The sequence below is a fragment of the Kitasatospora sp. NPDC043950 genome (assembly GCF_056435345.1).
The window spans coordinates 1-106,771 of the sequence record NZ_JBWKER010000030.1 but is presented as its reverse complement, the minus strand read 5'-3'; the positions used below and the strand labels follow the sequence as shown (position 1 = coordinate 106,771).

At 72.2% G+C, this 106,771-nt stretch carries 101 protein-coding genes and 1 pseudogene; 45 read left to right on the top strand and 57 right to left on the bottom strand.

Translation table 11 applies throughout. From position 1 onward, the window contains the following. Positions 1 to 397 precede the first annotated feature (397 nt). On the bottom strand, positions 398 to 838 hold the full coding sequence (locus tag AC07BF_RS21320; protein ID WP_400806526.1) for a hypothetical protein: 441 nt from the start codon (positions 836 to 838) through the stop codon (positions 398 to 400). A 450-nt stretch (positions 839 to 1,288) separates the two neighbouring features. Between AC07BF_RS21320 and AC07BF_RS21315 the strand changes: the two genes are divergently transcribed. The 3 genes from AC07BF_RS21315 to AC07BF_RS21305 all read left to right on the top strand — a co-directional run bounded on the left by AC07BF_RS21315 (position 1,289) and on the right by AC07BF_RS21305 (position 4,412). Further along, a complete protein-coding gene (locus AC07BF_RS21315; protein ID WP_478333765.1) occupies positions 1,289 to 1,588 on the top strand; it encodes a hypothetical protein in 300 nt (99 codons plus the stop codon). A 306-nt stretch (positions 1,589 to 1,894) separates the two neighbouring features. Beyond that, complete coding sequence (locus AC07BF_RS21310) at positions 1,895 to 3,352, top strand: alkaline phosphatase family protein (protein ID WP_478333764.1); 1,458 nt, start codon at positions 1,895 to 1,897, stop codon at positions 3,350 to 3,352. Between the two features lie 550 nt (positions 3,353 to 3,902). Further along, positions 3,903 to 4,412, top strand: coding sequence for a hypothetical protein (locus AC07BF_RS21305; protein WP_363623780.1), 510 nt, complete (start codon positions 3,903 to 3,905; stop codon positions 4,410 to 4,412). 131 nt (positions 4,413 to 4,543) lie between these two features. Here the strand turns inward: AC07BF_RS21305 and AC07BF_RS21300 are convergent, their stop codons facing one another. Beyond that, positions 4,544 to 4,693 carry a hypothetical protein gene (locus AC07BF_RS21300; protein WP_478333763.1) on the bottom strand — a complete coding sequence of 50 codons (150 nt, stop codon included), beginning with the start codon at positions 4,691 to 4,693 and terminating at the stop codon, positions 4,544 to 4,546. Positions 4,694 to 5,179: 486 nt separating this feature from the next. On the opposite strand from AC07BF_RS21300, the gene AC07BF_RS21295 reads away from it, so the two are divergent. Beyond that, entirely contained in the window at positions 5,180 to 6,319 is a 1,140-nt protein-coding gene (locus AC07BF_RS21295; protein ID WP_478333762.1) for an alpha/beta hydrolase family protein, read from the top strand. Between the two features lie 297 nt (positions 6,320 to 6,616). Next, on the top strand, positions 6,617 to 7,936 hold the full coding sequence (locus AC07BF_RS21290) for an ALF repeat-containing protein (protein ID WP_478333761.1): 1,320 nt from the start codon (positions 6,617 to 6,619) through the stop codon (positions 7,934 to 7,936). A gap of 365 nt (positions 7,937 to 8,301) precedes the next feature. Here the strand turns inward: AC07BF_RS21290 and AC07BF_RS21285 are convergent, their stop codons facing one another. From AC07BF_RS21285 to AC07BF_RS21265, 5 genes are all read right to left on the bottom strand, one after another. Beyond that, entirely contained in the window at positions 8,302 to 10,047 is a 1,746-nt protein-coding gene (locus AC07BF_RS21285) for an ABC transporter family substrate-binding protein (RefSeq protein ID WP_478333760.1), read from the bottom strand. 50 nt (positions 10,048 to 10,097) lie between these two features. Next, a complete protein-coding gene (locus tag AC07BF_RS21280) occupies positions 10,098 to 12,260 on the bottom strand; it encodes a dipeptide ABC transporter ATP-binding protein (protein ID WP_478333759.1) in 2,163 nt (720 codons plus the stop codon). Continuing rightward, the gene (locus tag AC07BF_RS21275) at positions 12,257 to 13,162 is read right to left on the bottom strand and encodes an ABC transporter permease (RefSeq protein WP_478333758.1); all 906 of its coding nucleotides are present in this window, start codon (positions 13,160 to 13,162) and stop codon (positions 12,257 to 12,259) included. The genes AC07BF_RS21280 and AC07BF_RS21275 overlap by 4 nt, the downstream gene beginning before the upstream one ends. Before the next feature lie 112 nt (positions 13,163 to 13,274). After that, entirely contained in the window at positions 13,275 to 14,258 is a 984-nt protein-coding gene (locus tag AC07BF_RS21270) for an ABC transporter permease (RefSeq protein ID WP_363587103.1), read from the bottom strand. Positions 14,259 to 14,579: 321 nt separating this feature from the next. Next, positions 14,580 to 16,046: an MFS transporter gene (locus AC07BF_RS21265; protein WP_478333757.1), complete on the bottom strand. Its 1,467-nt coding sequence runs from the start codon at positions 16,044 to 16,046 to the stop codon at positions 14,580 to 14,582. Positions 16,047 to 16,611: 565 nt separating this feature from the next. Between AC07BF_RS21265 and AC07BF_RS21260 the strand changes: the two genes are divergently transcribed. Next, complete coding sequence (locus AC07BF_RS21260; RefSeq protein WP_363587105.1) at positions 16,612 to 16,926, top strand: hypothetical protein; 315 nt, start codon at positions 16,612 to 16,614, stop codon at positions 16,924 to 16,926. Between the two features lie 215 nt (positions 16,927 to 17,141). On the opposite strand, the gene AC07BF_RS21255 is transcribed toward AC07BF_RS21260, so the two are convergent. Continuing rightward, a complete protein-coding gene (locus AC07BF_RS21255) occupies positions 17,142 to 18,275 on the bottom strand; it encodes a DUF6528 family protein (protein WP_478333756.1) in 1,134 nt (377 codons plus the stop codon). Positions 18,276 to 18,512: 237 nt separating this feature from the next. On the opposite strand from AC07BF_RS21255, the gene AC07BF_RS21250 reads away from it, so the two are divergent. Further along, the gene (locus tag AC07BF_RS21250; RefSeq protein WP_363587107.1) at positions 18,513 to 19,058 is read left to right on the top strand and encodes a hypothetical protein; all 546 of its coding nucleotides are present in this window, start codon (positions 18,513 to 18,515) and stop codon (positions 19,056 to 19,058) included. A 252-nt stretch (positions 19,059 to 19,310) separates the two neighbouring features. On the opposite strand, the gene AC07BF_RS21245 is transcribed toward AC07BF_RS21250, so the two are convergent. Next, entirely contained in the window at positions 19,311 to 20,591 is a 1,281-nt protein-coding gene (locus AC07BF_RS21245) for a hypothetical protein (RefSeq protein ID WP_478333755.1), read from the bottom strand. A 428-nt stretch (positions 20,592 to 21,019) separates the two neighbouring features. On the opposite strand from AC07BF_RS21245, the gene AC07BF_RS21240 reads away from it, so the two are divergent. Continuing rightward, on the top strand, positions 21,020 to 22,225 hold the full coding sequence (locus AC07BF_RS21240) for a phospholipase D-like domain-containing protein (protein ID WP_478333754.1): 1,206 nt from the start codon (positions 21,020 to 21,022) through the stop codon (positions 22,223 to 22,225). Between the two features lie 199 nt (positions 22,226 to 22,424). Here AC07BF_RS21240 and AC07BF_RS21235 read toward each other — a convergent pair whose 3' ends face one another. Both AC07BF_RS21235 and AC07BF_RS21230 read right to left on the bottom strand, forming a co-directional pair. After that, positions 22,425 to 22,946, bottom strand: coding sequence for a hypothetical protein (locus AC07BF_RS21235; RefSeq protein WP_478333753.1), 522 nt, complete (start codon positions 22,944 to 22,946; stop codon positions 22,425 to 22,427). A gap of 69 nt (positions 22,947 to 23,015) precedes the next feature. Continuing rightward, complete coding sequence (locus tag AC07BF_RS21230; RefSeq protein ID WP_478333752.1) at positions 23,016 to 24,053, bottom strand: NAD-dependent epimerase/dehydratase family protein; 1,038 nt, start codon at positions 24,051 to 24,053, stop codon at positions 23,016 to 23,018. Positions 24,054 to 24,589: 536 nt separating this feature from the next. Between AC07BF_RS21230 and AC07BF_RS21225 the strand changes: the two genes are divergently transcribed. After that, on the top strand, positions 24,590 to 25,531 hold the full coding sequence (locus AC07BF_RS21225; protein WP_478333751.1) for an amidohydrolase family protein: 942 nt from the start codon (positions 24,590 to 24,592) through the stop codon (positions 25,529 to 25,531). Between the two features lie 1,125 nt (positions 25,532 to 26,656). After that, entirely contained in the window at positions 26,657 to 26,863 is a 207-nt protein-coding gene (locus AC07BF_RS21220) for a hypothetical protein (protein ID WP_400806564.1), read from the top strand. A 128-nt stretch (positions 26,864 to 26,991) separates the two neighbouring features. Here the strand turns inward: AC07BF_RS21220 and AC07BF_RS21215 are convergent, their stop codons facing one another. The 3 genes from AC07BF_RS21215 to AC07BF_RS21205 form a co-directional block, all read right to left on the bottom strand. Then, positions 26,992 to 27,768 carry a helix-turn-helix transcriptional regulator gene (locus AC07BF_RS21215; RefSeq protein ID WP_478333750.1) on the bottom strand — a complete coding sequence of 259 codons (777 nt, stop codon included), beginning with the start codon at positions 27,766 to 27,768 and terminating at the stop codon, positions 26,992 to 26,994. 28 nt (positions 27,769 to 27,796) lie between these two features. Further along, positions 27,797 to 29,554, bottom strand: coding sequence for an amidohydrolase (locus AC07BF_RS21210; RefSeq protein WP_478333749.1), 1,758 nt, complete (start codon positions 29,552 to 29,554; stop codon positions 27,797 to 27,799). Positions 29,555 to 29,718: 164 nt separating this feature from the next. After that, positions 29,719 to 30,930 carry a hypothetical protein gene (locus AC07BF_RS21205; RefSeq protein ID WP_363587119.1) on the bottom strand — a complete coding sequence of 404 codons (1,212 nt, stop codon included), beginning with the start codon at positions 30,928 to 30,930 and terminating at the stop codon, positions 29,719 to 29,721. A gap of 313 nt (positions 30,931 to 31,243) precedes the next feature. On the opposite strand from AC07BF_RS21205, the gene AC07BF_RS21200 reads away from it, so the two are divergent. Both AC07BF_RS21200 and AC07BF_RS21195 read left to right on the top strand, forming a co-directional pair. Continuing rightward, positions 31,244 to 31,759, top strand: coding sequence for an AAA family ATPase (locus AC07BF_RS21200; protein WP_400806569.1), 516 nt, complete (start codon positions 31,244 to 31,246; stop codon positions 31,757 to 31,759). A gap of 236 nt (positions 31,760 to 31,995) precedes the next feature. Beyond that, positions 31,996 to 32,733 (top strand): hypothetical protein, encoded by a 738-nt coding sequence (locus tag AC07BF_RS21195; RefSeq protein WP_478333748.1) that lies wholly within the window; start codon positions 31,996 to 31,998, stop codon positions 32,731 to 32,733. A gap of 146 nt (positions 32,734 to 32,879) precedes the next feature. On the opposite strand, the gene AC07BF_RS21190 is transcribed toward AC07BF_RS21195, so the two are convergent. Next, positions 32,880 to 33,380, bottom strand: coding sequence for a hypothetical protein (locus AC07BF_RS21190; protein ID WP_400806574.1), 501 nt, complete (start codon positions 33,378 to 33,380; stop codon positions 32,880 to 32,882). 360 nt (positions 33,381 to 33,740) lie between these two features. Continuing rightward, a complete protein-coding gene (locus AC07BF_RS21185; RefSeq protein WP_478333747.1) occupies positions 33,741 to 34,373 on the bottom strand; it encodes a TetR/AcrR family transcriptional regulator in 633 nt (210 codons plus the stop codon). A gap of 86 nt (positions 34,374 to 34,459) precedes the next feature. On the opposite strand from AC07BF_RS21185, the gene AC07BF_RS21180 reads away from it, so the two are divergent. Beyond that, complete coding sequence (locus tag AC07BF_RS21180) at positions 34,460 to 36,121, top strand: FAD-dependent monooxygenase (protein ID WP_478333746.1); 1,662 nt, start codon at positions 34,460 to 34,462, stop codon at positions 36,119 to 36,121. 50 nt (positions 36,122 to 36,171) lie between these two features. Here AC07BF_RS21180 and AC07BF_RS21175 read toward each other — a convergent pair whose 3' ends face one another. The 5 genes from AC07BF_RS21175 to AC07BF_RS21155 form a co-directional block, all read right to left on the bottom strand. After that, positions 36,172 to 37,611, bottom strand: a complete 1,440-nt coding sequence (locus AC07BF_RS21175) for a M14 family zinc carboxypeptidase (protein WP_478333745.1) — start codon at positions 37,609 to 37,611, stop codon at positions 36,172 to 36,174. Between the two features lie 161 nt (positions 37,612 to 37,772). Next, on the bottom strand, positions 37,773 to 38,822 hold the full coding sequence (locus AC07BF_RS21170; RefSeq protein ID WP_400806582.1) for a transglycosylase family protein: 1,050 nt from the start codon (positions 38,820 to 38,822) through the stop codon (positions 37,773 to 37,775). Positions 38,823 to 38,859: 37 nt separating this feature from the next. Further along, positions 38,860 to 40,110 (bottom strand): NlpC/P60 family protein, encoded by a 1,251-nt coding sequence (locus AC07BF_RS21165; RefSeq protein WP_478333744.1) that lies wholly within the window; start codon positions 40,108 to 40,110, stop codon positions 38,860 to 38,862. A gap of 107 nt (positions 40,111 to 40,217) precedes the next feature. Then, complete coding sequence (locus AC07BF_RS21160) at positions 40,218 to 40,568, bottom strand: hypothetical protein (RefSeq protein WP_363632737.1); 351 nt, start codon at positions 40,566 to 40,568, stop codon at positions 40,218 to 40,220. Positions 40,569 to 40,575: 7 nt separating this feature from the next. Continuing rightward, positions 40,576 to 40,710 carry a hypothetical protein gene (locus tag AC07BF_RS21155; protein WP_363587130.1) on the bottom strand — a complete coding sequence of 45 codons (135 nt, stop codon included), beginning with the start codon at positions 40,708 to 40,710 and terminating at the stop codon, positions 40,576 to 40,578. Between the two features lie 338 nt (positions 40,711 to 41,048). On the opposite strand from AC07BF_RS21155, the gene AC07BF_RS21150 reads away from it, so the two are divergent. Continuing rightward, complete coding sequence (locus AC07BF_RS21150; protein ID WP_363632735.1) at positions 41,049 to 42,020, top strand: helix-turn-helix transcriptional regulator; 972 nt, start codon at positions 41,049 to 41,051, stop codon at positions 42,018 to 42,020. Between the two features lie 168 nt (positions 42,021 to 42,188). After that, entirely contained in the window at positions 42,189 to 42,938 is a 750-nt protein-coding gene (locus tag AC07BF_RS21145; RefSeq protein ID WP_478333743.1) for a DUF4232 domain-containing protein, read from the top strand. A 55-nt stretch (positions 42,939 to 42,993) separates the two neighbouring features. On the opposite strand, the gene AC07BF_RS21140 is transcribed toward AC07BF_RS21145, so the two are convergent. From AC07BF_RS21140 to AC07BF_RS21120, 5 genes are all read right to left on the bottom strand, one after another. Next, a complete protein-coding gene (locus AC07BF_RS21140) occupies positions 42,994 to 43,422 on the bottom strand; it encodes a lasso peptide biosynthesis B2 protein (RefSeq protein ID WP_331745183.1) in 429 nt (142 codons plus the stop codon). Then, on the bottom strand, positions 43,419 to 43,676 hold the full coding sequence (locus AC07BF_RS21135; protein WP_363586890.1) for a lasso peptide biosynthesis PqqD family chaperone: 258 nt from the start codon (positions 43,674 to 43,676) through the stop codon (positions 43,419 to 43,421). The genes AC07BF_RS21140 and AC07BF_RS21135 overlap by 4 nt, the downstream gene beginning before the upstream one ends. Further along, entirely contained in the window at positions 43,677 to 45,509 is a 1,833-nt protein-coding gene (locus tag AC07BF_RS21130) for an asparagine synthase-related protein (RefSeq protein WP_400806597.1), read from the bottom strand. Positions 45,510 to 45,520: 11 nt separating this feature from the next. Next, positions 45,521 to 45,661 (bottom strand): lasso RiPP family leader peptide-containing protein, encoded by a 141-nt coding sequence (locus tag AC07BF_RS21125; protein ID WP_350878647.1) that lies wholly within the window; start codon positions 45,659 to 45,661, stop codon positions 45,521 to 45,523. A gap of 291 nt (positions 45,662 to 45,952) precedes the next feature. Then, positions 45,953 to 46,474 (bottom strand): cytochrome P450, encoded by a 522-nt coding sequence (locus AC07BF_RS21120; protein ID WP_478333742.1) that lies wholly within the window; start codon positions 46,472 to 46,474, stop codon positions 45,953 to 45,955. 19 nt (positions 46,475 to 46,493) lie between these two features. On the opposite strand from AC07BF_RS21120, the gene AC07BF_RS21115 reads away from it, so the two are divergent. Further along, complete coding sequence (locus tag AC07BF_RS21115; protein ID WP_478333741.1) at positions 46,494 to 47,051, top strand: hypothetical protein; 558 nt, start codon at positions 46,494 to 46,496, stop codon at positions 47,049 to 47,051. A gap of 118 nt (positions 47,052 to 47,169) precedes the next feature. Here the strand turns inward: AC07BF_RS21115 and AC07BF_RS21110 are convergent, their stop codons facing one another. From AC07BF_RS21110 to AC07BF_RS21100, 3 genes are all read right to left on the bottom strand, one after another. Beyond that, the gene (locus AC07BF_RS21110) at positions 47,170 to 47,748 is read right to left on the bottom strand and encodes an acyltransferase family protein (RefSeq protein ID WP_363586893.1); all 579 of its coding nucleotides are present in this window, start codon (positions 47,746 to 47,748) and stop codon (positions 47,170 to 47,172) included. Continuing rightward, positions 47,721 to 48,188 (bottom strand): acyltransferase family protein, encoded by a 468-nt coding sequence (locus AC07BF_RS21105; RefSeq protein ID WP_363586894.1) that lies wholly within the window; start codon positions 48,186 to 48,188, stop codon positions 47,721 to 47,723. The genes AC07BF_RS21110 and AC07BF_RS21105 overlap by 28 nt, the downstream gene beginning before the upstream one ends. 257 nt (positions 48,189 to 48,445) lie before the next feature. Then, positions 48,446 to 49,420 (bottom strand): helix-turn-helix transcriptional regulator, encoded by a 975-nt coding sequence (locus AC07BF_RS21100; RefSeq protein WP_478333740.1) that lies wholly within the window; start codon positions 49,418 to 49,420, stop codon positions 48,446 to 48,448. Between the two features lie 55 nt (positions 49,421 to 49,475). On the opposite strand from AC07BF_RS21100, the gene AC07BF_RS21095 reads away from it, so the two are divergent. Both AC07BF_RS21095 and AC07BF_RS21090 read left to right on the top strand, forming a co-directional pair. Beyond that, entirely contained in the window at positions 49,476 to 49,649 is a 174-nt protein-coding gene (locus AC07BF_RS21095) for a hypothetical protein (protein ID WP_363586896.1), read from the top strand. Further along, positions 49,646 to 50,251 carry an NIPSNAP family protein gene (locus AC07BF_RS21090; RefSeq protein WP_363586897.1) on the top strand — a complete coding sequence of 202 codons (606 nt, stop codon included), beginning with the start codon at positions 49,646 to 49,648 and terminating at the stop codon, positions 50,249 to 50,251. The genes AC07BF_RS21095 and AC07BF_RS21090 overlap by 4 nt, the downstream gene beginning before the upstream one ends. Before the next feature lie 174 nt (positions 50,252 to 50,425). On the opposite strand, the gene AC07BF_RS21085 is transcribed toward AC07BF_RS21090, so the two are convergent. Further along, on the bottom strand, positions 50,426 to 51,472 hold the full coding sequence (locus tag AC07BF_RS21085; protein ID WP_363586898.1) for a glycosyltransferase: 1,047 nt from the start codon (positions 51,470 to 51,472) through the stop codon (positions 50,426 to 50,428). A gap of 591 nt (positions 51,473 to 52,063) precedes the next feature. Between AC07BF_RS21085 and AC07BF_RS21080 the strand changes: the two genes are divergently transcribed. Beyond that, positions 52,064 to 52,204, top strand: a complete 141-nt coding sequence (locus AC07BF_RS21080; protein ID WP_478333739.1) for a hypothetical protein — start codon at positions 52,064 to 52,066, stop codon at positions 52,202 to 52,204. A 36-nt stretch (positions 52,205 to 52,240) separates the two neighbouring features. Here the strand turns inward: AC07BF_RS21080 and AC07BF_RS21075 are convergent, their stop codons facing one another. The 4 genes from AC07BF_RS21075 to AC07BF_RS21060 form a co-directional block, all read right to left on the bottom strand. Beyond that, positions 52,241 to 52,417 (bottom strand): SRPBCC family protein, encoded by a 177-nt coding sequence (locus tag AC07BF_RS21075; RefSeq protein ID WP_363586899.1) that lies wholly within the window; start codon positions 52,415 to 52,417, stop codon positions 52,241 to 52,243. Continuing rightward, on the bottom strand, positions 52,414 to 52,650 hold the full coding sequence (locus AC07BF_RS21070) for a hypothetical protein (protein ID WP_363586900.1): 237 nt from the start codon (positions 52,648 to 52,650) through the stop codon (positions 52,414 to 52,416). Before AC07BF_RS21070 ends, AC07BF_RS21075 begins: the two co-directional genes overlap by 4 nt. Before the next feature lie 150 nt (positions 52,651 to 52,800). Beyond that, positions 52,801 to 53,493, bottom strand: a complete 693-nt coding sequence (locus tag AC07BF_RS21065; RefSeq protein WP_363586901.1) for a DUF1062 domain-containing protein — start codon at positions 53,491 to 53,493, stop codon at positions 52,801 to 52,803. A gap of 413 nt (positions 53,494 to 53,906) precedes the next feature. Further along, the gene (locus AC07BF_RS21060; RefSeq protein ID WP_478318980.1) at positions 53,907 to 54,383 is read right to left on the bottom strand and encodes a helix-turn-helix transcriptional regulator; all 477 of its coding nucleotides are present in this window, start codon (positions 54,381 to 54,383) and stop codon (positions 53,907 to 53,909) included. Between the two features lie 447 nt (positions 54,384 to 54,830). On the opposite strand from AC07BF_RS21060, the gene AC07BF_RS21055 reads away from it, so the two are divergent. Beyond that, complete coding sequence (locus AC07BF_RS21055; protein ID WP_363586902.1) at positions 54,831 to 55,457, top strand: class I SAM-dependent methyltransferase; 627 nt, start codon at positions 54,831 to 54,833, stop codon at positions 55,455 to 55,457. Positions 55,458 to 55,878: 421 nt separating this feature from the next. On the opposite strand, the gene AC07BF_RS21050 is transcribed toward AC07BF_RS21055, so the two are convergent. Next, on the bottom strand, positions 55,879 to 56,637 hold the full coding sequence (locus tag AC07BF_RS21050; RefSeq protein WP_363586944.1) for a DeoR/GlpR family DNA-binding transcription regulator: 759 nt from the start codon (positions 56,635 to 56,637) through the stop codon (positions 55,879 to 55,881). Positions 56,638 to 56,685: 48 nt separating this feature from the next. Between AC07BF_RS21050 and AC07BF_RS21045 the strand changes: the two genes are divergently transcribed. Next, the gene (locus AC07BF_RS21045; RefSeq protein ID WP_478319125.1) at positions 56,686 to 57,069 is read left to right on the top strand and encodes a DUF4406 domain-containing protein; all 384 of its coding nucleotides are present in this window, start codon (positions 56,686 to 56,688) and stop codon (positions 57,067 to 57,069) included. A 61-nt stretch (positions 57,070 to 57,130) separates the two neighbouring features. Beyond that, complete coding sequence (locus AC07BF_RS21040) at positions 57,131 to 57,733, top strand: NUDIX domain-containing protein (RefSeq protein WP_478333768.1); 603 nt, start codon at positions 57,131 to 57,133, stop codon at positions 57,731 to 57,733. A 5-nt stretch (positions 57,734 to 57,738) separates the two neighbouring features. Here the strand turns inward: AC07BF_RS21040 and AC07BF_RS21035 are convergent. Continuing rightward, positions 57,739 to 57,882: pseudogene (locus tag AC07BF_RS21035) on the bottom strand (IS256 family transposase); the annotation flags it as partial. A gap of 112 nt (positions 57,883 to 57,994) precedes the next feature. On the opposite strand from AC07BF_RS21035, the gene AC07BF_RS21030 reads away from it, so the two are divergent. The 3 genes from AC07BF_RS21030 to AC07BF_RS21020 all read left to right on the top strand — a co-directional run bounded on the left by AC07BF_RS21030 (position 57,995) and on the right by AC07BF_RS21020 (position 59,563). After that, positions 57,995 to 58,369, top strand: coding sequence for a hypothetical protein (locus AC07BF_RS21030; RefSeq protein ID WP_478333738.1), 375 nt, complete (start codon positions 57,995 to 57,997; stop codon positions 58,367 to 58,369). Positions 58,370 to 58,584: 215 nt separating this feature from the next. Then, positions 58,585 to 59,070, top strand: a complete 486-nt coding sequence (locus tag AC07BF_RS21025; protein ID WP_363586906.1) for a hypothetical protein — start codon at positions 58,585 to 58,587, stop codon at positions 59,068 to 59,070. 175 nt (positions 59,071 to 59,245) lie between these two features. Then, positions 59,246 to 59,563 (top strand): DUF4291 family protein, encoded by a 318-nt coding sequence (locus tag AC07BF_RS21020; protein ID WP_478333767.1) that lies wholly within the window; start codon positions 59,246 to 59,248, stop codon positions 59,561 to 59,563. 138 nt (positions 59,564 to 59,701) lie between these two features. Here AC07BF_RS21020 and AC07BF_RS21015 read toward each other — a convergent pair whose 3' ends face one another. Further along, positions 59,702 to 60,454: a TetR/AcrR family transcriptional regulator gene (locus tag AC07BF_RS21015; RefSeq protein WP_478333737.1), complete on the bottom strand. Its 753-nt coding sequence runs from the start codon at positions 60,452 to 60,454 to the stop codon at positions 59,702 to 59,704. Between the two features lie 98 nt (positions 60,455 to 60,552). On the opposite strand from AC07BF_RS21015, the gene AC07BF_RS21010 reads away from it, so the two are divergent. Further along, positions 60,553 to 61,416 carry an NmrA family NAD(P)-binding protein gene (locus AC07BF_RS21010; protein WP_478333736.1) on the top strand — a complete coding sequence of 288 codons (864 nt, stop codon included), beginning with the start codon at positions 60,553 to 60,555 and terminating at the stop codon, positions 61,414 to 61,416. A gap of 192 nt (positions 61,417 to 61,608) precedes the next feature. Here the strand turns inward: AC07BF_RS21010 and AC07BF_RS21005 are convergent, their stop codons facing one another. Further along, positions 61,609 to 61,974, bottom strand: coding sequence for a hypothetical protein (locus tag AC07BF_RS21005; protein ID WP_363586909.1), 366 nt, complete (start codon positions 61,972 to 61,974; stop codon positions 61,609 to 61,611). A 408-nt stretch (positions 61,975 to 62,382) separates the two neighbouring features. On the opposite strand from AC07BF_RS21005, the gene AC07BF_RS21000 reads away from it, so the two are divergent. Together AC07BF_RS21000 and AC07BF_RS20995 are read left to right on the top strand one after the other, a co-directional pair. Beyond that, on the top strand, positions 62,383 to 65,196 hold the full coding sequence (locus tag AC07BF_RS21000; RefSeq protein WP_363586910.1) for an SdrD B-like domain-containing protein: 2,814 nt from the start codon (positions 62,383 to 62,385) through the stop codon (positions 65,194 to 65,196). Between the two features lie 124 nt (positions 65,197 to 65,320). Further along, positions 65,321 to 65,788: a helix-turn-helix domain-containing protein gene (locus AC07BF_RS20995; protein WP_363586911.1), complete on the top strand. Its 468-nt coding sequence runs from the start codon at positions 65,321 to 65,323 to the stop codon at positions 65,786 to 65,788. Between the two features lie 71 nt (positions 65,789 to 65,859). On the opposite strand, the gene AC07BF_RS20990 is transcribed toward AC07BF_RS20995, so the two are convergent. The 6 genes from AC07BF_RS20990 to AC07BF_RS20965 form a co-directional block, all read right to left on the bottom strand. Beyond that, entirely contained in the window at positions 65,860 to 66,462 is a 603-nt protein-coding gene (locus tag AC07BF_RS20990; RefSeq protein WP_331745151.1) for a ClpP family protease, read from the bottom strand. 1 nt (position 66,463) lies between these two features. Further along, positions 66,464 to 67,102 carry an ATP-dependent Clp protease proteolytic subunit gene (locus tag AC07BF_RS20985; protein WP_363586912.1) on the bottom strand — a complete coding sequence of 213 codons (639 nt, stop codon included), beginning with the start codon at positions 67,100 to 67,102 and terminating at the stop codon, positions 66,464 to 66,466. Positions 67,103 to 67,326: 224 nt separating this feature from the next. Continuing rightward, a complete protein-coding gene (locus AC07BF_RS20980; protein ID WP_363586913.1) occupies positions 67,327 to 69,261 on the bottom strand; it encodes a DUF8189 domain-containing protein in 1,935 nt (644 codons plus the stop codon). A gap of 337 nt (positions 69,262 to 69,598) precedes the next feature. Continuing rightward, entirely contained in the window at positions 69,599 to 70,900 is a 1,302-nt protein-coding gene (locus AC07BF_RS20975; protein ID WP_363627657.1) for a glycosyltransferase, read from the bottom strand. Positions 70,901 to 71,167: 267 nt separating this feature from the next. Further along, a complete protein-coding gene (locus tag AC07BF_RS20970) occupies positions 71,168 to 73,225 on the bottom strand; it encodes a glycoside hydrolase (RefSeq protein ID WP_363586915.1) in 2,058 nt (685 codons plus the stop codon). 223 nt (positions 73,226 to 73,448) lie between these two features. Beyond that, a complete protein-coding gene (locus AC07BF_RS20965; protein WP_478333735.1) occupies positions 73,449 to 74,195 on the bottom strand; it encodes a tRNA-dependent cyclodipeptide synthase in 747 nt (248 codons plus the stop codon). A gap of 455 nt (positions 74,196 to 74,650) precedes the next feature. Here AC07BF_RS20965 and AC07BF_RS20960 point away from each other — a divergent pair, with 455 nt between their 5' ends. From AC07BF_RS20960 to AC07BF_RS20920, 9 genes are all read left to right on the top strand, one after another. Beyond that, positions 74,651 to 75,607: a sensor domain-containing protein gene (locus AC07BF_RS20960; protein ID WP_478333734.1), complete on the top strand. Its 957-nt coding sequence runs from the start codon at positions 74,651 to 74,653 to the stop codon at positions 75,605 to 75,607. Positions 75,608 to 75,666: 59 nt separating this feature from the next. After that, on the top strand, positions 75,667 to 77,544 hold the full coding sequence (locus AC07BF_RS20955) for a DNA/RNA non-specific endonuclease (RefSeq protein WP_478333733.1): 1,878 nt from the start codon (positions 75,667 to 75,669) through the stop codon (positions 77,542 to 77,544). Between the two features lie 52 nt (positions 77,545 to 77,596). Next, the gene (locus AC07BF_RS20950; protein WP_478333732.1) at positions 77,597 to 78,658 is read left to right on the top strand and encodes a hypothetical protein; all 1,062 of its coding nucleotides are present in this window, start codon (positions 77,597 to 77,599) and stop codon (positions 78,656 to 78,658) included. A gap of 230 nt (positions 78,659 to 78,888) precedes the next feature. After that, entirely contained in the window at positions 78,889 to 79,152 is a 264-nt protein-coding gene (locus AC07BF_RS20945; protein ID WP_363586919.1) for a co-chaperone GroES, read from the top strand. 70 nt (positions 79,153 to 79,222) lie between these two features. Then, on the top strand, positions 79,223 to 80,668 hold the full coding sequence (gene gndA, locus AC07BF_RS20940) for an NADP-dependent phosphogluconate dehydrogenase (protein ID WP_400806629.1): 1,446 nt from the start codon (positions 79,223 to 79,225) through the stop codon (positions 80,666 to 80,668). Between the two features lie 125 nt (positions 80,669 to 80,793). Continuing rightward, positions 80,794 to 82,563, top strand: a complete 1,770-nt coding sequence (locus AC07BF_RS20935) for an amidohydrolase (RefSeq protein ID WP_478333731.1) — start codon at positions 80,794 to 80,796, stop codon at positions 82,561 to 82,563. 114 nt (positions 82,564 to 82,677) lie between these two features. Further along, positions 82,678 to 83,418 (top strand): SDR family NAD(P)-dependent oxidoreductase, encoded by a 741-nt coding sequence (locus AC07BF_RS20930; protein WP_363586922.1) that lies wholly within the window; start codon positions 82,678 to 82,680, stop codon positions 83,416 to 83,418. Between the two features lie 233 nt (positions 83,419 to 83,651). After that, positions 83,652 to 84,215, top strand: coding sequence for a hypothetical protein (locus tag AC07BF_RS20925; protein ID WP_478333730.1), 564 nt, complete (start codon positions 83,652 to 83,654; stop codon positions 84,213 to 84,215). A gap of 767 nt (positions 84,216 to 84,982) precedes the next feature. Continuing rightward, positions 84,983 to 85,654, top strand: a complete 672-nt coding sequence (locus AC07BF_RS20920; protein ID WP_363586924.1) for a hypothetical protein — start codon at positions 84,983 to 84,985, stop codon at positions 85,652 to 85,654. Positions 85,655 to 86,082: 428 nt separating this feature from the next. On the opposite strand, the gene AC07BF_RS20915 is transcribed toward AC07BF_RS20920, so the two are convergent. Continuing rightward, a complete protein-coding gene (locus AC07BF_RS20915) occupies positions 86,083 to 87,471 on the bottom strand; it encodes a protoporphyrinogen/coproporphyrinogen oxidase (RefSeq protein WP_363627665.1) in 1,389 nt (462 codons plus the stop codon). Between the two features lie 388 nt (positions 87,472 to 87,859). On the opposite strand from AC07BF_RS20915, the gene AC07BF_RS20910 reads away from it, so the two are divergent. From AC07BF_RS20910 to AC07BF_RS20900, 3 genes are read left to right on the top strand one after another with little or no spacing between them, the layout of a single operon-like run. Beyond that, positions 87,860 to 88,726 carry a methyltransferase domain-containing protein gene (locus tag AC07BF_RS20910; RefSeq protein WP_363586926.1) on the top strand — a complete coding sequence of 289 codons (867 nt, stop codon included), beginning with the start codon at positions 87,860 to 87,862 and terminating at the stop codon, positions 88,724 to 88,726. Beyond that, entirely contained in the window at positions 88,723 to 89,736 is a 1,014-nt protein-coding gene (locus tag AC07BF_RS20905) for a (-)-delta-cadinene synthase (RefSeq protein WP_478333729.1), read from the top strand. The genes AC07BF_RS20910 and AC07BF_RS20905 overlap by 4 nt, the downstream gene beginning before the upstream one ends. Continuing rightward, entirely contained in the window at positions 89,720 to 91,039 is a 1,320-nt protein-coding gene (locus AC07BF_RS20900) for a cytochrome P450 (protein ID WP_478333728.1), read from the top strand. Before AC07BF_RS20905 ends, AC07BF_RS20900 begins: the two co-directional genes overlap by 17 nt. A gap of 69 nt (positions 91,040 to 91,108) precedes the next feature. Here the strand turns inward: AC07BF_RS20900 and AC07BF_RS20895 are convergent, their stop codons facing one another. After that, on the bottom strand, positions 91,109 to 91,759 hold the full coding sequence (locus tag AC07BF_RS20895; protein WP_478333727.1) for a dihydrofolate reductase family protein: 651 nt from the start codon (positions 91,757 to 91,759) through the stop codon (positions 91,109 to 91,111). Between the two features lie 144 nt (positions 91,760 to 91,903). Beyond that, positions 91,904 to 92,713, bottom strand: a complete 810-nt coding sequence (locus AC07BF_RS20890; protein WP_478333766.1) for an EamA family transporter — start codon at positions 92,711 to 92,713, stop codon at positions 91,904 to 91,906. 138 nt (positions 92,714 to 92,851) lie between these two features. Between AC07BF_RS20890 and AC07BF_RS20885 the strand changes: the two genes are divergently transcribed. Continuing rightward, complete coding sequence (locus tag AC07BF_RS20885) at positions 92,852 to 93,757, top strand: LysR family transcriptional regulator (protein ID WP_478319111.1); 906 nt, start codon at positions 92,852 to 92,854, stop codon at positions 93,755 to 93,757. Between the two features lie 58 nt (positions 93,758 to 93,815). Here AC07BF_RS20885 and AC07BF_RS20880 read toward each other — a convergent pair whose 3' ends face one another. After that, on the bottom strand, positions 93,816 to 94,628 hold the full coding sequence (locus tag AC07BF_RS20880) for an SMI1/KNR4 family protein (protein WP_478333726.1): 813 nt from the start codon (positions 94,626 to 94,628) through the stop codon (positions 93,816 to 93,818). A 97-nt stretch (positions 94,629 to 94,725) separates the two neighbouring features. Next, on the bottom strand, positions 94,726 to 95,355 hold the full coding sequence (locus tag AC07BF_RS20875; protein ID WP_363586931.1) for a TetR family transcriptional regulator: 630 nt from the start codon (positions 95,353 to 95,355) through the stop codon (positions 94,726 to 94,728). 68 nt (positions 95,356 to 95,423) lie between these two features. Here AC07BF_RS20875 and AC07BF_RS20870 point away from each other — a divergent pair, with 68 nt between their 5' ends. From AC07BF_RS20870 to AC07BF_RS20860, 3 genes are all read left to right on the top strand, one after another. Further along, on the top strand, positions 95,424 to 96,947 hold the full coding sequence (locus tag AC07BF_RS20870; RefSeq protein ID WP_478333725.1) for an FAD-dependent monooxygenase: 1,524 nt from the start codon (positions 95,424 to 95,426) through the stop codon (positions 96,945 to 96,947). 172 nt (positions 96,948 to 97,119) lie between these two features. After that, positions 97,120 to 97,698 carry a TetR/AcrR family transcriptional regulator gene (locus AC07BF_RS20865; RefSeq protein WP_363586933.1) on the top strand — a complete coding sequence of 193 codons (579 nt, stop codon included), beginning with the start codon at positions 97,120 to 97,122 and terminating at the stop codon, positions 97,696 to 97,698. 168 nt (positions 97,699 to 97,866) lie between these two features. Then, positions 97,867 to 99,258 carry a hypothetical protein gene (locus tag AC07BF_RS20860; protein WP_478333724.1) on the top strand — a complete coding sequence of 464 codons (1,392 nt, stop codon included), beginning with the start codon at positions 97,867 to 97,869 and terminating at the stop codon, positions 99,256 to 99,258. Positions 99,259 to 99,327: 69 nt separating this feature from the next. On the opposite strand, the gene AC07BF_RS20855 is transcribed toward AC07BF_RS20860, so the two are convergent. The 8 genes from AC07BF_RS20855 to AC07BF_RS20820 all read right to left on the bottom strand — a co-directional run bounded on the left by AC07BF_RS20855 (position 99,328) and on the right by AC07BF_RS20820 (position 104,224). Next, positions 99,328 to 100,107, bottom strand: coding sequence for an SDR family NAD(P)-dependent oxidoreductase (locus AC07BF_RS20855; protein ID WP_363586935.1), 780 nt, complete (start codon positions 100,105 to 100,107; stop codon positions 99,328 to 99,330). A gap of 89 nt (positions 100,108 to 100,196) precedes the next feature. After that, entirely contained in the window at positions 100,197 to 100,418 is a 222-nt protein-coding gene (locus AC07BF_RS20850) for a hypothetical protein (protein WP_478333723.1), read from the bottom strand. Between the two features lie 99 nt (positions 100,419 to 100,517). After that, positions 100,518 to 101,210 carry an SDR family NAD(P)-dependent oxidoreductase gene (locus tag AC07BF_RS20845; protein WP_478333722.1) on the bottom strand — a complete coding sequence of 231 codons (693 nt, stop codon included), beginning with the start codon at positions 101,208 to 101,210 and terminating at the stop codon, positions 100,518 to 100,520. A gap of 100 nt (positions 101,211 to 101,310) precedes the next feature. Beyond that, positions 101,311 to 102,147, bottom strand: a complete 837-nt coding sequence (locus AC07BF_RS20840) for a helix-turn-helix transcriptional regulator (protein ID WP_363627676.1) — start codon at positions 102,145 to 102,147, stop codon at positions 101,311 to 101,313. Positions 102,148 to 102,338: 191 nt separating this feature from the next. Then, positions 102,339 to 102,575, bottom strand: coding sequence for a DUF6296 family protein (locus AC07BF_RS20835; protein WP_363586939.1), 237 nt, complete (start codon positions 102,573 to 102,575; stop codon positions 102,339 to 102,341). A gap of 40 nt (positions 102,576 to 102,615) precedes the next feature. Beyond that, the gene (locus tag AC07BF_RS20830) at positions 102,616 to 102,996 is read right to left on the bottom strand and encodes an STAS domain-containing protein (RefSeq protein ID WP_478333721.1); all 381 of its coding nucleotides are present in this window, start codon (positions 102,994 to 102,996) and stop codon (positions 102,616 to 102,618) included. Between the two features lie 324 nt (positions 102,997 to 103,320). Continuing rightward, positions 103,321 to 103,650 carry a helix-turn-helix transcriptional regulator gene (locus AC07BF_RS20825; RefSeq protein WP_363586941.1) on the bottom strand — a complete coding sequence of 110 codons (330 nt, stop codon included), beginning with the start codon at positions 103,648 to 103,650 and terminating at the stop codon, positions 103,321 to 103,323. Between the two features lie 55 nt (positions 103,651 to 103,705). Beyond that, the gene (locus AC07BF_RS20820) at positions 103,706 to 104,224 is read right to left on the bottom strand and encodes a hemerythrin domain-containing protein (RefSeq protein ID WP_363586942.1); all 519 of its coding nucleotides are present in this window, start codon (positions 104,222 to 104,224) and stop codon (positions 103,706 to 103,708) included. A gap of 255 nt (positions 104,225 to 104,479) precedes the next feature. On the opposite strand from AC07BF_RS20820, the gene AC07BF_RS20815 reads away from it, so the two are divergent. After that, the gene (locus tag AC07BF_RS20815; RefSeq protein ID WP_478333720.1) at positions 104,480 to 106,660 is read left to right on the top strand and encodes a catalase; all 2,181 of its coding nucleotides are present in this window, start codon (positions 104,480 to 104,482) and stop codon (positions 106,658 to 106,660) included. The last annotated feature ends 111 nt before the right edge of the window (positions 106,661 to 106,771 follow it).

Below are 106,771 nucleotides of genomic sequence, written 5' to 3'. Positions count from 1 at the left end.
GAACTCCGGGGTGTACTTCCGCCCTGCCATATGAACCATCTTCCCGGACCATCAAGATCCGCCATCAGAGTGTCCACATCACAGGGGTCACCTCAAAACTGTCCTGAGGTCGAAATTCACCTTGCGCGATCAACCGGACCCGCCCGCTCGTGGACATCCTGATCCCCGCCAGCTGACGACGCGGCCGACCGCTGGAGGCCAGCGACAAGATCGTTCGGCCGTTGGCAGCGCACGGTGGCGCGTCGGCCCCGCACGCGCGGGGGTGGCTCGCTCGGTTGGGTCGCCCGCTGGTCGAGCAGTCGCAGCCCGTCACGCGCCCGTGGCTCAGCCTTTGTCAGGGCGGGTCGATGTGGGTCGACGGTTCGGCTCGACGCGAGTGTGCGCTGGTGGTCCCCGGTCAGCGGCGGCCGGTGGCCAGGATGACGAGGAACTGGCCGCCGCCCGGCTCGATGTCGGCGGTCACCGGCAGCCCCGGTGCCAGTCGGGAGAACCGGTCCACCAGCCAATCCGCCGCGTCCTGGGCGTCCTGCCTGGTCGGACAACGGCCCACCATCTCGCGGCCCCCCTTGCGCTCCAGCCTCGCGGCAACGGTGATCAGCGGCGCGGGTTCGGCCACGTACAGGCGGTCCGGCCAGGCGATGACCACCTTGACCGCGCCCTTGCGGGTGTTGCACCCGCGGTGCGCGAGCCGCTCGGCGACCTTGGCCTTCCGGTCGGCGGTCCGGCTGTCAACGCTGGGCCCCCTGGGATCGTTCACCGACTTGTCGGGGTCGACCGGTTCGTCGCACACCCAGCATCGCCAGCCGTCGCGCTCAGCCACATCATCGAGGAGACTCACCCGGACAAACTAGCTTGCCCGGCCGCCACCCCGTGCACCAGGGCCTCGGCAACCAGGTGAGCGGTGGTCCACGTTGTTCCTGAACGACGGGCGAATGATCGGGAATCTGCGGTCACCACCCGACTTTGCCGGCCTCTGGAGGAAGGTCACCGTGGTGACCGTGCCCCGGAGGCCCACCTGTCTCATGCGTTCCAGGAGTTCCGTTCGCTGAACGCTTCCGCAAACTTGTCGTTTCTGGCGTTATCGGGCAGTGGTGACGTCACTTGTCGACGGGTTCGGGAGGCGCCCAAAACCACGGTCTGGTGATGTTGATGAGTTTGGGTTCTGGCACGAGTTGTGCGGTCGGTGGCGGGGAGTGGCGGAGTTGCCTTTCCTCGGCGACCGAGGGTGGGTTGCTGGTCGGGAGGATCACTCAGGTCGGCCGAACGCGGAGCGCCACAGGATCGGTGGGTGAACAGTGACTATCCGTTCGAGAACGGCCGCGACCTCTCGTGGGCACTGGAAGGATTCGGTCCCGACGAGTGGCCCTGCTCGTCCGTCACCCTGGCCCGAGAGCAGTTCCTCAAGGTCAGGGGCCTGTTCGCGCTCGGTGATGACGAGTGGATGACGACCAGCGACCATCCGGTTCCTGTCGAGGTTCAGGGCTCGCTACAGGCAGTCGTCGAGACCGCTCTGTTCGAGGAAGGAGTGGACTACTTCCTCGGGGCTTGTCAGGACCTCCCCTCCGGGCCCTGGCCTCCCACTGGATGATCTGGCCGTTCCCGGGGTGGACCCCTCCGCCGTAGCGTCTACACCATCCGCGACAGCGCCACAACTTGTGATTCATCGTCCGGCTTCGAACAGCGTACGGACCGCCCCCCGCCCGGCGTTCGGGCATCCCTTCGGAGCTGTCAGCAGCGTGGTGCGGGGGCGCCTTCAGTGCCTGTCGGGTACCTGACATTCCTTGGCTGTTCATCCGCCGTCTCCACTGCCTCGAAGCTCCCGGGGGAAGGCCACAGGTGGTCCGGTGCGGTGACATCCCGCACGCGCACCGGCGCGACGGAGAGGGTGGGGCTGATGTCCGGAATAACCCGACGGAGGCTGCTGGGATCGGCGGCCGGCGCGATGGGAGCGGCAGCGGCGATGAGCCTGCTGCCACCGAGTGTCCAACGAGCGGTAGCGGCGGGGGTACCGAAGGCCGGTTCGCTGCGGGACGTCCAGCACGTGGTCCTGCTGATGCAGGAGAACCGGTCCTTCGACCACTACTTCGGCACGCTGGCCGGTGTCCGCGGCTTCGCGGACCCGAACGCGCTGCGGCTGGACAACGGGCGCTCGGTGTTCTACCAGCCCGACAGCGTCAACCCGGACGGCTACCTGCTGCCGTTCCACCTGGACACCCTCACCACGAGCGCGCAGGCGATCCCGTCCACCAGCCACTCCTGGTCGGTGCAGCACCGGGCCTGGAACGGCGGGAAGATGGACCGGTGGCTGTCCGCGCACCGGTCCGCCGACGGCGTCAACGGCCCGTACGTGATGGGGTACTACACCCGGGAGGACATCCCCTTCCAGTTCGCCCTGGCCGAGTCGTTCACCATCTGCGACAACTACTTCTGCTCGGTCCAGGGACCGACCTGGCCCAACCGGCTGTACTGGATGACGGGTTCGATCGGAGCCGACGGCGGCCAGGGCGGCCCGATCATCAGCAACTCGGCGCCCGAGCCGCTGACCTGGAAGACCTACCCCGAACAGTTGGAGGCGGCCGGCGTCAGCTGGCAGGTCTACCAGGAAGCCGACAACTACGGCACCAACATGCTCTCGCTCTTCAAGAGCTTCCAGCAGGCCGCGCCCGGCAGCGCGCTGCACCGCAAGGGCATGACGGCCCGGCCGGCCGGCACCTTCGAGGACGACGCGCGCAACAACCGGCTGCCCGCCGTCTCCTGGATCCTGCCGACCGGCTACCAGTCCGAGCACCCGGACTACCTGCCCGCCGCCGGTGCCGACTACGTCGCCTCCAAGATCGAGGCGGTCGCCTCGAACCCCGAGGTCTGGGCGAAGACGGTGTTCATCCTCAACTACGACGAGAACGACGGGCTGTTCGACCACGTGCCGCCACCGGTGCCCCCGGCCGCGACGCCGGGCGAGTTCGTCGGCGGTCTGCCGATCGGCGGCGGCTTCCGGGTGCCGTGCATCATCATCTCGCCCTGGACGGTGGGCGGCTGGGTCGCCGGCGAGGCCTTCGACCACACCTCGGTGCTGCAGTTCCTGGAACGGTTCACCGGAGTCCGGTCGGCCACCGTCACCGACTGGCGTCGCAACGCCTTCGGGGACCTGACCTCGGCCTTCCAGTTCAACGGCGGCGTGTGCAAGGCCCCGGCGCTGCCCCCGACCGCCGAGCAGCTCGAACTGGCCAAGTACGAGGTGTCGAACTATCCGGCGCCCGCCCTTCCGGGCGCGGGCCAACAGTTCCCCACCCAGGAACCCGGCGACCGGCCGCACCGACCGCACCGACCGCACCGACCGCACCGACCCCGATAACGCCCAGTAGCACCCGGCGGCCTTCGGCCAGGGCCCGGGCCGAAGGCCGCTGCGCACCGCCAGCGGGGCCTACGCCGCGTCAGACCGGCGTCCCAGCCACCGCGACGCTGTTGCCGATCGTCAACGTGACCGCCCGTCCCCGAGAGTGCGGTCCGGGAGGTCCATGCTGAACCCGCGACGGCCACGGCCACCGGGGGTTCGAACTGCACCGAAGCGCCGAGCAACTCGACAGCCTCACCGACGTCCCCGAAGCATCAGGCCGCACCATCCGATGGCGGCTGTCCGCAACGTCGCGGTCGAGGAGTTCCGGAACCGGAGCAGCGACGCGCCACGTCGTCGGCGCGCATTCATCTGGAGCCGAGGTGAATCCGGCCGACGCCAGGTGGAAGAGGCCGCTGCACGAGCAGCAGCCGCACAGCAGATCACGACAGCCACCTGATGACGACCGCTGCCTGACGGAGCTGATTCCACACAATGATGCGGTTGACGGTCCTTCGACCGTGCCGGAGCGGTAAGTTGACGGCTGCCGACTATGGAAAGAAGCACCGACGTGACCATCGACCAGGCTGCCCTCGGCAGCGCCGTGAAGGCAGTCGCCGCCGCCGCACACGCCGATGACCCGGCTGCGCTGTACCGCGCCGTGATGCCGCCGGCGGGCACGGACACGCCTCCGGCCGAGGCCGCCAGCTGGTTCGGGTCGCTCCTCATTCACCTGGCGCTCGCCGCGGCGAGCGCTTCGCGGTTGGAGCGGGGCTGCCCCCGGGAGACCGTCGCGGGGTGGATCGGGGAGGTGCTGGGCCCGCTGCCCACTCCCGCGCTGCTGCGCGCTGCGGATCCCGGCCGCATCGACCACGTCGAGGCGGTGCGCGCCGTAGCGGACTACTCCCGGTGCCGCGAGTACGCCGTCGACCTGGTCCGGGTGGGCCTGACCGAGCCGGATGAAGCACCGGACGAGCGAGGCGTCGATGCCCACTGTGCGGTGACGAACGACAAGGACGCGCGGATCACCGTGATGGCGATGCTCGGCCGCCTCGCCTCCGTTCCCGGCGGGCGAGGTTGACGGCACCTCCCCGGTGGTGCGCGGGGCGTCGGGCCGCCTTCGGGTCGCTCGGCTCGGCCTCGCCGCTCGGCCGGACGCCTTCGCCGGGCTGTCGGGGGATCAGGCCGGCGTAGACGATCTCCACGGCCGGCTCAGCCGCCCCAATCGAAGCTGTCGAGAGTCACGGTCGGAACGGGGGCGCCGACCGGGGCCGAGGCCGTGGCGGCGGAGGGCGCGAAGGCGATGACGGTGAGGGCGATGGCGGCGACCGCGAGGGCCTGGGCGATACGGGTGCGGATCACGGCGGGTCTCCTTCGCTGCTGATGGTGTGGCTGTCCGGTACCGGCAGGCGCCTCGCGGTTGGCGCCTCGTCCGGTTGCCGTCCCGGGGTGTTCTCCCTGGCGGCGATCACCAGCTTTTCCGCTCGCCGACGGCGCCGGAAGATGTTCCGGCTGTCGCCCACCGGACTGTCCGGGGTCGGACATGGAGACATGTCCACAACCGGACTGTCAGCGCGATTCGGTCCGAAGAGTTCGTCGACGGGGCGGTCGAAGCGGGCGTGGGCCTCCCGGTCGAGTTCTTCGGTGTCGCGGTAGGGCTAGCCACAGGACGGATACACCCGCTGGCCGGGCTGTGGCACGAGGGTGACCGTACGTAGCGTCGGCGACATGGAATCCACCTACTTAGCAGGCACGCTACGGCCCGTGCTTGGCCGGCGGAACGTCCGAACAGTCCTGGCCGTGCTGGCTACCGCGGCTGTGACGACGGGAGCCGCCTCGGCGGACACGGTGCATCGAAGCGATCGCGGACGGCTGGTTTCCGTTCAGCAGACGACCACCCTGGCCGCGAAGGAGGACGTCACCGCCGCGCTGGCCGCCGCCGGGTATGACGCGGGTGCAGTCCGGTTCGGAGTGGACGCCTACCGGCTGGTGTACCGCACCGTGGACCCCAGCGGCCGGCCGATCACCGCCAGCGGACTGCTGGTGCTGCCCCGTGGCGGCGAACACGAGTTGCGGACGGTGTCATTCACCCACGGCACGACCAGTCACCGGTCCGACGCCCCGTCCTCCACGGCCGAGGCCGGGTTCGTGTCCTCACCCGCCGTCACGTACGCGTCCGCCGGGTTCGCCGCCGTCGCCCCGGACTACATCGGGCTGGGCGCCGGCCCGGGACTCCACCCCTGGATGGACGTGCCCTCGGAGACCACCGCCTCCCTGGACATGCTCCGGGCAGCCCGCGCCTTCGTCCCGCGTACGGGCCGGGCGCTGGGACACGACGTGCTGGTCACCGGGTTCTCCCAGGGCGCCTCGGCGGCTATGGGACTCGCACGGGCACTCCAGGCCGGCGACGACCGGTGGTTCCGGCTCCAAGCCGTCGCGCCGGTCAGCGGCGCCTACGACTTCCGGCACGCCGAGCTGCCGGCGCTGCTCGACGGCTCTCTCGACCCGAAATCAAGTGTGCTGTACTCGGCGTACCTCCTCGTCGCCTGGAACCGGCTGCACCGTCTCTACGACTCCCCCGGCGAGGTCTTCCAGGCCCCGTACGACAGCACGGTCGAGGTGCTGTTCGACGGTTCACACACCGGCCCGCAACTCTTCGCCGGCACACCCGACACCATCGACGCACTGCTCACCCCACACGGCTTCGAGATGCTGCGCCACCCAACCAGCCGACTGGCCAAGGCACTTCGGGTAGCCGACAGCACCTGCGACTGGGCACCACGCGTCCCGGTCCGCTTGTACGCGGCCGACGCGGACGAGCAGGCGGCCAACGCCAACACCGACCACTGCGAGGCCACGCTGCGATCGCACGGCGTGAACGCGGCGGTCGTCGACCTCGGCACCCCCGACTTCGCGGGTTCCAGACACCTCGGCTCCAACGTCGCCGGCACCGCCGCCATCGTGCGCTGGTTCAGTCGACTGCGCTGAGATCCCGCCGGCCCGCCCCGCCCGCTCCGCACCGACCGGGCCGGTGCGGAGCGGGCGGCGGGTGTGCCGGGCCCGGGGTGTGGACGGCGCGGACCGGGACGGCGTCCCGAACGGGTAGGGACGGGGACCCCGGGCAGCTCTCCCGGCTGGTGTGACCAGGCGGTGCGCGACGAAGCCGAAGCGTGGGACGTGACGGAAATGTGTTCGCCAGCGGGGGGTACCGTTGCTATACGATCACTCGGCCGACCGTCGCGAGGCCGCGACTGGCTCATCCGTGTTGCAGATCCCGGGGGACCGTTGAAGATCCGTCATTCGCTCGCTGCCGTCCTCCTCGCCGCAGCCGCCGCGCCCGTCGCCCTGGGCGCCGCCCCGGCGTTCGCCGACACCGTCCCGACGGGGCAGGAGCAGACCGACCCGGCCGAGACCAAGGCGGACGAGGAGAACCGGGCGGCGATCGAGAGGCTGCTCGTCTACCCGAACGACTACCTGCTCACGGCTCCGAGCGACTACCTGCGCGAGCACGCGGGCCAGGCCCTCGCCGGCACCCCCGCGGACCGGGCGCACTTCCTCGCGGTGGAGGCGGACAGGATCCGCCGGGACGACGCGCGGATCGCGATCCTGCGGACCATGAACGCCGCCGGCCCGGCCGTCACGAAGGCCGCCAACGCCGCGTTCGGCTCGAACGACCTCGACGTGTTCCGCGCCTACCTGAACGTCGGCCAGTACACGGCCCGGACCGAGGACGAGAACCGCGCCAAGCTGCAGCAGCTCCTCGACGACCCGAACAGCGGACCGGGTGTGCGCGAGGGCGCCCAGCAGGCACTGGCGGGAACCGCCGCGGATGTCGAGCGCTTCCTCGACACGGGGCTGAAGACGGCCGCCGAGCACGACGACCGGGTCCTGCTCAGCCAGATCATGTCCCACGGCGGCCCGGCGGTGAAGAAGGCCGCCAACGCCGCGATGTCCGGCACCGTCGAGGACGTCCGCGCCTTCCTGAAGACCGGCCAGTACGTCGCCCGGGCGGAGGACGAGAACCGCGCCAAGGTCCAGGACGTCCTCGCCGACGCGGGCACCGGCCGCCACGTCCGGGAGGCGGCCGAGAAGGCGCTCGCCGGCAGCGCGGCGGACGTCGAGAACTTCCTGAAGACGCAGCTGGAGCCGCTGCGGGCGAGCGACGACCGGATCCACGTCTCGCAGCTCGTCGAGGCCGGGGGGCCCGAGGTCCGCAAGGCCGGCCTCGCCGCGCTCGACGGCGGCATCGGGGAGGTCCGGGCCTTCCTGAAGGAGGGCCAGTTCACCGCCCGGGCCAAGGACCAGGCCGCCGCGAAGACCACTGCCGAGACCGCTACGGAGACCTCGCGGAGCGGCTCCGGTACCACCCGGGCGGTCACCACCGTGACCCCCGACGCCACGGTCGCCCCCGTCTCGGCCGCCGGCGGCACGACGACCACCGCGACGACGACCACCGCCACCACGGACGGCCGGAGCACCGCCGGTGGCTCGCTGGCCGCCACCGGCTCGACCGCCCCGCTCGGGCAGCTCGGCGCCGCCGCCGGCGCGGCCGTCGTGCTGGGCGCCGGCGCGGTCGTCGCCTCGCGCCGCCGCTCGCAGGCCTGATCACCCTCCCCCGCCGGCCGGTCCACACCTCACGCCGGCCGGCGGAGCGTTCCCTGCACACCCGCACCCACGCCCACGGACGGGCCGCGCGCCCCACGCTTGGTCCCGGCCCCCGCCCGTACCCGCTCCCCCGTCCCGTGGTGCAGATCCCCCCCTTCTCCACCACGCGGGACGGACACCCGGCCACCGCTCCACACCCCCGGCGCCGTCCGCCCGGAGGCGCGCGACCGGCGTTGAGGCGCGACGGTCCCCGGGCGCTCCCGCCCGGGGGCGGCGGCGAGCTGCTGGGCCGCGGCGTCCTCGGCCCTGCTCGTCAAATGGTGCTGCTCACGAGCGGGCCCCGCAGGGGCGCCGAAACACCGGTGCTACTTCTGCCAGCCGATGGTCTCGGGCAGCGGGCTGTAGAAGATGGTGGCACCGACGTTGGCGAGGCCCTTCCTGATGCCGTAGGTGGAGGGGCCGCTGTAGAGCGGCAGGAAGGCGTACTGCTGGAGGGCCTTCTGCTCGACCTTGTTGACGGCCGCGACCTGCTGGCCGAGGTCGGCGATCTCGCCGGTGGCGCGGATCTCCTTGTCCAGCTCGGGAGTTCCGGCTCCGGTGATGTTGGAGTCGCGGTCCGAGCAGTAGAAGTCGCACAGGTACCGCGCGCCGAAGGGGTCCGTCGAGCGGTTGCCGGAGATGAACAGGTCGAAGCGGCGGTCGCTGAGCACCTTGGAGAAGTCGTTCTCGGAGACCTTGTTGACGTTCACCTTCACGCCGACGGCCTTGAGCATCGCGGTGAGCGCTCCGGCGGTGGCCTTCTCGATGGGGTCGTCGCCGAGCACGGTGTAGCCGAGCTCGAGTTGCTTGCCGTCCTTGGCGCGGATGCCGTCGGCTCCGGGCTTCCAGCCGGCCGCGTCCAGGGTCTTCCGCGCCTCCTGCGGGTCGTACTTCAGGACAGCGGCGACGTTGTCCTGGTAGCCCTGCTGGAAGCTGTAGAGCACCGCCGAGCCGGGCAGCGGCTCCGTGTAGTCGAGGCCCTGGAACCGGATCTTCGTGATCTGCGGACGGTCGATGCTCTCCTGCACCGCCTTGCGGACCTGGACGTCACCGAGGAACGGGGACTTGGCGTTGAGGTACAGCGCGTACTCGAAGGGGCTGCCGCCGCTGCGGATCTCGGCGTCCTTGACCGTCCTCACCTGCTTGAGGTTCTCCGCGGTCCCGACGGGGGCGTAGTCGAGTTCGCCGTTCTTGAAGGCGTTGATCGAGGCGGCGCTCTCCAGGTTGACGTAGACGCGCTTGTCGAGCTTGCCCGGCCGGCCCCACCAGTTGGGGTTGCGCACGAAGGTGATGTTGCCGGAGTGCTCGTCCCAGGTGCCCACGGTGTACGGTCCGGTGCCCCATTCGGGGTGGGCCGTCTTGACGTACGCCTTGTTGAAGTTGTCGACGGTGGCGGCCTGGGGGTGCAGGAAGGTGGTGAACAGCGCGGACCAGGAGGCGTTGACGCCCTTGAAGGTGATGACCGCCTGCTTGTCGTCGGCGCCCCGGGTGACGGAGGTGATGCGGTCGTAGCCGTCGGTGGAGGAGGCCGCGTAGTCCTTGTCCGAGCCGTTGTTGGCCTTCCAGGTGGCTTCGATGGCCCGCCAGTCGATGGGGGTGCCATCGTTGAAGACGGCCTTGGGGTTGAGGGTGATGACGACCTTCTGGTCGCCGCCCTCGACCGAGACCTTCACGTCGCTGTAGTAGTCCGGGTTGTACTGGACCTCGCCGGTGGGCGAGTAGGTGATGGCGTGGGCGTTGTACCAGGACCAGATCCGCGAGGAGTTCAGGGTGCCGTTGACGTTGAAGGGGTTGCCCTGCTCGTCGAAGGTCCCCGCGGTGGTGTAGGTGCCGCCGTCCTTGATGTTCTCGTACGGCTGGGGGTTGTAGTCGGTGACCGAGGACGCGATCTTGGCGGCGTTCTCGGCGTTCGGCCCGGAGGATCCGCCGGGGGATCCGCCGGGGGATCCGCCGGGGGATCCGCCGGAGGCAGACGAGGAGGAGGACGAGGAGGAGGACGGGGAGGAGCACGCGGTGGCGGCGACCAAGACGGCCGCGGCGAGCGCGAGGGGTAGGGCGAGCTTCCGGCGCATGGGTTGTCCTTGGTGGGAATCGGTGAGAAGGGGGTGGGACGGGGCGGGTGTCAGACCGCGTGGCAGGCGTACTGGTGGTCGGAGCCGTCCGGGGCGCCGACGGTCGCCGGCCGCTCGGTGCGGCAGCGGGTCCGTACGCTCTCGTCGGCCTCCCGGTACAGCGGGCAGCGGTCGACGAACACACAGCCCTCCGGCAGCCGGGTGGCACTGGGCTGCTCGCCCGCGAGGACGACGCGCTCGCGGTGGCGCTCGCGCTCCGGGTCGGGCACCGGGATCGCCGACAGCAGGGCCTGGGTGTACGGGTGCCGGGGTCGGGCGAAGATCTCCTCGGTGGCACCGGACTCGACGATGTGCCCGAGGTACATCACCGCGATGCGGTCGGAGACGTAGCGCACCACGGCCAGGTCGTGGGCCACCACCAGGTATGCCAGGCCCAGTTCGCGCTTCAGCCGGGCGAGCAGGTTGATGATCTCGGCCTGCACGGAGACGTCCAGCGCGGACAGCGGTTCGTCCAGGACCAGGAGTTTCGGCTCGCGGGCCAGGGCGCGGGCGATGCCGACGCGCTGGCGCTGGCCGCCGGACAGGGCGGCGGGGAAGCGGTCGCCCATGGCGCGGTCCAGGCCCACCAGGTCCAGGAGACGGGTGACCCGGGACCGGATGGCCGTCCGGTCGGCACCGGCGGCCTGGAGCGGTTCGGCCAGCAGGTCGAAGACGGTCAGGCGGGGGTCCAGGGCGTCCGTCGGGTCCTGGAGGACGATCTGGACGTCGCGCCGCAGCTCGCGCACCTGGGCCGCCGACCGCAGCGTGGCGACGTCGGTGCCGGCCACTTCGATGCGACCGCCCTCGGGGGCGCGCAGCCGCAGCACCTCGCGCAGCGTGGTGGTCTTGCCGCTGCCGGACTCCCCCACCAGGCCCAGGGTCTCGCCCGCGCGCAGTTCGAAGTTGACGTGGTTGACCGCGTGCAGGGTTCCGACCCGGCGTTTGAGGAGGGCCCCCTTGGTGACGGGGAAGGTCTTGACCAGGTCCTCCACGCGCAGGACCACCTCGCCCGCGGTCCGCTCTCCGGCGCGGGACGGCGGCACGGCAGCGGCGCGCCCGGCCGGGTCGAGGGTTCCGTCGGCGATCTCCCGCGCACGGTGGCAGGCGACGCGGCCGCGCTGCCCGCCCGGTGCGGTCAGGTCCGGTACGGTCAAGTCCGATGCGGTCAAGTCCGATGCGGTCAAGTCCGGCGCGGTCAGGTCCGGTTCGGTGGTCCGGCACACGTCCTGGGCCACCGCGCAGCGGGGCGCGAAGGGGCAGCCGCCGGGCAGGCCGACCAGGGAGGGCGGCTCGCCGCCGACCGGGATCAGGGGCCGTTCGACGCCGCTGTCCACGGTGGGGACGCTGGCCAGCAGCCGGGCGGTGTAGGGCATCGTGGGGCGGCGGAAGAGCTCGTCGACGCTCGCGTGCTCGACGATCCGTCCGGCGTACATGACGGCGACGTCGTCGGCGTGGCCCGCCACCACGCCCAGGTCGTGGGTGATCAGGACGAGGCCGGCGCCGGTCTCGCGCTGGGCCAGGCGCAGCACGTCGAGGATCTGCGCCTGGACGGTGACGTCGAGCGCCGTGGTGGGCTCGTCGGCGACGAGGACCGAGGGCTTGTTGGCGATGGCCAGGGCGATGACGACGCGTTGGCGCATGCCGCCGGAGAACTCGTGCGGGAACGACTTGGCGCGTTCGCGCGGGTCGGGGATGCCGACCAGGTCGAGCAGTTCCACCGCCTGCTCCCACGCGTCCTTCTTCGACAGTTCCCGGTGCACGCGCAGGGCCTGGGAGAGCAGCCGACCGACGCTGAAGATGGGCGTGAGCGCGGACATCGGGTCCTGGAAGACCATGCCGATGTCCTTGCCGCGCACCCGGGAGAGGCCCTTGTCGTCCATCGCCGCCAGGTCGCGGCCGCCCAGCAGGATCCGGCCGCCGAGGCGCGCGGTGGGCGGCAGCAGGCCCATGACGGCGAGGGCGGTGGCGGACTTGCCGGAGCCGGACTCGCCGACGATGCCCAGGGTGCGCCCTGGCAGCAGATCGAAGCCGATGCCGCGCACGGCCTCCACCGGTCCGGCCTCGGAGGGGAAGGAGACGCTCAGGTCGCGTACGGACAGGACGGGTGCGGGCTCGGTGGGCCCGGCCGGGGAGCCGGCCACGGGCCCGGTGTGGTGGGCGGGTGCGAGGGTCATCGTCGGCCTCCTGCCGCGCCGGTGGTGGACGTGGGGTCGAGGGCGTCGCGCAGGCCGTCGCCGACGAAGGTCATCGAGACAGTGAGCAGGACGGTCAGCCCGGCGGGGAAGGCGAAGAGCCATGGGGCGCTGGTGATGGTGCCCGCGCCGTCGGCGAGCATCGTGCCCAGCGACACGTCCGGGGTCTGCACGCCGAAGCCCAGGAAGGACAGGGCGGTCTCGCTGAGCACGGTGGAGACCACACCCAGGGTGAGGTTGACGATGAGCAGGGAGCCCAGGTTCGGGATGATGTGGCGCACCACGATGCGCAGGGGGCGCACGCCCATGTACTCCGCGGCGCGCACGTAGTCGCGCTCGCGCAGGGACGTGGACACCGACCAGACCACGCGCGCGGTGGACATCCAGCCGAACACCGTCAGCACGAGGATGAGGACCCGCCAGTCGCCCGCCAGCCGGTGCGAGACCAGGGCGAGGATGAGGAAGGAGGGCACGATCAGCAGGAAGTGGATGACGGCGAGGGTGGTCTTCTCCACCCGGCCCCCGAAGTAGGCCGCGCCCGCGCCCACGACCGCGGCGATGGCGACGGTCAGCACGGACACGCTCACCGCGATCACGAGCGAGCGCTGGAGGCCGTGCACGGCGGCGGCGTAGACGTCGTTGCCGCCCTGGTTGGTGCCGAACCAGTGCTCGGCGCTGGGGGCCTGGGTCAGTGCCGAGAAGTCGGCGTCCGCGTAGCCGTACGGGGTGAACAGGTCGCCGAGCGCGCTGAACAGCACGAGCAGCAGGAAGATCGCCACGCCGGCGACGGCGATCCGGTTGCGCAGGAAGCGCCGTAGGTAGAGACGGCGACGGCCCAGATAGTGCCCGTCGTGCCCGTCGTGCACGTCATGCACGTCATGCACGTCATGCCTGTCGCGCCCATCGTGCCCGGTGGGCGGCGGATCGGCGGCTCGCGCGGGTGCGATTGCGAGTACGCCTTCGGAGGTCGCGTCGGGGCTCACAGGGGTGCCCATCTCAGCTCACCCGCACTCTCGGGTCGAGGAGAACGGTGGCGATGTCCGCGAGGATCGCACCGATCGCGGTCAGGGCGGCGGCGAAGGCGGCGGTCGCCACGGTGCCGTGCACGTCGTTCTTGCCGATGGTCTGGATGAAGTACTGGCCCATGCCGTTCCAGCCGAAGATCGTCTCCGTGAGGACCGCGCCGGTGAAGACGGCCGGGATGCTGAAGGCCACGGACTGTGCGGTGGGGATCAGGGCGGTGCGCAGGGCGTGCCGGCGGATCGCCTGGGCACGGGTGAGCCCGGTGGCCCGGGCGGTGCGCACGAAGTCGGAACCGATGACGTCCAGCAGCAGGGAGCGCTGGGTGAGGTGGTAGCCCACGTAGCCCGTCAGGGTGAGCGTCAGCGTCGGCAGGATCAGGTGCAGCAGCCGGTCACCGACCGTCGCCCAGAACCCTTCCACGCCGGGCGAGTTCTCCCCCGCGACGTACAGGAAGTGCCAACCGGCCTGCTCGTTCAGCCGGATGGCCAGCAGCACCAGGGCGAGGGCGGCGATGGACACCGGGACGTTGAACAGCGCCATGGAGAGGGCCTGGGCTGCCCGGTCCCTCCAGCCGTACTGGCGCGAGGCGGTGTGGACCGCGAGGGCGACACCGACGACGACCGACAGGACCGTCGCGCCGATCACCAGTTCGGCGCTGACGAGGGAGCGGTAGCCGATCTCCCCGTTCACCTGGACCCCGACCGGGGAGCGGCCCCAGTCGAAGTGCAGGACCACGCTGGTCAGCCAGTCCCACCAGCGGTGGAGCAGCGGCTCGTGCGGGTCGAGGTTGTAGGGGGCCAGGGCCCGGGATATCTGCTCCTCGGTGCGGACCGGACGCAGTTCCTTGAAGTTCGAGCGCGGGTCGAGGAACCAACTGGCGAGGAAGTATGTGGCGTTGGTGGCCATGGCGATCACCAGGAACCAGCCCGCCGCCCTGCGTGTCACGTACCGGAGCACGGACGGCACCTCCCCACCAGGTGCGGCGGGTGCGCCTGGGGAACGTCGGGTCTGGAGGAGGTACGCATGCAGGTAGAAACCTTCTGGGGCGAGAGCCGGGTGCACGATCGTGCAGATGCGAGTCTGTGTACGACTGGTGCGCGACGCCAGTGATCTGGGCATATGTACATGGGAACGAAACACCCCCGCAGCAAAGAGGCGTTGAACCCACTCCCCCGTTCACATTCGCAGGTGGCCGGGTCGACGACGTCTTCCCGAAACACCTCGGCTCCCCACACACAGTCGAGCGAACCTGTGGGGCCATGGAGCACAGGTACCTGCTCAGGGGGCGGGCCGGGTACGCAGGGTGCGGTCGGCGAGGGTCGTCAGGACCAGGACGACACCGACGCCGACCATGATCCAGGCGATGAGGTGCATGCCGCGGTCGGAGACGTGGGTGCGGAAGACGATGCCGGTGATTGCGGAAGCGACGATCGAGCCGAGGTAGCCGAAGGTGCGCAGCAGGCCGGAGGCGGTGCCGAGTTGTTCGGCGGGGGCGTGTTCGTAGAGGGCGGTCTGGTTGCCCGCGCCGGACGTGCCCATGGCGACGCCGAAGATGAGCGTGACCACCACGACCCATCCGATCCAGCCCGAGGTGCTGAGCAGCAGTACGCCGGCGGATCCGATGAGGCAGGCCAGGGCCGCTGCTATGACCGGTCCGCGCACCGGGTTGTGCCGGGAGACGAGCGAGATCACCAGGCCGGACATGAGCGTCATGGGCAACAGGAGCAGTCCGGCTTCGGTCCCGGACAGGCCCCGGACGCTCTGGGCCCACTGGGTGACGCCGTAGAGCACCACGTACGCGCAGACCAGGACCAGGCCGTAGCGAAGATAGGTGCTGGTCAGGGCCCGGTTGCCGGCGAGCAGGCGCAGGTCGAGGAACGGGGTGCCGGCTCGCAGCTCCCACAGCACCAGGGCGATCCACAGCACGGCGGAGATCGCCAGCAGGTACCAGTGGGCGTCGGGCAGGGCGAACAGGAACAGCAGCAGCGTGATCATCGCGGCGGCGAACCCGGCGATGCCGATGGCATCCAGGGCGGCCGCGACGTCACGGGCGCGTCGACTGCGGTCCGGTGGGCTGTCGGGCGGGCTGTCGGGTGGGCTGTCGGGTGGGCTGTCGGGTGGGCTGTCGGGTGGGACCCAGGCCACTGTCGTGACCAGCGCGACGAGTGCGACCGGAACGTTGATGAAGAACACGGATCGCCAGCCCAGCGTGGCCACCAGAACACCGCCCAGGGGCAGCCCGAGCGAGGCGGTGGCGATGCCGGCGATCTGCAGGCCGCCCAGCACTCCGCCCGGCGGCTTGTCCAGACCGGCGTCCTCGGCGCGGCGGCGGATCAGCAGCATGGCCGTCGGATAGGCGCACGAGGTGCCCGACCCGATCAGTACTCGGCTGATCAGGAGGATCGGAAGACTGTCGGCGGCGCCGCCCATGAGTCCTCCGACGATGACGAGTCCGATTCCGGCCAGGAACACCCGTCGTGGGCCGAACACGTCGGCGGCCTTGCCCGCGGTGGGCTGGGCGATCGCGCTGGCCAGGTACAGGGCCGTGACCAGCGCGGCGGTCTGCCCGATCGACACGCCGAGTCCGTGGGCGATCGGTACGAGGGCCGTGGCGATCAGCGAGCTGTTGATCGGGTTGAGCGCCGAACCGACGAACAACGGGGTGGTGAATCGCCAGGAGAACGGACGCCCGGGCGGTATCCCGTTCACCGGCGGGGCGTTGGTCGTCGGTCCGGGGGCGGGCATCGGAATCTCCAGTACATGGTGGTCGCAGAGGCTCGGCGAGGCGCCCGGGCGACAGCGTGGCGGCATCCGGGGTCGCGGGCTCATCGCTGGTGGAGGACTCGCCCAGGACGTCGGCGACGTGGTCGACGAAGGTGACGGCGGCGGGACGAGGCGTCGCACGGCGCACGCCGGACCAAGGCCTGCACGGCTGACGGCGTGGTTCGTTCGAGTGGATTCGTGTCGCGCAGCGGTGCGACGGCGGTGTGCGGAGGCGGGAGGCGGTCATGACGGTCCGTTGGCCTCCCCTCGTACGCGAGGATATGGGACTCGCGGACTGATGGAACATCAGTTCGCCGGGACCGACCTCGCGGTGGTGCGGATGATCTGGCCGTTTCCGTGGCGAGGGAGTCTGCCACTGGCGCAGCAGCGGGAGGTTCGCATGGTGGTTTAGGTTGGAATCCACGGGAAGCCGGCGACAGGTCTGACACGAGAGCCCACCAAGCAGTCGCCCGCCTCCTGCCCTGCTTCCCGCTCTGCTTCCTGCCCTGCTTCGTGCTCTGCTTCGTGCTCTGATCGGAGAACTCGCGTGTTCACCAACAACACACACCCCGTCGTGGTCCTGCACGACCTGGACGACGTCCGCGCCGAGCTCCTGGCGGAAATACAGACGGCGGGCGCGGCGGAGCGACCCGGGTTGGAGGCAGCCCTGCGTGTGGTGGATCGCCAGATGATCGTGGCGGACGAGGAGCGTGTCCGCCGGTGGGCGAGCCGGATCCTGTCCGCGGCGGACGTCGACCCCGTGCTGGACCCGGTCCGGGCCGTGAAGGTGCTGCGGGACGCCGTCCCGGGGCTGGGGCTCATTTCAGCGAACGACCTGGTGAAGTCCGCTCTCCCCCGCTGACACGGGCGAGGCGTGGCAAGCCGGGGCGGGGCCGCCGTGTACATCAGCTGAGGAGCCGCGGAGCTGAGGACCCGCACACCCGCGGCACGACCACGGCGACTGCCGCGGGTCGGACTGCCGCCAGGTCGGGCGCCCGCGTCGGCCGCCGCGACGGCGAGGACGCCGCAGGCCCCGCCTCGGCGTCGAGCGTGGCCCGCGGCTGCCGGAGGACCGCGCTACCGGGGTCGGTTCGTCGGGCCCAGACCAGGAAGCGGCGTGGTCCACCAGCGGGCCTTGTACAGCTCGGTTCCGGTCAGGGCGAGCGTCCCGTCGGGGTGGTGGAAGGTGACGGCGGAGGTGCACCAGGAGCAGGGCCCCGCGTGATCGGGCGTGACGGTGAGCAGGCGACCGGTGACGGGCTCACTGCCCACGCTCTTGATCCCGCGGGCCGAGTCCTCCGCGCCCAGCCCGACGGCTTCGAAGCGGTCGAGGTGTGAGTCGTAGCGCCACAGGCGGTCGCCGGTGCTGACCCAGAACGTCCCCGGCACGGAGCGCACAGGTGCGAGGTCGTGTCCCCCGACTTCCGGAAGGGGGACGCTGCGTTCGGGGGTGAGGGAGGGGATGTCGGGCGTGCCACCGACCCGGAGGGCCAGCAGGGTGTCGTCCCCGAGCACCCAGAGCAGCTCCGCGCCCTCGTCCCACTGCACGGCGTGGGCCCCGTCGAGTTCCTGCTCGGTATAGGTGGTGCTGCGAGGCCCCTCCGAGGCCGCGTACAGCCGCACCCATCCACCGGTGCTGGCGACCACGGCGACGTTGCCGTCCGGTAGGAGCTCCGCGCTGTGGGGGTTGACGGAGGTGCCGAGGTCCGTGGCCCAGATCGGCGTGCCGGTCGCCGTGTCGACCAGGGCTGCCAGGCCACCCGAGGCGGTGACCAGGAGGGAGCCTTCACCGTCGAGCACCACGTCCCTGGCCTCGGTGGGCCTGGCCCAGCTGCGGGCCGGCTCCAGGTCGGCCAGCCGATCGTCGCCGTCAGCGGTCCACGACCACACCACCGGTAACTGGTCGGCCTCGGGTTCGGCCTCCCGCGCCGTCTCGCCGTCCAGGACGAGAACCTGCCGGGACGCCTGATCGACCGCGACGATCAGCGCACTGCCCCGAACGCCGGCCTGCCCGGACCCCGGGTCGGTCTGCCCGGGCCCCGGGTCGGCCGCAGCGAGCGGCGGACCACCCGGCACGGGTGCCCGCCCGGCCTCCTGATCAGCCGCGATGACCACCGCACTGCCGCGGGGCTCTCCGCCGCTGCCGTCCACGGCATGCGGGGCGGGGGTCGAACACGCCGTCAGCATCAGGCCGCCCAGGACGGATCCCACCCTGAGGCCCGCTCCGGCTCTTGCGCACACTGCCACGTCCCTTTCGCGAGATTATTTTCAGACTTTCCACTCTGCGTCCCGGCGCCCCGGCCCGGCGTCATCCTCGTCGCGGCGTCCGGGTGAACTCGCCCCAGCGGGCCCTTGACGTCATCCGTATAGACCGCGTGCGCGTCCGGTGGAAGCATTGGTGCCAACGGGTGACCTACAGTCACCTCGAAGTTCTCCCCAAGGAGAGTCATGCGGATCAGCACGCGTATGCGCGCGGCCTCGGCTGTGCTCACCGTCATCGCGGGCAGCCTCACGTTCGCCACGGTCGGAGCGGGAACCGCCAGCGCGGGCAGCCTCACGTTCGCCACGGTCGGAGCGGGAACCGCCAGCGCGGCCGACTGCGGCCAGGTGCTCGGACCTGCCCGCACCATCGTGGCCGGCGGCCAGTCGATCGGTCGGGCCTACCTCGCCTGGAACTCCTGCAGCAAGCAGGCCTACACCGAGATCAACCTCTGGAACACCAACTACGTCAACGGCAACTGGCACGGCGGACTGATCGACGTGAAGTCCAGCTCGAACTACAACTCGAACACGGGCTCGCCCCAGCCGAACGTCGGCTCGTGGTGGTGGGACTCCGGATACATTCCGGTGACCGGTGTTTCGAACACCCGCCTCTACCACGGCAACTGGAACTTCACCGCCGGCGGCCACAACTGCAACGGTCAGACCGTCACGTGGAACTTCTCCAACGGAAGCTACGACAGCAGCCAGGAGTCCCTGCCGCACTGCGACTGACGCTGACCGGCTCCCCCGGGCGGCCCCGTTCCCGCGGAACAGGGCCGCCCAGGCGGCGGACCGGTCGTCGGCGTCCGGGCGGGAGAGAGCGGCCCGCAGCTCCGGCTGGGCCTCCTCGGTGGGCGGGTACTGGCCAGCACCCGCATCCGCGCGCCGGCGCTGACGCCGCGCGCCCGACGTGCCGCCCGCGGCTGGAGCCCGCCACCCGGGGAGGATGGCGGGCTCCTTCGCGTTCGGTCTCGCCGCGCGTGCTCAGGCCCGGCGCAGCACCCCGCGCAGCCAGAGGGCGCCGGCCCCGGCGGCCGTCAGGGCAAGGCCGCCGAAGGCGAGGCCCGCGGTGTGGTCGGCCCCGGTGGAGGCGAGCTGCACGGATGACGGCGCGGCAGGCTGCGCGGCGTCGGCGACGCGGGCCTGGTGGGTGGATGGCGCGGTGGAGGTGGTGGACGGCTCCGCCGGAGCCGGGGCGCTCGGGGAGGACGCGGAGACCGGCACGGCGGCGCCGGCCGGGGCCGACGGCGCCGAGGAGGAGGACGGGCTCGGCCCGGGCGCCTTCGTGGCGGCGGGCAGGACCTGAATCGTCGAGCGGGCACCGCAGTCCGTGGTTCCCCGGAACGGCTGGCCCTCGTTGACGAACACGCACGGGCCGAGCGTGGTGGTGCCCGCCGGAGTCTTCGCGTCGTACGACACCCGCACCCGGGCGACGGCCGTGTCACCCGATCGGAGGCTGGAGTCACGGCCCTGGAGGTACACGCCGTAGGGGTCGTCGGGCGCGATTCCGGCCACCTTGTCCAGCGTCCGCCAGGCCCCGTCCGCCGTACGCACCTGCACGGTCGCGTACCGGTCCACGAACAGGACGTTACCGAGGTTGGTGTAGTCGGACGGCGTGGGGTTGTCGAGGGTGGCGTCGAACTCGACCGGCGCGCCGCCCGCGACGGCGGTCGCGGGCACGTGGTCGAGCGAGCTCGTGATCGAGGTGACCTTGATCGTGCGGGTCACCTCGGCCTGCGCCGCCTCGTGGGGGTCGACGACGACGGCGGAACGCAGGGCGATGGACCGGAAGCCACCGTTGGTGGCGCCGTTGTGGGGCAGGCCCATCGGCGCGCCGATCCGCAGGTCGACCCTGAGAGTCCCCCCGGCCGGGACGGTGAGCCCGGGCACCGTCCCGTCGTACACGACGCCTCCGGAGGTGCCGGTCATCACCAGCGGCACCGACTTCCACGTACCGTCGGCCGGGTCCCTGTAGTCGATGACGATCGCGTCCGGCGGCGTTCCGACCTCGGTGACGGTCTGCAGCTCCAGGTTGTAACCGGTGCTCTCCTGGCCCGAGTTGGTGATGTCCTCGGTGAACTCGACCGGCCCACCGGCGAATCCGACCGAGGCCGGGGCCTGGACGGAGAGCGAGGTGTGCGACGGCTCTCCCGCGAAGGCCACCGGGGCGGCGGCCACGACCGATCCGCAGACTGCGGCCACACCGAGGGCGGCGGCGACGACGATGGCACGACGGGTACGACGAACATGAACGATGGCGGACACAGTTCTCCCCTGAAACCGTTCTGCGGGCAGGCCGCAGCAGCGCGCTGATGACTGATGACTGATGACTGATGACTGATGACTGAATGACTGAATGACTGAATGACTGAATGACTGATGGCGAACGGGCCGCAGCAGGTTTGTGTGCGGCCGGGGGCGACCACGGCCCCGCTTCTCACTGTCATAGACGTGGAGCCCGGCCAAAGGTTGCAGGCGGTCGGAAAGAAATTCCTCCCCATCTCCGGACACCTGCCGACGACGAGCGATCTCGGCGCAGCCGGGCCGTCAGCCCCAGCGGGCGGATCCCGACAGGCCCCTGACATGCCCTCAAGTTACTATCGGGTATTTTTAAGGGGCCTCACATCTCCACCCTCGCGCCGTTCCCCGACGGCGCGTTCCAGGACGCGATCGTCTCGGGCCTGAAGGCCTCGGTGGCGGCGGGCAACAAGCTGACCGTGCGGGTCCTGGTGGGGGCCGCCCCCCTTTACAACATCACCGCGCTGCCGACCAGTTACCGGGACGACCTGCTGGCCCGGCTCGGCCCGGCCGCCGCCGGCGTCACGCTGAACGTCGCCTCGATGACCACCTCGAGGACCGCCCTGTCCTGGAACCACTCCAAGCTGCTGGTGGTGGACGGCCGCAGCGTGATCACCGGCGGCATCAACAACTGGAAGGACGACTACATCGACACCACCCACCCGGTGTCCGACGTCGACCTCGCGTTGACCGGCCCCGCCGCCGCCTCGGCCGGCTCCTACCTCGACACCCTGTGGGGCTGGACCTGCAAGAACACCGGAGTGCTGTCGAGCGCCTGGTTCGCCTCCAGCAACGGCGCGCCCTGCCTGCCGAACCTGGAGAAGGACGCCAACCCCGGCCCGGTGCCGGCCACCGGCAACCTGCCGGTGATCGCGATCGGCGGCCTGGGCGTCGGCATCCGGAGCGCAGACCCGGCCTCCACCCACCAGCCGGACCTGCCGGCCGCCGCCGACGCCAAGTGCGGCCTCGTCGCCCTGCACGACAACACCAACGACGACCGCGACTACGAGACGGTCAACCCCGAGGAGAGCGCGCTCCGGGCCCTGGTGGCCGGCGCCACCAGCCACATCGAGATCTCCCAGCAGGACCTGAACGGCACCTGCCCGCCGCTGCCGCGCTACGACCTGCGCCTCTACGACCTGCTCGCCGCCAAGCTCGCCGCCGACGTGAAGGTGCGCATCGTGGTGAGCGACCCGGCCAACCGCGGCACGGTCGGCAGCGGCGGCTACTCGCAGATCAAATCCCTCTCCGAGATCAGCGACGCGCTCCAGGCCCGGCTGGCGGCCCGGACCGGCGACGCGTCCGGCGCGAGGGCCACCATGTGCCGGAACCTCCAGCTCGCCTCCTTCCGCGCGGCGCCGACCGCGACCTGGGCCGACGGTCACCCGTACGCACTGCACCACAAGGTCGTCGCGGTCGACGGCTCGGCGTTCTTCGTCGGCTCGAAGAACCTCTACCCCGCCTGGCTGCAGGACTTCGGCTACCTGGTGGAGAGCCCGGACGCGGCCGCCCAGCTCGACGCGAACCTGCTGGCACCCGAGTGGCGCTACTCGCAGGCCGCCGCCACGGTCGACCACACCCGCGGCATCTGCCCGAACTGAGCGCGTTCTCCGTCCGTCAGGATCTTCCGGGGCCGCCGACGTCTCAGCACCTCGGGGCGCCGGACGGTCCTGCCGACGTCGTAGCGGGGTGCCCGGTGTCCGTTCTCGGCGCTGGGTGTCCGTTCTCGGCACCGGGTGTCCGCTCTCGGCGCTGGGTGCGGCCTTCGAACGGCAGCACCGAGAGGACGCCCGTCCCCGGCTACCAGGCGGCGGTCCGGAGGACGTGCGCGGCGATGTCCTGAACCGATCGGCCGTCGGTCGGGATGCGGACCGTACCGGCCGGGGCCTGCTCGTCCAACTGTCGTGCCATCCGCAGGCTGCGCTCGATGTGGGCGCTCAGTTGGGATCCGATCTCCCGTTGGGCGAGACGCCCGCGCACGGTCGCCTCCTCGGCAGTGAGCAGCACGCAGGTGGCTCTGGTCCCCCGGCCGCCCATGGCCCGGCTGATCATCGGCGCTTCGAGGATGCTCACCGTGTCGGTGTAGATGAGGCGGTGCTGGCCGAGCGCCGCGTAGTTCGACCAGAGCGCGGCGATGTTCCGTTCGGTGATCGCCGAGCGGTGGGGGTCGCCGACGGGGGCGGGGTGGATCTGGTCCATGAAGTCGCCCTCGATCAGGCAGTGCGCCGTGCTCGTCTCCTGCAGCACTGCCGACACCTCCCAGCCGACCGTCGTCTTTCCGACGCCCGCACCACCACCGATGAGCAACAGTTCGTAGGCCATGGCGGGCCATCATGGCAGGCCCAGGCCGCCGCCGCGATGGGAATTCGGCGGGCCCGCCAGGGTTCGCCGTCAGAGTTCGCCCGCCAGGATCCGGCGCTCCTTCTGCGGATCGATGCCGAGCACGTCGCCCTGTAGACCCTGGGTGTAGGGCTCCTCGCCCGGGCCGCGTTCCTGCAGCCAGGCCCAGGTGTCATGCACCGTCTCGGCGAGCGGGCGACAGCGCAGCCCGGCCGCCGCAGCTGCCCGGGAGTCCGCCCGCCAGATCGCGCCGGCGCTCCCGCTGTCATCGAACTCCGGGTACCAGAGTGGGAGTTCGCTCCACGGCCGGACGCCGGCCGCGCGCAGCCGCTGGTCCTCAACCCAGACCAGTTCGGCGTTCGAACCGCTGGCCGCCGCACAGGCCGTGAGCAGTTCGCCGTAGGTGCTCGACCCCGGCAGCGAGGTGGTCACGAACCGGCCGCCGACGCCGCGTTCCCCCAGGTCCAGCCCGAAGGCGGCGAAGTCCCTGGCATCGACCAGTTGGATCGGCAGGTCCGGCCTGCCGGGGGCCAGCACGCGCCCGCCGCGCGCCGTCCGCTCCAACCACCAGGGCAGCCGCCCGATGCTCTCGTGCGGGCCGATCAGCAGACCGCAGTTGAGGACGGTCGATCGATCGGCGCCGAACTGTTCGAGCACCGACCGCTCGCAGCCCGCCTTGAGCGCGGTGCTGAATGGCAGGCCGGGCGGCGAGTCGGCCGGGCAGTCGTGCAGCGGCGAGTCCTCGTCGACCGGCCGGTCGGGCCATCGGGCGAAGGCGTGGACCGAGGAGACGAAGACGTAGTGGCTCGCGTGCTCGCGCAGCAACCGGGCCGAGGTGGCGACGGCGTGCGGCTGCTGGCCGCTGGTGTCGATCACCGCCTCCCAGGCCCGGTCGGGGCCCGGCGCCCGCTCGACCAGCGCGGCCAGGTCACCGGCATTGTGGCGGTCGCCGCGCACCGTCACGGTGCCCGGCAGGTCGGGTCCGGAACGGCCTCGGTTGAACACGGTGACCTCGTGGCCCCGGGCCAGGGCCTCCGTGACGAAGGCGCGGCCGAGGAACACCGACCCGCCGAGAACGAGGATTCGCATGTGACGATCGTGCCCCGGAGGCCGTGCCGCAGAACCGTGCGGCATCCGGCGGGTTCTCCCGGTCCCGCTGAGTGGCCGAGGCCCAGACCGGGCCAGGCCGGGCCGGGCCGGGCCGTAGCCGTGGCAGCGGCAGCGGCGGTGACGCGTGCCGTGTCCGTGGGCGAGCTCGTCGCCGCACTGCGGGGGGGTGGTCAGCGGCAGGGGGGATCGCTTGGGGACGGTCCGGGGGCCGGGAGAGGAGAGCCCGGCGCGGGCGAGGTGCAGGAGGCCAGTTCCCGAAGCAGCTCGGCGCGCAGTTCGAGGTCCGGGCCGGGGTCGGCGGCGAGTGCGCGGGTGGAGTCGATGGATTCCATGCATCCGGGCTCTCTCTCGCGCGGTATCCGGCATACGCCCGCGGACTCGTTGCGACCGATCCGGGCCGATCCGGATACTCGGTGCGCAAGCCGGCGCAAGCCGGCGCAAGCCGGCGCGGGCCTGCGCGGGCCTGCGCGGGCCTGCGCGGCCGCCGTCGTCGAGGAAACGAGGAACGCGTGCGAATGATCGCCGTCGAAGAGCACTTCCTGCCGTCCGAGCACGGAAAGGAGGTGATGGCCGGGTATGGCCTGCCACCCGCTGCGGCGGGCCCGTTGGCGGATCTCGGCGCGGGTCGGATAGCGGTCATGGATGCGGCCGGCATCGATGTCCAGGTGCTGTCGGTGGTCGCTCCGGCCGCTCAGGAAGTACCTCGTCCGCGTGCGGTTGACCTGGCGCGGGCGCTGAACGACCGGGCGGCAGAGGCGATCCGGCAGTACCCGGGGCGATTCCGCGCGCTGGCGAGTCTGCCCATGCCCGTCCCTGAAGCCGCCGCAGCCGAAGCCTTCCGTGCGGTGCGCGATCTGGGGTTCTGCGGAGTCATCATCAACGGCCATACCGGTGGCCGATTCCTCGACAGCGCCGAGTTCGAACCGGTCCTCGCGGCGGCGGAGGAGCTCGGGGTCCCCGTATACCTGCACCCGACATATCCGCCGGCTGCTGTCATCAAGGCATACGGAGCAGGTCTCGACCCGGCTGTCGCTGCGTTGTTGGTGACAGCAGGGTGGGGCTGGCACGCCGAGACCGGGATGCACGTCCTGCGCATGGTGCTGGGCGGTGTGTTCGACCGGCACCCGCGTCTGCAGGTCATTGTCGGGCACATGGGGGAGAACCTGCCGTTCTCCCTGCTGCGTGCCGATGAGGTCCTCAGCCGTCTGCGGCCGGGGCACGAGTCCGTCGCCGACACGGTGCGCTCCCACGTCCACCTCACGATCAGCGGGTACACCACCGTCGCTCCCCTGCAATGTGCGCTGACGGTGTTCGGAGCCGACCGGCTGATGTTCTCCACGGACTATCCCTTCGGAGACCCCGTCCAACACGCCACGTTCCTGCAAACCGCTCCGCTCAGCCCCGAGGACCGCGACAAGATCGCACACACCAACGCTGAACGCCTTTTCAACATCTGAGACTTGATGTCGCCCTTCCAGGTGGCAGTGGCCGACGCGGCGCCAGCACGGGTTCTCCACCCATCCCCTTCGATCAAACACGAAGGCGCCTCATGCAAGTGACCCACCACCGAAACACCAGGGGCGGCACGCCACTCGTGAGCAGACCGCACAGACCGCAAAACAGCAGGCTGGCACGGCGCCGGGCACCAGAACGGCGTCCTGCCCGGGCGGTTCCCCGCAGGCCCGACGCCGCGCGCTCCGCTCAATGGAGAGTGCCTCCGATCCCCGGTACACCCGCTTCCTCCACACCGAGTCAACCGATCAGCTCGAACCGACGCCGAAGGTCCGCAGTTCGTAGTAGTCGCCGCTGTACGTGCCGTCGGGTCCCTTCTGGAGCATGAAGGCCACCGGGCCGGAGCGGTGGAGCGGGCTGTCGATGGGGGCCCGGCGGCGAAGGCGGTGTCCACTCTGGGCTTCATGGCGTCCAGCCAGGTCTTGGTGGACTCCGGTTCCGCTCCTGGGTGATCCAGGCCGGCACAATCATGGAGGAAATCGGCTTGCTTCGCGGCGGTGGCCGTCACGTGGCAGGACCAGGTCGTCAAGTCGCCGTCGATGGTCCACGCCGCGGCGATCCACATCGCGGTGTTCCCGTCCTGCTTGACGCCCGAGGCGTGCCAGACCGTCGGCCGGCCGGGGAAGTCGACCTTCTCCCGGGCCTTCATGGTGATGCCCCAGGTGGTGGCCAGGTGGTTCAGATACGACTCGCCGGTGTACCCGGGCTCGATCACCTGGCTCCTGACCGTCGGAGCCTCGGCGGCGGCCACCGGCTCGGTGGGCCAGTCCGCCGGACTCCCCACGCTCGGGGCGGCGCTGGAGGGTGCTGCCGTGCCAGCCGGGGGCGGTAGGTCCGGGCCTTCGCCTGGGCCGAGCCGAGTGGCGGCTTCGACTCCGGGCCGGTGCGGCTCCTTGCCGTGCGAGGACGAACAACTGGCCAGGACGGCGAGGGTCGCTGCGGTCACGGCAAGGCGCGTCAGGGGGTGAGCGGCACTCAAGAACGGCTCTTTCGGGCTGAGGTGTCGCGCGGTCGACCAGGACGGCCCCGCTCGCCGACGCGAACGACGCCCTGGTCCCGCTTTGGGGGTCGTGATCCTAGCCGCCGCGATCGCCCTGCTGGCGGGTGCGACCGCGCTCCTCCTCAGCCGACGGCGGCGTCTGGAGGGCCGGCCGCAGGCCGAGCGGCTCTGGAACCAGGCCTGGTACTGCGCCCGGTGCGGCACCGCTCACTTCCCGCCCACCGCCGGGCAGGGCACCCAGGCACTCGTCCTCGCGGACTTCCGCAAGGCGGTCTGAACGGCCGGCGGCTACGGCGACCTCGCCGAGCAGTACCGGCCGTAGGCACACGTCCGCCCGGCCTGGCCCGGCTGGGGCGGGCGTGCGTCTGCGGGGCGGGTGAGGCGGTTCGTGCTGGTGGGGCCGTGTCAGCGGGAGGGGCCGATGCCCCAGGCGGCGGCCCGGGCGGCCGCGGCCGCGCGGTTGGGCAGGTCGAGCTTGGCGAGGATGTGCTCGATGTGGGTTCCCACCGTGCGGGGCGTGATGTGCAGGCGCTCGGCGATCTGCCGGTTGGTGCGGCCGGCGGTCAGTTCGGCCAGCACCTGGAGTTCGCGTGGCGAGAGCCCGCCGGGCCGGGGCGCGTTCGCGGCCGGGCCGGGCGTGGCGAGCGCCTCGGGTGGCGGGCCCGCGTGGGCGGTGACGGCCGCCGCGAGGGCCTCGGTGAGGAGGGTGACCACGGCGCGCGCCGGATCGGGCGCGCGCCGCGGCCCGCGGGTGCTGACGTTCAGCATGCCGACGTACCGGCCGTCGGCGGCGAAGAGGCACTGGGCCACGCCGTCCTCGATACCGAGGGGGCACAGCACCTCCCGGAAGCCCGGGGATGCCGCCAGGAGCCGCCCGGGAACGTCCCCGAGCCACAGGGCGCCCCGGGCCAGCCTGCGGAGCACCGGGAACACCGGGTCGCGGTGCAGGCGGGTCTCGATGTAGGCCGTGGCGTCGTCCGGGTAGCTCCCGGCCAGGGTGGTGTGGCGCCGGCGCAGCGGATCCCACCTGGTCAGGGAGGCGTGGTCGTACTCCACCACCTCCGACAGCGCCGCCAGGACCGCGTCGACGCCGCCCGCACCGCTCGTGGCGCTCCTGGCGGCCTCGCGCACGCGCAGGGCCGCCTCCAGGATGTCCGCACCGCCGCGCCGTGTTGCCATCATCCAAGGATGATCATGTGCCCGGGTTGCGTCAATCGCGCAGGGTGTCGTGCACGACCTGCCCGTCCACGACGGTCAGGACGACGGGCATCGCCGGGATGTCGTGGGCATCGGCGGCGAGCAGGTCCCCGTCCAGCACGCAGAGGTCGGCGACCTTGCCCACCTCCAGGGAGCCCTTCCAGTCGTCGGCGAAGTCCTGCCAGGCCGCGTCGATGGTGTAGGTGCGGATCGCCTCGGCCAGACCGATGCGCTGCTCGGGACCGCTGACCCGGCCGTCGGCCTTCGACTCGCGCAGCACCATGGTCGCCACGCCCTGGCGCCAGTCCGGGAACGTGACCGGGGCGTCCGACCCGCTCGCGACCCGCACCCCGGCGTCGATGGCGTCCCGGTAGGGCCAGGCGTAGGCGGCTCGCTCGGCGCCGACGAAGTCCTCCTCCATGTCGGCGACGGTCCACTTGATGGTGGGGTTCATGTTGACGCCGAAGCCGTGCGCGGCCAGCACCTTCATGCCGTACGCGGTGAGGAAGTCGCCGTGGATGACGTAGTGGCGGGCATCTGGCCGCGGGTGCTCGACTATGGCCGCGGCGAAGGCGTCCGCGACGGTGTCGATGGCCCGGTCGCCGGTGACGTGGACGCCCACCTGGTGCCCGGCGGCGTGGGCGTGTCGGATGATGGCGGCGATCTCGGCACTGCGCTCGGTGTCGCTCCGGCCGCCGACGCACAGCGAGCCGCAGCCGCCGCCGACGTACGGCTCGTGCATCCAGGCCGTCATGTTGGGCACGACACCGTCGGCGAAGACCTTGACGCCGTGGATCGCGAGGCGGCGCGGATCGGCGCCGCCGGAGACGGCGGGCTCGAAGGGTGCGCCGGGTACGCCGGACCCGCCGGGTTCGCCGACGGCCGTGAGCGCGGCGAGGCCGCGGGTGAACTCCTCGGTGGTGCTGGCCATTCCGGTGGGCAGGAGCAGGACGCCGACGCGGGCGGTCAGTTCACCGTCGGCCAGCAGCCGGCGGTAGACGTCGAGGGTCTCCGTGCCGAGCGCGCCCCGCATGATGCCGTCGCCGCCGGGGCCGAGCCCGGGCTCGGTGTAGCTGGTCACGCCGAGCCGGGCGAGCGTGGCGAGGGCCGACCTGACCGCGTCGGTCCGTTCCTGTCGGCTGAGCGCCGGCAGCGCGTTCTGGACGAGGTCCTGGGCGCCCTCGTGGAGCAGCCCGGTGGGCTCCCCCGCCTCGTCCACGACGATGGCCCCGCCGGGCGGCGCGACGGTGTGCCGGTCGATCCCGATCAGCTCCAGCGCCTTGGAGTTGACCCAGGTGGCGTGCCCGGAGAAGGAGTACAGGACGACCGGGTGGTCCGGGCTCACGGCGTCGAGGTCGCGCCGCGAGGGCAGCCGCGACGGATCGGCGACGCACTCGTCGAGGTAGCCGGTGTCCCAGCCGTGCCCCGTGATCCACTGCCCGCCCGGGACCCGGCCGACGGCCTCCCGCACCGCCTCGGCCACGTCCGCGAGGGAGGACACGGCGGGGTGGCCGAGGTGGAGGGAGAGCGGCGGCGACGCCATGCCGAAGGCACATCCGTGCAGATGCGAGTCGTTGATGCCGGGAAGCAGCGTCGCCCCCCGCAGATCGACGACCCGGGTGCCCGGTCCGATGAGCGGTGCGACGTCGTCGCGCCCGCCGACGGCACTGATGAGCCCGCCGGTCACCGCCAGGGCCGAGGCGACGGAGAACTCCGCATCGACCGTGACCACCTGCCCGTCGAGAAACACCAGGTCCGCATACGTGTGCACAGAAAGGCCCCTTTCGAAGACCGGGCGCACCACGGCCGCCCGGAAACGCTCTCCCGAGGACTATGTCCGCGCACCCGTCCCTCGCACATCGGTCATCCCACCGATACACGCTCCTCCGGTAGCGGGGTGACACCCCACGGGTCAGGGCGGGGCCGTTGCAGGGGCTACATGGTCCAGCGGATGGTCAACGGCTTGCCGTAGCCCGCGAGGCCTCGAAGGAGCAGCTCACCCAGGACGATTCCGCTGTCGGTGACAAAGAACGGCATGGAGTACGGGAAGTCCTTCGACCACTCGGGAAGCGCGATGACGGACCCGTCGGGGTTCCAGCGCTGCGCGTAGAGCTGGGCGCGGGCCGGCCACGGGTCACTGGTGTACCCGACGATGACGCCCTGGTCGTTGATACCGGTGGCGACGCTCGTGAGCGTGGTCGGCGCGAGCGGCAAAGGCGTGCCGTCGACGGCCCAGCGCGCTGCCTGTCCTCCCAGGCTGCCCACCACCGTGCCCGCGTTGTTCACGGCCTTCGCCTGGCTGCCCGCGCCCAGGTCGGAGACGGCGCCGGCGGCGTTCCAGACGAGGGCGTGGTCCGCGCCCGGCTCACCGCCCGGCCGGCCGGCCCCGATCACGACGCCGGAGTCGGTGATGCGGGCCGCGCTGCTGGTCACGTAGCCCGCCGGCACGTCGAGCGCGGTGACGGTCCCATCGGGGCTCCACGCCACCGCCCGCCGGGAGACGATACCGCCGGCCGGGTACGAGTAGCCGACCGCCGTACCCGAGCTGTTGACGGCGACGGCCTCGCTCTCGGTGTCACCCGGCAGCGGCGGCAGGACGACGGGGGCACCGCTCGGCGGCCACGCAACGGCGTGCTTCGCGGTCGCCGCGCCCCAGGAGGACCCCACCGCGGTGCCGTTGTCACCGATCGCGGCGGGGGCCGCCGTCGTGTCGCCGGGCAGCGGAAGCAGTTCGGTCGGTGTGGACGGGGAAGTCCATCGCACCGCGTGCTGCCGGCCCCCGACCTGCGCGGCGGAAGTCCCCACCACGGTACGGGCGTTGTTGATCCCGACCGGACTACCACCGGCGTCCCCCGGCAGCAGCGCGAGTGGTTCGGTCGACCAGTCCGCCCTCCAGAGCAACATGTACGTCCTGATGTTCTCGTTACGGGTGAGGTCCCCCACGATGACGAAGGAGACGCTGTCCCCGTTGCCGTTGGCGGCCTTGAGCTCACTGGAGTAGGTACCGGGCTCGATGGGCGGCGACCCGACCGAGATACCCCCGGGGTAAGGGTTGGCGGCCGCCGCCGGTGCCGAACCCACGGCCAGGGCCGCGGCCGTGGCGGCGGCGACGGCCGCCGCGACTGTGCGAGAGGTGCGCTTGCTCATGGGATGTGCAGCTCCTGTCTCTCGTTGACGTCACGGAGGCACCGTCGAGCCGATGGCACGCCGCTTCCCCGCCCCCGTGCCGCGCACCAGTCTCCGCCAGCCCGGCCGGGACGCGCAGCCCGATCGGTGATTTGCCCCCGACCGGTTCGTCACCGGATCAGCGCGAACTCGCCGACAGAACACGGATGTTGCGGCGCCGGAGGGCGGCTTGCGGCCGGACCCTGAGGAACGAGGGGCAGGTGTCCCGCTATGGTCGGCTGGGCACTCGGGATCCGGGGTACCGGTCATCGACGGAAGCGGGGCTGGAATCGTCATGGTCAGGTCTGTGGTGCGGTTGATCACCGGGGCACCGGGGGCGGGCAAGTCGACACTTCTGGGTCGGCTGCGGGAACGGCCGGTCACGGTGGTCGACTTCGACGAACTGCCCGACGACGACGGTCGGTTGCTCGGTATCGACATCACCTCCCCGGACGCGTCCGGCATCTGGCCCGACTACAACCGCCTGTGGGTGCGGATCGCGGGCATGCTCGCGCGGGGAGGCGGGCCCGTCCTGGTGTCCTGCCCCATCACCCCGGCCGAGTGGGAGGCCGCCGCGGCCGATGTGCCGGACGCCCCGGAGGTCGTCTGGGCGCGGCTGGACTGCGCGGACCACGACCGCCGCGTCCGTTTGGCCGCCCGCGGCTGGAGCGCGGAGCAGGTCGAGGAAGCCGTCCGGGACGCCGACGAACTGCGCGAACTCGTCCCCACGGCCTTCACCAGCTCCGACCGTGCCCCGGTGGAGGTCGCCGAGGACATCCTGCGGTGGATCACCGACTCCCCCAACGCCTGACCCGGCGACGATCGGAGCCGATTCCCTTCCCCCGGCCGGGTCGACCACGGCGACCGCTGCCGGCGGCTGCACGACCGGCGGCGGTGACCCCCGGCAGCCGGCCGTCGGCCGTCGGTTGTTGGGTGTTGGGTCTTGGGTGTTGGGTGTTGGGTTGACGAGATCGTTCGTGCCCGGGAGCATGTGTCGCCGCGTGCGTGCGCGGGTGTGTGCAGACCGGATTCGTGGGGTGTGGGGTCATGAGGTTCGTGGTGTCCGAGCGGTGCGTGGGAAGGATCGGGCCGGCCGTCGGCGCGGTGCTGGTGTTGGCGGCCTGCGCGGTAGGCGGGGGCGATGGAGCGTCGGCCGGTTGGTCGGGGGTCGGCAAGCAGGCGTACGGCCCGGCCCCCACCGAGGCGGTCGACTCCCTCAACTCCGTCGGCTCCCTCAACTCCGTCGGCTCCGTCGGCTCCGTCAGGGCCGTCAGGGCCGCGTTCGGCAGGGCTACCGGGACCATGGACCTCACCGGGCCCGGCGCTGCGTCCGGCCCGGTGGCCGAGGTCCGGCAGGCCGGCGCGCCCGCGACCACCCTCTCGATCACGGAGGGCGAGGTCGGCGAGGTGGGTCCGCACGGGACGATCACCTACCCGTCGGTGACCAGCTGCCTGGTCGTCACCGTCTACCTGCGGGACGGCGGCAAGGTCGGCGGCCATGCCAGCCTGTTCCAGGTCCCGGGGAAGTACTACTCGGACGAGGTCCTGCCGGCCATCAAGCGTGCCGTCGGTGGCCGACGGGTGGCGGCCGTCGACGTCAGCGGGGCCGTCGGGGCCTGGAACCCCTCCTACTTTCAGAAGGCCATCGAGCGGTACACCGACGGGTCGGTCCCCGAGCCGACGGGCGACGCGAAGGGGATCGGTGACGTGGTGGCCAAGATCCTGGGCCGACAGGGCAAGGAGGTCACCGTCCGGGACGTGCCGGACGGCGACATCACCAGGTGAGCACCGCGTCGACGGCCCTGCCCCGTACACGGGGGGAATGACCACGGCCCGCGCACCATAGCCCCTGAGGAGAACGAACCGACGGGGCACCGACCACCGGGGCGCGGGCCCGGCCTTCGGCGGGACGGGGCACCCGCCGGTCCCACTCAGAGCGCCAGTTCGACGAGGCCTGCGAGCAAGCCGACGACGATGCCCAGGACCGCCACGGCCGTAAGCCCGATGAGGAGGCCGACCACCAGGGTCATGGCCTCCGGGGCCTCACCACGCCGGACTCCGACCAGCAGCCAGCCGGCCGGCACCGCGCCCAGTACGAGAATCATGCCCGCGCCGATGCCGTACTTCACGGCGGGCGCCGACGACGGCTCGTAGGCCACGCCCCGCACCAGCCGCACCGGGAGCCGGGTGCCGGCCCGGTGCTTGCCGGTCGTGCCGTTCACCACGATCGGGCGGGCCTCGCCCGCGGAGGCGCCGGCCGGCGTGAACCGCCCCTGGCAGTCGGTGCCGTCGCTGTTGCCCTCGCTGTCGGACACCTCGTAGCACCGGTCCACCAGCACCACGCCGTCTGGCGGGCCCAGCCCCATGGCCGCGCCCATCCGCTCCGCGCTCAGCCACCAGGCCAGCCACACCGCCCCGGTCAGGAGCGCCACCGCCAGCATCCCCGCCGCCACACGCACCGCCGCACGCGCTGCCACACCCCACACGCCGCCTCCCCGCGCACGCACCACGACCGCCGCCCACCGTTGTTGCTGCTGCGCCCACCGCCCCCGCCACGAAGCCGCACGAGCCGTACGAGCCGCACGAGCCGCGCCCGCGGTGCGGGGCCTGCCCGACCGCCGGGACCGGTACGGCCAACTGAGGATGTCAGCAAGGCAGTTGGCACGCAATGCCCCACCCGGTCCCGGCGGCACCCGATGCCGATGAACGACGCGGTGCCGGACGGGCGCGCCCGTGCGCACGTGGAGGCGGTGTCGGCGCGGCGGAGGCCGCGGCCCAGTCCGCTCTTCTCCTCAGCTCGGCGCGGGCGCCGCACCGTCGAGGACGAGGTCGATGATCCGCCGGCTTGCCCGTTCCGGGTCCAGCTGGTCGGTGCTGCCCGATGCCATGCGGGCGAGGAGGGGGGACACGAGGAGTTCGGAGACCAGGTCGAGGTCGATGTCGGGGCGGATCTCTCCTCGTTCCACGCCGCGTCGCAGGACATGGTTCATGGCATTCCGGCGGGGAGTGACGATCTCTTCGAAGTAACGGCTGTGCAGCCGCGGGAAGGTTGCCGCCTCGGCGTTGAGAGCGCGCAGCATGCTGCTGGCCCGTTCGTCGACGACGCGCTCGGCCAGGGCCTGGAGAAGGACCGCGAGGTCGGCGCGGGTGTCGGCGCGGGTGTCGGCGCGGGTGTCGGCGCCGGCCGGCAAGGGCCGCGGTTCGTTGATCGTCTCCAGCACGTCGAGGTAGAGCTCGTCCTTGGTCTTCCAGCGCCGGTAGACGCTGTTGCGCGAGACCCCGGCCTGCTTGGCGATGGTCACCAGCGACAGGCCGGTGAGGGTGGCGCCCGAGGCGACCATGCCGAGGACCGCATCGATGATGGCCGTGTCGGTGGCGGGGTCACGCTGCCGGCCCCCGCGGCGGCTGGGGAGTTCCGTGGTCACGCCGGTAACGATACAGGCCTGTTGCGTTAGGGGGCCGCCAGCAGGCAATAATGGAACAGAGCTGTTCTGTTTCCTTTGGAGGGTCCATGCCCGTGCCAGGTCCCATCGCTCCCGCCACCAGGGCCGACAGCAGGACCGCTTCGTCCGCTGCCGCCCCGACGCCACCGCCCGCACGCGTCCCCGTCCTGATCGTGGGCGGCAGCATCGTCGGGGCTTCGGCCGCCCTGTTCCTCGCGGCCCGGGGCATCACCCCCGTCCTGGTCGAGAAGCACTCCGCGGTCTCGACCAGGCTGCGCGCCAAGCTGTTCTATCCGCGAACGATGGAGGCCTACCGCTCGGTCGGGGCCGACCAGGACGTCTACGCCGTCCAGCACCGACTCCCACCGGCCGACCACGCCGCGGTGGTCGCCTCGCTCAACGGCCCGGAGCTGCGGCGCTGGCGGCTACCGGCCGCAGCGGACTTCAGCCGCCTCTCGCCCTGCCCCAGCGCCTTCGTCAAACAGGCCGACCTGGAGGAGGTCGTCCGCGCCCACGCCCTTGCGGCCGGCGCCGACCTGCGCCTCGGCCACCGCCTTCTCGAACTGCGCCGCCACGACGACCACACCGTGGCCCGGATCCGCGGCGCCGACGGCGCCACCTACACCGTGGCCGCCGACTACCTGCTGGCCGCGGACGGCAACGGCAGCGCCGTCCGCGAGCACCTGGGCATCGGCCGCAGCGGCACCGAGGTGGTCGCGGACGTCATGGAGATCGGCTTCGAAGCCGACCTGCGTCAGGTGCTCGACGGCCGCCGGCTCGCCCTCGCCTTCACCGGCCCACCCGAGCACGCGTTCCTGAGTTGGAACACGGCGCAGGACCGCGGGACGGTGTCGGTGACCTACGACCCCGACACCACGGATCCAGCCGCGTTCGACGTCCAGCGCTGCCGCGGCATCGTCTCGCGCGCGCTCGGCCTGGCCCCATCGCACTTCACGCTCACCGGACACCGGCCCTGGCAGATGGGCGGCTGGCTGGCCGACTCCTACCGCGCCGGCCGCGTCTTCCTGCTCGGCGACGCGGCCCACGTCACCCCGCCGACCGGCGGATTCGGGGCCAACACCGGCATCCAGGACGCCTGGAACCTCACCACCAAACTCGTCTCGGTCCTGCGCGGCCACGCCGACCCGCAGCTGCTGGACGACTACGAAACCGAGCGCCGCGCAGTGGGCCGGATCACCGTGGACCAGGCACTCCTGCGCGCCCGCGACCGCGCCCGGGCCCCGATCGAGGACCGCCCGCTGCTCAGCGAGGCGGCAGTGGCCATCGGCTACCGCTACCCCGTCCCCGGCGACGACCCGGCCGCCGCCCTCCCGGCGGCCGACGAGCCGGAACGCTGGCACGGCGAGCCCGGCACCCGGCTGCCGCACCTGCCGCTCCCCGACACGGACCGGCCCCGCTCCACGCTCGACCTGGTCCGCGCCGGCCGCTACCTGGTTCTCGCCGGACCCGAAGGACACCCCTGGATCCGGGCCGCACGCGAGCTGGATCCGCACAACGCCTTCCTCGACACGGCACTCCTGCCCCGCCGGATCGCCCCGGCAACGGAACGGCCCGCCGACACCTGCGGCATCGGCGACCACGGCGCCCTGCTGGTCCGTCCCGACCACGTGATCGCCTGGCGCACCGCCCACGCCGCCCCGGCCCCCCTCACACTCCTCGCCGCCGCCACGCGACGGGCATTGGGAGCCGACCGCCCCTCAGCACGCTGAGGCGGCTTCGACCGGCGGCCGCAACCACGGTGCCGAGGCAGCGGAGTGCTCTACCGGTCGCGCCGAGGGCCGGGCGTCGTCGGGCGGCTGAGTGCCACGGCGGCCTGGACGGTGTTCGCCTGGTGCTCGGCCTGGCGGGCGACGGGCAGCCAGGTCGGCTGGAAGCGCCGCTGGTACTGGGCGCACCAGTCCTGGAGGAGGTGGTCGAGTCGGGCGGTGGCCGGTGTGGTGGGTGCCTTGGCCGCCTCGGCGGCGCGGCGGAGCAGCGCCGCCGCGCGGACCGGGATCCGGTGGGCCCACAGTTCGATGCCGGCGAGTTTCGCCTCCGTCATGGGCGTCGGGTGGAGGAGGCGCTGTCCGGCGGCCCGCGGGTCCCATGCGTGGGCCAGTTGTCGCGCTGCCGTCAGCGGCGTGCGCGCAGCCCGGAGCAGGGCGGTGTCGTCCAGGTGGGGCAGAGCTTCGTCCATCAGGTCGGTGAGCAGGCGCCCTCGCTCCCGGACCTGGCCGGCGCAGGCGGTCAGGCGCGCGTAGGGGTCGTCGGCCGGGCGGGTGTCCCCGAGGTGGGCGCCGGCCCAGGCCGGCGTCTCGACGATGACCGTCTCGCCGCCGTAGCGCTGGGGGGCGAACCAGGTGGTGGCGCGGACGCCTCCTGTCTCCTGCTGGGGCTGGGCGGTGTGAGGTTGGCCGGTGTGAGGTTGGCCGGGGCGAGGTTGGCCGGGGCGAGGTTGGCCGGGGCGAGGTTGGCCGGGGCGAGGTGGCGCCAGCATTCCGGTGCTGCTTTCCTGCTGGTCGATGTGGTGCGGCGCCATCATGAAGACGCCCGGGCCCGCTTCGCGCAGCCAGAAGGCGTCGTAGGGGCCGGTCTCGACCGGGATCCCCAGTCCGGCGGCGGAGTTCGCGAACGGCTCGGCGAGGCCGGCCGGATCGCAGGTCGACTGGAGGAAGGTCCCGCCGACGTCGGCGCTGTGGAGGGAGAACTGGAGGGACGGCCGGAGGTCGTCGATCAGGTCGAGGAGGATCCGGCTCTCGGGAAGTCTCCCGCCGATCGCCGGCGCCCACTCGGGCTGCTCCTCGGCGGCGGGGCGGAAGTAGTGCTCGAAGTACTCGGGCAGGCTTCGGGTGCCGGCGCCGGCCTCTGCGAGGCGTGCTCCGTCGGGGTCGAGGCAGAGCAGGAAGTTCCAGGTCACCGCCTGGTGCAGAGACGGCTGCGCGAGGACGCGGTGGGCCAGTTCCACGATGCCGGCGCGGCCGGAGAACTCGTCGGCGTGCGCACCCGTCACGATCAGCACGTTGGCGGTGGCGGCGGCGTGGCCGATCGTCAGGAGCACCAGCGGCCGGCCGGCGCGGGAGGTTCCGACGGGGCGCGCGCGGCAGAGCTCCGGGTGTCTGGCGGCCAGCAGGTGTGCTGTGTCGGCGAGTTCTTCCAGCGTGGGGTACCGGTCATGAAGCAGGACCGCCCTGCCGGCGCTGGTCGACGTATCGGTCAACATCGGTGCCCTCCCTTGTCTGACCGTCCAGTCTCGCGCCAAAAGCGGCGGCCTGCACCTCGTGGTGCAGGCCGCCGCCCGGTGTGCGCGGCGTTGTCAGGCCGCGGTCCTCAAGTCCCGCCGTCGGCCCCGGTTCGCGTCCAGGTGAGCCGGTCGGTGAGCGGTTACCAGCTTCCCTTGAGGGGGATCCAGCCCGGGTTGCCGAACGTCGTGGTCACGGCGGCGGTGCTGTTGTCGTTGGTGAGGTAGAACGTCGCGGTGGCCGGGTCGTAGCCGCCGACGCTGTCCTTGCCGGAGCCGTTCCAGTCTCCGACGAGGGGCTTCCAGCCGGGGTTGCCGAACTTGGTGGTCACGGCGGTGGTGCTGTTGTCGTTGCTGAGGTAGAAGGTCTGGGTGTTCGGGTCGTAGGCGCCGATGCTGGTGACGCCGTCGCCGTTCCAGTCGCCGACCAGCGGGGTCCACCCCGGGTTGCCGAACTTCGCCGAGCCCGCGACGGTGCTGTTGTCGTTGCTCTCGTAGAAGGTGGCGGTGGCCGGGTCGTACGCGCCGATGCTGTCCTTGCCGTCCTTGTTCCAGTCGCCGACCAACGGGATCCAGCCGGGGTTGCCGAACTTCGCGGTCACGGCGGTGGTGCTGTTGTCGTTGCTGAGGTAGAACGTGGCGGTGCTGGGGTCGTACGCGCCGACACTGGCGACGCCGTCGCCGTTCCAGTCGCCGACCAGCGGGATCCAGCCCGCGTTACCGAACTTCACCGAGCCCGCAACCGTGCTGTTGTCGTTGCTCTCGTAGAAGGTCTGGGTCGCCGGGTCGTACGCGCCGATCCGGTCCGAGTACGGCTTGGCGTGGTCGGTGCTCAGGCCCGCGTTGCAGTTGGGCCAGGCACCCGGGCCCTGGCCGGCGAGGATCTTCTCCGCTACGAGGATCTGCTGCTTCTTGGAGGCGAGGTCGGGCCGGGAGGCGTAGGCCACGCCGCCGTAGGCCTTCCAGGTGGGCAGTGTGATCTGCAGGCCGCCGTAGTTGCCGTTGTTGGTGTTGATGCTCCAGTTTCCGGTGCTCTCGCACTGGGCGACCTTGTCCCAGGTGGCCACCGAGGCGGCTTGGGCCGGTGCCTGGGAGGCGACGGACAGGACGGCCGCCCCCAGGGCGACAGCGGCGAGCGAGCGGGTGCGACGGGTGTGACCGGTCTGACGGGCGGTCGACTTGTTCTCGGGCATGCTCGACTGACTTCCTCTCGTGTCGGTTGGGGGCGGACTACCAGCGGCCGGCGATCGGGACGTCGCCGGGGCTGCCGTAGACGAAGCTGGTGGCGGTGGTGCTGTTGTCGTTGCTGAGGTAGAAGGTCTGGGTGTTCGGGTCGTAGGCACCGATGCTGGTGACGCCGTCGTTGTTCCAGTCGCCGACCAGCGGGGTCCAGCCCGCGTTACCGAACTTCACCGAGCCCGCGACGGTGCTGTTGTCGTTGCTCTCGTAGAAGGTCTGGGTCGCCGGGTCGTAGGCACCGATGCTGTCCTTGCCGTCCTTGTTCCAGTCGCCGACCAGCGGGATCCAACCCGGGTTGCCGAACTTCGCGGTCACTGCGGCGGTGCTGTTGTCATTGCTGAGGTAGAACGTGGCAGTGGCGGGGTCGTACGCGCCGACGCTGTCCTTGCCGGAGCCGTTCCAGTCACCGACCAGCGGGATCCAGCCGGGGTTGCCGAACTTCGCGGTCACTGCGGCGGTGCTGTTGTCGTTGCTGAGGTAGAACGTCGCGGTGGCCGGGTCGTACGCGCCGACGCTGGCGACGCCGTCGTTGTTCCAGTCGCCCACCAGCGGGGTCCAGCCCGCGTTACCGAACTTCGCCGAGCCCAGCGTGGAACCCGCGTTGTCGCCTTCGTAGAAGGTCTGCGTGGACGAGTGGTACACGCCGGCCTTCGTGGCCCGGGTCTGGACGTCGTCGACGATGTTCTTGTAGCGCAGGGCCTTGTACTCGCTGTTGGGGTGCGAGTCGAGGGTGCCGTTGATGGACGCGCCGGTGACGTGCTTCACCGGGGTGGAACCGAAGGAGTAGTACGAGAAGGTGGTGTGCGCGGCGTCGTCCCACTTCTCGAAGAGGAGGACGTGGTTGTAGTAGCTGTTGAGGACGTCGCCGGCCTTGAGCTCGCTGCGCGGGATCTCGTAGGTGTAGGAGTCCGCGATGCCTTGGGTGTTGGGGCTCGCGCCCAGGTGCCAGGCCATGGAGACGTAACCCGAGCAGTCCGTACGGTAGTTGCGGCCGCTGGAGTCCGGGTAGGAGCCGCCCTGGTTGTAGGGGATCGACTTGCCCAGCCAGTACTGCGCCCGCTGGATGACCTCACTGCGGGTGACCTTGCCGTCGATCGAGGACGAGGCGGAGACAGCGGCGGTGGCCGCGTGAGCCGCGGTGGTGGTGACGGCCGTCGCGGCTATCGCACCGGAAGCGGCGAGGGAGGCGGCGAGGGCGACGTGGGCGAGCCTGGACAGCGTGGACAGCGTGGACGAAGGCATGGCGGAACTCCTCTTGCTGGTTGCGGGTTGCGAGGTCGAGACGGCGTCGGATGCCGGACAGCGTCGTGCGGGCGCAGCGGTACTGCGGGTTCAGCGGCGGCGTGGGTTCAGCAGCCGGGGGGCGCCGGTGGCTGGTAGCGCCGGCGCATCAGGGGGGAGGCCTGGTGGCCTCGGGCGATCAGGACGTGGGCCCGGCTCAGGGTGTCCTGGTCGACGGCGGGGTCACGGCTGGCGAGGTAGACGAGCAGGTCGACGCGGTCGGCCTCGCTTCGGACAGTGATGTGCTGGAGGCCGTCGTCGGGGCGGGCGTGGGCCCACAGGACGGCGCGGACCTCGGCCGCCTCGCCCGCTTTGTCCACCTCGGCCACCTCGGCCGCCTCAGCCGCCCCAGCCGCCTCGCCGGACGGGACCGGCCCGGCGCTCTGCCTGCGGTGCAGGGCGGCGTAGATGACGTCCATCCGCGGGTCAGCCGCCCCAGCCGAAGCTGGCGTTGACGGCGGTGTCCGGGGTGCTCACCGACAGGACGGCGGGGGCGGCGAGCAGCGCGCCCAGCGAGATGGCGATGGCCGCGGCGGCCTTGGCGATACGGTTCTGGATCACGATCGGCTGTCCTCAACTGTTGCTGACACGAAGGGATTTCTCCGATCGGTGCGTCCCGCGGTTGACGCTCCGTCCGGCTGCCGTCCGGGCTGTCTTCCTGGCGGCGATCACTAGCTTTGCCGGTCGGGGGGCTGCTCGGAAGGCCTTGCGGGTGTCGCCAACCGGCCTGTCCGACTCCGGACAGGCCGTCATGGACATGACCAGAACTGGGTGGCGCGGCCTGCCGTCGAGGCCGGATATTCGACCTTGAGGGCCGTGTCATCCCATGAAAGGATCATGAAGCTTCGTGTGCTGTCACAGCCACGAGAGCTCACGGATCATCACACAAGGGGGACACCATGTTGCAGGCGCTTGGACTATCGGCCCGCGCCGAACAGGTCTACCAAGCCCTGCTCGACCACCCCGCCGACGACGTCGAAGCGATAGCCGGGCGCTGCGCGACCACCGCCACCCAGGTCCACGACTGCCTCGACGAACTCGGCGCCCTCATGCTCGTGCGCGCCTCCGCCGACCACCCCGGCCGGATGCGCGCCGTCGACCCGGCCGTCGGCCTCGCCGAGATGCTCGCCCGTCAGGAAGCCGACCTCGCCGCCCGCCAGGCCGCCCTCGCCGCGTCCCGCGCCGCCGTCACCCGCATGGTCGCCGAGCGCGCCGAACACCACGCCGCCCACGGCGAACGCCTGCTGGGCATGGACGCCGTCCACCACCGCCTGGAACAGATGAGCCGCACCACCACCACGGAAGCCCTCAGCAGCCAGCCCGGAAACCAGCACCCCGAGGACCTCGACTCCTCCCGCCCCGGCGACGCCGGCGCGCTCGCCCGCGGCATCACCATCCGCACTCTCTACCAGGACTCCACCCGCCACCAGCCGCACGTCACCGGATACGCCCACTGGCTGCTCAGCCAGGGCGGCGAAGTCCGCACCGCCCCCACGATCCCCCAGCGCATCGTCATCGCCGACCGCCGCGAGGCCCTCGTCCCCATCGACCCCGAGGACCACCGCAAGGGCGCACTTCACGTCACCGAACCCGGCATCCTCACCGCCCTGCTCGACCTCTACGAGCAGGCCTGGAACACCGCCGTCCCGCTCGGCGCCGCCTCCCCCGGCGACCCCACCACCGGACTCACCGCCACCGAGCGCGAACTGCTGCGCCTGCTCGGTAACGGTCTCACCGACGACACCGCCGGCCAGCGCCTGGGCATCTCCTCCCGCACCGTCGGCCGCCACATGGCCTCCATCATGGAGCGGCTCAACGCCAGCAGCCGCTTCGAGGCCGGCATCAAGGCCGCCCAGAACGGCTGGCTCTGACCGGCCCGAAGTACGCCGTGTCAACCCGCGGCGCCCCGACCGATTGTCACAGTCCGATCCTCGCGATGTCCTGGTGATTGTGACGCCACACGTGCCACCGAAAGTCACTGACCGACCGTCATGGTGGGTGTCCAGCAAGCCAGCACGCACCGCCATCGGGGAGCCACCATGTCCGTCCGCCGCCGTCGCCCGCTGCTCGTCACCGCCGTCCTCGCCGTCGGCGCCGGACTCGTCCTGACCGCCTGCGGGCCCGACAACACCGACCCGGCCGCCGGCCCGAAGGCCTCCCCCACCACCGCGGCCGTCACACCCGCCCCCACCGGCGCGGCCCCCGCAACCGGGGCACCGACCGCCCCGGCCACGGGCCCGGCCTCGCACACCCCCACGGGCGCACCCCACACGCCGTCCGGCACCAGCCCCTCCACCAGCGCCCGACCCGGCACCGGCAACGCCCCCGCCCCCGCCGACGCCAGCCCGTGCGACATCAACAACCTCTCCATCCACGTCACCGCACGCCCCGGAGCGCCCAGCCAGCGGGTCATCGAAGTCCACAACACCGGCACCAAGGCCTGCAGCCTCAGCTCCTCCCCCGGCGTCAACCTCGGCAACTCCACCGCCCGCGACCAGAGCAACAACATCCGGCCCGTACTCGCCAGCGGCACCCAGCGCTTCCCCGTCCCCGCCGGCCAGAACGCCTACGCCGTCATCGACCTCAACCCCGGCGGCGCCACCACCGGCACCACCCCCGACATCAACGAACTCAACGTCCTCGCCGACCAGGACGACACCAACATGCCCCTCGCCGCCACCCACAACTTCCCGCTCACCAGCGACACCCGCGTCCTCAACCCCCACCTGGGCAACTACCGCGCCACCGTCACCGACGCCGTCACCTCCATGACGGCCGCAGGCAAGTAACCCCGACCACACCACCGGCACCCACCCACGGCCGGACCCGGGCGAGGCGACGAGGTCACGGGCCCGGTCGGTGTTCCGGTGCGACGGTGATCAGCGGGTGGAAGTGGGCGAGTTCGGCGGGCTCGTCGACGGGTTCGCCGTCGGCCTCGATCCACGCGTGGGCGCGGAAGGGCGCGGTTCGCACGCCCGTGCGCCAGGTCGGCCAGGTGCCGCGCGTGCGGCACAACAGCGCTGCGGCGATCGAGCGTTGGAGACATCCCTGGCCGGCGCAGCGCATGCTGAGGGCGACCACGGCCTGCCGGGCGGCCAGTGCCTCGGCCCGGCCGGCGGGGCGGGCGCCGCGCCGCAGTGCGCTCATCAGCCGACGGATCCGGGCAGGGGGGAGCCGTTCGACCAGCCGCGCCGCGCCGATCGCCGCGAGCACGGCCGGCCGCAGGTGCCAGGGCGGCCGGCCCACGTGGTCGGCGTGCGCGTGCAGGCTCATCCGGTGACCAGCCCGGCGGTGCGCAGGCTCTCGTGCAGCCGGTCGACGTCGGAACGTGCCCGGGCCGCCGTGACCGGGAACCGGCCGCCGAGGTCGGCGGCGATCTCGTCGGCGGTCCGGTCCTCCAGCAGGGACCGCAGGATGAGCAGCCCGGTGCGGTTCAACTGGAAGTAGCGGCCGGAGCGTTCGTCCAGGACGACGGCGCCGTCGTCGGTCGGGGTGAGCGTCACGTCGGGGCGCAACCGGGTGGCCATTCAAGCTCCTTGGGCGGTGGTCGGGGAAGCGGGGTGCCGGCTCGTCCCGTGGGCGCGCAGCCAGTGCTCGCAGGCGAGCGTCGCGTCCAGGGCCGCGTAGGAGGTGCCGGGCGGGTACAGCCCGAGGCAGGCCTGCCGGAGGACGGCGGGGTCGACCAGTCCGGCGCGGGCCAGGGCGCTGTCGTCGATGAGCGCGGCGAGTTCGGCGCGGTGGCGGGCGAGCCCCTGGTAGGTGTCCGGACTGAAGTCGCCCTTGCCGGTGCGCCGGAGGAGGTCGGCCGGCACGTCGGGCGCGACGGCCGCGGTGAGCAGCGGCTTGTACGCGAAGGGCGTTCCGCGGGTGGCGGGGTCGGCGGCCAGGCAGGCGTCGAGGACCTGGTCGTCCAGGAAGGGCACGCTGTACGGCGTTCCCGCGCGGGCGGTGGCGTCGATCAGCTGCCGCATGGCCGCCGCGCTGTGCCGGACCATGCGCAGCGCCTGGTGCTGGGCGTGCTCCGGCGCCAGCGGTTCCGAGCCCTGGCCGGCCCGCAGCTGTTCGCGTACCAGTTCGGCGGTCCGGGCGGTGGCCCAGGGCGGCAGCCGGGGTGCCATCCCCCAGCCGAGCAGTTGGGTGGTGCGCGGCGGGTCGGGGTGGGTGAGGCGGTCGGCGGCGCGGGCGAGCCAGGCCGAATACGGCCGGGGGTCGCTGAGGGCGCTCAGGGCGTCCGGTAGCGTCCAGCGCAGGCGGGCCCGGTGTCCGCGCAGGTGGCGGGCGGCGGTGGCCGGGTGCCGTGGCAGGACGGTGCGCAGGTAGGCGGGCAGGGCCTGCAGCACCTCGTCGCCGCCTTCGCCGCTGATCCGCAGCCGGGCGCCGTGCGTCGCGAGCAGCCGGGCGACGGCTTCGTCGCGGGCTCTGGTCCGGGTCCAGGCGAACGGTTCGTCGCCCTGCGGTCCGGGTGTGTCGATGTCGGCGAACATCGCGGGAATGTCCTCGGCCGCCAGCACGAGTCGTCGGCCGGGCAGGTGGTGCGCGGCTCGCTGCGCCCAGGCGGCGTCCTCGTGGTGGGGGTCGACGGAGCCGATGGTGACGGTGAGCAGTTCGGCCGGGCCCGTGGCGGCCAGGAAGCACAGGGGTGTGGAGTCCAGCCCGCCGGAGAGGTCGGCGGCGATGAGCCCGCCGTCCCTGGTCCGGGTGTCGACGGCCCGGCGCAGGGCCTGGCCGAGCGCCGTCGCGGCTTCGGGCCGGGCTCGCCGCGGGGCCGGCGGGTGCCAGTGGGCGACGGTGCGGGCGGGGCGTCCGGGGGCGAGCACGGCCGCGTGGTTCGGCGGCACGGCGGCGAGTCCCGGCCACAGGGGCAGCGCGTCGACGGGGTGCGGCAGCGGCTCGGCGAGCCTGAGGGCGAGCCGGTCGAGGGACGGGCTGAGGCCGGCGGCGGCGGCCAGGACGTCGGCCCGGTCGGACAGCACGGGGACGCCGTCGACCTCGGCCAGGTGGAGTCGGCGCAGTCCGGACAGCGAGCCGCGCGCGGCCACGGTGCCATGCACGGTGGCGAGGAGGTGGAAGCTGCCCGCGAGGTCGCCGCCGAGGGCGAGCACGTCCCGCGGGTCGCGAACGCGTTCGGCGTGGCGGCGCAGGCGGTGCGGGTCGGCGTCGGAGGTGCCGAACACGGCCAGCGCGACCGGTCCGGCCTGGGCGGTGACCGGCTCGTCGGCCGGCCAGTGGCCGAGGATCCAGGGACGCCCGCTGGGGTGGTGCAGGGCACGGCACTCGGCCGTGCCCCACACCGCGGCCGTCGCGGCCCCGGCTTCGGTGTCCGGAAGGACCACGAACCAGGTCCGCGGGTGACCGCTCATCGGCCGGTTCCTCAGGGGGCGAGGTAGTAGCCGTGGACATCGGACTGGTTGCCGATGTCGAAGCCCCGGGTGAGGTCCGCGAAGTCACCGAGTTCGATCAGCATCGGGGGCTCGTACACGTCCAGCGTCGGGGGCTCGTACACGTCGGTCATGACGATGTCCTCTCGTTCACAAGGAGTGGGACGCGATCACCGGCCGGTCGAGTACAACTGTTCTCTGCCGACTCCCCGATGGACAAGCGGTGCCGGAGGCTTCGGCCGGAACCTGACGGTCTCCCACCTGGGCGGCCGGTGCCGCTCCCGGGGCTGCCGGGCACGTGAGTGCCGGTCCGCGCGCACGGAGGGCGGAGGGGCTGGATCCGGCCAGAGGGAAACGCGGGAGAACGCGGGCCCGCCGCTGCCGTGGCCGCCGGCGGGCGCCGCGAGCCCTCGAAGCCCCGGACGTCACCAGAGGACCGGCATGCTCCGCAGGCCGAAGACGATGTCGTTGTGCTTGAACGCGGACTGCGCCAACGGCTCGGCCAGCCGTAGCCCCGGCACGCGGCGCAGCAGTGTGGTCAGCGCGACCTGCAACTCGATCCGGGCCAGCTGCTGGCCGATGCACTGGTGCGGACCGAACCCGAACGCCAGGTGCGTGCGGGGCGGTCGGCGCAGGTCGACGGTGTCCGGGGCCGGGAACAGGTCCTCGTCCCGGTTTCCGGACGGGATCGCGGCGACCAGCCAGCTTCCCGCCGCCACCGCGGTACCGCCGACGGTGACGCCCTCCGTGGCGTACCGCAGCAGCCCGAACTGGATCACGGACAGGTAGCGCAGCAGTTCCTCCACGGCCGTGCCGATGGTGTCCGGGGCGGCCCGCAGCGCGGCCGCCCGCTCCCGGTCCGCCATCAGCACCAGGGCGCTGAGCGCGATCATGTTGGCCGTCGACTCGTGCCCGGCGACCAGCAGAAGTACGCCGAGCGTGGCCAACTCCCCTACGGTGGGGGGGGTGTTCGGTCGTCTCGCCGCGGACGATCAGCCGGCTCAGCAGGTCGTCCTGCGGCTCGGCCCGGCGCCGAACGATCAGCTCGCCGAGGTAGCCCTCCAGCCGCCGGGTGGCCGCGTCGCGGGTGGCCGCGTCGGCCCCGAAGCCGATCAGCACCTCGCTGTCGCGCTGGAAGGACTCGTGGTCGTCGTAGGGCACGCCGAGCAGCTCGCAGATCACCAGCGACGGGATCGGCAGCGCGAAGTCCCGTACCAGGTCGGCGCTCGACCCGGCGAGCATCGCATCGACGTGCCGGTCGGTGATCCGCTGGACGGACGGACGCAGCGCCTCCATCCGTCGCACGGTGAACTCACCGATCAGCAGCCGTCGCAGCCGTGCGTGCTCTTCCCCGTCCAGCTGGATCATCGAGCCCGGGGCCGGGTCGCGCCGGTCGTAGGAGGGCAGCATGTGCATCGATCCCGCGCCGCGGGAGCTCAGCCGGGGATCCGTGAGCACGCTCCGGATGTCCTCGTAGCGGCTGACCAGCCATGCGTCCATCCCGGCCGGGCAGCGCACCGGTGACACCGGCGCGTGGGCGCGCAGCCGGGCGTAGGTCTCGTCGGGGTCGAGGGGGCGGGAGTCCGGCCGGGTGACCGGGAATTCAGGGAGTCCGAGGAGTCCGGGGAGTTCTGATGCCGGGTCAGGGCTGGGTTTCGTCATGGGTGACGGCTCCAGGATGACGGAGGGAGAGCTCATCGCGCCGACGCGTACGGGGCCGGCCGTCCTCACGGACCGGGGTGGGTCCGGCGCGGCGGCCGCGCGGCCGGCTGAAGCGTCGGACCGCCGGGCGTTCGACCAGTGTGTAGAGGGCCGCCGCGAGGACGAGGCTGATCGCGACGGTGAGCAGGATGTGCACCAGCCGCGTCGACGCGGCGCCGCCCGCCGTCCCGCCCGTGGCGTGCACGCCGTCGATCGGGCCGTACTGGATCACGAGGTAGTGCACGAGGTAGAGGGCGAACGAGATCTCGCCGAGCCACACCATGGTCCGGCCGCTGAAGGGGGTGCGTGCGGTGCGTACGTCGGCGGAGGCGGCGGCCGCGATCAGCAGGGCGAGTGCGGCCGCGGTCGGTCCGGCGCAGAGGCGGAACACGCCGGGCAGGTGGGACTGGACCACCACGCAGGCGATGGTCAGCAGGAACGCCGGCGTCATGCCCAGACGGATCCACTTCCCCGAGATCACGATGCGCGCCATCAGGATGCCGAAGACGAATTCGAGCATCCGGTCAGCCCGCCGAGGGCGTCGAAGTCGGGAATCCAGGGCTCGATCAGCAGCAGCGGCGGGATCGTGTTGATCACCATGATCGGAACGCCCGCAGCGGCCATCAACGCCACGGTGGCCGTGAAGGTCGTCAGGTGATTCGGAAGGATCTTCACCAGGCGTCGGCGCCAGAACAGTCCGGCGGTGTCGTTCGGGTCGGCGACCCAGGTGAGGATGAAGCCGCTGAGCACGAAGAAGAACGCCACCCCGACCGGTCCGAGGGTCGTGATCAGGTACGGCAGACCGGGGTGTATCGATCCGACGATCTGACCGGCCAGGTGGGATACCAGCACGGCGAACGCCGCGATGAACCGCATACCGGTCAGCGACGGCAGGCGGCTCGGACGAGCGGACGGTTCCGGCGTCTGCATCACCGCTTCCCTGTCGATGACGACATCCACGCCACCAGGGCTTCCCGGGTGGAATCCGAGCATGTGCGCAGACTGTTTGGGCCACTATCAAATGGCCCCGCCGGAACGGTCAAGCGGATTTCCTCGATGCACCGCATCGCACCGTGCGACCCAGCGGATCGGCCCAGCGGATCGGCCCAGCGGATCGGCCCAGCGGATCGGGCAGGCAGGCCGGCCCGGGCCGGCGGACAGGCGACCCGGCACACGTCCCGTCAGAGGCGTAGGGCAGGGAAGGGAATTCACCCACGTCAGGCCCCGTATCGGTCGGCGAGTGCGCGGGCGGTCGCGGCCAGCCGGGCACGCAGCTCCGGTGGTTCGAGGACCTCCACGTCGGTGCCCAGTCTCAGGAACTCGTCGTGGGCGTGGCCAAGGGACTCGATGGGCACGGACGCCCTGGTCCAGCCGTCCGCCTCGGTCACCCCCGAATCCGTGACCGCCCGGTCGAACGCGCGGCCGAGCTGCTCGCGGCCCCGGGCGACACCGCGCGGCGACAGTCGCACCGTCGCCTCCGCGGTGTGCAGTCGGGCATGGAAGTCGGCGAGCCGGTCCCGCCAGTGTGCAGCCAGGTCGAAGCTCGCGGGTATCTGGAACTCCTCTTCCAGTTCTCGCAGTTCGAGGATCTGGTCGACCCGGTACGTACGCGGGGTGGCACCGCCCGCGGCAGCGACCAGATACCAGCGGCCGGCCTTGAGGACCAGTCCGTACGGCTCCAGTCGCCGTTCCACCTCGGTGGGCGCCTTCCACCGTCGGTAGCGGACCCACACCCTGCGCCGGTCCCAGAGCGCGGCCGCGACGGCCGCCAGGTGCGGCGTCTCGTCCACGTCCCCGTACCAGCCGGGCGCATCGAGGTGGAAGCGCTCCTGGATCAGCCCGGCCCGCTCGCGGAGCTCCGCCGGTAGGGCGGCCCGCAGCTTGAGCTGGGCGGCCGCCAGGACCTCGCCCAGGCCCAACTCGGCCGCCGGGCCGGGCAGCCCGGCCAGGAACAGGGCCTGCGACTCATCGGCGGTCAGGCCCGTCAGCCGGGTGCGGTACCCGTCGAGCAGCCGGTAGCCGCCGCCGTGACCGGCCTCGCCGAACAGCGGGATCCCGGCGGCGCCGAGCGCTTCGAGGTCCCGGTAGACCGTGCGGACCGACACCTCCAGCTCGTCGGCGAGCTGCCGGGCCGTCATCCTTCCCCGGTTCTGGAGGAGCAGGAGCAGCGAGATCAGTCGGCTGGCGCGCACAGCTGTCAGTATCCACTGACAGGAGGTGTCAGTGGACCGGTTCTAGCCTGCGGCCATGATCGATTCCGACTTCCTCCACGGTTCCCGGGGCATGGCCGTCCGCAGACTCACCGGGGTTCCGGCCGGCGGTGACAGCCGGGCGCAGGAGTTCTCCGTGAACGGCGGACACAGCCGGGCGCTCGACCGGGTCACGGAACTCAGCCGTGTCCAGTTGCAGGACGCCTCGTGAGCATCGTCGAACTGCGCCAGTACACCCTGCACCAAGGTGCCCGCGACACTCTGATCGACCTCTTCGAGCGGGAGTTCGTGACCGGACAGCAGGCAGTGGGCATCACCGTCGGCGGCCGGTTCCGGGACCTGGACGACCCGGACCGCTTCGTCTGGCTGCGCAGCTTCCCGGACATGGCGTCGCGGGCACGAGCACTGCACGCCTTCTACTACGGGCCGGTCTGGAAGGAGCACCGGGACGCCGCCAACGCGACGATGGTGGACTCGGACGACGTCCTGCTGCTGCGCGGCCCGGGCTTCACCACCCCGGCCGACGCCGGACCGGTCGTCGCGACCATCTGCCACCCCCTGGACCCCGCCGCCTTCGCCGACCACTTCGAGCGGCGTCTGCGCCCGGAACTGGCCGTCCGGACCCCGCCGTTGGCGGTTCACCGCACCGAACACGCGGAGAACGACTTCCCCGCCCTGCCCGTACGGGCCGGCGAGGACGTCCTGGTGTGGTTCACCACGGGCGACACCGCCCCCCTGCCGGACCTCTCGACACACCTGCACTCCGCCCCGCAGCAACTGCACCTCTCGCCCGTGCGGCAACACTCCCGCTGAAGCCTGTCGCAGCGGGCCGTGGGTGGGCAGGCCGACGTCCGGCCTGACCTGCTGCGTCACCCGCCGAGCACGGGGTCGTGCGAGGTGGCGACGGCCTGCACCGCGCTGGTGCGGGCCGTCGCTCCCCGCTTTCGGGCCGGTGGCCGGCGGGAACGGAGCAGTCCGGCTGGAGGACTACGAAGCGGCCGGTGGTTCCACCCGGGCGTGCGTCTCCGGCGGCACCGGGAAGCGCCTCAACAACTCCTCCATCCAGGCGGCCGGATGGGTGGCCTTCGCCGCCCCGCCGGGGAGGGCACGCGCTTTGCGGATGCCCTCGATCAGTGCCTCGACGGCGGCCCGGGTGGTGTACCGGTCGGCGACCCACTGACGGCCCGCCCGCCGCACCTCGTCCTGGCCGGGCAGGTCGAGCAGCTCAAGGGCCTTGTCCGCCAACCGATCCGTTTCGAGCTCCGGGATCCGCCACGCGGACGGCGAGTCGAACAGTTCCGCTCCGCCGCCGGCGGCGTAACCCGTCACCAGGCAGCCGCTGGCCATCGCCTCGGCCGGCGGCAATCCGAAGCCCTCGCCCTCGGGCGCTCCCAACGCGATGAACACCGACGTGTCGGACAGGACGCGAGCGACCTCCTCGTGGGGGACCGCGTGGATGTCGTACAGCTCCACGCCCTCGAACCGCGGGTCGGCGTGCAGCAGACGGCGGAGCAGAGTGGTCTCGATCGGGCGCTTGCGGGACATCCACGCGATGCGCCGAACCCGCTCGGTCGACGCCGGTCGGAACAACTCGGTGTCAATGACGTTCGGCACCAGGTGCGGTTCGAACTCGGGCAGGGCGCGGCGGAACATGTCGACGCCCGCCTTCGAGATCGTCCACAGAGCCGGCCGGTCCGACCATCCCGGATACGGGCCGGGTTCGGGGCAGGTCAGGAAGTTGACGTAGTGCCCCTGCGAGTAGATCACCTTGTGGCCGCCGGGCGCCGGGTCGTGGCCCGGCACCACGCTGACCTCGTGCAGCACCAGCACGTCCTCGGGCCCGAGGTCCAAGGTCATGCCGGACAGCGTCGGCACGTCGTCGTCGAACCACGTGTAACGGAATCCCGGCGTTGGCGTCCAGCGGAACGCCTCGACGCCGACGGCCCGCAGCAGCGAGACCTGCTGGTTCAGCACCCGAATGCCGCCCAGCGGGAACTGGAACTCGAACGACGCGTAGATCACTCGGCCGGTCATCGTGCCTCCCTGAGAAACAACGATCGGTAGGACCAGACCACGGGGGTTACGGGCGTGGGCGGTTGGGCCGGGGAGGCGGCATCGCCTTCCCGGTGCCGTGGAGCAACATCCGTGCACAGCGGCTGGGCCTGGCCCGTACTCATACGCTCAGGGTGGCAGCAATGCCCCCGCGTGTCACCGGCCCGACGCGGTCGAGGGACCGGCGCTACCCGGGGCGCTCTCCGGGCTGCCGCCCCTGCCAAGGAGTGGGACGCAATCACCGACCGGTCGAGTACAACTGTTCTCTGCCGACCCCCCGATGGACATGCGGCGCCGCGGGCTTCGGCCGGAACCTGACGATCTCCCACCTGGGGGGCCTGTGCCGCTCCCGGTACCGCCGTCGGCGGACGGAAGGCAGAGGGGCTGCACACGGGCACGGAACCCCGTCGCGGCCAGGACCGGAGAGGGGCGCCGAGCGCAGGACCACAGACGAAGCCGCCGATGCGAGAGTTGACTCTCACGCCATGGCCTCCAACAATCGCCTGGACGATATCGAGATCACTGACCCCCAAGCCATGCGGGCCTTGGCGCATCCGGTGCGGCTGGCGATCCTTGACCACCTCCACCGACACGGGCCCGCTGTGGCGGGATCGGCGGTTCCGCCGCTTCTGGGCCGGTCAGTCGGCCTCACAGTTCGGCGACAGGACCACCGAACTGGCCCTGCCCCTGATCGCCGTCAGCACCCTGGTGTGACTGGTCAAGGTAGTTGTCACCTGGTCGCGATGTCTGTCACCACCCGCTTCCCGGAAGCCTCCCGGAGGAGGGCGCGGGCAGCTTGGTGCTGAAGGCGAGAGCCGTGCCGCCGCCCTCGTCGGTCAGGTCGAACCGGACCCGCCCGTGCGGGTCGAGGTCCAGCTCCAACAGGGTCGGCGGATCGTAGGCCGTGACGGCGCCGGAGGCGATCACGGTGCGGCCGTCGGGATCGGTGGCCAGCAGCGCAGCACCACCGCGCCGCCCTCCGCCGGATCCAACCGGTCGGTGGCAGCCAGCCAGCGCCGCAGCAGGGTCGGGCGTGGCAGGTGCCGCCGTACCGCGGCCACCGGCTGCGGGTAGTGACGGTAGAAGCACACAGCCTGGTGACCTGCGTCGATGGCGACGATCATGCCGTCGGGCCTGGGGACGCCCGGGGAGCCGGTCACGCTCCGATCATCGGCTGCCACCACCGTTGCGGTACCCCGGACTGCGTCGTCGGAGGAGGCTGGACCCACCACGCGGGAGCCCACCACGCGGCTCACGAACGGCGAGTCCGTGAGCCGCGCACGGGTACCGCCCCGCACCGAGCCGTCGGCCTACGCCCCGGACACCGCGCGCGACAGGCGCAGCGGCGCCTCGACGGTGTCGGCGGCGCCGAGTTCGCGCACCGCCTCCCGCCGCGTCGCCGCGACCGGAGCCGCGAGCTGAGCCAGGGTCGCCGCCGGAGCGTGGACCGTCAGCTCGAAGTCGCGGCGCGCCTTGGCGTCCGGGGCGAGCGGCAGGCGGATGCGGCCGTCCGCGACCATCCGGCGGACCCGGCTGCGGCTGAGGCCGAGGCCGGACATGAGCAGGCGTTCGACCCGGACCGGGACCGGCAGCTCGAAGCTCACCAGCACCGTCAGCGGGGTCGGATCGTCGATCGCGTGGAGCGGCGTGCGTGCCTCCAGCTCCCAGGTGCCGCTCCAGTCCAGGCGGTAGCCGTTCTTGGCGGCGAGCGACGCACTCATCGTCAGTTCCCGCACCACGGCGAGGTCGTTGTTCTCGTACGCCTCCCTGCGGGCGGGTTCCAGCGATGACGTGTGGACGCGCTCGTGGACGGGCACCTTCGAGGTCCGGTCGCAGCCCGCGCAGCTGAGCAGCAGCCAGACGTCGATGAGCTTGCCGTTGGCGTTGACACGGATCTTGCCTGAGGGCCGGTGCCGTGTGCTGGAGCAGTCCGGGCAGCTGCGGACGACGGTGGGCAGCGCGGACTGGCGCACGGCCCAGCGGGCCTTGCGTTCGGTATGCATGGTGGTCTGTTTCCTGGTTCAGCAGGAACGCGCGCAGGCCGGATCGGCTGGATCGGCCGGGGCTCCTGGGATCTGACGAGTGCTCACGAGGGCGCGTGTCATCGCCTCGGGGCGGGTGGCCGCATGGCGGGCGCCCCGAGGTCGATCGCGCGACAGGTGTGTCTCTCCGTGGCAACTCGCGACAGCGCGTCTCATCGCCTCGGGACATGGCCACATGGCGGCATGGCCGAGCGCCGAGGGCGGTCGATCGCGTGAGCGCGCGTGTCATCGACTCAGCGCGCGGCCGGTGGCCCGGCGCAGAGGTCGATCGCGTAGGGGTGAGTTGCTACGTGGCAGTCGTCAGCACAGGTACATGCCGCACATCGTGATCTGGGCCGCGCTCCCCCGCAACCGGTTTTTTCGGACCAGCGCCGTCAGACCAGCGCCGCCAGTTCCCCGCGCGAGCCGACGCCGAGCTTCGGATAGGCCTTCCAGAGGCGGTAGGCGACCGTTCGCGAACTCAGGAAGAGCTGGGCGGCGATGTCCCGGTTGGACATCCCCTGGGCGACGAAGCGGACGATCTGCGTCTCCTGGAGCGTCAGGTCGGCGTAGTGCTCTGGTGATGCACACGGCGGCCGTCCCCCGCCGGGTTGGAGCGCCGGCCTTGACCGGCCGGTTCGCTGCCCCAGGCGGTGACAACCGCCGTGACCAGGCGAGGCAGGTGACCCCGTGCCGAGTGTGATCAGCGTGACCACGCGGGCACTGCTGGCGGACAGCCAGGACTCGGTCGACAGAGCAGACCAGCCGACGAGGATCGGTAAGAGGAACCGGTCGAGTGAGTCGGCCTTGGCCAGTCGGAGGTAGGCCCCCCATCCTGCGCTCCGGGCGTCGGCTACAGGCAGGGTGTTCATGGTGCGACACGAATCATCGACATAACCGAAAGTGATACATCACACGCTCTTAGCAATCAACCGAGGTGGGAGGCAATGATCGAGGCGCGGCGACGACGGCGGGCGGCGCCGGCAGGCCGACGCCGAAGCCGTGCAGGCTCTGCGCCGCGAAGTCGGTGTTCCAGCGGGTCCAGCGGCCCCTCGTCTCGCGCCGGTAGAACAGGACCGTCGCCGGCCCTTGCCAAGGTGGGTTATCACCTAATCCGCCGGTGGGAAGCCCTGTAAGTGCCTATTCCTAAAGATTCCAGCGACGTTTGCCCAGGTCGGAAATCGAACGCCGATGTCAGGGGTTGTCGGCGAGCCGGACCGTCACCTTGATCTGTGGGGCCAGAGGTGGCCGCCGGACCCGGCCGGAGGCAGCCGGAATGGAGTCGCTCCGCCGGCCAGAGACCGTTACGGTGCGCCATTGTGGATGCTGAAGATCCGAAGGACTTGGTCCGGCGTGGGTACGATCTGCTGTCCGCGCATTACGAGCGGGTGTTCAACAGCGAGACGAAGTACGGATCGTGGATCGAGGAGTTGCTCGGGCGGCTCCCGGAGGCGGGCGTGGTTCTGGATGTGGGGTGCGGGACAGGAGTCCCCGTGGTCCGGTCGCTCGCCGCAGCGGGGCACCGTGTCACGGGCGTCGACATCAGCGACGTCCAGGTCCAACGGGCTCGGGAGCTGGCGCCGGAGGCCGAGTTCATTCGAGCGGACGCCACGACCCTGGCGTTCCCGTCGGGGACCTTCGACGCTGTGATCTGCTTGTACGCGCTGATCCACATTCCTGTCGAGGAACAGCCTGCCCTGCTGGGGCGGATCGCATCGTGGCTGCGGCCGGGAGGCTGGCTTGTGGTCACCACCGGGCATCAAACCTGGACCGGGACCGACGAGAACTGGCTCGGTGGCGGGGCTGCGATGTGGTGGAGTCAAGCGGACGCGGACACGAACCGGTCCTGGCTGCTGCAAGCCGGTTTGGAGGTATCGCACGAGGAGTTCGTCCCCGAGGGCGACAGCGGCCATATCCTGTTCTGGGCACGGCGACCCGGGAGCTGACGGGCCGTGCGGGGCCTGACAGAGTGGTCGCGGGGATGTGCGCCGCGGACGAGACCGGGCCCTGGTGGTGGACGTAACCGTGAGAACGATCAGTCCCGCTGGGCTTCGCGGGACGCCGGCTGGCCTGCCCGCCGGGGCAGAACCACGAAACCCTAGAACACGGCCCGGCCGGGATTCGAGCGGGGCAGGAGAGGGTCGGTTCATCCCGTCTGAGGCAGTGAGGCGATCCAGCGGCGAACAGGATGACATCCAGCGCCAGCAGACACGCCACCACGATCGACGTGCCGTTCGAACGATCCGACCGACCAGCCCGTCGAAGGAGTGATCGTCAATTCCTGTGGATCGCTGAGCCGTGGTGGTGGCGGGATGGTGCTCTGGACACGTGCCGGCCGGTCCGCGATCCCGTGTTGGCTCGTAGCTGTCAGTCGGCTGGCAGGACTTCCAGGCCGAGCGCTTTGAGTTGCTCGACGACCGCGTCGTGAGGGTCGGCGTCGGTGATCAGTCCGCTGACTTTCTCCCAGGGCAGGACGCGGAACCGCGAAGCGGTGCCGATCTTCTCGGAGGAGGCGAGGATGTAGGTGTCCGCGGCCCGTGCGGCCAGGGCGCGCTTCATTGCGGCCTCCTCTGCGTCTGCGGTGGTCAGTCCCGCTTCGGGGTGCACGCCGGTGACGCCGAGCAGGCAGAGGTCGGCGGAGATGTTCTGCGCGGCCTCGACCGCGGCGGCACCGCAGGCGACCGCCGAGTGCTTGAAGATCCGGCCTCCGAGCAGGAAGAGTTCCGCCTGCGGATGGTCGAGCAGGGCCGCGGCGATCGTCGGGCTGTGGGTGATCACGGTGCAGGCCAGGTGTTGCGGGAGTGCGTGGGCGACGGCGAGGGCGGTGGTGCCGCCGTCGAGGATCAGGGTGTTGCCCGGCCGCACCAGGGCGGCGGCCGCCGAGGCGACCTTCCGTTTGCCGTCTGGGGCCACGCTCTGTCGGGCGGCGTAGTCCACCACCGCCGGCGAGACAGGCAACGCGCCGCCGTAGACCCGCTGGCAGAGTCCTTCGGCGGCAAGATCGCGCAGGTCACGTCGCACACTGTCCTCGGAGATCCCCAGGTCGGCGGCGACGTCCTTGGCGACGATCTTGCCCTCGCGGGCGAGCAGACCGAGCAGGTGGTCGCGCCGTTCAGCAGCCAGCATTCGTAATCTCTCCTGTTCTTGCACGTTTCTGCATGTATCGTAGCGCGTATGCCCGACAAGCCCATGCTCATCCTCATCGCCGGCCCCTACCGCTCCGGCACCGACGGCGATCCGCAGGCCATGGCCGTCAACCTCGCCCGCCTCGAAGCCGCCGCCTGGCCCGTCTTCGCCGCCGGCCACCTGCCCGTGATCGGGGAGTGGATCGCCCTGCCCGTCCTGCGCTCAGCCGGCGCGGGCCCCACCGACCCCCTCGCCGACCAGGTCCTCTACCCGACCGCCGACCGCCTGCTCACACACTGCGACGCTGTACTGCGCCTGCCCGGCGACTCCGCCGGAGCCGACCAGGACGTCGCCACCGCCCGCCGCCTCGGCCTGCCCGTCTACCACGACGCGGCCGAGATCCCCCGCCGCACCCCGCGGGAGACCGCGTGAGCAGCCGCCCGGGCATCTACACCACCGCGGCCGCACCGGCCTCGACCAGGCCGGACGCGGCCTGGACCGCAACCCCGACATCCGGGTCCGCGACGTCGAGCTCACCTCCCAGGGCTGGCACGTCCTGCGGCGCACCACCTTCGACTACCGCCGCCGCGACGGACGCTGGGAGACCCAGCAGCGCGAGACCTACGACCGCGGCAACGGCGCCGTCGTCCTGCCCTACGACACCGAACGCGGCCGAGTCCTGCTCACCCGCCAGTTCCGCTACCCGGCCTACGTCAACGACCACCCCGACGGCATGCTCATCGAAGCCGCCGCAGGCCTGCTCGACGCGGACGACCCGCCCACAGCCATCCGCCGCGAGAGCGCCGAAGAACTCGGCGTCACCCTCGGACCGCTCACCCACATCCTCGACGCCTACATGAGTCCCGGCTCCGTCACCGAACGCCTCCACTTCTTCGCCGCCCCCTACACACCGGCCGACCGGACCGGAACCGGCGGCGGACTCGAGGAGGACGGCGAGGACATCGAGGTCCTCGAACTGCCCTTCGCCCAGGCCCTCGCCATGACCCGCGAGGGACGCATCACCGACGGAAAGACCATCCTGCTCCTGCAATGGGCAGCCCTGGACGGGCCCTTCGCCCCAACGAGCGAGCGCTGACAACGCCGCCACTGCCTGGCCAGCCGGGTCACGGTGGCCGGTGACAGGCCGGCCGCCGAGCCGAGGAACTGCTCCAGCGCAGGCACGAAGCCCCCCGAGGACAAGCCGTGCAGGTAGAGCAGCGGCAGCACCTCGCTCACCTTCGGAGACGGCGGAGGCTCTGTCGCCGAGGATCTTGCACCGTGACGCGACCGCGGATAATGGCCGTGGCCGCGGGCCGGCGGCGCCGGCGGCCTCGATCGATGGAGAGGCAGAGGACGGATGACCCTGAAGGAAGGCCGGCGCGTCAGGTTGGCCGAGGATCTCAGGATCGGTGAGGCGGTCGCCGGGGAGCCCGGGGTCGTCGTCGGGTTCCTCTCACTGGGATCCGGGATGGAGGGCACCGTCGAGCGGGTGGACGGGGAACTCCCGGAGAGCCATGAGGTTCGCGAGTACCAGCGGCTCAAAGCGCTGTTCGAGGACTACGGGCACACCATGCCGGTGGCGAGCCGCGAGCGCCTGGAGGCGGAGATCGCCGCGCTGGAGCCGCAGTGGACCGCGCACCGGGAACGGGGGAACCGGGTGACGGTCCGGGTCCGGTTGGACAACGGCTTCGTCCTCGACGGGGCGGACCAGGACATCCTCACTCCACTGTGAGGGAGGACGTCTCCGGGGCCTTCGTCAGGACGGGCGGCCGCCCGGGTGCTCGTACGCCACGCCAACTGACAAACGATGGACGGGCGTTGCGAACGGTGCGGTGAACGGCGCGGGACGCACCGTCCATCGTTTGTCTGTCGGCGCGGCGCATCGTTCACCACGGCGCGGGACACCGCCCGCGCCGCCCACCGAAGGCACACGGAATCGAGGGAACCATGCGTACCTCCGCACGCTTCGCGGCGCTGGCCGCGGTAAGCGCCATCGGGCTCGGCACCATCGCCACCGGCACCGCCCAGGCCGCCCCGGCCACCGCCCAGGCCACCACCCAGGCGGCCCGGAGCACCACGGTCCACCTGCACAACGGGACCGGCTGCTCGCTCTACCGGACCGGCTACGCTCTGGCCCACGGCATCTGGACGCAGGGCCAGGAGCCGCCGCAGACCCTGGGGAACACCGGCGACGCCACCTTCCAGTCGGAGAGCAACGGGTTCCTGACCGGCACCGAGGGCTGGGCGACGTTCAGCACGTACGGCTGCGAGGAAGGCTGGCGCAACAACAACACCGTCCAGCTGCACTGGGCCAACCCCTACACCGGTTCCAACAGCTACGACGAGAACGGCACCAGCAGCGTCTTCCGCACCACCCGTGAGAGCGGCTCCGGCGACAACGCCGACGTCTACTGGGGCGTGTGGAAGAACTGATCCCGGCCGTCGGGCACCGCCAGGGTCGCGCAAGCGCCGCCAGATAGTCCAGGATCTGTCCGGCCCCCGCCCCCCGGCGCCTGTATCGGGTGATCCGGCGCCTGTACCGCCGCACCGCTCGCCGCACGCCGCCGCATGAAACGCATGAGAAGCATGAAAAGACGGTGCCCCGCCACTGGGTGCCGAACGGCCCGGGCCGTTCGGCACCCGCCGGCCGGCACCGCCGGGAAGCGGAGGAACCCGGGAACACCTCCACCACGCACTCACCGCAGGTGCCGCAGCGACCGCCGAGCGCCGCACCAGCGGCCTCGCCGGCGAGGCCGCCGAGCGCTACGCGGAGCAGTGGATCGTCTCGATCGACGACGTCACCGCACTCGCGCACACGGTCCAGGCCCAGGTGAGGGACGGGGCTCTGGATGCCGCCCGGCGGCTCCTTCCCGCCGAGCGCCCCTATCCGGCGGGCGACGCGCTGCTGAACCACCTGCGCGGCTGAGCCGGTCCCGAGCGCTCGGGGCCACGGGCTGCTCGTTCCGTCGCCGTCCGCCAGGGCAGCTCGCGACGGTCCGAGAGGTGGTGCACCATCAGTTGACACCGGGGCCGGGGTAGCGTTGCCCGTTCCAGCCGCCGGTGGTCAGCCGTCGGCGGCGAGGCGGTTCAGCCACTCCCCCAGCAGATGCTGCTCGGCGCCGCTGAGCGTCGTCTGTTCGGGCAGTGCGGCGCGCAGGGCGCGGGCTGCGCCGGCCGGGCCCGGCTCGTTCACGGCCGGCTGCCGGTTGGTGACGGCGGCGACCATGCACTCCCGAAGGGTGGTCAACAGGGCCGGGTCGCGCCGGTCCCGGGGCAGGGACAGCCAGGTGAGCACGGCGCCGCGCGCCGTGGCGTGGATGATCTGGGCCGCGAGTTCCTCGTCGACGCGGAGCCAGCCGCCGACGGCGAGGCGTCGGATGCGGCCCATCAGGATCTCCATGCCGGCCTTGAAGGCGGCCGAGGTGGTCCCGGTGGGTTCGGTGTACATCAGCGTGTACAGCGCGGGGTTGGCCAGACCGAACTCGACCGCGACGTCCCACCCGGCTCTCAGGTCCTCGATCGGGTCCCGGGGGTCGGGGTCGACGTGCTTGGTGGCGAGGAACGCGGCGAAACCGTGCTCGGCCACGGCGTCGAGCAGCCCGTCCTTGTCGCCGAACAGCCGGTAGATGGCCGGCGGCTGCAGGCCCGCCGCATCGGCGACCGCGCGGGTGGTGACCGCGTCGCGGCCCCCGCGCGTCAGCAGCCCGATGGCGGCCTCGATGACCCGCTGCCTGGTCTGCTCCCGGCCCGGGGAGGCGGGGGCGGACTCAATGGTGGACGCGGTGGCGCCGTCCCTGTCGCGTGAAGGCGATGGCATGAATCAACGATACCGCACCACTGGTTCCATCGTTATTATCGGCGATACCTTGAAAGTGTTTCCACTGGAACCATCTCGTCGCGACACGGGAGCACATCATGATCATCGTGACCGGAGCCACCGGACAGCTGGGGCGTCAGATCGTCGAGAGGCTGCTGACGCGCGTACCGGCGGCACGCATCGGCGTCAGCGTCCGCGACCCGCAGAAGGCGCAGAACTTCGCCGACCAAGGGGTACGGGTGCGCCAGGGCAACTTCACCGACGCCGCCGGCCTCGCGCACGCCTTCGAGGACGCCGCGCAGGTCCTCGTCGTCTCCGTCGACAAGATGGGCGAGGAGTGCGTCAGGCAGCACCGCACCGCGATCGAAGCGGCCGTCACGGCGGGCGCCCGTCGCATCCTCTACACCAGCCAGATGGGGGCCGGCGCGACGTCGCGCTTCCAGGCCTGCCGCGACCACGCCGCCACCGAGGAGGCCCTGCGCACCTGCGGCGTGCCGTTCACCTCGCTGCGCAACGGCTTCCACGCCACCAGCGCGGCGCACTTCCTCGGCAACGCGGCACAGTCCGGCCGGCTCGCGCTCCCCGCGGACGGGCCGGTCGCCTGGACCGCGCACGCCGACCTCGCGGACGCAGCCGCCGCCATCCTGGCCGACGAAGGCCGCTTCGACGGCCCCACGCCGCCGCTCACGGGCCGACAGGCGCTCACCTTCGACGACATCGCCGCCATCACCACCGAGCTCACCGGCCGCACCGTCACGCGGACCACCGCCCCCGACGACCAGTTCCGCACGCAGCTGACGGGCCAAGGCGTCCCCGCGGAAACCGCCGACCGGTTGCTCGGCATCTTCGCCGCCAGCCGCGCCGGCGAGTTCGCCGCCACCGACCCCACCCTGGCCGACCTGCTCGGCCGCGATCCCGTCACCCTGCGCACGGTGCTGCGCGAGCAGCTGTCCGAAAGCTGATCCACCGAGGGCGCCGGGTGCCGGATGCCGGTGCCCGGTCCTGGCCGGTCGGCGGCGGTCGGGCTTCGGGCCGCCGTCCGCGCCCCGCCTACGCCGCCGTCCGGGACCGCCTCCCGGACGGCGGCCCGGACGGTCGGGCACCCCGCTCCTGAGGGAGCGCCCCGGGTGTGCCGGCCCAGCGGAGTCGCCCGGTCAGGAGACGCGCTTCAGCTGCCAGGCGTTGTTGTTGAGGCTCGGGTTCGACCAGGCGACGCAGCTGCTGGTGTAGTACGAGCCGGTCTGGACCCAGCCCGCCGGCGGGTAGGTGGTGGAGCAGGCCTGGACCACGGTGCCGACGGGCAGTCCGGTGAGCTGCTTCATCTGCTTGATGTTGGGGCTGAAGCTCTGCGTGCCGCAACTGCTGCTGTAGCCCCAGCTCACGTCGACGTAGCCGGCCGGGGTGAGAACGCTTCCGCACGAGGTCGTGACGTCGCCCGGGGCGGCCTGGGCGGGCGCGGCGGTCAGGGCGAACGTCGCCGCGGCACCGGCAATGGCCATACAGGTGCGAAGACGGATCATGGGTGAGGGCTCCTTCTGATCACGGGTGGGTGGCCGATCAGGCCGTGGAGCCATTCCTACGGTTTGATCACCGGCTTCGGATAGCGGCTTTCAGGCCTAAAGGCCCCCCGGGCAGGACGGCGTCCGGGCACCGGAACGGCGGCGTGGCAGGGGGGCGTTGTGGTAAAGGGCGTTGTGGTAGACGCCGTCGGGCGGGACTGCGGGGAGTTGCGGATCCGCTCCGCCGCGGGGGTCCGGGCGCTCCGGGCGTCGGGATTTCTCCTGCGGTATGCGAACTTGTGCGGTCGTATCCGAACTTGATGCGATTTCCGGCCCTTCACCTGTCACACACACCAGTGAATTCGCCCCGAAACCAGGACGTGGACGACCGGTTGTCGCTCTCCTGGGGGTCCTGTCCGGATCGGGCAGATGTCCGCCGACCATGAGAGTGGGGATCAGGTGGGGACGAGAAGGAGAAGGAAGGGCGTCGCGCGGGCCGCGGTGCTCGCCGCCGCGCTGTGCGGCGGCGGGGCGCTGACGGCGCCGGCGGCGTTCTCGCAGACGGAGGACGGGACGGTGACGGTCCGGGTGATCCGGGCCGTGGACTCCTCCGGGGTGTGGACGCCCGCGCTGGAGCCGGGGCTGGCGGGCGTGAAGGTGACGCTCACCGGCGAGGCGCGGGCCCACGTCGAGGGCACCACCGGGGCCGACGGGACGGTGACGCTGGCGCCGCCGCGGAGCCGGGAGCACGGCGGCACGTACCGGGTGCAGGTGGTGAATCCGAAGCCGGGCGTGCTGTTCCCGGCGTTCGCCTCGCGGCAGGGGCTGGACGGCGCGCCGAACCAGCTGAGCTCCAACGAGGAGTTCGTCGACCTCTCCGACGGCAAGAACGTCTCGTACACCACCGGGCTGTGGTACCCGGGGGACTACTGCCAGCAGAACGCGCCGCTGGTGACGACCTGCCAGAACACCACCTGGGGAGGCGGCGCGCAGCGCACGCTGGTGTCGTTCCCGTACCGCGCGCGCGGCCAGGACGGCGTGGACGTCAACGTCACGAACCTCGCCACCGACGCGCAGACGGGCACGCTCTACGGCATCGCGTGGAACAAGGCCGACCGGCGGATCTTCTCCTCGGCGGCGGCCAAGCGCACCACGGACTACGGCCCCGGCGGCGCCGGCGGCATCTACGTGACCGACCCGGCGCAGGGGCGGACCACGCTGTTCACCACCGTCCCGGACGCCGGCAGCACGGCGCACGGACCGGGGACGGACGACGCGTTCCTCGTCGCGCCGGGCAAGGAGAGCCTCGGCGGGCTCAAGGTGACGAACGACGGCAGGGACCTGTTCGTCGTCAACCTCAACACCCGCACGCTGTACCGCTACGACGCGACCGCACCGACGGCCGCGCAGCCGAGGGGCGTCTACCCGGTCCCGGACCCGGGCTGCGCCTCGGCCGGGGACTGGCGGCCGTTCGGCCTGGGCCTCCAGGACGGCGTCGGCTACCTCGGCGGGGTCTGCTCGGGCGAGTCGACGGGCAAGGCCTCGGACCTGCGGGCGGTCGTGCTGCCCTTCGACCTGGCCACCGGCCGGTTCCGCGCGGCCGTGCTGGACCAGCCGCTGGACTACCCGCGCCAGTCGACCGTCGGATCGGGCCCGTGCGACGGCGCGGGCTGGTTCCCGTGGACGAACACCTACCCGACCACGCAGAACGGCCAGACCTGCGCCGGTTTCCGCGCGCAGCCGGAGCCGGAGCTGGGCGAGGTCGGATTCGAGACGGACGGCTCGATGCTGCTGGCCTTCCGCGACCGCATGGCCGACCGGGCGACGGGCCAGTCGGGGTCGGGCGCGGCGGTGGGCGAGGTGCTGTCGGGCGGTGACCTGAACAAGGCCTGCCTGAGCGGCGGCACCTACGTGCTGGACGCCAACACCGGCTGCGGGCTCTCGCCCCGGGGCGCCCGCTTCTTCGACACCAGCCGGATGGGCGTCCACCACAACGCGGCCTACGCCGGGATGGCACTGTCCAAGGTCGAGAACACCATCGGGACCTCCGGGTTCGACCCCAACAGCACGGCCTTCGGCTACGGCACGTCGTTCGTCCAGCGCGACGGCAGGCAGGACCCGGCGTTCGGCCTGCGGCTCAACCCGGCGAACGTGCCCGCGCCGTTCGGCAAGGGCGCCTCGATGGGGGACCTGGAGGTGCTCTGCGACCAGGCGCCGCTGCAGATCGGTAACCGGGTCTGGTACGACGCCGAGCACAAGGGCATCCAGAAGCCGGGCCAGCGCCCGGTGGAGGGCGCCACCGTCCACCTGTACGACGGGCCGGGGAAGCTCGTCGGCACGGCGCGGACGACGGCGCGCGGCGAGTACTACTTCGACGACTCGAACGTGGACGGCGGGCTCAAGCCGCACACCAAGTACACGATCCGGCTGGACAACCCCGCCGACTTCGCCGAGGGTGGCCCGCTGTACCAGTGGGTGCCCACCCGGCACGACGTCGGCGACAACCCGTTCATCAACTCCAAGGGCGTCGTCCCGCCGGGCGGAACGTACGCCGAGCGGGAACTGACCACCGGCGGGCCGGGCCAGGACGACCACACCTTCGACTTCGGCTTCCGGCCGCAGGAGGGCACGCTGACCCTGGTCAAGCACGACCAGGACGGCAGGCCGCTGGCCGGGGCGACGTTCCAGCTGTGGCGCTGGAACGGCGGGCCCAGCTGGCCGCAGACCGCCGGCGGGCACCAGGACTCGCCGGTCGGCGATCCCTGCACCACCGGGGCGGACGGCATCTGCCGGATCGTCGTCGGACCGGGGACGTACTACTGGGTGGAGGTGAGCCCGCCCGACGGCTACGCGGCGCCGGCCGTCGCGGTCTTCGGGCCGCTGGTGCTCACCTGCGAGACCCTGGACGACGGGATCACGGTGACGGTCGTCAACCGGCTGCTCCCGTCGGCCGGTTCGGGCGCGGCCCCGTCGTCGCCGGATGCGGTCTCGACCCCGACCCCGGCACCGACCCCGGCACCGAGCCCGTCGTCCTCGGTGGCGGCGGTGGCGTCCTTGTCGCCGCCGTCGCCGCCGTCGCCGAGCGCCTGGCCGTCCCGGCCCGATGAGCGGCCCGGCGGCGCGCTGCCGACCACCGGGGCCGGCAGCGTGCTGCCGCTCGGCGTGACCGGTGCGGCGGCGCTGCTGGGTGCGGGCGGCGTGCTGGTCGTGGTCGCGCGCCGGCGCGGGGCGCGGCACGCGTAGTGGAACCAGGCCGGGCCCGTGGCGAGTTCGACGGCCACGGGCCCGGCCGGGCGGCCCGTACGGCTTCACCCAGGGCAGAACGCCACTCCCTTCCCCTGGTGCCCCGGATCCCTAGGCTGGAGGGGTGAGCACTCATGCGCCGAACGAAGCCCGCGTCATCCCCCTGCGCCCGCACACCTCGTCGCCCGGTTCCGGCGGGGCGACCCGCGCCCCGCAGCGGCCGGCGGGAGCGTCACCGGCGCCCGCGCCCGCGCCGAGGGAACCCCTGTGGCGCGACCTCGTCGGCGACGCGTTGCGCCGCGAACGGCTCGCCCAGGAAAGGACGTTGAAGGACGTGGCGGAGGCGGCCCGGATCTCGATCCCGTACCTGTCGGAGCTGGAGCGCGGGCGCAAGGAGGCCTCCTCCGAGGTCCTCGCGGCCGCCGCCCGGGCCCTCGGGTTCGGCCTCGCCGACCTGCTCTCGCTCGCGCAGGACGAACTGACCCGGCACACCCGGAGCCAGATGGGCCGGGGCGCGGTGGGCCGAAGCCGGTTGGACCGGAGCCGCACGTCGCCCACGGCGCAGTACGACGGGCTCTGCCTCGCCGCCTGATCGGACCTGCCCCGACCGACGGCCGGTACGACGGTGGCGCGCCCCGCCGTACCGGCCACGCCCGCGCGGAGTCAGCCGAACGCGAGCCGTCGGCTCAGCACCTCGTCGGCGAGCCCGTAGGCGACGGCCTCCTCGGCGGTGAACACCTTGTCCCGGTCCATGTCCGCGCGCAACGTCGCCACGTCGTGGTGCGTGTGCCGGGACAACACCTCCTCCACCTGCGAGCGGGTGCGGACCATCTCCTTCGCCGCGAGGCTGAGGTCGGACACCGTCCCCTGCCGGCCGCCGCTGGCCGGCTGGCCGAGCAGCACCCGCGCGTGCTGGAGCACGAACCGCCGCCCGGGGTCTCCGCCGGCCAGCAGCACCGCCGCCGTCGACGCCGCCTGACCGACGCAGAACGTGGAGATCGGCGCCTGCACGAACGTCATCGTGTCGTAGATCGCCATCAGCGAAGTGAACGATCCACCGGGCGAGTTGAGGTAGATCGAGATCTCGCGTTCCGGGCTCTCCGACTCCAGGTGCAGGAGCTGCGCGATGACCACGTTGGCGACCCCGTCGTCGATCTCGGTGCCGAGGAAGATGATCCGCTCGTTCAGCAGCCGGCTGAAGACGTCGTAGGAGCGCTCGCCCTGCGCGGTCCGCTCGATGACGTAGGGAACCGTGTACGACCCCATGTCACAGCCCCATCCGTCGGCGCGACACGGCCGGGCGGATGTCGGCGACCGACTCCACCACCCGGTCCACGATCCCGTACTCCCTGGCCTGCTCGGCCGTGAACCAGCGGTCCCGGTCGCCGTCCCGCGCGATCGTCTCCTCGCTCTGCCCGGTGTGCTCGGCGGTGATCCGCTCGATGGCCTTCTTGGTGAACTGGAGGTTCTCCGCCTGGATCTCGATGTCGGCGGCGGTGCCGCCGATGCCCGCCGATGGCTGGTGCATCATGATCCGCGCGTTCGGCAGCGCGAACCGCTTGCCGGGCGCCCCCACGGTGACCAGGAACTGGCCCATGCTGGCGGCGAACCCCATCACCAGCGTCGAGACGTCGTTCGGGATGAGCCGCATGGTGTCGTAGATGGCGAGCCCCGCGGTGACCGACCCGCCGGGGCTGTTGACGTACAGGCTGATGTCGGTGCGCGGGTCCTCCGCCGACAGCAGGAGCAGCTGCGCGCACACCCGGTTGGCCGACACGTCGTCGACCTGGGTGCCGAGGAGGACGATCCGCTGGGCGAGCAACTGCGCCGCGAGGTGGTCGTCGAAGCGGCTGGGCGGCGTGCCGCCCTCCTCCGCGCGGGGCGCGAGCGTGGTGAGGGGAGTCATCCGGTCTCCTTGTCGAGATGCCGAGGTGTCGAAGTGTCGAAGTGTCGAGTCGAGGTGTTGAGGCGGGCTTGCCCTCGACTCCACTCTTGACCCCGGGAGACCTCCGGATGCGTTTTCTCTGCCCGCCGCAGATTCGCCACGGGCAGAGGCGACGGCCCGGGCCCGGCGGCGCATGGCCCGGCGGCCGGCCGGGAGAGCCCCCGACCGGCCGCCGGGCGGGACGGTCAGAGCGGCAGGCCCTGCCAGCCGCCGAAGGTGGTGGGCGTCGTGCCCGCGCGGTAGTAGACGCGGCCGTCCGAACCGATCGCGAACACGTGGAGGACGCCGCCGCCGTCGACGAGTGCGGCCGGGTAGTCGAGGACGGTGCCGCCGAGGTCCTGCCAGGTGCCGTAGCCGGAGTTCGGGGCGGTCTGGGCGGTGGTGCTCACGCCGCCGCCGCGGTTGCGCTCGAACAGGACGACCCGTCCGCCGACGGTGGCCGCCGCCGGCTCGCCCACTCCCCCGTCTCCGCCGAGGGGGGCCGGGGACTGGCTCCACTCGCCGCCGGGCCGGGTCTGGTAGCTGACCAGCATCGCGCCGGTGCCGGCCTCGCGGTAGGCGAGTTCGATGCGGCCGTCCTGGTCGAGCGCGGCCTTGGGCGGGCTGGCCGGCCGGGCGCCCGGAATCGGGCCCGGGCCGCCGAAGGCTCCGTTCGGGGCGCCCTGCCACCAGCCGAGGATTCCGGTGCGGGTGCTGGCGAACACCTCGATCGCCCCGACGCCGTTGCGGATCGCGGTGACCGGGTCCTGGAGGTCGGTGCCGCCCAGGTCCGTCCACGTGCCCGTCCACACCCCGCCCGAGGTGGTCTGCCAGATGCTGCTGAGACCGCCCCCGCCGTTCTTGACGAACAGTTCCAGCCGCCCGTCCTGGTTACCGGCCACCACGGGCACGCCGACCTGGTCCTCGTTGCCGAGTCCGGTGTTGGGGTTGCCGTGGTCGGCCCAGCTGTTCCACCACCAGCCGTTGGGCGCACCCTGGGGCAGGGAGATGATGTGGTGATCGGTCAGGCGGCGGGCGAAGACCTCCAGCCGGCCGTCGGCGTTGGTCCCGACCGCGATGCCCGGCGCCAGTCGCCCGCCCGGGTCGGCCATCCGCACCGGACCGCCCCAACTGCCGTCCGCCTGGCGCCAGTAGGTGTAGAGGACGCCGGCCCGGACGACGAAGACCTGAGGCCGGCCGTCCTGGTTCAGCCCGGCCCAGGAGGTGCCCCGCGACCAGCGGTAGTACATCCGGGAGAACCAGGCGTCGGAGTAGTTCCCCGAGTGGTCGTGGCTGGCGTACTCGGAGACGAACACGCCCTTGGCGCCGGTCGTCGCCGGGTCGAGGTTCACCGGGGAGTCGCTGATGTTGTAGTCCCGGTAGTTCACCTGGATCAGCGGGCCGCCGTACAGCAGGGCCGCCTGGCCGGCGAACTTCGCGGCGGAGACGTGGTCCGAGTGGTCGCCCGAGTAGCGGCTGTCCGGGAGTTCGTCCTGGGCCCGGAGCACGGTCGGCTGGTACGTCACCATCAGCTGCCGCAGCACCTCGACGACGTCCGCCGCCGTGTAGGTCGACGGCCCGGACAGCGGGCTGCCCACCGGGACGACCGTGGTGTCGGTGCCGCCGGCCAGGACGGCGCCGAGCCCGGCGTCGTGCAGGTTGAGGAAGATCAGGTGCATTGGGCGGCCCTTGAGGACGTACCGTTCGACCTGCTTGCCCGCGACCGTCCACGCCTCGGCCGTCCAGTGCCCGACCTCGTCGGTCGCCGGGTCGGTGTCGCCGACCCCGGTCATCCGGGAGTAGGCGTTGATGGCGCCCATCTGCCGGTTCCAGGTGCGCAGCGGCTCGCCGGCCGTGTCCCAGCAGGACGTGGCGCACGGGTCGCCGGTCGCGTTGCCCGCGGTGACGAACACCGTGACGGACGGGGTGCCGATGGCGAGCGCGTTGGACAGGTCCGGGTTCATGAACAGGATGTCGTCGTCCTCGTGCGCGACGACCTGCATGAACAGCGGCCCGGAGGGGGCGGCCGGGGCCGCCCCCACGGCCGCGGCCGCGCGGGTCGCGGTCCCCTTGGCCAGGACGGGCGCGGCGAGGGCGGTGAGCGCGACGGAGGTGAGGAGTTGCCGTCGTCCGATTGCCATGTGATTCCCCCCAATTCGAGATCGGCATGTGATCACGCCAGGACGAGGCTAGCGCATATCGGGAGGGCAATACCCTGGACCGCATCGCGCAAATTGCCAGCGGGGGAAGTCAATTGACGCATCATCAAATTACTTCAACCGCTCCCCGCCCATCGGGCCTCTTTCCGGACGATCCCGTTCCTTTCGGAGATGGAATCGGCCCAGCGAGCGATAAGACGACAAGCCGAGTCCAACCCGTGCGGCCGGGTGGGGCAGGAGGCCGGTCGCGCGAGGTGACGGCGTGTCGGCAGATCCCGCCGGTCGGTCCTCCCGAGCACCCGGCGGCGCCCCGCGGCGGTCAGCCGAGCGAGTCCACCAGTTCGGCGATCGCCGTCAGCGGCTGGTGGGCCGCGAGTTCGGCGGCCAGGTCGGCGGCGTTGGCGCGGTAGGCCGGGTCGGCCAGGACCAGGTCGACGGCCTCGCGCAGCTCCGGCTCGCCCGGGCGCCCGGTGCGCAGGTCGATGCCCACACCGCGCCAGGCCACCCGGGCGGCCACCTCGGGCTTGTCCTCGCTGCCGCCCGCGACCACCAGCGGCACCCCGAAGGCCAGCGCGGTGTGGACACCGCCGTAGCCGCCGTTGCTGATCAACACGTCGGCGTGCGGCAGGAGCCGGTCGAACGGCAGGTAGCCGGCGGCCCGCACGTTGTCCGGCAGGCCGCCGAGCGCCTGCGCCAGCAGCTCGGGCCCGTCCGGGCGGACCGTGGCCGCGACCACCAGCAGGTCGGGGCGGTCGGCCAGCGCCCGCACCGCGGGGACCAGCAGCTCGGTCAGGTCGTCATTGGCCAGGGTGCCCTGGGTGACCACCACGACCGGGCGGTCGGAGGCCAACTCCGGCCACCACTGCGGCAGTTCCACCTCGCTCCGGTTCTGCGGCGCCAGCGCGCCGATGTAGCGCAGCGAGGCCGGCGCGTCGCTGCGCGGGTACTCGAACCCCGGGACGGTCAGCTGCAGGTAGTGGTCGGGCCCGGTGACGGCGGCGTTCACCCGTGGCCCCGGCGGCAGTTCGGCCCCGACCCCGGCGAAGACCTCGGCCGCGTACTGCCGCAGCGGCTCACCGCGCAGCGCCGCCTCGGCGTTCAACTCCCGGTTGCGGGCCAGCCCCTCCGGTCCCGCCTGGGGCGCCAGCGCAAGCCCGAAGGGCGCGGTGTCGACACTCTGCAGCATCGGCGGGGACACCCCGATGCCCACCACGGCCGGCCGCTCGCCGCGCGGATGGGCCAGCGCCAGAGCCACCGCGCCGTGGAAGAAGCAGTCACCGAGCACGACCGTGGCCGGGAACTCCGCCAGCAATGCGCGCAGCGCCCGGTACTGCACGGGCACCGGGTCGATGAAGATGTTCCGGGCGTCGAAGGCCAACCGCTGGGGCCCGGGCGGCAGTTCGGCCCGCCCCGGGAAGGAGTCGTTGATCCGGCGGTCGTCGAAATCCGCCTCCGGCGGCAGGGCGACGAAGCGCGCCCCGGTCTCCTCGGCGGCCCCGGCGAACCGCGCCCCGCCGAGGAAGACCACCTCGTGCCCGCGCGCCACCAGGTCGGCGGTGATCGCCAGCATCGGCGCGGTGTGCCCGTGCGCGGGCATGGCGGCAGTGATGATCCTGGACATGTGAAACCCCCCATAGTCGTTCGTCGGCCGGTCCGTACGCACCCCGTGGTCGCCCCCGCGCACCCGGCCCACAGCGCAGGCTAACCCACCACGCCGCGTCCGCCCGGCACCGACACCGGCGGCGGGACGGCGGGGCGGCGGGGCGGCGGGGCCAGGCGGGACGGGCGGGGGTACCCGTCCCGCCGGCTCGTCAGGCAGTCAGGCAGTCAGGCAGTCAGGCAGTCAGGTCCTCAGCTGGTCAGCTCCTCAGCTCGTCAGCCACGGTCGTCAGGAGACCACGTCAGCCGGGCAGAGCCGCTGGGTGCCAGGGCGTCCGCGCACGGTGGCGTCCACGCAGCCGCCCGGCAGGCCGTCGTGGACGGTGGTGCCGAAGTTGGCGGTGACGGTCAGCGTGCCGTCGCCGAAGACGGTCCGCTGCACCAGGTGGTCGCCGGTCAGCCAGCGGAAGGAGGTCAGCTGCTGGGCGCCGGCCGCCTGGTGCAGCGGCGCGAAGTACTGCTGCAGGGCGGCCAGTTCCCGAAGGTTCTGCCCGTCGTGCGGGTCCTTGTCGCTGAGCACGAAGTTGAGCGGGGTGTTGTCGAGCATCGCCAGCAGCGCACGCGTGGTCTTCTGCTCCGGCAGCTTGCTGAAGGGCAGTTCCCAGCGTTCGACGTTGACCAGCGAACCGTGCAGCGCCGTCTCGTACAGCGGCACCCGGTACCGCGGGTCGTACATCGCCTTCAGGGCGGCGGCCACCCGGGCCTGGTGCTCGGGCTTGAAGTCCGTGGTGCGCACCGGCTTGAAGAAGGTGGCGGCGGCCTGTTCCGGGGCGTAGCCGCCCCAGGCGCCGTCGTCCTTGGGGTCCTGCGGCCCGTTGTCGAAGTGCCCGGACTCCATCGCCCACAGCCGCCCGTCCACCGGGGTGCCCGAGCCGTGGTCGAAGGCCAGCACCTGGTTGGCCCAGGAGCCGGCGGACTCCGAGCCCAGGACCAGCGGGGCGGGCCGGCCCGTGGACGCGTCGTACGAGCCGTCCGTCAGGCGCCGCATCCGGGCGAGCCGGTTGGCGCGGTCCTCGTCCATGGTCATCGCGTGGCCGGGGTCGAAGTCCTGGAAGAGCTCGCCCGCCGCGTCCACGTCGAGGAAGTAGCTGTCGGCCCCGTTGGCGACCAGCGAGCGGGTGCGGTCCGCGAGGTAGTGCTGCTGCGGCTCGGCCTGCTCGAACGCCTGCGAGCTGAGGTAGCAGCCCTTCTTGTGGAAGCCGGGTTGCGGTGTTCCGTCGGCCCTGAGGACGCAGAACCGGGGGTAGACGTCGTCCGGCCAGACGGAGTTGGGGGACGAGTCGTCCGTCTTCTGCTGGCCGTTGGCGAAGGAGTCGTACGGCCCGACCAGGTAGCCGGCGGCCTCGGCGGCCTTGACGTCCTCGCCCGTCATCGGGGAGTCGTCGGAGTCGTAGCCGAGCCAGAGCCGGGAGACGCCCAGTTCCTTGAGCCGGTCGAGGTAGGCGGGCCGGCGGGCGCCGCCCCAGGCGTAGGCGTGGAAGGCGCCGAGCAGCTTCGCGGTCTGCGGGTTCTGCTTGATCTTCTCGCTCAGGCTGCCCAACTGCCCGTGCTCCGAAAGCCAGTTGCGGTAGTCCACGGCCGGGGCCACCGGGGAGCCGTCGGTGAGGGAGAAGGCCACGGTGTACGCGCCGGTGCCGTTCCCGGCGGAGAATCCGTGCTCGGCCGTGGCCCGCAGCCGCCCGTCCTGGGAGGCGAACGTCAGCGACGTGCCGATGTCGGTGGGGACGATGTAGCTGACGCCGGCCCGGCCGGAGCGGAGCGTGTAGCCCCACATCGGCATGGACAGCTGCGAGCTCAGCTCCTGCTCCTCGCCGACCAGCGCCCCGTCGGAGGAGTTCCAGAACGGGTCGTCGACGGGAACGGACAGCCCCTCGCCGCGCGGGAGCTGGACCTCGGCGGCGGCCGGATCGGTGGCGGTCACCGGCCACCGCACCGAGGTGTCGCCGCCGCTCCCGGTGAGGGCGGTCCCGGTGAGGGTGACCAGCAACCGGCCGTGATCGGCGCGGACTTCGGCCCGCAGGCCCTTCTCCGGATACGACCAGGCGGCGCCGCTCGCCGTCCTGACCGGGGCGCTCGCCCTGCCCAGCCCCTGGGCTGCCGGAGCGGACAGCAGGACCACCCGCCCGTCCTCGGTCCGGGCCTCGGCCCGCAGCGTGGCCGCGTCGATGGTGGCGGTGCCGCCGCGTACCGGCACGTCGACGCGCCCGTCATGGACCCGCACCCGCATCGGCGAGGCGGAGCTGCCGGTGGCGCTCGCCACGGTTGCGGACACCAGCGCGGTGGCCATGGCGAGGACGAGAACGGCGCGCGGAACGTGCCGGCGGGCGGGGCCCGCAAGGGATGACGTATGAGTACCGGTGTGCATGACACAGTGATACGGAGGACTCCTAAGAAGTCCTTAAGAAACGACCATTGACCACCGGTCATGCTGACGCGGCACCCGAGCTTGGACCTGCTGGTCCGGCGGTCCGGCGGTCCGGCAGAGCGCTCGGTGGGGCGAGGGACGGCCGTCAACGCCTCCGCAGATCGAGCGAGACGACGGTCAGCCGACGCAGTTCCTCCGGGGCGTCCGGGTGCCTCCCGTCGGTGACCTCCGAAAGGGTGCCGAACGAACCGGGGTAGACCATGACAGAAAGGCCTTCCTGGACAAGACACGCGAATATTGCGGACTCCTCCAGAAAGTACTGTGCGGACATTTCGACCCGCCTCTCCAGGTCGGCCTCGGCAAGTTGGCCGGAATTCCTGGTGTGGAAGCTCCGCCCGAACGCGTCCACGGACTCCCGGAAGTTCCGGTCGGCCCGGTGGTAGTCGGTGAGGCTTCGATGGTGCTTTGCGTAGGAATCCCACCGCTGTACTTCGGAGCAGCGCAGGAACGTGAATTCGGTCTGCTCGCGTTCGGCCGCGAACAGGGCCCGGGTGTCGGCGATGAAGCGGTCGCCCAGGGCCAGCGCCCGGGAGAGCGCCTCGTCCTCCGGCAGGCCCCGGGTGGACGCCAGGGTGATCCGGTGGATGCTGTCCCCGACCAGCACCGTGCAGCGGGGGAACCGCCTGGCTATCCAGCGGAGCATCGCGGCGATCTTGCCCGGAGCGAAATTGCCGTTCTCCAGACTGACGCCGAGGAAGCACTGCCCCTGATCCGCCAGTCCGGTCCGCCGGGCCGGAGGGGAGACTGAGTCAACACTCGCCTTGTAGGAGGTTTTCGGTTGATTCTCGGAAATTCCTGATATGCCGACAGGAGTCTGTTCGTAAGGAGGCATGCGAAAACCCCTCCGGGCCATCGAACGAGTGAGCGACGATCGGTACGGGGTCGACGTTAGATTTCGTCTGACTGATCGTCAAATTGCTTCAACTCACCTACGAAACAGGGGCGGTGGGGCATAGGCGTGACAGAGGCCCTGACCTTGACAGACAGCCGATGACAACGGGGACGACCGTCGCGGGGGAGCCGGCGGCCCGTCAGCGCGCGGCGTGTCCGAGGCCGTCGAGGATTCGGCAGACTGGCACTCACCCTGCCCGACGAATGATGTCCACGGTCGTCGCCGACAGCGCACCACCCACCGGCAGCCCCTGGGAGCCCCGATCCTTCGGCTCTGCGCGGCACGACACGGGTTGATCCAACTTCGGGGTCCCGGCTGGCAGTTCTCGATTTCGGCGAAATGCTCAGACGGTCCTCAAATCCGACCGGAAGGTCTTGCCCCGCCGCGTCGGATGAGTGACGGTATGTACCGGCTTCGTTTACAGAGCGCAACCTGAGTCGCCCGGATGGCGGCGTGTCGTGGGGGAGATCAGCGTGGCCGAAGACGCCGACTACATCATTTCGCCGCCGACGGGCCCGGGCGGTGGTGGCCCGGCAGGCGCTGGGGCCCGTCCTGCTGGGCCGCCTTCGGCATCCGGCGCGGCGCCGTCGCCGTCGCCGCAGTCGCAGTCGCAGCCGCCGGTTCCGCAGCACGCGCCGACGGCAGGCCCGGGCAGACCCCGGCTCGCTCGGGTACCGCGCCACTGGCAGCTGATCGTGGCCGCGGTCGTGCCCTGCCTCGTCCTGGCCGGCGTCGGGTGGTGGCTCTGGCCGCAGCAGCCGACGAGCCTGCCGCCGCACGTGGCCGCGGGTACGGTCCAAGCGGACCTCGTGAGCCCTGACAGCGTCAGTCGGCTGGCCGGGACGACGCTGGTCGCCGGCCCGCAGTCGAACCGTCCGCACGCCCCGCTCGCCGTGTCGCCGTCGGAATGCGCCGTCGCGGCGGGACCGACGACCCAGTCGGTCTACGGACAGGCGTGGACCGCGTTCCTGTCGGCGACCTACCAGGACGCGGGGGCCACGGGCGCCTACACCGTGAACCAGGTCATCGGCGTGTTCCCGGACAGCGAGAAGACCGGCGCGGCCTTCCAGGCGCTCACCGACGGTCTCACCAAGTGCCCGTCCTCGACGGTCACCGACCAGGCAGGTCGTACCGCGAAGTGGGCCTACACGGCCCACCCTCCCACCGAGGTCGCCGTGGCGTGGACGGCGGCGCAGGACGGCGCACAGGACGGCGGCGCGCAGTGGGCCTGCCACCACCAGGCGCGGGTGAAGGGCACGAGTCTGGTCCAGGTCGCCGTCTGCCAGGCGGGCGACGGCCAGCCGACCACCGCGAAGCTCGCCGACGAACTCACCGGAAAGGTGAGCGGATGACCGCGTCCCCGTACGGCCCGGCCGCTCGCCGCCGGCGAACCGTACGGACGACTGTGCGGATGACCGTACGGACGGCCGTACGGCGATTCGTTCTCCTGGCGCTGGCGGCCGTGCTGGTGCCGGTCGTCGGCGCGGGAGCGCCCGCGTTCGCGGCCACCGGCGCTGCGGCCGTCCTGGCCCAGTCGGGCGGCGTCGCCCTCCTGGTCCCGTCCGGGGACGTCGCGGCCGCCTCGGCGCAGCTCATCCGGGAGGTCGAGGACTTCAACCGGCAGGAGGCGGAGATCGCGCAGCAGGAGAAGGCCGTGGTCGCCGAGGCGGAACAGATCACCAAGGATGCCGCCGCCCTGCGCAACGACACCGCGGCGTTCGAGAGCAAGGCCGCCGCCGCGAAGCAGAAGGCCGGCAGCTTCGGGACGCGCGCGGCGGCCCTGGCCTCCAGGATCGATGCCCACAACAACAAGCCGCACACCTTCGAACTGCCCGCGCAGGCCGCCGCGTCCAGCGCGTACGACGCCGAGGCGAGCGAACTGAGGACCGAACAGGCGCAGCTCCAGGCCGAGAAGGGCAGCCTGGAGAACGAGCAGTCCCAGCTCGGGCAGGAGGAGTCCAAGCTCAGTTCCAGGCAGTCCCAGCTCAGCGCCGCCGCCAAGGCCCAGGAGGCGAAGGCCAAGGAGCTCCAGGCCAAGGAGCAGCAGCTCCAGCCCCGGGCCCAGCAGTTGCTCCAGCAGATGGCCCAGGCCACCCAGAGCCTCGCCGACAATCCACCGGACCCGGCGGCGGCGATGGACCAGGGCGGTGACGCGGCCGCCCCTCCGCAGCACCGCGCTCACGCCCCGTCCCAGAGCCAGAACCAGCGCCAGAACCAGGGTCAGAGTCAGAGCCAGTCCCAGAGCCGGAGGCGGGGGGTCGACACCGTCGACACGGCCGACGCCGCCGGCACCGCCGACAGCCCGTACCAGCAGCCGCGAACCTCCGCCCTGAAGGCCTACGCGAAACAGGCCGGCACCACCGTCGACATGCGCCCGGGCACGGCGTACCTGCTGCCCGAGGCCGTCGGGCAGCTTCCCGCCGCCCAGGCGGCGCAGCTCGGCAGCCCGTCCATCGCCTACGACGGGCTGGTCCGCAAGCCCGACGGGAACTACACGGCCCTCCAGGTGCAGATGCCGGGGGCTGCCGCGGCCCCCGCCCTGGAGGTCTTCAGAACCGCCATGGACCGCCGGGGCCGGCTCGTCGCGTACAAGGCCGGCGTGAAACTCGTCATCGACGAGATCAAGACCGTCCAGCCGGCGCCGGAGCCCCCGGAGACCGGCCCCGGGAGCCCGTCGCCCTCTCCTTCCGGCAAGGCCGCCTGCCTGACGCAACCCCGGGGCAGGCCGAGCGGCAGCGGATGGATCCTCAACACCGAGCAGCCCGTGCCCAGTCGCAACCGGACCGCGGGCCCGAGCCCCTCCGGCTCCCGGGCCCCCGCGCCGGCCACCAGGGCTGGCAAGGCGGAGGCCTGCCTGACGAACCCCCTGGTCAAGGGGGACGAGGCCGGCGGCGACATCACGGGCTGGGAGGACGCGAACGCGCAGTCCCCCGGCGGCGGCCTCGCCCGCTGCCACCTGATCGCCAACGTCCTCGGGGGAAGGGGCAGTCACAAGGAGGACTGGATCAACCTCGTCCCGTGCTACCAGCTCGGGATGAACATCAAGGGGATCAGCATGAGGATGTTCGAGGCCAGGGTCCAGAAGGAGGTGAACGCGCTGTCCGCGGACGGGGACGCCGCCGTGTACTACGTGGTGACGCCCCTCTACCGGGACGACGGCAGCACGATCCCGTGGGGCGCGAGCATGAGCGCCACGGTTCAGCTGCCCGACGGCGCGTCATGGCCCGTCTTCAACGAGCAGACCCTCCTGAACGTCCCCGGGGACGGCGGGCCCAGTCTGGGGAACTGAGACCGGGAGACCGGGACAGGGGAACCGAGACCGGTACGGCTGGGAGGCCGGAATGACCCGCACCACCCCGCCGAGGCCGGATGACATCGTGGCGGCCTTCCCACGGCTGGCCCCGCTGGCCCGGACGGCGACCCGGCTGCACCCGCGGCCCGGATCGCCGTCCCCGCGGGAGAGCTCGGTCGGAGGTCCGCTGCTGTGGCCCGCCGCCGAGCCGTGGCCGCACTGCGAGGGCACGCACCGGGTGCCGGCCGTGTTGCCGGCGACCTCCCCGGCGGATGTCCGGCTGTTGCGCGAGATCCGGGCGGGCGCCCGGTCCCGGCCACCGGGCGCCCGCGCCTACACCCCGCAGGAGCGCGCCGTGCTGGCTCGGGCCGGCGCCGGCCGCCCGTGCCCGCCGGGGCCGGTCGCGATGCTGGCCGTGGCCCAGCTGTACGTCCGCGAGGTGCCCGACCTGCGTCCGCCCGAAGGCGCGGACCTGCTCCAGGTGCTGTGGTGCCCCTTCGACCACCCCTTCGACCGCCCCTTCGACCGTCCCTGGGGGAACATGCCGAGGACCGAGCTGTTCTGGCGGTCCGCCACCGCGGTCGGCGAGGTCCTCACCGCGCCTCCGCAGCCGCCCGCGATCCAGTACGAGGACTACCTGCCGCAGCCGTGCCTGGTCTCCCCCGAGCAGGTCACCGAGTACCCGCTGGCGGTGGAGCTCGACCCGGACCTGCGCGCGCAGGTCCGGGCGTGGAGCGCGCGGCGGAAGACCGGCGCGGAGCCGGGCAGCGCCTACGACGGGGCGGAGGACGGCTACTACGACCGGGAGTTGTCCGTCGCCCCCGGTTGGAAGGCCGGCGGCTGGGCTCCCTGGAGCTTCACCGATCCCGCTCCGCAGTACTGCCGCGCCTGCGGCTGCCGGATGGACCCGATGCTGACCATCGCCACGAAGGAGCACCGCGCGGACGTCCACAGCTGGATCCCGTACGAGGACCGGGCCGCCGCGAACCGGGACGCCGTCCACCCCGACCCGGCGGCACCGACCATGATCACCGTCGGCGACGGGTACAACCAGCAGATCTACGCGTGCCCGGCGGCCCCGGACCACCCGCACGCCGCACTGCTGCAGTAGCCGGCCGGAGCCGCCGCGCTGCGCCCGGGCCGACGCCCCGCGACCCGAACGGAGTATGCCGCGCCCGGAAACTCGGCAGCGCCCGCCGCAGGCGACGGGCAGCGGGAACGGCCGCGCCGGTGCGTGGACGTCGAGCGGCTGGTGGGGCGGTCGCGGACGCGGATCGGCAGAATCGAGGCGTGGGGGCGGCCCCGGCTGCGCCGCAGGCGGCTACGTGAGAGGACCATGCCATGCCCGACTTCCACCCGAAGCACGATCATCTGATCGTCAAGCCGATCGGGGTTCCGACCCCGCAGGACCCGGAGACGTGGACGGGCGAGGTGGTGGCGGTGGGGCCCGGCCGACAGCTGGGGAGCGGCAAGCCGCACCCGGTGGACGTCAAGGTCGGCGAGAAGATCCTCTTCAACAGGCTCTCCGGTTCGGAGATCCGGGTGGAGGGCGAGGAGTACGTCGAGCTTCCCGAGGACGAGATCCTCGCGCTCTCCGCCGAGTAGTCCCGACAGCCCCGACAGCCCCGAGTCGCTGTACCACCGTGCCCCCGAGACCCCCTTGGAGATTCCCGCCATGACCGAGCAGGCACCGGCCCGGATCGGCGTCACCGGATTGGCCGTGATGGGCCGCAACCTGGCCAGGAACTTCGCCCGCCACGGCTATCGGGTGGCCGTGCACAACCGCACGCTGGCGCGGACCACGGCGCTGCTGGAGGAGTTCGGGCACGAGGGCGAGTTCGTGGCCGCCGAGACCACGGAGAAGTTCGTCGCGGCCCTGGAACGCCCCCGCCTGATCGTGATCATGGTCAAGGCCGGGGCGCCGACCGACGCGGTCATCGACGAGCTGGTGCCGCTGCTCGACGAGGGCGACGTGGTGGTGGACGGCGGGAACGCGCACTTCCTCGACACCAGGAGGCGGGAGGCGGCCCTGCGCCAACGCGGCCTGCACTTCGTGGGCAGCGGCATCTCCGGCGGCGAGCAGGGCGCCCTGGAGGGGCCGAGCATCATGCCCGGCGGCACCCCGGAGGCCTACCGGGTCCTGGGACCGCTGCTGGAGGACATCGCGGCCAAGGTCGACGGCAAGCCCTGCTGCACCCACGTCGGACCGGACGGCGCCGGCCACTTCGTCAAGATGGTCCACAACGGCATCGAGTACGCCGACATGCAGCTCATCGCCGAGGCGTACGACCTGCTGCGGCACGGCGCCGGACTGCAACCCGACGCGATCGCCGAGGTCTTCCGGACCTGGAACGGCGGGCGCCTGGAGTCCTACCTGATCGAGATCACCGCCGAGATCCTCGCCCACACCGATGCGGCGACCGGGAAGCCCTTCGTCGACATCGTGCTGGACCAGGCCGAGCAGAAGGGCACCGGCCGCTGGACGGTGCAGAGCGCGCTGGAGCTCGGCGTGCCCGTCAGCGGGATCGCCGAGGCGGTCTTCGCCCGGGCGCTGTCCGGCAGCGTGCCGCTCCGGCAGGCCGGCCGGGGACTGCCCGGCCCCACCGAGACCTGGCTCGACAGCGCGGCGGCGGACCGGTTCGCGGAGGACGTCGAGCAGGCGCTGTACGCCTCCAAGATGGTGGCCTACGCCCAGGGCTTCAACCAGATCCAGGCCGGCAGCGCGGAGTACTCCTGGCAGATCGACCCCGGTGAGATGGCCGCGATCTGGCGCGGCGGCTGCATCATCAGGGCCCGGTTCCTGGACCGGATCAGGGCCGCGTACGAGGCCGACCGGGAGCGTCCCACGCTGCTGACCGACGCGCACTTCCGGGAGGCGCTCGGCTCCGCGCAGTCGGCCTGGCGGCGGGTCGTCTCGACGGCGGCCCAACTGGGGGTGCCCGCCCCCGGCTTCGCGACCGCGCTCGCCTACTACGACGGCCTGCGGGCGGAGCGCCTCCCGGCCGCACTCGTGCAGGGACAGCGGGACTTCTTCGGCGCGCACACCTACCACCGTGTCGACCGGGAGGGGACCTTCCACACCCGTTGGGAGCTGGAGAGGCGCCCGGAGGAACAGCGCTGAGACACCTGAGACACCCGCAACCACCGTGCGGGAGCGACATACGGACAGACCGGCGCCACAGAAGGTGATTCCGCGGTCACCATGGGTAGGAGCGTGGCGCAAACCCCTACCTCCAGGAGACCCGCATGGCCCAGCAGGCCGACCTCATCCTCCACGGCGGCGAGATCGTCACCGTCGCCGAGAGCACCGGAAGCACCGCGAGCAGCGAAAGTGACGCCCGGCGCCCCGAGGCCGAGGCCGAGGCCGTGGCCGTGGCCGTGGCCGTCAAGGACGGCACGATCGTCTTCGTCGGCCCCCGGCAGGAGGCGCTGGACCAGTGGCGCGGCCCGCACACCGTCGTACGGGACCTCGAGGGCCGCGCCCTGCTGCCCGGCTTCGTCGACGCGCACGGGCACCTCGGCGGCATCGGCCTCCAGGCCACCATCGCCAACCTGCTGGCCGCGCCGGACGGCGACGTCACCGGGCTCGACTCGCTGAAGGACAAGCTGCGCGACTGGGCCGGGAGCACGGTGGGCGCGGACTCCGAGTGGATCGTCGGGTTCGGGTACGACGACGCGATGCTCGCCGAGGGCCGCCACCCCACCCGCGACGACCTCGACGAGGTGTCCACGGACCGCCCGGTGCTCGCCATCCACCAGTCCTTCCACCTCGGCGCGGTGAACAGCCTCGGCCTGGAACGGCTCGGCTACTCGGCCGCCACGCCCGACCCCGAGGGCGGGGTGATCCGGCGGCGCGAACTCGCCGTCCCGCCCGCGTACGGCGAGCCCGACGGGGTCCTGGAGGAGAAGGCGTTCACCCCGGCCTCGGACCTGGCGCTCGCGGGGCTGCCGGAACGGGCACAGCTGATGCTGTTCATCACCGGCGCCGCCACGGCGGCGAGCTTCGGCTTCACCACCGTCCAGGAGGGCGGCACCACCCTCGCCAACCTCAAGGCGCTGCGGGACACGGCCGCCGCCGTGCCGTTCGCGGTCGACGTGGTCGCGTACGTGAAGGCCGGCGAGGCGACCTCCTCCGCACTGGACGACCCGATCGGGGTGAGCGACGAGTACGTGGACGGCGTCCGCGCGGCCGGGGTGAAGCTGGTGCTGGACGGCTCGCCGCAGGGCCGCACGGCGTGGCTCACCGCGCCGTACCTGACGCCGCCGGCCGGTCAGCCCGAGGACTACTGCGGGTACCCGGCGGAGCGGGACGACGCGGTGGTGGCCAAGCAGGTCAGCACGGCGGTCGAGCGGGGCTGGCAGGTCCTGGCGCACGTCAACGGCGACGCGGCGATCGACCAGTTCCTCCGGGCGGTCGAGGCGGCCGGGCCGGGCCGGCGCCCGACCGTGGCCATCCACGCGCAGACCGCCCGCGAGGACCAGGTCGAGGCGTTCGCCCGGCTGGGGATCGTGCCGTCCTTCTTCTCCATGCACACCTACTACTGGGGCGACTGGTACCGCGGGACCGTCCTCGGCGAGGAGCGGGCGGCCGCCATCTCCCCCGCCCGCTGGGCGCTCGACCGCGGCCTGCGCTACACCTCGCACCACGACGCGCCGGTGGCGCTGCCCGACTCGATCGCCGTGCTGTCCAGCCAGGTGACCCGGCGCACCCGAACCGACGGGGTCGTCCTCGGACCGGAGCAGCGGGTGTCGGCCCTGGAGGCGGTCCGCGCGATCACCCTCGACGCCGCCCACCAGTACGGCGAGCAGGACCGCAAGGGCAGCATCGAGGTCGGCAAGCTCGCGGACCTGGTGATCCTCAGTGCCAATCCGCTGACGGTCGACCCGGAGGCGATCCGCGACATCGAGGTCGTCGAGACGATCAAGGCCGGAACGACCGTCCACCCGCCGGCACCCGCCGCCCGGGCCTCCGCGACCCCGGCCACCGCGCCCACCCCGCAGTGGGGCTGCTGCTGAGCGTCCGGAGCCGGGCCGGGGAGCTTCCGACACACGCATTCCGACACGAGACGAGGGCGTAGAGCAATGGTGTCAACCACGCAGCAGGGGCGCTTCGCAGGCAAGGCGGCCGTCGTGACCGGTGGGAGCCGCGGGATCGGCGCGGCCGTCGCCCGGCGGTTGGCGGGCGAGGGCGCGGCCGTGGCGATCGGCTACCGGGGCAACCAGGAGGCCGCGGACGCACTGGTGGCCGAACTCGCCGCCGCGGGCGGCCGGGCGATCGCCGTCCGGGCCGACGTCGCGGAGCCGGAGCAGATCGCGGCGCTGATCGAGCGGACGGTGGCCGAGTTCGGGCAGTTGGACGTGGTCGCCTCCTGCGCGGGCATCGAGTACTTCGGCGCACTGGAGACCATCACGCCGGCCGACTTCGACCGGGTCTTCGCGGTGAACACGCGCGGGCAGCTGTTCACCGTGCAGCACGCCGCGCCGCATCTGCGCGAGGGCGGCCGGATCGTGCTGACCTCCTCGGTGAGCGCCGGCAAGGCCGTCTTCCACCACACCTTGTACGCGGCCAGCAAGGCCGCCGTGGAGTCGATGGTCCTGAACCTCTCCGCCGAGCTGGGCACGAGGGGTATCACCGTCAACGCCATCGCCCCGGGCGGGACCGACACGGACATGGCCGCCGAGAGCGCGCCGCACTACGTGCACCCCGACCTGGCCGGCACGCAGGACCTGGCGCGGCTGCTCGGCACGCTGACCGCACTGCGGCGGCTGGCCCGGCCCGAGGAGGTGGCGGCGGGCTACGCCTTCCTCGCCTCCGACGACGCCGCCTACATGACCGGCCGCACCCTCCAACTGGACGGCGGGACGTTCTGAGCGCCCCGCGCGGACCTTCTCCAGGGAACCGGGGCCAGCCGGCGGGGGCGGGCCGGTGACGCGGGCGGGCCGGCGGGGGGTGGCAGGCGGGAAGCTGCCGGTGGATCTGCCGATCGGCGGCGCGGCGCGGACCTAACGTTCGGTGCGGCGCCGGACGCAGCGGGGCGGGCGCCGCAGGAATCCCCCGCTGGCTCGTCAACTCCGCTGTCCCCGGAAGGACTTCAAGCCCACCCATGTCCAGACTCCGCTCCCGGGTCGCCGCCCTGGCCGCCCTCGCCACGATCGGGTTCGGCGCCCTCACCACGGGTACCGCCGACGCCGCCCAGGCCGCCGCCCCCGCCCCGGCCCAGGCCGCCGTGACCGCCGCGCCGTCCGAGCCCACCCACATCCCGATGAACAGCCTGCTGAACCGCGACCAGGCCTGGTACTCGCCGAACGGCCACATCATGCTGGCCATGCAGGGCGACGGCAACGTCGTCCTGTACCGCGACACCACCCCGATCTGGGTCGCCAAGGGCGCCGTCCCCAACGGCAACGTCCTGGTCATGCAGGGCGACGGCAACCTCGTCGTGTACTCCGCCGCCAACGCCCCGCTGTGGGCCAGCAACACCGGCGGCAACCCCGGCGCCGAACTGGCCGTCTACAACGAGGGCGCGATCGCCGTCCAGCTGAACGGCAAGATCCTGTGGACCAGCGCCCCGTCGACGCCGACCCTGCCCAAGTGCCCGCCGTGGGGCCCGCCCTACCCGGGCCAGGTCACCTGGCCGTGGTGCCCGACCTGGCCCTTCCCGAGCTGACCCCCACCCCGGACGGTCACGCGACCGGCCCGTGCCCCCGCCGCCCGAACGGCGGCAGGGGCGCGGGCCGGTGCCGTGACGGTCGACCGGCGTACCGGCCGGCGGCCGTCCGCGCCTACGCGTCGGGCCCGTGGATGTCCTGGAGCGCGAGCCGCAGCAGCACGTGGTCGGCGACGGAGCGCCAGCCGCTGTCGACGGTCAGCGAGTGCGCACGGTCGGGGAAGTGTTGAGGTCGCTCGTCGCCGTCGAGTCGTCGTACAGCTTGTACACCGAGCGGGTGACACTGTCGGGCACCATGCGGTCCTCCTGGCCGGAGATGAGCAGCAGGGCGCCCGCCGTGCGTTCCCGGTGTCCACCCTCCGGCGCGGGTGTGCCGCGCCGTCCGCACAACGCGTGCAGTCAGGCACCGTGGATGAGGACGACGGGGGTTCGGGTCACGGAACAGTCCCTCCGCGGGGCGTCGGTGGGTACCCGGCACAGGTGTGTGCGGGAGCGGAAGGGACCAGGGTCGTCCATCGGTGCCCACGGCGGAAACAGTCGAATGACGTAACGTCACCGAACAATGTCCCCGACCATGTCGCCGACCGTGCGATGCCCTGTCGGCGCCGCCCCGCCGTGTCGGCGCTCCCTGCCCGCCCGTCGGGGATGGTCGGGAATGGTACTGCACGGCCCCGGGGGAATGCCGCACACTGCCGGCACCCTCCTCCACGGAAGCTCCGGCGTGGGTACCATGCGCAACGTCATCCATTACTAGGGAGTGAACGGTTGTGACCAGCCAACCAGCCAGCACGCTCCGTACGCGGCTCGTCGATCAGGCCGCATCGGATCTGGAAGAGAACCGTCGGCGTCAGCAGGAACTGGCCGAGGAGGCCAGGATGCTGAAGCAGGAGGAAGCCCTCCTGGTCGACATCCTCCGCCTCGCCGAACGGTACGAGGGCCTGTCGGAGCCCGCGCCCCTGCCCGAGCAGGCACAGGACGAGCCCGTGCTCACCGGGGCGAAGCGACGCCGGGCGTCCGCTTCGACCCCCGCCCGCACACCCGCGCCGCGCTCGCCGCGCTCGGCACGGACGGGAAAGACCGCGAAGACCGGGAAGACGGGGAAGAGCGGGGCCACGGCGCGGACGGCGCGGACGGTGCGGACGGGGAAGCCGGCACAGGCCGCCGCGGCCGGGACGTCGCGGCAACCCCTGCTCGGAGAGCTCTTGTTGTCCCTGCTCAGCGGTCACGACGAACCGCGCCTGGCGAAGGAGCTGCGGGAGGAACTGCTGGCGAAGCACCCGGACCGCGCCCCCACCCCGCAGGTCGTGCGCAACACCCTGGAGTCGCTCGTGGCCAAGGGGAACATCCAGCGCCACAAGCAGCAGCGGTCCGTGCTGTACACCCTCGCCGAGTCCGGCCGGCACGCGCTCGCGGCGCAGGAGGACGCTCAACGGCCTTGACCTCAACTGCCGTTGAGTACGGGAGGCCCCCGATCCCGGGCTTCTCCTCGCTCGGCGCCCAGGGACGCGTACGTGTGTCCAACGGCCTCGCGTATGACAGTCATGTGTCTCGCCGATGCGGTCACGTGACTGTCATACGTGTGAGAGAGCCGGCCGGACGTCGCTCCATCCGTGCCTCCGGGGCGGGCGCTCTCCGCCGCCCCGTCCTCATCGCGGACCGGCCGTCGCCACCCCCTCGCGCCGGAGCGGACGCTGCCAGCCCGTCGCCCGTGCCGTCTCGGACGCGGCAGGGGCATGCTCCTCCAGCCTGTTCAGGGCGTCCCTGAGGGCGACCCACGTCGTGATGCCCGGCTTGGGGAAGATGCGGTACAGGTGGGCGCTGACGGTACGCGGGGATGCCGCCCGCCGGGGAAAGGGCGTTGGTCGCCTCAGGTCGCGAGGGGCAGGTCCAGGACCCGGCGCGCGGCGCGTTCGCCGGTGGCGAGCGCGGCGTTGGTGGTGCTGTAGGCGAAGTGGTCCCCGGCCAGTTGGACGGGGGAGGCCGGATCCAGGCTCGCGGTGAAGGCGGCGAGGTCCCGGTACCCGCCGGCCGGGCGGGCGAGGACCGCGTTCTCCCAGCGCTGGACGACGGCCATCTCCCGGTGGTCGTCGATGTGGGCGGCCAGACCCGGCATCACCTCGCCCACGGCCGCGCGGGCGTCGGCGATCACCGTGTCGTCGTCGAGGGCCATCCGGGCGGCGTTCCAGTGGTGCCGGAAGACCAGGGTGACCAGGCCCCGGCCGGCGGGGGCCCGGCCGGGGCCGAGGTTGTGCTCGTACAGCGCGACGCACAGGTCCGGGTGCTCCCGGCGCGGCACGGCGACGCCCAGGGCCGTCTCGGCGGGAGGCCGACGCAGCCCGAAGGTGACGTGGACGTCGCTGGTGTACCGGACCCCGTCGAGGTAGCGGCGCTGGTCGTCGTCGAGGGTGGTGACGATCCGGGCCGCGACCGGGGCGGGCACGGCCACGACGCAGGCGCGGGCCCGCTCCGTCCGGACCTCGCCGTCCCGCTCCCACACCACCACGGCGCCGCCCCCGTTCCCGTCCCGGCGGACCTCGGTCACGTGGGCGCCCAGTTCGACACGGGTGCCCGGGGCGCGCATCACGGGGGTGTCGAGGAGGTGTCCGGGGAGGCTCCCGACGCCGCCGTCGAAGGTGAAGCTCGCGGCCCCGAACGTGCCCCACATGATGCAGAAGGCGCCGACGGCGGCGACCTCCTCGGCGGGTACGAGGAACTGGGTGCTGCACAGGGGCTCGATCAGGTAGTCCAGGAGCTCCCGGTCGAGCCTGCGCAGGGCGTGCTCCCGAGCGCTCTCCCCGTCGATCCCGGCGGCGCCGGACATGTCCTCCCAGCGCAGCCGGCGGCGGGCGGCCGCCAGGTCGCGCAGCAGGTTCAGCGCCTTGAACTTGGCGCGCCACCCGAGCAGTCCGGTCCGCAGGAGTCCCGAGGCCTGGACGAGTGAGAGCCGGTGCACCCGGCCCTCGCGCAGCACGCCCAGCTCGTCCGAACACGGGAGCATGCGCGTGGCGAGCCCCGCGTCCTCCAACAGTCGGATCATGGGCGCGTAATTCCGGGAAAGCCAGCTCGCGCCGCGGTCGACGCGATATCGGACGTCTCCGACCGGCACTTCGCGGGTGGACATCCGGCCTCCGACGTGGTCCTCCTTTTCGAACAGAGTGACGTCGCAACCGGCCTGGCGCAGCCGAAAAGCGGCGGCCGCTCCCGCGATTCCGGATCCGACCACGATCACGCGGTCCTCACGGTCCTTTTCGGCCATGTGGCGCCTCCTCGGACATCCCGGTTCCCCGGGTTTCTTTTCGCGTGGGCAGAAACACTCTGGGACGACGCGGAGTTGTCCGTCAACCCCACCGGACCTCCTGCGGCACGACCACCATGGCGCTCGTGCCAGCACCTTGACGCCCCGTTGACACCCGTGGACACCGGTGTTGAGATCGATGCGAATCGAGGGCGGCGGCGGTGCGCCGCCGTCACCGTCGCCGTGTTCACGGCCTCCCACGCCAGAAACCGCGAGAAACCGCGAGAAGCCACAAGAAGCCGCGAGAAGCGAAGCACGAAATCCGGTGCGCCGCACCGAACGGACTGGCGTGTCGCCAGGGGGCGGTACAACGGCACTGATCCAATCGGCGAGGAAAAGGAGGTACCGCATGCGGAAGGAACCGCCGACGGAACGCGAACTCCCGGCGTACGGGGACGAAGTCCTCGCCTTCGCCCACCCCGCGCAAATGGAACGTCTGAACGCCCTGGCCGATTTGTGCGATCCCGCGACGACCGGCGATCTGGCGCGTTGGGAATTACCGGCCGGGGCCCGTTGTCTGGAAATCGGGGCGGGGGCCGGGACCTTGGCCCTGTGGCTCGCCCGCCGTCACCCCGAGGGCGAGGTGACGGCCACCGACACGGACCTCCGCTTCCTCGCGGGCCCGCGCCACCCGGCCCTGCGGGTGCTGCGACACGACGTGCGCACCGAAGGGTTCCCGCCCGACACCTTCGACCTCATCGTCGCCCGCAGTGTCCTGTGCCACCTGCCCGATCGCGCCTCGTTGCCGGGGCGCATGGCGTCCTGGCTGAAGCCGGGCGGCCGCCTGTACATCGAGGACCCCTCGTTCTTCCCCTCCGCCTCCTCCCCCGATCCGGTCGTGCGGCGTCTCGGGGCCGCCGTCACCACCACCCTGGCCACGACGCTCGGCAGCGACGTGGCGGCCTGGGCCCGGTCGTTCCCCGCCCCGCTGCGGGGGCTGGGACTCGGCGAGGTGGGGATGCGGGTCCACTGCCCGACGCTGACGGCGACCAACGCGGCGGGGCGGGCCTGGGCGCTCTCGATCGCCGATCTCCTGCCCGCGATGGCACGCTCCGGCGCCCTCGGGGAGGCGGAAGGCGCCGAGGCGCTGGCCCACCTGCGCCGCCCCGGGTTCGTCGACACGGCGCACGCGATGATCGCCATGTGGGGCGTTCGCCCGGCGCGACGCCAGCCGGAACGACAAATGGCGCGACAACCGAAGGCGGGGGCCGCATGACGATCGACGTGCTCAAGGGCTCCGCGATCCGGGACGTCCCGGCCCGCCACGGCGACCACGCCGGGACCGCCGACGCGCAGACCCTGCGGTGGGTGGAGGCCGCCGGCCTCTGCGAGACGTCGGCGGAGCTGCGCAACCTCGCGCGGATCCGTCCCGGGCTGTTGGCGGCGTGGTGCCATCCGCGGGCCGACCGGTCGGACAGCGCCCTGGTGGCGATGTGGATGGCCTGGCTGTTCCTCCTCGACGACCGGATCGACGAGGGCGACCTGGGGCGTGACGCCGATCGCCTGGAGGAACACCTGCACGAGCCGCTCGGCATCGTCTCGTACGGGTCGGTTCCCACCTCGCCCATGGGGCGGGCCCTCGCGGAGATCATCGAGCGGGCCTCGGACGCCATGCCCGACGCCTGGGTCCTGAGGTTCCGTCGTCACGTGGCCGACTACCTGTCCGGCTGCGTCTGGCAGGCCGCCCACCGGCAGGCCGGCCACGTCCCGTACCCGGACGGGTTTCCCGCCTGGCGCCGGGCCTTCGGAGCGATCATGCCCTCGTTCGACCTCGTCGAGCGAACGGACGGCTGCTTCCTGCCCCCGTCCCTGTACTACTCCCGCCCCTTCCAGGAACTCCTCGTCGCGGCGGCGGACCTGGTGTGCTGGACCAACGACCTGATGACCGTGGACAAGGAGGCCGCCCAGGGCGACCCCCACAACCTGGTGCTCGTCACCGCCCACCACGGCGGCATGGACCGGCACGCCGCCACCCTCCTCGTGACGGACGCCTTCGAGGACCGCCTGCGCGCCCACGCGCGGGCCCGCCGCGAACTCACCGGCCTCGCCCGCGCGCTCGCCACGCCACCCGCCCTCCGGCGGCAGGCCGACCACTGCGCCGAGGCGCTCCTCGACTGGGCCCGGGGCCACCTGGAATGGGGCCTGAGCACGCCCCGGTACCGCACCGGAACGACAACAACCGCGCCTGCGCCCACGGGAGAGGACCACCATGCCGACACCCCCTGACCCCACCGGCCGCCGCCCGGCCCGGGTGCCGGGCGCCGTCCCGCTCCTCGGGCACGCGATCCGGCTGGCCAGAGCGCCCCTGGCCTTCCTCGACGCCCAACGCCGCTACGGGGACGTGGTCGAGTTCCGCATCGGCCCCCGGCCCGCCTACCTCCTCAACCACCCCGACCTCGTCATGGCCCTGCTGACCGGACCCGGGGGACGCTTCGACCGCGGCGAGATCTTCACCAAGTCCCGTCCCCTGTTCGGAACCGGCATCGCCGTGGCCGACGGCACCCACCACCGGGACCGCCGCCGCGTCGTCCAACCCCTGCTGAGCGCCGCCCGCCTGCCCGGATACCTCGACACCATGGCCGAACTCGCCACCGCCCGGGCCGACTCGTGGCACCACGGCCAACGGATCGACCTCAACGCCGAGATGGCCGAACTGACCCTGAACGTGGTCGCCGCGACCCTCTTCGGCCGTCCGCTCCCCGCCGGCGCCGCCTCCGTCGTCCACCACGCCCTGCCGGTCGTCGTGGCCGGACTGGGCCGCAGGGCCTACGGGCCCACCGCCGCGTTCCTCGACCGGCTGCCCGGCCCGGAGCGGCGCAGCTACCACACCGCCCTGAACGACCTCCACGGCGTCGTCGACGCCCTCATCGACGCGGACCCGCACAACGCCGCCCTGACGCACCTGTCGGTCGGCGCCGACCGGCGGCAGGTCCACGACGACGTGACCTCCCTGCTGGTCGGCGGCTCCCACACCAGCGGCGCGGCCGCCGCCTGGCTGTTCATCCTCCTCGCCCGCCACCCCGAGCTCCGCCGCCGGGTCCGCGAGGAGGTCCGCCGGGTCGTCGGCGACCGCCCCGTCGAGCCGACGGACCTCCCCGCGCTCGTGCTCACCCACCGCGTCGTCCAGGAGACCCTCCGGCTCTACCCGCCGATCTGGCTGTTCCCCCGCCGTACGGGCAGTGCGGTGGAACTGGGTGGCCACCGACTCCCGCCCGGGGCCCAGATCTTCTACAGCCCCTACGCCCTGCACCGGGACCCGCGCTGGTACCGCAACCCGGGCGCGTTCGACCCCGACCGCTGGGACCCGCAACGGCACCCCGCTCCCCCGCGCGGCGCCTACCTGCCCTTCGCCGCCGGTGTGCACGGCTGCCCCGGCGGCGACTTCGCCCTGGCGGAGCTCACCCTCCTGACGGCGGCGGTCACGGCCGCCTGGCACGTGGACCCGGTCCCGGGCAGCCGCCCCCGCCCGATGGCGGCGGCCACCCTCGGCCCCGCGCCCCTCACCGCGACCGTGACCGCTCACTCCTGAGCCCGCCCCTGAGTCCGCCCCTGAGCGGCCGGTCACCCGGGCGTCGGCCTCCCAGCGCGGGCCCTCACGTCACCTCCGCCAGAACAGGTGGTGCGTCACCCCGCTCGGGCTGGGCACCACCTCCAGGTGGAACCGGTCCAGCAGCTCGTCGGGGGACTCCCAGAGCCGTAGCCCGGGGCCGAGCTCCACCGGCGACACCGCCACGTGCAGGGTGTCGACGAGGTCGGCGGCGAGGAACTGCCGGATGGTGCCGACCCCGCCACCGAGCCGGACGTCCTTGCCCTCCGCGGCCTCCCGCGCCCGGGCCAGGACCGTGGCCGGCTCGCCGTCGACGAAGTGGAACGTGGTGTCGGAGAGCGTGAACGACGGACGCTCGTGTTGGGTCATGACGAACACCGGGGTGTGGAACGGGGGTTCGTCACCCCACCAGCCGCGCCACTCGTCGTCCTGCCAGGGCCCGCGCTGGGGCCCGAACTTGTTGCGGCCCATGATCTCGGCACCGATGTTGCGCGCGAAGTCCCGCGTGAAGTAGTCGTCGAGGCCCCGGCTCCCCCCGGGAGCCGTCCGCATGGGCCAGCTCGCCGTGGCCCCGGCCCAGGCGAACAGCTTCTCGGGATGGTCATGGCCGAACGGCCGCTCGAAGCTCTGGTGCTCACCGGCACCGGCACCGACGCCGTCGCTGGAGACGTTGAAGTTCATGACTCTGAGCAGTTGGTCCACGTGTTCCCTCGTCAGGTCTCGTCGTCGCGTCACTGTGCGGCAAGGCGTCGCGTCACCGTGCGGCGAGGCGCCGCACATCATGACGTCGCAGCGGACGCGGCCGAATCGACATCGGCCCGAAACTTCTTCTCGGGGTCCTGCTCATCACTCGGGGTTGGTGGGGGCGGTGGTGACGGCGACCGCGTTCGCTCCGACGATCACCAGCATGGCGAGCCAGGCCGCCGCGCCGAGGTGCTGGCCGAGCACGACGAGGCCGATCAGCGCGGCGAAGACCGGGTTGACGCTCATGAACACACCGAAGAACTGCGTGGGCACCCGCCGCAGCGCCAGCAGATCGGCCAGGAAGGGCACGGCCGAGGACAGCACGCCGGCGGCCAGCGCGCAGGCCAGGGCGGCGGCGGTCGGGGGACGGAGCCACAGCACCACGATCCCGACGGGAAGGTAGAGCACCCCCGAGAGCGCGGCGGCGGCCGAGCCCTCCAGCCCGGGCAGGCGGCGGCCGACGACACGGTTGAGCAGGATGTAGCCGGCCCAGCACACCGCCGCGAGCAGGGCCAGGGCGATGCCCGGGTAGTCGGTGGACGGCGAGGGCCGGGCCAGGACGACCACCGCGGCCGCGGCGGCCACCGCGCACAGGGCGTCGAGGCGCCGGCGCGAGCCGACCAGGGCCACCGCGAGCGGACCGAGGAACTCCAGGGTGACGGCCAGCCCGAGCCCGATGCGGTCGATGGCCGTGTAGAGGGACAGGTTCATCACGGCGAACACCACCGCGAGCCCGAGGACCGGACGCCACTGCGCCGCCGTGAACGACCGCGGCCGCGGCCTGCCGACCGCCCACAGCACCCCGGCGGCCACCCACTGACGGACGGCCACCACACCCGCGGGGCCGATCACCGGGAAGGCGAGCGCCGCCATCGACGCTCCGGCCTGGTTGGACAGGCCGGATCCCAGCATCAGCGCCACCCCGGCCAGGCGCCCGTCACCCCGGGCGGTAGCGGCGTCGTGAGAACTCTTCAGCACCATGCCCTCCACAGTGGAGCCGACGCAGCCATACGCAAAATGCATTCACCGGCCCATTGATACGCTGGTCGTATGGATGAGCGACGACAAAGTCCCGCCGATCTGGAACTGAAGCACCTGCGCTGCCTGGTCGCCATCATCGACACCGGCAGCTTCACCGACGCCGGCCCCGAGCTGGGCATCTCCCAGGCCGCCGTCTCCCGCAACCTGCACGCCCTGGAACAGTTCCTCGGGGTGCGGCTGCTGCACCGCACCAGCCGCACGATCGCGCCCACGCCGGCCGGCGTGCGGGTCCTCGCCCGCGCCCGCGTCCTGCTCGCCGGCGCCGACGACCTGGTCGAGGAAGCGACCGCCGGCCACGCCCGGCTCCACCTCGGCCACGCCTGGTCCGCCTTCGGCCGCCACACCACCGACTTCCAGCGCCGCTGGCACGAGCGCCACCCCGAGGTCGAGCTGCGCCTCGTCCGCCACAACTCCCCCACCGGCGGGCTGGCCGAAGGCATGTGCGACCTCGCCGTCGTCCGCGCCCCGCTCGACCTGAAGCCCTGGTCACACGCCCTGGTCGGCCACGAACACCGCATCGTCGCACTCGCCTCCGACGACCCGTGGGCCCGCCGGCGCAGCATCCGCCTCGACGAGATCCCCGCCCGCACCCTCGCCATCGACCGCCGAACCGGCACCACCGCCCTGAACCTGTGGCCCGAGGAGCAGCGGCCCGCCGTCATCTACACCCACGACATCGACGACTGGCTCGCCGCCATCGCCACCAGCCGCTGCATCGGCGTCACCCCCCAGGCCACCGCCGCCCAGTACCGCCGCGACGGCATCGTCTACCGCCCCCTGCGCAACGCCGCCCCCGTCCCCGTCCACCTCATCTGGCGCCGCCAGGACCCCCACCCCGCGACCCACGCCGCAGTCGCCCTCGCCATCGACCTCTACCGCGAGAAGCCCGACTCCCCGCCGCCCCCGCGAAAGTGACAGCGGCACCCCAGCAGGGCCGCCTCGCTCTCCCGGGCACACGAGATCCGTGACAGGGCTACGGCAGCGGGCCGAGGTCGCCTTCGATGACGGTCTCCGTGATCAGGGGGCGCTCCCAGAGGGTCAGGAGTTCGTTCGCGAGGGCCATGATCGGGCGCAGGTCGTGATCGCTCGGGGCCTCGATGGCGGCGGCCGACAGGCCGCGCGGGACGGCGCCGGCGTCGAGGAGGCAGCGCCAGTCCTCCGGGGTCAGCTCCAGGAACTCCAGTCCGGTCAGCCGGGCGACCTCCCGGGGGTCGGTGAGCGCCCCGGGGCCGGCGTAGAGGGTGCGGAGCCGGGGCAGCCCGACGAGAGGGTTCAGACTGACCGGTTCGCCGCGCCACCCTCCGAGGGTCAGGACCTCCAGGTCCACGGACGGGGCCGACCTCGCCCCGGGCACCGGCTCGGGCAGGCGCCGCCACGGCTCGGGCACCGCGCCCTCGACCAGAGTGAGCGCGCCCGGGTGGGCGTTGCCGATGCCCGGGTCGACGGCCGGGCCGTGGTCGAACAGATGGAGCACCGCCTTCCCGCTCGGCGGGATCTCCGCGGCGAAGGCGACATCGCCGATCCCGGCCTCGGTGAGCGCGGCCCGGACGCGGTCGATCGCGTCGTGCGCCTCCTGGTTGTCGGACACCAGCATGGCGCGCCCGGCCTCCGGGAACCGCATCCTCACCGGCACGCTCCACCCCTGCCGGCCGATCAGCCCCGCCACCTCGCCGCCCGGCGCGGCGAGCGCCTGCGCGTGGTCAGCCCGCAGGAGCCGCAGCAGGGGCTCCCAGGTCGCGAAGTCGTACAGCGAGGACGACGACGGCAAGGACGACGACGAGGACAACGAGGGCCTCCAGCAGGTCCGGTGATCACGGCAGTGGCGATTATGGCGCCCGCCCCCGACAGTTCGGAGTGCTCCGGGAGGCCGATGCACCCGGGCCCTACCCGTGCTGCCCCAGTCCGTCGCGCAGCAGGGCGAAGGCCCGCTCGGCGGCGCGGACGGCCTCCGGGTAGTGGTCGTCGGCGGACGTGCCGTCGGCCAGGCGTTCCTGGTTCATGACCGCCAGTTCCCGCTGCACCACGATCACCTGGGTGGCCACGAGACGGGCGTCGAGCGGGTCGACGTCGGCCTCCAGCAGTGCCTCGGCCAGCTCGTCGCTGCCGCGTGCCGCGTAGCGGATGATCCGTGCCGCCAGGCTCTCGGTCTCGACGATCATGCGGAGGAAGGCCATCACCTCGGGGTCGTCGCACAGGCCGGTGTTCGGGTCGCGACGGGCCAGGGCGTCGAGCATGGCCGCGCGCAGCGCCTCCAGCGGCGGCTGGCCGGCCGGGCGGGCGCGCACCGTCCGGGCCGCTTCGCTCTCGTGGTCGGCGAACCGCTGGAGTACGAGGTCTTCTTTCGTCGGGAAGTACGCGAAGAGGGTCCGCCGGGAGACCTCCGCCGCCTCCGCGATCTCGGTGATCGAGACCTGGTCGAAGCCCCGGTCGAGGAAGAGGCGGATCGCCGTCGCCGCGATCGTCTCCCGGGTGCGTTCCTTCTTGCGTTCCCGCAGGCCCATCTGCTGATTCATGCACTCAGTCTACCTTGTGGTAGACTGAGTGCAGAATTGCACCCAGTTTCTTCTTTCGGGAGGTCATCGTGCGAACCGAGGTCATCGTGGTGGGGGCGGGCCCGACCGGGCTGATGCTGGCGTACGAGCTGACGCTGGCCGGAGTGCCGGCCGTCGTCGTCGAGAAGCAGCGCACCCACAGCACCCAGTCCCGGGCGGGCGGACTCCAGCCGCGCACCGCCGAGGTGCTCGACCTGCGCGGGCTGCTGGAGCCGCTGCTCGCGCGGGAGCCGTCCGACAACACCACCGGCGGGCACTTCGCCACCCTGCCGGTCGAGCTGGACTGCCGGCCCTGGCGCACCCGGTACCCCCACCCGGTCAACGTTCCGCAGATCCGGCTGGAGGCCCACCTCGAACGGCTCCTCGGCGAGCAGGGCGTGCCCGTGCTCCGCGGCCACGAGGTGACGGCGGTCGCGCAGGACGCGGAGGGGATCACGGTCACGTGGCACGCCGACGGCACCCCGGGCGGCGGTGACGCCCCCGACGGCGGTGAGGTCCGGGGCGACGGTGAGATCCGGGGCGGCGACGGTGAGATCCGCGGCCGCTACCTCGTCGCGTGCGACGGCGGGCACAGCACGGTCCGCCGGCTGCTGGGCGTCCCGTTCCCCGGCCGGGAGCGCCGGATGTCCGCCGTGGCGGCCGACATCACCCTCGCCTCCCGGTCCGAGACGGTCCCCACCGAGCGCAAGCACTTCAGCCAGTACACCCGCGTGGCCGGCGGCTTCCACTCGATCCTGCACCCCATCGGCCCGGACCTGTACCGGATACTGTTCGGCAGGCTCTCCGGACAGGGCCCGGACCGCGAGACGCCGGTCTCGGCCGACGAGGTCCGCGAGGCGCTGCACGCCGTGTACGGCCCCGACACCGAACTGGGTGAACTGCGCGCCGCCTCCCGGTTCGGCGACGCCGTCCGCCAGGTCGAGCGCTACCGCGAGGGCCGGGTGTTCTTCGCCGGGGACGCGGCGCACATCCACATGCCGATCGGCGGCCAGGGCGTGAACCTGGGCCTCCAGGACGCGGTCAACCTGGGCTGGAAGCTCGCCGGCACGATCCGCGGCTGGGCGCCCGCCAGCCTGCTCGACAGCTACCACGAGGAGCGGCACCCCGTCGCCGCGCGCGTGCTGCGCCACACCCGGGCCCAGGCCGTGATCATGAATCCCGGCCGGGACGAGGAGCTCGGCACGGTCCGCGAGCTCGTGACCGAGCTGCTGGGCCTGCCCGACACCAACCGGTACGTCTCGGGCATGATGTCCGGCCTGGACCTCCGGTACCCCGGCGTCGGCCCCCGGCTGATCGACCTGGACCTGACCACCGAGGACGGCCCGACCCGGGCGAGCCGGCTGATGCGCTCCGGCCGGGGCCTGCTGCTCTCCCTCGACGGCAGGCGGCGGTCGGTCGGCGACCGGTCCGACCGGGTCGAGCACGTCATGGCGAAGACCGACGAGGACGTGGACGGCGCCGGCGCCCTCCTGGTCCGCCCCGACGGCTACCTCGCCTGGACCGACACCGACGGCACCCCGCTCGACACGGCCCTCGCCCGCTGGTTCGGCTGAGGCCCCGGGCGGTTCGTCGGTGCGCCACGATCCTCGGCGCGCCGACGGACCGCCCGTCGCGCTGTCGTCACCTGCCGCACGGGGCGTCCGGCGGTTCTGCGGAGGCCTCGCCCGGGAGGAGCGCGGCTCGCTCTATCTGGAGCATCCGATCCAGATAGGCTACGGTGAAACCATGGCAAGGACCCGGGAGTTCGACACCGAGGCGGCGGTGAGCCGCGCCATGGAGCTGTTCTGGACGCGCGGCTACGAGGCGACCTCGGTGCGCGACCTGACCCAGCACCTGGGGATCGGGCAGGGGTCCCTGTACGCGGCGTTCGGCGACAAGGCCGGCCTGTACCGGGCCGCGCTGGACCACTACCGCGCCACCCTCGCGGCGGATGCCCTGCGCAGCCTGGAGGAAGGGGCGGACGCCCGCTCGGCGATCCGCACGATGCTGATGGAGCGGGTCCGCATCGCCGCCGAGCACGGCGGCCGGGGCTGCCTGGCGGTCAATGCCGCCTGCGAGCGCCTACCGGGGGACGCGTCGATCCGGCGCACCGTACGGGACATGCAGGATGTCAGCCGGGACGCGCTCGCCGAGGTGCTGCGGGTCGCGGCGGAACGGGGTGAGATCGCGGCGCGGCACGACCCGCAGAGCCTCGCCGCCTTCTTCGTCACCTTCCTCAACGGGCTGCTGGTCTCCTCGAAGATCACACCGGACCCCGAAGCCCTCGCACCCGTCGTGGAGGTCGCGCTGACCGCCCTCGACTGATTTTTTCATGTCCGCAATCTGTATCGCACGATCCAGATAAGGGGCCTGGCCCCGCATCCGCGGAATCCGCCGCTCCATCCCTGCTCCATCGAAACGCTCCACTCCTGCTCCATCGAAACGCTCCACCTCTGCTCGATCGCAACGCTCCATCGACACTTCGGAGGACCCGTGCCCATCGCACCCACCCCGAGTACGCCCGCCCTCGGCGGCAGCCGCTGGAACACCTTCCCCGCGGCCGGCACCGCCCTGACCGCCCGTGAGTTCTTCACGGCCACGGAGCCGCTGCTCCAGGGCGTCATCGATGACAACGCCCTCACCGCCGCCGACGGCGAGGTGCTGGAGGCCCAGATCCGCGCGACCCTCGCCCTCGGGACCCGGGAGACCTCCCTGCCGCTGACCGTCGGACCGGGCAGCGCCCCGGCCGCTCGCGAACTGGGCGCGCAGGCCGAGGAGATCGGCCATGAGCTCGCCTCCTGGGCCGCCGCGGCCCTGGAGCGGCTGCTCGCCGACCGGATCGCGCTGCCCGCCGGCCCGCTGGTCGTCCGCAGCCACTGCTACGGCCACCTGCTCACCCCTCCCGCGACCGACCTGCTCCTCGGCCGCCGTGGCGGACCCGTCACGATGCAGCTCTACAACGAGTGGCTGCACCAGGTCGTCCTGCTGCGCGACGCCCTGCTGCCCTTCACCAACTGGCAGGACGTCCCGCTGCTGATCACTCCGACCGGGCTGCGGCACATCGAACCGGCCCGGGACGCGTTCCTCACCGAACTCCTGGTCCGCCGGATCCGGCACGCCAGCATCGTGGCCTTCGCCCGCCACGCCGTCACCGGCACCTCCGGCAGCTCCGGCTCGTCCGGCACCCTCGGCGCCCCCAACCCCTCCGGCCCGGCCGGCTACGGCTTCGAGGCGAGCGGCGGCACCGCCCTGCCGGCCGTCCTCGACCAGCCGCCCCTGACCGCCCCCCGGTACCTGCTGACCTGGCGTCCCGACCCGGCCGCCGACGAAACCGTCACGCACGTCGCCGAGTTGCGGGACTACTACGCCGCGCCGCGCACCCTCGTCGAGCACCTGCCGCCCGCCACCGCCGCACCGGGTCCGCTCACCGGCCGCATCACCGGCCGCGTCGTCGCCGGGCCGGTCGCCGGCGGGGCCCGCACCGCCGCCATCGAGCTCACCCACGACGGCGCCACCGCCCGCGTCGACCTCGGCCAGGCCCTGCGCGGCCACCGCTTCGCCCACCGGCCGGACGGCGCCACGGGCGACGTGCCCGCCGACGCACCGGTCGCCGACGCACCGGTCGCCGACCCGCCCGCCGCCGCGGACGTGTGGACGGCCCTGCGCGCATCGGGGCTGGTGTGGACGCAGGCGGGCGACGCCGTCCTGGACGCCACCGGCCAGGGCGACCTCGTCGTCCTGGCCCTGCTCGGCCGGCTCTACCCGGAGAACGTCACCCTGCACCCCGCCGACCGCCCCGTCACCCACCCCGCCGAGCGGGCAACCGCCTCCGGCAACGGCCCGAGCCGGCTGGTGGTCCGAATAGATCCGCCGCAGGCCGACTGACGCCCGCGCCACGAGAGGAAGCACCGCCCCTCGGTAACCGACGCCCGGCCACCGAGGGGCGGGTACGGGTCAGCCGGCCCGGTAGCGGGTGGCGAGTTCGGGGCTCTGCGCGCCGAACGCCGCCAGCTCGGCCCGGAAGACGGCATCGAGCAGGCTCGCGTCCTCGACACCGGGCGCGCAGACGACCTCGCCGAGTTGCAGGCCGCGCAGGGCCGCGGTGACGACGTCCTCGGCACTCATCCTGGGTACGGCGCTGAGATCGAGGCCCTGGCGCTCGTGGAACTCGGTGGCCACCACCCCCGGACAGACGACCTCGACCTGGACGCCGGTGCCTTCGAGCTCGGCGGACAGGGTCTGGCTCATCGCGACCAGGTGGGCCAGGGCACCGGCGTAGACGGCGCGGCGGGGCAGCTGGGACTGCGGGGCGGGTCCGCTGAAGGCGATCATGCCGGCCACGTTGATGATCGCGCCCCGGCCGCGCTCCTGCATGCCCGCGACGGCGGCACGGGTGAGCAGGGTGGGGGCGAGAACCTTGACGTCGACCAGTTCGCGGGCCAGATCCGCGGGCAGGTCGGCGAGCGGCATGTAGTGGGCGACGCCCGCGTTGTTGACCAGCAGTGTCAGCGGTTCGGCCGCGCAGATCCGCGCCACGGTGTCGATGCCCTCGCCGGTGGAGAGGTCGGCGGCCACGGATCGCACCTCGACCCCGGTGTGGGCGGCGGCGAACTCCTCCAGCCGCTCCCGGCGCCGGCCGACCAGCACCAGGTCGTAGCCGTCGCCGGCCAGCCGCTCGGCGAATGCCCTGCCGATTCCGGAGGTGGCGCCGGTGACGAGTGCGAGGTTGCTCATGGGCGTCGTTCCCTGTCGGTAGTCGGCCGAGGCGGCCGGAGTGCGGGTCTCGCGGCGTCACGAGGGTGCTGTCCGTGGCTGATCGATCGTCAGTGGGTCGGGGGCCCGTACCGGGTGGCTACTGCGGTGATCGCGATGAGGACGGTCGCCGTGACCGCGATCGTGGCCCAGGCGGGGAGCAGCGGTCCTGCGGGGAGGACTGCGGACACCAGGTCGAAGAAGAGCTCGAACCAGCCCGCCCGGTACCCGTGTCCGGCCGGGGACGGATCTGCGGGCCCGGCCGGGGCCGGCATCCCGGTGGAGTCGTTCACCGCTCCAGGGTGGTGATCGTGCCCCGGCCACGGGGTGCGGCACGCCGTGGCCGGGGCGAGACCCCACCGGTCAGCCGTGTGACCCCGCGGTCACCACGGTCACCACGGGATGGAGCCCTCCTCCTCGAAGAACCCTCCGGTGGGGCCGTCGGGGGCGATGGTGGCCATCCGGACGATGATCTTGGCGCACTGCTCGGCCGACACGGTGCCGCGGGGGTTGAAATCGGTGGCGGCGGATCCCGGGTGGACGGCGTTGATCCGCATGTCCGGGAAGGCGTTGGCGTACTGGACGGTGATCATGTTGACCGCGCTCTTGGACGAGCAGTAGGCCACCATCGGGAAGGTCGCCTCAAGGCCGGCGGGGTCACTGCACCGGGCGAGGGAGCCGCCGCTGCTGCTGACGTTCACGATGACGGGGTGGTCGGCGGCCTCCAGCAGCGGCAGGAAGGCGTGGGTGACGCGGACGAGGCCGAAGACGTTGGTGGCGTAGACCGTCTCCATGTCGTCGGCGGTGATCTCGGCAGGCGGGTTCCACCTGCCCGGGACGCCGGCGTTGTTGACCAGGACGTCGAGCCGGCCGGCCTCCTCGCGGATCAGCCGCGCGGCGGCCTGGACGGACTCCTCGCTGGTGACGTCGAGCTGCACCGCGCGGGCGCCGATCCGCTCGGCGGTTTCCCGGCCCCGTTCCAGGTCGCGCGCACCGAGGTAGACGGTGTGTCCGGCCCCGGCCAGTTGGCGGGCGGCCTCCAGGCCGATCCCGCGGGTGGCTCCGGTGATGAGTGTGGTCGTCATGGCGTGCTGTGAAGGCGTCGGGCCCTCGTGATCCGGGGCTCCTCGCGCCTTCACCTCCTTTCCGGGTGGGTGGGACCGCACGGTCGCGCCGTGCGCGTTCCTACGGTGTGCTCAGGGCTGTGAGCCGTTGCCTGCTCTCCTCGTCGGCGGCGGGCATGACCGCGAGGAACTGGTCGCGTTCCTGGGCGACGGTGAGGACCTGCCAGTCCAGCCGGACCTCGCCGACGACCGGGTGCAGGATGCGCTTGCTCCCGAAGCTCCTGCCGGAGACCCGGTACGTGGTCCACCAGTGCTGGAAGTCGGAGTCCCCGGCGCTCAGCTCGGCGACCAGTTCGGCGAGCCTGGGGTCGCTGGGGTAGCGGCCGGCGTCCATCCGCAGGTAGGCGACGCACTCGCCCGCCGACAGGTCCCAGTCCGGCACGCGCTCGCGCGTCCGCGGGTCGAGGAACGTCAGCCACAGGTAGTTGCGGTGTTCCTCGGGAACCGCGGCGAAGTCGAGCAGCAGCTCGGCCGCGAGGTCGTTCCAGGCCAGGATGTCCATGAACCGGCCCAGGACCACGGCGGGCGTGGTCCGCAGATCGGCCAGTACGGCCAGCACCGCGGCGGGCACGACCTGGTGCTGTGAACGCCGCTGTCTGCGGGCCGGGGCCAGGTCGGCCAGCTGGCGCAGGTAGTCACGCTGGTCGTCGTCCAGCAGCAGGGCGCGGGCCAGCGCGTCCAGGACACTGCCGGACGGTGCGGGCAGCCGGCCCTGTTCGAGGCGGGTGTAGTAGTCCACGCTGATCCCGGCCCGCCCGGCCACCTCCTCCCGGCGCAGCCCGGCCACCTTGCGCGACCGTTCGTACGCGGGAAGTCCGGCCTGTCGGGGGGAGACCTCCGCGCGCCGGGCACGCAGGAACGTGGCGAACTCCCGGCGCTTGTCGTTGTCCGTACTCACACCGGCCACTGTGCCAGGGCGCCGCGCGAGCTGGGAGGACATGTTTTTCCCTGGAAGAACGTGTCCTCCCGGCCCCGGCCCGCGGCAGCGACCATGGGTGGAACGGCCTGCGGCAGGACGGTTTCAGGCGCGACGGACGCCCCCACGCCTGCCGGGGTGGCCAGCGGGTCCACCAGCGGCCCGGAGTGCGGTCAGGGCATGGGAACGGCTTCCAGGCAGGGGTGGATGGTTCCGTACTCGGCCGGCGCGGCGAGGACTTCCGCGATGGTGCCCCGGATCTGGACGCGGAACAGGCCGGTGGCGTCCTCGTAGACGGGCTCGCGCGCGGGGCCCAGTTGGTCGGTGAGGTGCACGATGACGGTGTGCGCTGCGGCGTGGGCGCCGGGCGCGCCGGGCAGGGCGATGGCGTAGCGGCGGACGGGGTCCATGGTTCTCGGCTTGCGGTGGTGCGGGGTGGCCCGCGAGCGGTCAGGGGTCTGCGTTCTCGGTGTGCGGGGGGCCGACGGGGCGTTCGGTGGCGGCGGGGGTGAAGAGGCCGGTCGTCTCGGTGATCGCGAGCAGGCGCTCGACCTGGGTGCTGGCCGCGGTGATCGCGAGGGTGCGGTCGGTACGGTGCGCGGTGCTGCGCAGGCCCAGCAGGAGGTTGAGGCCGGAGCTGTCGCAGAAGGGGACGCCGGACAGGTCGACGTCGAGCCCGGTGCCGCTGGCCTGCAACGCGCGTCCGAGGGTCTCGTCCAGGCCGCCGGCGACGTCGAGGTCGATCTCGCCGTGGACCGTCGCACGGACCCGGTCCCCTTCGACGGCGAGCCGGACCAGCAGGCCCTCGGCGACGTGCAGGTCTGTGGGCACGCTCCCATTGACCGGGGGCGGCGCGGGGGGTGGAGGAGTCGGGGTCGGGGCAGCGGAACGCGCCACGGGCGGCTTACCGCGCATGGTCTCTTCTCCTGCCTGTGAGCCGTGGGACGACATCTCCAGCGTCTGCCGAATCCCTTCTCACGTCAACCGATACGTGAACGGAAATTCGTCAATGGCAATGCGTGCAATCGGGTTCGGCCATGCGTGTCATCGGCGCGCCCTCGGCGTGCCCTCGGCGTGCCCTCGGCGTGCCCTCGGGTTCCTACGAGAGACCGAGCACGCCGTGCCGGCCGAGGGGCGGGTGGGCGGGCGGAGCGGTCAGCGCAGCAGGACGGCCAGCAGTTCCGCCAGCGTCGGGCCGCTGTCGGCGGGGTGGCGCAGCTGCTTGCCGTCGAGGACGCGGTAGACGTTGGAGCGTCCGACGCGGTGGTGGCTGAGATAGCCCGCCGCTTCGAGGTCGGCGATGATCCGCTGGACCGCTCGTTCGGTCAGCAGGCAGCTGGTCGCTATGTCGCGCACCCTGATGCCCGGGTCCCGGGCGATCTGCACCAGGACGCGCGCGTGATTGGTCAGGAACGTCCACTGGCGCCCGATTGCCGGCTGTTCTTCCACGCCCTCAGGATAGGACGGTCGCGTTGGCTGAGACATGAGAGGAATTCGCGTGCTCCTTCCCGCTTTTCGTGGTCGCGGCGTCGCACCGTCGTCAGCCCTCGATCGCGTTGGCGATGCGGTGGAGCACGCCGCCACTGGACGGGCGGCGCGGCGCGGTCTCGCGCATGGCCTGCATCCGCTCGCCGATCTCCTGGAGTTCCTTGCGGCCGAATGCGGCCCGGACCATCGGGAACCAGGAGCCTTCCTCCTGCTCGATGTGCCGGTCGACCGCGTCGATCAGGACGGCGGTCTTGGCGTCGTAGCCCTCGTCGCCGGGGCTCATCCGGCTCAGCTCCTCACAGAGCAGGTCGGCGACGTGGTGTTCCTGCCGGGCGCGGTCCATGTCCTCGGCGAGGCCGGGAACCTCCTGACGGATCCTGGGGTAGACCAGTTCGTCCTCCAGGTAGGTGTGGACGGTGAGCGCCTCCACGATCCGCTCGACCGTCTCGTGCCGCGCGTCGCCCCCACCGTCTCCGTCCCCGTCCCCGGCGGCGAGTTCCCGGTACTGGCGGAACAGGCGGCGGACTTCCTTGTGGTCCTCCCTCAACAGGACGATGGCATCGTTCGACATTGCTCGTCTCCTCACTCAGAGGCTTCCCCTCCCGACCCAGGCGTGTCCCCCGAGGCTCCTTCGTCAAACACCGCACTGAAACACCGCACTGAAACACCGCGCGCCTCTGCCCAGCACCGCTGACCTCCTGCTGCGGCACCGACGGCCGCTCGCGCGCGGTTTGCCGGGCCACCCACCGGGCAGCCGCCCCGCCGACACGAGCCGGGGGCCGCCGGCCCGGCCGCCCCGCGCCGTTCCCAGGACGGAGATCGCGACATGCCCATCAACCCCGAAACCCCCCAGCCCGAGCCGCCCGCCGACCCCGGACCCGACGCCAAGAACGCCACGGACGCCACGGACGCCACGGACGCCAAGAACACCACCGACGCCAAGGACGCCGCACTCGACGCCTTCCGCGCCCCCGACCCGGACGGCCCGCTCACCACCGACCAGGGTGTGCGCGTCGACGACACCGACAACTCGCTCCTCGTCGGCGACCGCGGCCCCACCCTGCTGGAGGACTTCCACCTCCGCGAGAAGCTCACCCACTTCGACCACGAGCGCATCCCCGAACGCGTGGTGCACGCCCGCGGCGCCGGCGCCTACGGCTTCTTCGAACCGTACGAGTCGCTCGCCGGGTTCACCTGCGCCGACTTCCTCCAGGAGGCCGGGCGCCGCACCCCGGTGTTCGTGCGCTTCTCGACCGTGCAGGGCCCGCGCGGCTCCGCCGACACCGTACGGGACGTCCGCGGCTTCGCCACCAAGTTCTACACCCGGCACGGGAATTACGACCTGGTGGGCAACAACATGCCGGTGTTCTTCATCCAGGACGCCGTCAAGTTCCCGGACTTCGTCCACGCGGTGAAGCCCGAACCGCAGAACGAGATCCCCACCGGCGCCTCCGCGCACGACACCTTCTGGGACTTCTGCTCGCTCCAGCCCGAGTCCACCCACATGCTGATGTGGGTGATGTCCGACCGGGCCATCCCGCGCAGCTACCGGATGATGCAGGGCTTCGGTGTGCACACCTTCCGCCTGGTGAACCGGGACGGGCGCGGCACGTTCGTCAAGTTCCACTGGCGACCGCGGCTCGGCGTCTGCTCCCAGGTGTGGGACGAGGCCCAGATCACCGCCGGGCGGGATCCGGACTTCCACCGCCGGGACCTGTGGGAGGCGATCGCGGCGGGGGACTTCCCCGAATGGGAGCTCGGTGTCCAACTGGTCACGGCGAAGGACGAGTTCGCCTTCCCCTTCGACCTGCTGGATCCCACGAAGCTGATCCCGGAGGAACTGGTGCCGGTGCGCCCGGTGGGGCGGATGGTCCTCGACCGCAACCCGCAGAACTTCTTCGCCGAGACCGAGCAGGTGGCCTTCCACACCGCCAACGTCGTGCCCGGGATCGACTTCACCAACGACCCGCTGCTCCAGGGCCGCAACTTCTCCTACCTGGACACCCAGCTGATCCGCCTGGGCGGCCCCAACTTCGGCCAACTGCCCGTCAACCGCCCGCTGGCCGACGTGCGGACCAACCACCGCGACGGCTACGGCCAGCAGGTCGTCCACCCGGGGACGAGTTACGCACCGAACTCGGTGGGCGGCGGCTGCCCGTTCACCATGGGCGGCGGCCACCTGCCGGAAGGGGTGTTCCAGCACTACCAGGAACGGGTCAACGGCAGGGCGATCCGGCGGCGCAGCCCCAGCTTCGCCGACCACTACAGCCAGGCCGCGCTGTTCTGGCGCAGCATGGCGGGCTGGGAGCAGCGGCACATCACCGCCGCGTTCGCGTTCGAGCTCGGCAAGGTGGGCGACGAGGAGGTACGGCGCCGGATGGTCGGCAACCTGGTGCGCGTGGACCCCGACCTGGCGGCGGAGGTCGCCCGGCGCATCGGCGTGCCCGAGCCGCAGCCGGCGCCCGAGGACCGGGCGGCGGCGAAGGGCGGCGAGGCGGCGGGCTCCCGGGTCTCCCCGGCGCTCAGCCTGGAGAATCTGCGCGGCAGCGGCATCCGTACCCGCAAGGTCGCCGTGCTGACCGCGCCCGGGGTCGACGGAGGCCAGGTGCGGGCCGCGCACGAGCGGCTGGGTGCGCAGGGCGCCGTCGTGGAGACGCTGGCCGCGCACGGCGGTCACGTGGCCGCCCGTGGCGGTGACCCTCTGCCGGTGGACCGCCCGCTGCCCACCACCGCCTCGGTGCTGTACGACGCGGTGGTGGTTCCGGACGGCGCCGGGCCCGCGCTGGCCGCCGATCCGGACGCCGTCCGCTTCCTCGCCGAGGCGCTGCGCCACGGCAAGCCGGCGGCGCTGCTCGGCTCCGGCGTCGAACTGGCCCGGGCGGGCGGTTGCGACGCGCCCGGGGGCCTGGCCGGCGTCACGCTCCACGACCTGCGTGAGCCGGCGGATCCGGCCCTGTGGGACGGCTTCGCCCGGCTGGTCGAGCAGCACCGCTTCCCGGAGCGCTGACGCCGCAGCGGCGCCACGGACGTGGGGGGGGGGGGGGGGGGGGGGGGGGGGGGGGGGGGGGGGGGGGGGGGGGGGGGGGGGGGGGGGGGGGGGGGGGGGGGGGGGGGGGGG

What these genes read in the sequence shown, in the direction of transcription:
- AC07BF_RS21310 (WP_478333764.1), top strand. Translation starts at nt 1,895, where the DNA reads ATGTCCGGAATAACCCGACGGAGGCTGCTGGGATCGGCGGCCGGCGCG.
- AC07BF_RS21285 (WP_478333760.1), bottom strand. Translation starts at nt 10,047, where the DNA reads ATGCGCCGGAAGCTCGCCCTACCCCTCGCGCTCGCCGCGGCCGTCTTG.
- AC07BF_RS21280 (WP_478333759.1), bottom strand. Translation starts at nt 12,260, where the DNA reads ATGACCCTCGCACCCGCCCACCACACCGGGCCCGTGGCCGGCTCCCCG.
- AC07BF_RS21265 (WP_478333757.1), bottom strand. Translation starts at nt 16,046, where the DNA reads ATGCCCGCCCCCGGACCGACGACCAACGCCCCGCCGGTGAACGGGATA.
- AC07BF_RS21250 (WP_363587107.1), top strand. Translation starts at nt 18,513, where the DNA reads ATGCGGATCAGCACGCGTATGCGCGCGGCCTCGGCTGTGCTCACCGTC.
- AC07BF_RS21235 (WP_478333753.1), bottom strand. Translation starts at nt 22,946, where the DNA reads ATGGCCTACGAACTGTTGCTCATCGGTGGTGGTGCGGGCGTCGGAAAG.
- AC07BF_RS21230 (WP_478333752.1), bottom strand. Translation starts at nt 24,053, where the DNA reads ATGCGAATCCTCGTTCTCGGCGGGTCGGTGTTCCTCGGCCGCGCCTTC.
- AC07BF_RS21225 (WP_478333751.1), top strand. Translation starts at nt 24,590, where the DNA reads ATGATCGCCGTCGAAGAGCACTTCCTGCCGTCCGAGCACGGAAAGGAG.
- AC07BF_RS21215 (WP_478333750.1), bottom strand. Translation starts at nt 27,768, where the DNA reads ATGATGGCAACACGGCGCGGCGGTGCGGACATCCTGGAGGCGGCCCTG.
- AC07BF_RS21205 (WP_363587119.1), bottom strand. Translation starts at nt 30,930, where the DNA reads ATGAGCAAGCGCACCTCTCGCACAGTCGCGGCGGCCGTCGCCGCCGCC.
- AC07BF_RS21200 (WP_400806569.1), top strand. Translation starts at nt 31,244, where the DNA reads ATGGTCAGGTCTGTGGTGCGGTTGATCACCGGGGCACCGGGGGCGGGC.
- AC07BF_RS21195 (WP_478333748.1), top strand. Translation starts at nt 31,996, where the DNA reads ATGAGGTTCGTGGTGTCCGAGCGGTGCGTGGGAAGGATCGGGCCGGCC.
- AC07BF_RS21180 (WP_478333746.1), top strand. Translation starts at nt 34,460, where the DNA reads ATGCCCGTGCCAGGTCCCATCGCTCCCGCCACCAGGGCCGACAGCAGG.
- AC07BF_RS21175 (WP_478333745.1), bottom strand. Translation starts at nt 37,611, where the DNA reads ATGTTGACCGATACGTCGACCAGCGCCGGCAGGGCGGTCCTGCTTCAT.
- AC07BF_RS21170 (WP_400806582.1), bottom strand. Translation starts at nt 38,822, where the DNA reads ATGCCCGAGAACAAGTCGACCGCCCGTCAGACCGGTCACACCCGTCGC.
- AC07BF_RS21165 (WP_478333744.1), bottom strand. Translation starts at nt 40,110, where the DNA reads ATGCCTTCGTCCACGCTGTCCACGCTGTCCAGGCTCGCCCACGTCGCC.
- AC07BF_RS21160 (WP_363632737.1), bottom strand. Translation starts at nt 40,568, where the DNA reads ATGGACGTCATCTACGCCGCCCTGCACCGCAGGCAGAGCGCCGGGCCG.
- AC07BF_RS21150 (WP_363632735.1), top strand. Translation starts at nt 41,049, where the DNA reads ATGTTGCAGGCGCTTGGACTATCGGCCCGCGCCGAACAGGTCTACCAA.
- AC07BF_RS21145 (WP_478333743.1), top strand. Translation starts at nt 42,189, where the DNA reads ATGTCCGTCCGCCGCCGTCGCCCGCTGCTCGTCACCGCCGTCCTCGCC.
- AC07BF_RS21140 (WP_331745183.1), bottom strand. Translation starts at nt 43,422, where the DNA reads ATGAGCCTGCACGCGCACGCCGACCACGTGGGCCGGCCGCCCTGGCAC.
- AC07BF_RS21135 (WP_363586890.1), bottom strand. Translation starts at nt 43,676, where the DNA reads ATGGCCACCCGGTTGCGCCCCGACGTGACGCTCACCCCGACCGACGAC.
- AC07BF_RS21130 (WP_400806597.1), bottom strand. Translation starts at nt 45,509, where the DNA reads ATGAGCGGTCACCCGCGGACCTGGTTCGTGGTCCTTCCGGACACCGAA.
- AC07BF_RS21125 (WP_350878647.1), bottom strand. Translation starts at nt 45,661, where the DNA reads ATGACCGACGTGTACGAGCCCCCGACGCTGGACGTGTACGAGCCCCCG.
- AC07BF_RS21110 (WP_363586893.1), bottom strand. Translation starts at nt 47,748, where the DNA reads ATGCTCGAATTCGTCTTCGGCATCCTGATGGCGCGCATCGTGATCTCG.
- AC07BF_RS21095 (WP_363586896.1), top strand. Translation starts at nt 49,476, where the DNA reads ATGATCGATTCCGACTTCCTCCACGGTTCCCGGGGCATGGCCGTCCGC.
- AC07BF_RS21085 (WP_363586898.1), bottom strand. Translation starts at nt 51,472, where the DNA reads ATGACCGGCCGAGTGATCTACGCGTCGTTCGAGTTCCAGTTCCCGCTG.
- AC07BF_RS21065 (WP_363586901.1), bottom strand. Translation starts at nt 53,493, where the DNA reads ATGCATACCGAACGCAAGGCCCGCTGGGCCGTGCGCCAGTCCGCGCTG.
- AC07BF_RS21060 (WP_478318980.1), bottom strand. Translation starts at nt 54,383, where the DNA reads ATGAACACCCTGCCTGTAGCCGACGCCCGGAGCGCAGGATGGGGGGCC.
- AC07BF_RS21050 (WP_363586944.1), bottom strand. Translation starts at nt 56,637, where the DNA reads ATGCTGGCTGCTGAACGGCGCGACCACCTGCTCGGTCTGCTCGCCCGC.
- AC07BF_RS21045 (WP_478319125.1), top strand. Translation starts at nt 56,686, where the DNA reads ATGCCCGACAAGCCCATGCTCATCCTCATCGCCGGCCCCTACCGCTCC.
- AC07BF_RS21030 (WP_478333738.1), top strand. Translation starts at nt 57,995, where the DNA reads ATGACCCTGAAGGAAGGCCGGCGCGTCAGGTTGGCCGAGGATCTCAGG.
- AC07BF_RS21025 (WP_363586906.1), top strand. Translation starts at nt 58,585, where the DNA reads ATGCGTACCTCCGCACGCTTCGCGGCGCTGGCCGCGGTAAGCGCCATC.
- AC07BF_RS21015 (WP_478333737.1), bottom strand. Translation starts at nt 60,454, where the DNA reads ATGCCATCGCCTTCACGCGACAGGGACGGCGCCACCGCGTCCACCATT.
- AC07BF_RS21010 (WP_478333736.1), top strand. Translation starts at nt 60,553, where the DNA reads ATGATCATCGTGACCGGAGCCACCGGACAGCTGGGGCGTCAGATCGTC.
- AC07BF_RS21005 (WP_363586909.1), bottom strand. Translation starts at nt 61,974, where the DNA reads ATGATCCGTCTTCGCACCTGTATGGCCATTGCCGGTGCCGCGGCGACG.
- AC07BF_RS21000 (WP_363586910.1), top strand. Translation starts at nt 62,383, where the DNA reads ATGTCCGCCGACCATGAGAGTGGGGATCAGGTGGGGACGAGAAGGAGA.
- AC07BF_RS20990 (WP_331745151.1), bottom strand. Translation starts at nt 66,462, where the DNA reads ATGGGGTCGTACACGGTTCCCTACGTCATCGAGCGGACCGCGCAGGGC.
- AC07BF_RS20985 (WP_363586912.1), bottom strand. Translation starts at nt 67,102, where the DNA reads ATGACTCCCCTCACCACGCTCGCGCCCCGCGCGGAGGAGGGCGGCACG.
- AC07BF_RS20980 (WP_363586913.1), bottom strand. Translation starts at nt 69,261, where the DNA reads ATGGCAATCGGACGACGGCAACTCCTCACCTCCGTCGCGCTCACCGCC.
- AC07BF_RS20975 (WP_363627657.1), bottom strand. Translation starts at nt 70,900, where the DNA reads ATGTCCAGGATCATCACTGCCGCCATGCCCGCGCACGGGCACACCGCG.
- AC07BF_RS20970 (WP_363586915.1), bottom strand. Translation starts at nt 73,225, where the DNA reads ATGGCCACCGCGCTGGTGTCCGCAACCGTGGCGAGCGCCACCGGCAGC.
- AC07BF_RS20965 (WP_478333735.1), bottom strand. Translation starts at nt 74,195, where the DNA reads ATGCCTCCTTACGAACAGACTCCTGTCGGCATATCAGGAATTTCCGAG.
- AC07BF_RS20955 (WP_478333733.1), top strand. Translation starts at nt 75,667, where the DNA reads ATGACCGTACGGACGGCCGTACGGCGATTCGTTCTCCTGGCGCTGGCG.
- AC07BF_RS20950 (WP_478333732.1), top strand. Translation starts at nt 77,597, where the DNA reads ATGACCCGCACCACCCCGCCGAGGCCGGATGACATCGTGGCGGCCTTC.
- AC07BF_RS20945 (WP_363586919.1), top strand. Translation starts at nt 78,889, where the DNA reads ATGCCCGACTTCCACCCGAAGCACGATCATCTGATCGTCAAGCCGATC.
- gndA (WP_400806629.1), top strand. Translation starts at nt 79,223, where the DNA reads ATGACCGAGCAGGCACCGGCCCGGATCGGCGTCACCGGATTGGCCGTG.
- AC07BF_RS20935 (WP_478333731.1), top strand. Translation starts at nt 80,794, where the DNA reads ATGGCCCAGCAGGCCGACCTCATCCTCCACGGCGGCGAGATCGTCACC.
- AC07BF_RS20925 (WP_478333730.1), top strand. Translation starts at nt 83,652, where the DNA reads ATGTCCAGACTCCGCTCCCGGGTCGCCGCCCTGGCCGCCCTCGCCACG.
- AC07BF_RS20915 (WP_363627665.1), bottom strand. Translation starts at nt 87,471, where the DNA reads ATGGCCGAAAAGGACCGTGAGGACCGCGTGATCGTGGTCGGATCCGGA.
- AC07BF_RS20910 (WP_363586926.1), top strand. Translation starts at nt 87,860, where the DNA reads ATGCGGAAGGAACCGCCGACGGAACGCGAACTCCCGGCGTACGGGGAC.
- AC07BF_RS20905 (WP_478333729.1), top strand. Translation starts at nt 88,723, where the DNA reads ATGACGATCGACGTGCTCAAGGGCTCCGCGATCCGGGACGTCCCGGCC.
- AC07BF_RS20900 (WP_478333728.1), top strand. Translation starts at nt 89,720, where the DNA reads ATGCCGACACCCCCTGACCCCACCGGCCGCCGCCCGGCCCGGGTGCCG.
- AC07BF_RS20890 (WP_478333766.1), bottom strand. Translation starts at nt 92,713, where the DNA reads ATGCTGGGATCCGGCCTGTCCAACCAGGCCGGAGCGTCGATGGCGGCG.
- AC07BF_RS20885 (WP_478319111.1), top strand. Translation starts at nt 92,852, where the DNA reads ATGGATGAGCGACGACAAAGTCCCGCCGATCTGGAACTGAAGCACCTG.
- AC07BF_RS20875 (WP_363586931.1), bottom strand. Translation starts at nt 95,355, where the DNA reads ATGAATCAGCAGATGGGCCTGCGGGAACGCAAGAAGGAACGCACCCGG.
- AC07BF_RS20865 (WP_363586933.1), top strand. Translation starts at nt 97,120, where the DNA reads ATGGCAAGGACCCGGGAGTTCGACACCGAGGCGGCGGTGAGCCGCGCC.
- AC07BF_RS20855 (WP_363586935.1), bottom strand. Translation starts at nt 100,107, where the DNA reads ATGAGCAACCTCGCACTCGTCACCGGCGCCACCTCCGGAATCGGCAGG.
- AC07BF_RS20845 (WP_478333722.1), bottom strand. Translation starts at nt 101,210, where the DNA reads ATGACGACCACACTCATCACCGGAGCCACCCGCGGGATCGGCCTGGAG.
- AC07BF_RS20835 (WP_363586939.1), bottom strand. Translation starts at nt 102,575, where the DNA reads ATGGACCCCGTCCGCCGCTACGCCATCGCCCTGCCCGGCGCGCCCGGC.
- AC07BF_RS20825 (WP_363586941.1), bottom strand. Translation starts at nt 103,650, where the DNA reads ATGTCTCAGCCAACGCGACCGTCCTATCCTGAGGGCGTGGAAGAACAG.
- AC07BF_RS20820 (WP_363586942.1), bottom strand. Translation starts at nt 104,224, where the DNA reads ATGTCGAACGATGCCATCGTCCTGTTGAGGGAGGACCACAAGGAAGTC.
- AC07BF_RS20815 (WP_478333720.1), top strand. Translation starts at nt 104,480, where the DNA reads ATGCCCATCAACCCCGAAACCCCCCAGCCCGAGCCGCCCGCCGACCCC.